The organism is Shewanella decolorationis S12, from assembly GCF_000485795.1.
GTDB lineage: Bacteria > Pseudomonadota > Gammaproteobacteria > Enterobacterales > Shewanellaceae > Shewanella > Shewanella decolorationis.
Window position 1 is genome coordinate 1 of sequence record NZ_AXZL01000063.1, and the last position, 102,985, is coordinate 102,985.

Genomic DNA, 102,985 nt, shown 5'->3' on the forward strand with positions numbered 1-102,985 from the left:
CCCCATGTGAGAGTAGGTCATCGCCAAGCGCCTAATTAAACAATGAAGCCAGCTGAATAAGCTGGCTTTTTTGCTTTTGGCGTTTGCCATTTCAACGTTCTATTCCTTCCTTTTATTCGCCTCTGCGAAGACTATGTTCAACTATATTTATTAACTGTGCATCGATTTGATCCAGCAAGTGCTTTGTTCGGACCAATAAAAAGGCAGCGTATCGCTGCCCTTTATACTTAGAATTGGTTTCTAAGCCCGATTATTTAGCTTCTTTTAGCCACTGTGCTGCACGTTTGGCAAAGTAGGTAAGGATGCCATCGGCGCCAGCGCGTTTGAAGCATAGCAGCGATTCCATGACGATGGCCTTTTCCGCTAACCAACCATTTTGAATGGCCGCCATATGCATGGCATATTCACCACTCACTTGGTAAGCGAAAGTGGGTACGGCTAATTCGGTTTTTACGCGGTGAACGATATCTAGGTAAGGCATACCGGGTTTCACCATTACCATATCTGCGCCTTCTTGGATATCTAGCGCAACTTCATGCAGAGCTTCATCGCTATTGGCCGGATCCATTTGATAGCTATGCTTATTGCCACCTTTTAGGTTGCCTGCTGAGCCGACGGCATCGCGGAATGGGCCGTAGTAGCTTGAGGAGTATTTGGCTGAATAGGCCATGATTTGAGTGTTTACATGGCCTGCGGCTTCCAGCGCTTGGCGAATCGCACCAATACGACCATCCATCATGTCCGATGGGGCAACAATATCTGCGCCCGCTTCGGCGTGGGATAGGGCTTGTTTCACTAAGATCTCTGTGGTGATGTCATTCAGGATGTAGCCTGTTTCATCGATAATGCCGTCTTGGCCGTGGGTGGTGAAAGGATCTAAGGCTACGTCAGTCATGATACCCAGCTGTGGGAAGGCCTTTTTCAGTTCACGTACGGCGCGTTGCACTAAAGCTTCGGCATTGTAGGCTTCTTCTGCCATCAGCGATTTCTTCTCTGCTGGCGTAACAGGGAACAGGGCAATTAACGGAATCCCGAGTTCGACTAGCTCTTCGGCTTCTTTTAACAGTAAGTCGATAGAGTAGCGCTCAACCCCTGGCATAGAGGCAACTTTTTCACTGCGATTGGTGCCTTCAAGCACAAACATGGGATAGATCAAATCATTGACTGTTAGATGGTTTTCAGCCATCAGACGACGGCTAAAGTCATGTTTACGCATGCGGCGCATTCTGCGCTGAGGGAAGGCACTGGTAATGATGTTCACATTAGACTCCTAAGTAGGTTCTGTTTGTGCTGGCGCATACAATTTGACTTGATTGCGTCCGCTATTTTTTGCCTGATAGAGCGCCTTGTCGGCTTGCTCTAATAATTCGGTACTGTGTTGGTCGTTACTGATCACGTCGGCACTGACACCGATACTCACGGTCAAGGGAATGGGCTTTCCTTCCCATTCTAGGCCGATGCTAGTCACTGCATCTCTTATGCTTTCAGCGACTTGAATGGCGCCGTCCGCAGTCGTATTGGGGAGAATAATAGCAAATTCTTCACCACCAAAACGTGATACTAGATCGGTTGGTCGTTTTAAATGTTGCTGCAAGGTTGTCGCTATCACTTTTAAGGCCTGATCCCCAGCTAGGTGGCCGAATTGATCGTTAATCGATTTAAAGCGGTCGATATCAAGCATCAGTAAGGCGATGGGGGTCTCTTGGCGACGGCTGATTCTACTTTCGGCTAGCAGTCGTTTATCGAAGGCGCTGCGGTTTTTCACTCCGGTTAAGCTATCGATAGTGCTCTGTTCGGTAAGTTTTTGGTTAACTTCATGCAATTCGCGCAGGGTGATCTCAAGTTCTAATGTGCGCTCCTGCACCATCTGTTCGAGTCTTTCATTGGTTTCCGCTTCCACTTTTAAGGCTTCCTCACGGGCACTACGGATCTTTTGCGCTTGCTTGAGGGCCTCTTGTTGAATGCGGAGCTTAGATTTACGCTCATCGTTATAGCGGATGGCGAGTACCAGCGACATAAAGATGATTTCGAAGGTGAGCCCAAGCATCACCGGCGTTTGCGGCTTGATATTGAACTCGATAACACTCAAATAGAGGAGGCTGCTGATGCAGGCGCCGGTAAGCATACTCACCCAGCCTATGGTATAGAGCTTTGCCAGCTTTTGACCGTTAAACGCTTGGACAACCGCAAGTACCATCAAAATAATACTGAGTATCGCTACAGAAATAATCTCGATATAAAGTGCTGTACCATAGCGGATAAAAGGCACGAATAAGCCGACCAAAAGTATGTAAACAGCACTATAACGACATATCAATAACATACGACGGTTATAGTATTTCAGTTGCAGGATTTTCTCGGTGAACATTAAGGCAAAGGCCATCACCAGAGGTAACAGCACGGGAACCATCAGTTGCTGTAATGCAGGCCAATTTGGCCAGAGAAAACGGAATGCATAGCCATTGATCGTGGCCACTAATAGCGTCATGCACAGGACATAACCTGAGTAATAGCTATAGCTGAATGAACCTGAGGCCAAGGCGATAAATAGACTGAAAATCCCTATCGCGGCGAGCACGCCGAGCTGAAAGCCATGTTCAACGGCAGTCGATTCGGCAATTTGAGCTAAATCATTAGCGGACCATAGATTGAGGGGGATGGCGGCATTACCTTCAGTCTCTATATGCAGATAAAAGGTATGCTGCTCATTGGCATTTATTTTAAAAGGGTATAGAAAAATATTACTCAGTAGTGGACGTTGCTTGTACGGGAACGTATCTCCCATAAATGTGGTGTTATTGAGTTGATTATCCACAACATGATAAAGAGTGATTTTATCGAGCAAGGGATTATCGAGGGCGAGAATGCGCGCAAGACTCTCATCTCTACTCGTCAGATTTACGCGAAGCCAAAAATCATGTTGGCTAAGGCGTTGAATATCACCACTGGTAAACTTGTGCCATTGAGTCTTGGGTATGGCTTGAATATCGTCTAGCTGACTATTGGGATTGGAGTGCGTCACCATCAACCACGGGGTTAGGTTAAGTGGTGTAGGCGTGTGCTCATCAATGCTCATCGTATTGGCAAAGCTGCCAAATGATATGAGCATTCCGAGTAACAATACCAATAAACTGACGAGCTTAGCCATTCGCTTGACTCAAATTAAAAAAGGCTAGGCTATTTTGATAGCACTGTTTGGCAAATTCAGCCGCATTTTCACCCCGCAAATTAGCAATATATTGCGCAATATAGGGCAAGTACTCGGGTTTATTTTTACTGGACTTAGGTTTGGGCCTCATACTGCGTGGCAGCAGGTAAGGGCTGTCCGTCTCAATCAATAAACGCTCTTTGGGAATAAATGGAACGAGCTCGGCAAGTTCCTGGCCGCGTCTTTCATCACATACCCATCCTGTAATGCCTAAATGTAGATCGAGCTCGATATAGGCTTCCATCTGAGCACGTGTGCCAGTAAAGCAGTGCAATAATGCGCCGCTGAGATGGGGGCGGTATTCTTTAACAATACTCAAAAAATCAACGTGGGCATCTCGCTCATGCATGAGTACCGGTTTTTTGAGTTCAATTGCGAGCTCGAGTTGGTCGATAAACGCTTGGCGCTGGGCCGGGCGAGGGGAGAAGTCCCGATTGTAGTCTAGTCCACATTCGCCCACAGCAACCACTTGTGGCGCTTGGCAAAGCTTGGTTTGTATCTGTTTGGAGTCTGCTTGCCATTCACTAGCATGGTGGGGATGTACGCCTGCGGTGCAATAAAGCTGGTTAGGATACTGTTGGCATAATTGAATGGCGGCAGCGCTTTCAGTTAAATCACTGCCAATAACAATTAACGGCGAAACCCCTTGGTCCGCCGCTGCTTGTACGATTTGCGCTATGTCTGGTTCGAGTGCGCTGCCAAGCAAGTTGACAGCGATATCTATATAAGATGACATTATTTTAGGCGCTTTACCCTCACCTTAGCATTACGACTTTCAGTGCCCATTAAGAAAGAGCCAAGCGCGGCTTTTTCGATAAATACCTTTTCACCGACTTTTAAGTTGAATTTACGACCTTCGGTTTGTTTCCAAACTTGGCCATTGGTAAAGGTAATCTTTAACGCGCCGTAGGCATCTTCTGCTATTGACTCCACATTGAGATAAATTTTGTCGGTTGTATTCTCTTGGACGCGTTTAACTTCCATACCGAAGTTATCTTCGACATTGGTCGCGGCAGTTGCAACAGGAGCTGCCGTCGCCACAGCTGCAGGGGGCGCTGCGGGTGTGACAATGGGGGCAACAGCTATCGGTGCCGTGTTGTTATTGGTCACTGTGGTGGCTTGAATGCTCGCTGCGAGGTTGTCATAACAAACCAAGCGCTCGAGCTTGTCCGTTATCCCTGCACATTGAGTTAATTGCTGCTCAATCGCGGCATTAGCCTGTGCAGATACTAGCAGCACTGCACCAGTCAGTAGAGTAAAACGCATCCCAGTTTCCTTATTATTATTTTCCTCTAATGCCGATTAAGGCATTAGTCGTTCGTTGATTCTTCTTCGTCGGACTCGTCATCAGGTTTACTGTAAAAACGAGCCGCAAATAATCCGCCTTCGAACAATAACAGCATTGGTACGGCAAGCATAGTCTGGGAGATAACATCCGGTGGTGTTAACAGCATACCGACCACGAATGCGCCGACAATAATATAAGGGCGTTTTTGCTTAAGATCTTCTGGAGTAGTTACGCCCGCCCAGCACAGCAGGACAACGGCAATAGGGATCTCAAAGGATAAGCCGAATGCAAAAAATAATTTCAGTACAAAATCAAGGTAACTGCTGATATCGGTTGCTACCTGCACGCCCTCGGGAGCTGTGTTGGCAAAGAAGCCAAACACCACTGGGAATACAATGTAATACGCAAAGGCAATCCCTAAATAAAACAATACAGTGCTGCTAAAAAGCAGCGGCATAACTAAGCGTTTTTCATGCTTATACAAACCAGGTGCAACAAAAGACCAAATTTGATAGAGCACATAGGGAACTGCCACAAAAAATGACAGGACTAACGTCAGTTTGAAAGGGGCGAAGAAAGGCGCGGCGACATCGGTCGCAATCATGCTGCCACCTAAGGGCAAAGACTGCATTAAAGGGATTGCCATGTAGTGGTAAATATCATTTGCCCAATACACGCTACAAATGAACACAATTAACACACTGGCAATGGATTTAAGCAGCTTGGACCTGAGTTCAAGCAAATGGCTGATAAGTGGCTGCTGTTGCGACATGAATTATCCGTTAGCTTTCGGGTTGGAACGGGTATCCTCGCCCTGATGAGATTCGCTAGTAGGGGCGGAGGAAGCCGTAGGACTTGCCTCTGTAGAAACAGTTTGGCTCGCAGGATTGAGTATCTGGTTGTCCTGTGTGGGAATATCTTGCACTTGGTAAGGACGATTCACAGACTGCGCAGCTTGCTTCAACTGCTCGATCGACTCTTGCAGTTCGGGTGAGAGGTTCGATAGACCTTTACTCTCTGCTTTTTTGAGGTCGGCGTGCAACTGCTCGATCTTTAGCTCTTGCTCAAGTTCTTCTTTGACTGAGTTGGCCATGCGCTTCATCGCGCGGATCCAACTGGTTACTGAACGTACTGCAACCGGTAGACGTTCGGGGCCAAGTACCACAAGCCCCAAAACACCGATCAGCAGCAGCTCCATAAAGCCGATACCGTCAAACATAAAGAGTTACGCCTGTTCTTTGTTAGACTCAGGTTTCTTTTCAGTCGCCTGTTGAGTTGGTTGCGCATTTTGCACTGATTTTGCTGCTTCAGCATCTTCTAACGCTTTTTTATCTTCGTCTGAAGACATAGCGTTTTTAAAGCCCTTAACAGCACCACCTAAATCACCACCCAAAGAGCGTAATTTCTTAGTTCCAAACAATAAGACAACGATTAACGCGATGATAAGAAGTTGCCAAATACTAATGCCACCCATGAAGGTATCCTCTTAATTGAAAACGGTTCTATTATGAACCTCTGATTAATTAGTGCTAGCTAAAATTTACGATTCTTTGGCCTAGATCGCCATCCGATAATCCACAATACTGCACCTGATATCAGGCACAAATAAGGACTCAACAGTGTAGCGTCTTGATTGAACAATAACGTGCCGCAGATCAATAAAATTGCAGAAGTGATGAGTAAGTAATTACTCTTATGTGCTTGCTGCTGATATTTCAGATACTTATCTAGCATTTGTTGCTGAGAACTCAGCAATTTCCTGCCTAATTTAAGGTTGTCGTAGATTAGCTCAGGGAATTCTGGAAGCTTATCAGACCAATATGGCAGTTTTGTGGATACCTTTTTAAACATGGCTTTAGGACCCACTTGCTCGGCCATCCATTGCTCTAAAAAGGGTTTCGCCGTTTGCCAGAGATCCAGTTGCGGGTAAAGCTGACGTCCTAAGCCTTCGATATAGAGCAATGTCTTCTCGAGCAGCACGAGCTGAGGCTGCACAACGATATCGAAATGGCGTGCGGTGCGGAACAGTTCTAATAACACATGGCCGAAGGAGATTTCATCCAAGGGCTTGTTAAACATGGGTTCGCAAACGACCTTGATGGCTTGTTCAAAAGCTTGTAGATCGGTTTTTTCCGATACCCAACCCGACTCGATATACAGCTGCGCGATACGGTGGTAATCACGGTTGAAAAACGCGAGGAAGTTTTCCGCTAAATAGCGCTTATCGACTTCGCTGAGTGTGCCCATAATGCCGCAATCTAGGCCGATATAATAAGGATTCTCAGGATGGTCGCGGGAGATAAAAATATTCCCTGGATGCATATCGGCATGGAAAAAGTTATCGCGGAACACTTGGGTGAAAAACAGCTCTACGCCACGCTCGGCCAAGAGTTTAAAGTTAGTTCCCTGTGCCTTCAGCGCAGCGATATCCGAAACCGGAATACCGTAAATGCGCTCCATCACCATTAAACGTGGATAGCAAAACTCTTCGTAAACATACGGAATATAGAGCGCGTCTGAGTCGAGGAAGTTATTGCGCAGCTTAATGGCATTGAGGGCCTCAAGCTTAAGATTGAGCTCACCTAAAATTGTCACGCGGTAATCTTCAATCACCTCTGATGGGCGCAGACGATTCCCTTCACCGAGGAGATAATCGATGACCTTAGCCGTTTGCGACATCAACAATAGATCGGCTTGAATTTTAGCTTCCACATTCGGGCGCAGCACTTTTAAGACCACGGCCTTACCGTTGGATTTGAGCGTGGCGGTATGCACTTGTGAAATCGAGGCTGAGGCTAAAGGTGTTTCGTCAAAGTCGTCGAAGTAGCTCTCGATGGGGGCTTTAAGTTCGGCTTCAATCGCTTGACGCGCCAAGGCACTATCGAAGGGCGGAACTTTATCCTGCAACATGGCCAGCTCAGTCGCCCATTCATCGCTGAGTAAGTCACGGCGGGTTGATAGCATTTGCCCGAGCTTAATATAAACGGGGCCAAGCTCTTGCATCGCTAGCTTTAAACGCTCACCGCCAGATTTACCTTTGTGCTTGTTGCGGATCCAAAACAGGCTATTGCGGGCGAGTTTAAAGTACCAAGGGGTCATCTTTGGCGGTAATACCTCATCTAACCCATATTGCAGTAGGGTTTTAATGACATGATAACCGCGGCGGATACTGGCAAGGGTCATGGCTTAATTTGATCTCTTAATTTGGCAATCCGTTGTTCGAGCGCACGAGTGTCGTCAACTAAGTCATCCATTTGATCGCGAAAATGAATGAGTTCAATCCGGTGTGGCGCAAGGCGATATTCTTCGATAGCGAGTTGCCCCAAATGCGAGCGGGTCTTACGCATCACTTCAAGTGCTAAGGTTTTGGCCTGCAGTCCGGTGCTCAGCAGCTTATGGGTTGGCCCATCACCTAAGTAACGCGACAGTGGCTCGGCAAAATCAAACTCTATGCTACGCAGATAATGGCTGAAGCTTTGTAATAGATTGAGGTCACCTTCGAGGCTGAGCTTATCCTGTTTGATAAGTTCGGTGAGATTTGCACCTTCAGTTACGCGATAGAGCGTTGTAGCATCGGCGTGTAGACTGACATCCACATCGCCTTCATAGCGACTCAGCACTTGGATTTCTTTGGCGAAGACCAAGTAAATTGGCCAACTGAGTTGTGATAATTGAATGCGAAAGACTTTGCCATGTAACTGACGCTGGCGTGCATAGGCGTCGCCAGCTTGGGTCTGAAGTTGCTTCAGACCCGTCTCAATGGCGGCGCAGGCAAGTAACACCACTTCTTGCGGCATCATTAGAATTTATAACCGCGGTGCAGGGCAACAATACCGTCGGTCATGTTGGTGTAATCGACCTGTTCAAAGCCTGCATCGACCATCATTTGCTTGAGGGTCTCTTGGTCTGGGTGCATGCGAATCGACTCGGCTAGATACTCATAGCTGTCGGCGTCTTTCGTAATGATTTCACCCATTTTCGGCAGCACTTTAAAGCTGTATAAGTCATAGACTTTGCGCATCAGCTCGTGTTGCGGCTTAGAAAACTCCAACACTAATAACTTACCGCCTGGCTTAAGCACGCGATTCATTGAACGCAGCGCCGCGTCTTTATCGGTCACGTTACGCAGACCAAAGGCGATAGTGATGATATCGAAGTGGTTATCGGGGAAGGGCAGTGCTTCGGCGTTGGCTTGCACATAGCTCACATTGCCAACGATGCCGCGGTCACGCAGTTTAGTGCGGCCCACTTTCAGCATAGAATCGTTGATATCCGCTAATACCACTTCGCCTTTATCACCCACCAGATGGGAGAACTTAGCGGTTAAATCGCCAGTACCACCTGCAAGATCAAGCACTTTCATGCCAGGGCCAGCACCAGAGACTTCAATGGTGTAACGCTTCCAAAAACGGTGAATACCGAAGGACATAACGTCATTCATGATATCGTATTTAGCGGCAACCGAATGAAACACGCCAGCTACGAGATCGGCCTTTTTATCCGCCTCTACGGTTTTATAACCAAAGTGGGTACTTTTAGATTCACCCTCAGACATCAATGTATTCCTATTGTTTTGCAAAGTATTAGTGGCGAGTGTAAGCCATCGCCTGCATTTGCTGAATCTTTGATCTATCACTCTGTGATCGAGCTAGTAAACTCTCCTTAAGGCGTTAACTTAAAGAGTTTGGCTTTTACCAGTGTTTAGTGTGTCGACCCGATAAAATGGATTGGCATTAGACCACAATATCAGGATTTGGTGAATAGCTTAGCGCCCACAAAGGGCGCAAGCTTAACAGGCTATTGGGCCAAAAAATGACGCCTTGCCTGTACATAGGCATAGATTAACTCGCTGATACTATGGCCGACATCTCTAAACCCGGCTTCAATACCCGCCTCATGGCAACTCGGCGCGGCTTCGGCCAAGTGCAAATAAGCACAGGGACAATGGCTGGCGATGTAACTGATATAGTGTGCGGCATCCAGCAGCGGAATGCCCGCTGCCGTTGAGGCGCTGCTGGGCATTTTTGCAATAGCATCGACATCGAGCTCTAATCCAACGGGCAGGGCGGTGTGATTGAGTTTGCCGGCAATCTCCTGTAGCGCCTCAGCGAGGCTCACTTCGCGACGAACCCAAATCTGTTGCAGGCTATGCCAAGTGCCACCAAAGTCAGATAGCTGTTGTAAATTAGCCTCGCTGTTTTTGAGCTCGTGTAAGCCGAGCACATGGTAATAACCCAGCGCGCCGCGATCGGCGGCATAACTAAAGCCGTTCCCGCTGTGGCGCCCTTCGAGTAGGCGAAAATCACTGTGCGGATCTAAATTCACCGCGGCAACTTGGCGTTGATAATGGGCCGAAGTCGCCATTAACAGACCATAGGCATTGTTGTGGCCACCGCCAATCAGTATGGGTTCAAGTCCTGCTGCTTGTATGGCGCTAACGATGCTAATGACCCGTTCATCGAGTTGTTCAACCGCTTGGCGAAGATGGGTTAGGCTCGCGCCTTCGCCGTCCTGCGCCTGTAATTGCAGATCTGCCGTATGAACTTGCCCTAAAATCAGGCATTCGGCGCCCGAAAGAAAACGATTCGACTGTAAATTCAACCATTGGCGCATGCTGGTGGTAAAGGCATCGGTGGCACCGCCTCGACCTAGGTTAGCTCGTGGGCCGATATCTTCCCCAACGCCTAGAATGGCAAATTGAGCCCCGTGGGCTTTGGCGGTGGCAAGTATCGCCTCGAGCGGATGTTCGTGATTGGCCAAATGTACGCATTGACCAATTTTGGTTTCACCCGCTCTCGGGCTCACTAGACTGGCCATATCGGCTTGAGTAAATGGAATAAATTCAGACATGGATTCGTATTCTTATCGATAGGGACTGGGATATTGTGGCGTACCCAAGGACGAATATTCAATGGGACTTAGCGAAAAACAGCCAATAAAAAAGCCAGCTTAGCTGGCTTTCTTGATAGGTAATTTGTCATTACTCAATGTCGAGTGGTTCTGGCGACAGGATAATACCGGTGTTATCGGCATAGATATGATCGCCTGGGAGGAAGGTCACGCCGCCAAAGTTGACCGGAATTTCCACTTCGCCCACTGAATTGCCATCGGCACCCACTGGAATTGAGGCAAGGGCTTGAATGCCGATGTCTAATTCTTCCAGAGCATCCACATCGCGTACTGAACCGTAAACGATAATGCCTTCCCAGTTGTTGTTGACTGCGATTTCAGCGATAGACGCATCGATCAGGGCGCGGCGTAATGAGCCACCACCGTCAACCAGTAAGACTTTACCTTGGCCATCTTCTTGTAAGACCTCGGTGATTAGGCCGTTGTCTTCAAAGCACTTAATTGTGCTGATAGAACCGCCAAAAGAGCTACAACCACCGTAGTTACTGAACATGGGCTCGACTACATCTACGACATCTAAGTACATGTCACATAGTTCTGAGGTGTTGTATTCCATATTTACACTCCTATTGATCCGCGTTGCGTACAGTTTAGCGAGTTTACGCCAGTATAAAAGGGATTACTGAAAAGAAAAGTGTTATCAATCACGGTATTGTTGCACTTGGAGGTTAACACTTCTGTTGTAAACTTTCGTCACTTAACAGGTGTTTGTCCTCAAAATTTGATATCGGTCATTAAATAACGGTTTTTTATTACAACTCTGTTGCGTGTTTTGGTATTATATCCCAAGTTTAAATTAACTTACTTAACTTAATTTGCTTTAGGGGCAAGGACCCCCCGGTACGCTTATGGACGGTAGAGGGCCTTCGAGAGGTGCCTATGGAAGCTGTAAACACAATTGAAATTATTGGTTATTTTGCCTCAGTGATGGTGGCAATTTCACTTATGATGAAGAACATCATCTGGTTAAGATGGTTAAACTTTGTCGGCTGTACCCTGTTTGTTATCTACGGCGTATTTATTTCAGCCTGGCCAGTTGCAGGTATGAACGCTTTCGTAGCCTGTATCAATATCTATCATCTGACGAAAATTTACCGCGCCAAAGCGTTGGAACAAGCCATCGCTTGAAGGTTTTCTGGCAGTGTTGTCCGTTTATAGCAACTGGGCAGCACTGTATCTCCCCGCACGTTTTCCCTAATCTTTGCTGTCATCACTTCATCCCTCGCGATTCATTTCCTCTGCGCTAGTGTCATAAAACTTTAGGCCGGATGTCACTTTGCCGTCATCGGCAGTTCTTAGTCTCAACTTAACACTGAGTACTTAAGCAATATCTGTTTAAGTCACCATAGGGTTTAGCGTGGGGTTCTATCGTGAAATAGTCGTCTGACAGTGAGTTTAAACATACAGACGCTAACGGCTGTCGAGAGAATGCACTCATTAACATCGCCATGATACTCGCTGGCATGCCAGCAAGGAGCCTGTTTTATGTTGAGTTACATTACAGACTTAGATAAGCGCATGTTTTATCGCATTGTAGGTTTGAGCCAACGTCACGGTGTTTATGACTGGGCGAAGCGGATATCGGCAACTGGAGATGGGCATGTGTATCTGTACCTTGCCGTCGGGTTGATGCTGACACACGCCCAAGGACAGAACCTATTCAATCTGCTGTTAGCGAGTTTTTTGATTGAATTGCCGCTGTACTTATTACTTAAAAATAGCATTCGCCGCACTCGGCCCTGCCACGCCTTGATTGGGTTTGAGAATGGATTCGAACCTTCAGACCGATTCAGTCTACCTTCTGGCCATACGGCGGCCGCCTTTGTCATGGCCACGAGTGTGGCGCAGGTGTATCCCGTGGTTGCGCCTTTTGCCTATGTCTGGGCGCTCTGTATTGGTGCTTCACGTATCGCACTTGGGGTGCATTACCCTTCAGATATTGTTGCCGGCGCCCTGTTAGGCACGGGTGCTGTACTGCTCGTGCATCCCGTGATTTAACCCAAATCAGGCGCTTATTTGTTGGATATCTCCTTGATTCACAAATATTTAATTCACAGTTAAAGGATAAGTAATGCGAATACTCTACGGAGTTCAAGGCACAGGGAATGGCCACCTAAGTCGTGCTCGAGTGATGGCAAAAGCCTTAATTGAGCACAATATTCAAGTCGACTTTTTGTTTTCGGGGCGTAAGCCTGAGCATTTTTTCGATATGGAGTGTTTTGGGGAGTATCGCGTACAGGCGGGAATGACCTTTGCAACCCACTCTGGGCGGGTGAATGTGCCGCAAACGGTAAGACAAAATTGCTCCTTATCGTTGCTTAAGGATATTCAAGCACTAGATTTGAGTTGCTACGACCTAGTACTGAATGATTTTGAACCCGTATCCGCATGGGCGGCGAGGCGTCAAGGCGTCCCCTCCATTGGGATAAGCCATCAAGCGGCCTTAACGCACCCTGTGCCTAAGTTGGGGAGCACTTGGTTTAATGAGTTACTACTCAACTACTTTGCGCCGGTGGATGTGGCACTGGGGTGTCATTGGCATCATTTTGGTTTTCCGATCTTACCTCCTTTTGTCGAAGTCGATGCCAGTCCCATTGAACATACCCATCAAATTTTGGTGTATTTACCCTTCGAAGAGGCGGATGCGATCGCCGCTTTTTTTAAGCCATTTACGGATTATCAATTCTTGGTGTACCACGCTAAGCAGCCGACTGCACCGCTTGCCGACCATATTCTATGGCATAGTTTTAACCGTGACGGATTTAAACAGCACTTAGCGACTTGCGGCGGTGTGATTGGTAATGCCGGATTTGAGCTGGCGAGCGAGGCACTGACCTTAGGGAAAAAGTTGTTGGTCAAGCCGCTGATTGGTCAATTTGAACAGTTGTCGAACGTGGCAGCGCTCCAATTATTGGGCGCGGGTGACAGTATGATGAGTCTGGATACGGGCGTGGTTAAACGTTGGCTCAAGGCGGCATCGCCAAATCCAATTGCCTATCCACAGGTGGGCGATGCCTTAGTGAAATGGATTTGCAGCGGTCAGTGGCAACATACTGCGCCATTGTGCGATGACCTTTGGAGTCAAGTGAAGCTGCCCGACACCTGGCGCTAACTCGAGCTAAGCTTGATGATAAAAGGCGTCGTCGGCTCTAGCTGGAAATTTGGGGTTAGCGTATAATTTGGCCAATTTTGCTGTTAGCCTCAGCAGCGTGTTTATATTGGCCTAGTCTGGCCACAATTTAGTTGTCATAAATGAGCCTTAAGAAGTTTACTCAGTACAAGTTACTGTTTTTAATGTTGTTGTCCCTCGGTATTTTACTTCCTTTTATTCCTGACCAAGCCTATCACATTCCCGGCCCTGATATTGCTACGCAAAATCTGCATGTGATTGAATTTAATGATCAAGGTCAGCCACACAACGATGGACAATGGCAAGGGCTCAAGGCGCGGATTTTACAACCCAATAATGGCACGGCTCCCGAGCTACTGATTTTTGTCCACGGCTGGCACCACAGTGCAAATCCGACGGACGAGAACTTTGTCGCGTTCGAGCAGTTTTATCAGCAGATGGCGGCATCCGACTCCCAGCGTAACCTACTGGGTTTATACATAGGCTGGCGAGGCGACAAGCTGGATCCCTTCTGGCTCGATGGCTCAGAAGATGCTACCAGTTGGATTGAACCGCTGGATTTTCCGACTATTTTACAGCGTAAAGCCGTGGCTAAACGTATAGGGCAAACTGGGCTATCGCAGTTGCTGGATAAACTGGATGTGCTAGTCGCTGAGCATCAATTACTGCGTTATACCGTGATTGGTCACAGCCTTGGCGGCTTAGTGGTGTTGCACGCCAGTAAAGACAGAATCAAGGCGGCCATCGATAATGAGCAGGATAATCCAAATCTTTTCTTACTGCTAAACCCCGCCGCACCAGCGCAGGATTTTAAGCCACTCGATACTCTGATGAGTCTAGATAGGCAAAAACCGAGTATGGTGGTGCTGCAATCTAAGGGCGATTTTGCGGTAAAAGAGGCCTTTAATTACATCAAGGACGGCGAACGGGCACTGGGGAACTCTTGGGCTATTACCCACGATATCGATAAATGTTCTGGCGGTAATTGTTCGACCCCGATGAAGATGCCTTCGGCATTAATGGCCCATGACGAAATTCCCGGTTGTATGATGACCTTGCCGCATTCGGGGTGGAAAATCCGTGCTCGCCTGCAGGCGCGGCGCAGTGTGCAAACCTGTCCCGACGCCAATATGCAGGCAGTATGGGTGCTGGCCGTGTCCGATGAAATTGTCTCTGGGCATAATGGTATTTTAACGCCTGCCCACGCCAAGGCGCTATCCGAGGTGATGGGCATGATTGATTTGTATCGAAATCAACTGCCTAAACATGCGGTTGAAAGCCCTGCGAATGAAGATTTAGCGACGTTGGTGCCTGACTCTGAGGCAACAAATACCAACGATACACAAACCAGTACCCCAGCCGAACCCGTGGTGTTAGTCGAGCCGCTACCTGAAGGCGAACAACCTAAGCTACAAGAGACTCAAGCGCCGAGTGAGGTGAGTCCTCCAGTTGCGCTACCACAAGCCGATAAACAAACACAGTCGCAATCGACGGAGGGTAAACCGAGTGAAGTTGGTGATAAGACCAAACAAGAGATAACTGAGTCCACGGACAAGCAATCAATAATCAATGCCGAACTTCAACCTCAGAAAAATACTGCTAACGAGATTCCGTCGAATGAACCAACTCAGCCTCAACCTAAGGTCAAGACTGAGTAAATCGGGAGATGTGATTGCCTGCTTACGCACCGAGAGCCATTAACGCTGGATGAATTTAGCTACAGGCGAGTTGTGCTTGTTGCTTGCATTGTTTTTCTGACTCAGCGGAAGAAATCTCTCCGAGGCAAAAGTCCAATCTGACAGTGCGTTTCTCGGCGGTTTTTGCTGTGGACGTGGGCGTCCATTTCCACTCTTTAAGTATTTGCCTTGAATATCTGCCAATCGCATTATTGGGGACAGAATTGATGACTTCGATATTTTCAGTGTCACCCTTCTCGGAAATGTCGAAAGACAACACTGTACAACCCGCTATGCGCGAACGCGCGAGTTCTATTGGGTATTGGGGTTGCTGTGTATTGTCGCGTTCCCAAACAAAATCGCTGCTTGGGCTAATATTGGTGACTTGTACATCGCCATAAATATGCTTAGTTAATGCTAAGCATGGGTGAGTAAGCAGTAAAAGGGCGAGTGCGCCCCAAGCTGAAGATTTCATCTACGCTCCTTGTTTATTCACTATCCGTTTGGTTTAGAAGGTAAACCTAGCAGCCTCACTTTATCTGAAAAAAACAGCGTCTGTCATATACTTTTTACTGATTTTTAACCTGCCATTTACGCCAGCTAAAATGAAGTAAAAGGACTAAAAGCAGACTAACGATCGCCCATGTCGGGTATTTATGTTGATGATAAAACGTGAGTATTGGGGCGATTTCATCGCGGATTAATACTGGGCCTAAGCCAAAAAGCGTTACCCAAATGCTGGTGGCGAGGAGGTTGCCCATCACGAATGTTTTAAAAGGCATCTTGGCTAGGCCGCAGCCAATAAACATAAACTGCTTAAGCCCTTCGACAAAGCGGCTGAGTACTAAAGCTGCAATGCCATACTGGCCAATCACACTGTGGATCTTGTCCTCAAGCTGCGGCTTTATCCAACCTTTTCGCAGTAATACCTCACCGAAGCGGCGACCGATAAAGTAGCCCAAACTGTTGCCACTCAGGGCGGCGGCGCAGGCAACGATGAGGACTAATGGCAGCGACATTTGCCCAGTCGCGGCCAATAAACTGGCAACAATCAGTAAGGATTGTCCCGGTGCAGGAATCCCAAATCCCTCAACGGCAATGGCCAAAAACAGCAGCAGATAACCGTATTGCTGCAACCAAGGTGTCATTTCGGTGATTAGGTGTTGTAAAGCTTCTGGCATGATGAAAACAGGGAACAAGAATGAATCATCCCATCTTACTCGGCACTGTTAAGTTTCGGATAGCTTTATGAGCAAAGTTTCATGCCGATTTTATGGTAGCAAAATTGAAGGAACAAAAAAGCCGAACTGAGTTCGGCTTTTTTGTATGACAACTTAATGGTTGCTTAAGCGAAAGCGGCCTGCAGTTGCGGCACAACTTGCTTCTTACGGCTTAATACGCCGTCTAACCACACTTTGCCATCGACAGGGGTTTTGCCGTAGGCACGGTTAACCAGATCGGCATCGTCAGAAACCACTAACAGCTCTGAGCCTTCTTTCATAATGTCGGTCAGCAGTAACAGTACGCTGTGACGGTTACCTTCAACCTTCAGGGCTTTGATATCGGCTTCAAGCTCGGCTTTGATGTCATCAAATACTGACAGATCAATTACTTCTAACTGGCCGATACCGACTAAGTTACCGTTCATGTTGAAGTCTTTAAAGTCGCGCATCACGAGGTCACGGGCTGGCGTGCCTTCAACAGCCGATTTTACCTTGAACATTTCCATGCCCAGGGCTTTAAAGTCTTCAACGCCAGCGATTTCAGCTAAGGCTTCAACACAGCGAATGTCCGCTGTGGTGCAGGTAGGGGATTTGAAGATCACTGTGTCGCTCAGGATGGCGCACATCATAATGCCAGCGATATTTTTAGGGATGGCAACTTGGTGGAAGTCGTACATCATCTTAATAACTGTGTTGCTGCAACCAACAGGGCGGATCCAGCACTCTAAAGGCGTATCAGTGGTTAGATCGCCTAATTTGTGGTGATCCACAATACCTACGATAGTCGCTTGAGCGATATCGTCCGGTGCTTGAGTCAGCTCTGAGTGGTCAACAATGTAGACCTGCTCGCCAGCATAGCTGGTTTTGTATTCTGGCGCTTCAAAGCCAAAACGCTCCAGAATGAAAGCGGTTTCGGGTGATAACTCACCTAAACGTGTGGCAACGGCTTCTTCACCGATTTGGTTTTTTAAATAAGCTAACGCGATAGCACCGCAGATTGAATCAGAATCGGGGATTTTGTGACCGACAACGTACATAGGCATTTCAGGGACTCTCCTTTAAATTTGTGGCAATTTTAACAATATTTCGCCCGATTCGGAAATAGCCAAAGCGCATATCACTGCGCCTTAAGCGGCTATTTCTGTCAAAACTTAGGCATTGTTGACTCAGATTTTAGATCTTCACTTTAATCACAACTTTACGCACCGCTGTCGGTGTATCACTCGTACCGGGCATATGCATATCGCCGGGGAAAAATAATGCAAACATACCCGCCTTTAGTTGAATGTAGGAGGCGTTGGCTTTATTCGACTCGTAATCGAACTCGGCGTAATCGTGCTTTTCGAAATAAGGTTTTGATGGGGTTTGGTCGGCCAATGGTAGATAGCCAAACTCTTCTTCGCCGCTGACCACATACTGCACATCGATGTATTTTTGATGCACTTCAAAGGGTTCGGTCGATTGTGGTTTGGTGTGGTAATCGTTGACTATCACGAAAATATCTTCGCCATCAAGGGGATAATTGCCAACGGGCAATTGGCTAAAGTCAGTGCTGGCAAGATGCGCTAATGCCGTGGCAATGCGTGGGCTGAGTGATTGATAAATATGGCGATTAGCTAAGGTATCGACAATCATGGGGTACTCGATATGGCGTAAGTAAATGAGTGAATTGTAAAGATTATAATCAGTTCACCGCCGTTAGAACATAAGCGATAGACATAAAAAAACAGGCCATAAATGGCCTGTTTTCATTGTTTGCGGCTTAGTAAGTGTACTTGGCCTCGAGGAAGTAGTATCCCCCATTAAATCCAAACGGTGTATTGGTTAATGGATAGACGAAAATACCATTGAAGTTATTGTCATCTGGGCGTTTTTCAGGATACACATCAAACAAGTTTTGCACGCCAGCGGTGAAGCTTAAGGCATCGGTTGCGGCGTAGCGGACGGATAAATCCATCACCCATTGGTCGCTGTAATTCACATCACCCGTTGAGTAACCCACAGTGTAATCGCCGAAGTAGCTGAGGCGAATATTAGTCTTAAAGTCACCTAATTCATGGGTCAGACCTAGGTTACCCGTATTGTGCGGCGTGGCCGAGGTCATGCGGGTTTGTTCGATATTATCGAAGAGTTTAGGGCCGAGTCCGTCCAAAATTTCAGGGAAATGAATATCTTGGATTTCAGTTTTGTTATAGGCGTACGCCAAGTTAGCGCGTAAATCGCCCCAGTTGCCGAGATCAAAATCTTGGCTCACCACTAGATCGACGCCGCGAGTACGGGTATCAACGGCGTTAATAAAGAAGCGCGCCGATTCAGCATTGGTATTGGCCAGCGCCGCCGCAACAGCTGGCGAGTCGTTTGGCGTCACTGAGCTTGAGAGGATAATCCTGTCATCGATTGAAATCTGATAGGCATCCAAGGTCAGGGCTAGACCCGTATCATTGGTGTAGACCAAGCCTAAGCTGAAGGATTGCGACAGCTCTGGGTCGAGCTCGTTAATGCCTAGCGCCTTGGTCACTGGCGATAACGTGTTGAAAGTGCCTGATTCTGTTGGCACTAACTGGCCGGTAGTCGGATCAGGATTAAACAGGGTCGAGATATTGCTGAAGTACAACTGTTGTACGCTCGGCGCTCTAAAGCCTGTGTTCACTGTGCCGCGCAGGGCTAAATGGTCGGTGAAGTCGTAACGGCCCGCGAGCTTCCAGCTGGTGTTGCCGCCAAAGTCTGAATAGTTTTCGTAACGCAGCGCTGCCGCCCAATAAAACTCTGCGGTTAATTGGTTTTCAAGCTCGACATAAACACCGGTATTGTCGCGAGTTTCATCGACTTCTGACTCAGGCGTAAAGCCAGTGAAGCCTTGGCTGCCCGCTGCACGGTTATCATAACCGCCATTGATATAAGAACCCGGTTCGCCCGCCTCAATCTGATAACCGTTTTGGCGCCAAGAGACGCCCGTCGCCACTAAAATCTCAGAGTCATTGGCAAAGTTATAGTAGCGCGAGGCATCGATGTTTAGGTTTGCTTCGCTGGTGGACAGTGTGCCGGCATCGAATTCGGTCGGGCTATCTGGGCCGAGTGATGCATTTAGGGTGTTGACAATGTTGTATTCGAACGAGTTTCCGCCATAGCCCGCTGAGGTATCGATATTCCATTCACCGAGGGTGAACTCATAGCCCAGCACTAATGATGAATCGATGATCTTAGGATTGATCTGCGGTAAAAAGCCGTCGGGATACAGTTCGAGCAAGTTACGGGCATCGAGCGCACGGCGATAAAATGCACCGGATTTGGTTTCACGCTGGCTAATGCCACCAAAGGCATAGAGTTTGCTGTCGTTTGAGAAAGGCTGCGCCGCGTTGATAAATAAGCCTAAGTTATCGTATTCGGCGTCGCCCACTTGGTGACTCTTGCGGTTGAAAGTTGCTTCGCGCGGATCAGCCGAACCGTCTGGCAGCTTAGGATATTGTTGACGTGGATCTAAGCCTGCGCGATTGGTGCTGTCTTTATGGTGGGCTTCGACGCCAATATTCACAAAACCGTCGTTGTTTAAGCTGATCCCGTGGTTCACTCCTACGCGCCATTGTTCACCGTCTCCCAGATAGGTTTGGCCCGCTTGAGCCGAGACACTACCGCCTTGGTCGTTGTCTTTTAAGACTACGTTGATAACGCCAGCAATCGCATCTGAGCCGTATTGTGCCGAGGCGCCGTCACGCAGGATTTCGATGCGTTTAATTGATGTCATCGGAATAGCGTTCAAATCGACGTTAGATGAGCCCTTGCCGACAGTGCCGCTTAAATGCACCAGCGCCGAACCATGGCGGCGTTTACCGTTTACCAGTACTAGCGTGTGATCAGGCGACAGGCCGCGTAAGCTGGCAGGGCGCACCGCGTCTGAGCCATCGGTGACGGATGAGAAGGGGAAACTGTAACTTGGCGCGGCAAATTGCAGTGCCTTAGCGGTTTCGGTCATACCGGTTGATTCGAGTTGCTCCGCGGTAATGATATCGACGGGGGCAACGCTGTCGGTTGCGGTGCGTAGGGCGATCCGCGAGCCGACGACTTCAATTTTCTCAAAGCTGCTGGCCTGTTCTTCTGCGTGTACGACAGGAAAAACCAAAGTTGAAGATACTGCTAATGCGATAACGGCTGGACGCATAAAACCTCTCAATGTGGAGTAACCTTTAGGCTGGAACGAAAACATTGAACCAACGAAAGTAACAATTCGATAGGGCGAAGGTTATCACTGTAACAATTGTTACATCTAGACAGAAAAGAACTAACTCAGAGCTTACTGTTCTAGATAATTCTTGAAAGCCAGTCGAATATGTCGCCATAGGAGAAGTGATGGGCTAAGTGAATAAAATCATCTAGATCCATTAGGTGGGTTGAAGGTTTATCGCGCTTGGCGGCTGTGTTTTAATGGCACGAAACCTCAGGTTTGAGGCACTTTAAGGAGTTAAGTTTTGCCCGCATTACGCTTTCTTGCAGGTCCTACGGCCTTTAACATTATTAGGGAACAAGGTCTGCATCCCGATGCTTTTACACAACTATTGGCTGCATCCGGTGGACCCAAATGGTTAGGGATTGCGGGTCTTGATAAGTATCTCTTCACGGAATTTTTTAAGCAGCGTAAGACACCGCTTTATACCTTAGGGGCGTCGTCGGGAGCGTGGCGTTTAGCCTGTTTGGCGCAGCAGGATCCACTACAAGCCTACGGACGTTTAGAGGATTACTATATTGGCCAGCGGTATGAAACCATACCGACACCGCAGGAAGTAAGCGAGCAGGTAAAAGGTATTGTCCAAGGCATTCTCGGCGAGACGGGTGGGCGTGAGATAGTCAATCATCCCTTCATTCACAGTCACTTAATTGCCTGCCGGGCTAAACATATCAATCGCCTTAGCCATAAATTGCCCTTGGCAGCAGGGCTGGCGATAACGGCCGCGACCAACCTTATTAGCCGCAAAACCTTGGGTTGGCATTTCGAGCGGGTGGTTTTTAGTCAGCAAGTGGCAGCATCACCCTTTAGACAACTTGCGGATTTACCCAGCCAACAGGCGCAGCTCACCGAAAACAATATGAATTCTGTGATGTTAGCGACGGGATCGATTCCCCTGGTGCTTGCTCCTGTGTCTCAAATTGAGGGTGTTGCCTCAGGGCAATACTATGATGGTGGCATCACCGACTATCACTTCGATTTGCCTTTATCCCATGCCACAGGTTTAACCTTGTATCCGCATTTTTATCCCCATATGAGTCCCGGATGGTTTGATAAATCCTTAACCTGGCGCCGTGCACGCACCAATTACGATAACGCTTTGGTATTGGCGCCTTCGGCGGAGTTTGTGGCTTCGTTACCTTTTAGTAAGGTGCCCGACCGTGAAGACTTTAAGCAATTGGATACGGCGCAGCGGATGCAGTATTGGCGCCGCTCTGTTGCCTTAAGCGAACGCCTAGCCGATGAATTTGCCGAGGTATATGAAAAGGGAAATATTGCCGAACACTTAGCACCGCTGTAAGGAAAGAGCGGCAAGCAAGCCTAAATTCTTTTTTGCTGTCAGCGACTTTAGGAAGGAAATTATTTCTCCTGCTACACTCTAAATTAATAAGGAGTGGCTAATTTTTGTTCGCTCCGATGTCAGTGGGCAGGAGGTTGCTATGCAAACACGAGAAATGGCGTTAATTATGCGCGATGCCTTGTTGCTGCCACAGGGAAGGATTGAAGTCCGCGTGGTCGAGCCGGGTCAATTACGTATGGTCGCGGATGTCTTGAAAGGCAAATATCATTTAGCCTTTGCGGCGATGAAACCCAGTGGTACTCCTCCCTGTTATCCCACAGCCACTCAGTGCGACATCATCGATTTCAACCAACTGGAAGATGAGTCCCTCAGCATAGTGTTAGAGGGGCGACAAAGAGTTAGCATTCTCTCGGCGGCAGAAGCAAAAGATAAGCTGTGGATGTCCCGCACTTTGCCCTGTCAAAATTGGCAAGAAGAGCCGATTGAAGGGGAGTTCGAGCTGATCAGTGCCGCGCTGGAGCAATTCTATGAGGTGAACCCTGACTTGCTGGAGCTGTATTCCCAAGTGCATTTAGAGGATGCGGCTTGGGTGAGTCAGCGTTGGTTAGAAGTGCTGCCCATGTATAACCGCGATAAGCTGGTGCTAGTAAATCAACCCGACTGCCATAAAACTATGGATTTTGTCCTGCAACTCATCAAGTCCCATGTGGACTGAAAAACCACACCGAGGCTAAAATAGCGGCTCATTGTAGCCGCTAGTTGTTTCTATGACTCAAACCGCCCGTGCCGCCCAACCTTCCTTTGTGGTTCTTCCTTTAGAAGTGGTTGATAAACCAACGGTATTTTCTTTTTTGATCGACCATTATGCCCATATTGGCGAAGCGGTTTGGCGCCAGCGGATCCTCGACGGTAAAGTACATTGGCAAGATGGCAGCTTAATTGGGTTGGAGACTGCCTATCGCCCGACGGCGAGGGCCTATTACTACCGTGAAGTCTCCGTCGAGGCACAAGTTCCCTTCGAATCGCCGATTTTGTTTCAAGATGACAATCTTATCTTGGCCTACAAACCGCATTTTTTACCCGTCACCCCCAGCGGCGATTATGTCAATGAGTGCCTAGTACACAGATTACGCTTAAGCACTGGGATAGACACTATCGCTCCTGCACACAGGTTAGACCGTGAAACCGCAGGCGTAATCCTGATGACGACTCGCCCCGAGACGCGGCATATTTATCATCAGCTATTTATCGATGATGCGATCCGTAAAGATTATCAAGCGATTGCCAAACTCACCCCAGAGATAATGGCGCAATATGCCAGTGGCGAATTAACCCTGCCATTGCATTGGACGGTGAAAAATCGGATGCAACGCAGTGAACCTAGTTTCACCATGAAAATAGTCGAAGGAGAGGCAAATACCCACTCTGAAATCAGCTTAGTGGCGATTCATGGGGAGTTTGGTTTATTCGAGTTAAGCCCTATTACGGGCAAGACACACCAGCTACGGGTCCATATGCAAAGCCTGGGTATGCCACTGTTAAATGACCGCTTTTATCCGACCTTATACCCTAAAGGACCGGATGATTTTAGCAAGCCGCTACAACTCTTGGCGCAGCGATTACGTTTTGTCGATCCAATCAGTGGTCGCTCGCACGATATTGAATGTGATGGATTAACGTTTTAGTCAGCGGAAAGCATTATTGCCACAGTGTAAAAAGTGGGGTACTGCAAGATGATTGTGTGAGCTTCTCTGCAATGGTAAGAATACAGACTCTGTTATGCTCATGAGTTGTAAGGAGTCTGACGCTGATTGTTTGAGGAACTCAATAGAATGACCAAATCTGCAATCGTTTCAATTTTACTCTGTGCCGCGGTGTTGCTGGGCGCCATGTATTTTGGCAGCTGGACTAAGCATCCCTATGTACAAGAGCTGACGACGGAAATCCGTAAAGCCAGCGCGGTGATCGAGCCGAAGAAACCGAGTGCCGAGGCGATGCAGGATGCTGACAATCAAACTGATGTGTCGTTACAGCTCAAGGGCGTTTGGGATCAGATGCGTGATGATGCAACGCCGCAAAAACGCCTTGAGTCCCAGCTATTTAAACAGAGCTTGCCTAACCAAGAAGCCACCGCTAAACCTGTGGATTCTGGAGCGGGAGCAACCAGTTCTGAAGCGGCAAAACACAACCCTGTTTAAGCTATTCCTGTCTCGGTGGTTCGAACCGAGTCTCGGTCATATCCCCATGTAAAACCGCAATTTTTGTTGGTTCACCATCTTCAGCTAACGCCAAAATTCCTATCCCACTGCGGTTGACTAAACGCTTGCTGCGCTCGCCATTAGGGCGCCGACCACGCAGCGACATTCGCTTACGCTTAGTGAAGAGGTTTAACGGCGAGAAGTGGCCGTAAAGCCAGCCGTTGAGCTTATCGAAAAACGGCAGTAGTTTCTCGGGGAACTGGTTTTTAATCCCGCTACAGGTAATTTGGTAAATATTAGGGCTGCTACGGCGGAAGCGAATGCTGATGTCATAGGCGAAGGAGTAGTGCACATCCCCCGAGAGGATCACAAATTGCTCCGGAGTCTTGCGGTGCATAAAAATACTCAGCAGGGTATTGGCGGCGCCTGGATGCGCCATCCAGTTTTCGGCATCAACTAGCAGTGAAGCGCCTATAAATGTCGCCATACGTTGTACGGCTTCAATCACCTTGACCCCAAACATCGGCGCGGGTGAAACAATAATCACCTTAGATTGGCCGAGTAGCGCCTGTTGTAAGTCCATTAAGGCTTCCCAATCCATTAGGCCTGAGGGTTTGGCGAGATTAGATTCACTGCGCCAGCGGCGGGTGCGGGTATCTAACACAACCAGCTTAGGCGAAGTGTCTAAGGTGTAATGCCATTGCTCGAATTTGAGTAATAGATCGATTAAGTCATCTTGGGTTTCTGGCGCTGGGCGGGCGAAAAAACCATCTAACAACGGTCGAACCTCGGCATCAAACTGGCTCGGTGCGTTGCCTAAACCTTGGAATAAGGTATAGGCAATCAAGGCATTACCAATAATGCGTTTTGAAAAGGCATGGCCGTAGGCAGCCTGTTCCCACTTAGCGGTGAGGTTCCAATCGTCGGTGATGTCATGGTCATCGAACATCATATACACGGGAATATGCGCCATCAGGCGCCTAACCTGTTTGAGCCCCGCCTTAAAGGCCAATAGATTTTGCCATTCGCGTTGCCAACGTAGCTGATTCGCCGCCGAGAGTCCCTCAACTTCCTTGGGTAAGTCGATAAGCTCCCATAATTCGGGTGACCAAGTCAGCAGATACAGGGCAATCATCTCATTGAGACTGACCAAATGGTTTTCGGCAATCGATGAGGTAAAAATCGGATGATTGATATACCAGCGCCAGAGCGCGGTTTTGGCGGGATATTCGGTGCGTGGCAGCAGATTCTTATGGCGTAAATATAAATGCTCGGGCCGATAACTTATGGCTTCGCTTCCCGCAATATTGGCGCCGTGGAAGGCTTCATGGTGCAAACCTAGTTTTTCGATCACTTGACCTATGGCGGATAGCATGGGGCCTGCCACATCATCCACATAGACCTGATCGCCGCTGAGCATCAATAGCGCAGGGCGTTCGTTATTGCCTTTATCGATAAGCTGGGCGAGTTTGGTGTCGGCGGCGACTAAAGCATCCTCACTGTGGTGATGAGGATTGCGGCATGAGCCGTGCCATACCTGTGTCAGTGTTTGGCTAAAGTAAAGATGGGGCGAGTCGGCATCGCCATAACCCAACGCTTTGACGTTATTAAATAGGTCATCAATCCCCTTGGCCGATACGCGATATTGGATAACCGTTTGGGGCGTAAGCAGTTCAGGGCGCGACAGGTGAAGTAAATACTGAAAGGCATGCTGACCGAGTGGCACGCTGTGCACTTCTTCCTCTGTTAACGGGTAACTTTGTTTCTCTAAGGTAAGCTGTAATTCGCTTAACGGCTCACGGCTCACAAACCAGAGGGTAAAGTGTGAGGTGTCGCAGTGGCGCAGCATGGGGCCTGCAAGAATAAGGGGAAGTGCTTGAGTCAAATTCAGCCTTTTGGTCGTTAATTGGGTTAAGTGGTACAAATTCGATGCGGTTAAGCACTGGTAAATAAGAGTAAACAAGTGCGTTGAATATGAAAAGCTTTTAGAATTATGAGCCAAATGAATGGCTAAGGATCGCGGGGCAATATGGCAAATATCATGGTAACGGGCGCAACTGGATTACTCGGCAGGGCGGTCGTCAAACAGTTAACCGCCGTGGGTCATAGGGTGATTGCCACAGGTTTTAGCCGCGCCGAGGCGAATATCCATAAACTCGATTTAACCCAAGCCGTCGAGGTTGAAGCTTTTATTGCTAGCGAGCAGCCCGAGGTGATAGTGCACTGCGCCGCCGAGCGTCGTCCCGATGTATCCGAGCGCTCGCCAGAACATGCCTTAGCACTGAATCTTAGTGCTAGCCAAACCTTAGCCGAGGTCGCCAAGACCCATCACGCTTGGCTGCTGTATATTTCCACCGACTATGTGTTTGATGGCACAACGCCTCCCTATGCCGAAGATGCCGCGCCCAATCCGGTCAATTTTTATGGCGAGTCTAAATTGCAGGGCGAAACCTGTGTGCTCAACATCGACAGCGGTTTTGCGGTGTTACGTTTACCTATCCTCTACGGCGAAGTGACTCAACTGAGCGAATCTGCGGTATTGGTACTAATCAATCAATTGTTGGATAGCAGACCACAGCGGGTCGACCATTGGGCTATTCGCGCGCCAACATCGACGGCGGATATTGCCAATGCCATCGCTAAGCTCATCCAGCGGCAGGCTGACGGCGCCGATGTGTCGGGGATTTACCATTTTAGTGCCACGCAAACCATGACTAAGTATCAGATGCTGCTCAGCTTAGGTGAACTGCTGGGGATAGGTACTGCGCATTTACTTCCTGAGCCAACGCCTATGGATAGCGCCAAAAGGCCGCAAGATTGCACCTTAAGTTGTGGGCGTTTAGCGGCGCTGGGCATTTATTCTGAGTTGGAATTTAGCGCAGGGCTTAATCAGGCGCTCGCTCAATCCAGTGCGGCACTGGCAGCGGTAGGCTGTCGTTTAAGGAATCACCATGGTTAAGATTTTAGGCACAAATTTGCAAGCCGCCGACCAAGTGGCGCTGCTTAGAACCTTAGGCTTATTGCTGCAAATTGGTTTGACGTTATTTGCCGCCGACACCTTTGGCCTGAGTTTGCAAATGGAGCCGCTGGTGCATGTGTTTGTGCTGGAGGTGCTGTATTTGTCGCTCACCTTGGCATTGCGTAAGCCTTTGTTTGCGAAAGAGCGTGGCCTGTTTATCGCCCTGAGTCTCGATACCTTGTTTTGGATCTCTTGGCTGTATTTTTCGGGCGGGGCGACCAATGCGTTTATCTCCTTACTGCTATTACCGATTGCGCTCGCCGCCGTGACTCTGCCGATTTGGGCACCTTGGAGCCTGACGGCGATCTCTACGCTTGCCTACAGCCTGATGATTTTTACCGTACCTGAGTCGCAAATGCATCACCACGGTATGGATATGAGTTCCCACTATCTCGGTATGTGGTTTAACTTTGTGATTTCGGCGCTGGTATTGACTACGAGTGTGGCCTTGATTGCCAAGCGCATGCGCCGTCAGGATGCGCAGCTTGCCTATATGCGCGAAGGACAACTGCGGCAGGAGCAGTTATTGGCGCTCGGTACTGTGTCAGCGCAAATGGCCCATCAATTGGCGACGCCGCTATCGACACTGCGATTATTGCTCGACGAATTAAGGGACGAACAACCCGAACCTTCGCTCACTGTAGTTGAAATGGAGACTGCATTAGGTCGCTGCGAACATACCTTAACCGAGCTGCGGCTGGCGACTGAGTCGATTCGCGACCGTCGTCAGCGGCCACAAAAGATCACTGAGCTGGTGGCTGGATTAAAGCAGAAAACCCAGTTGTTGATGCCGCAAACTGAACTCAATTGGTTGATCACCTGCGCGCCTAAGCAGTTGGAAGAGCAACAGATCTTAACCGATATGAGCTTAACTCCAGCCATTATGGCCTTGATTGAAAATGCCGCCCGCGCCAGTGCCGAAACCTTAGGCGTCGCCCAAGTGGATATCAGTCTCGATAGCGCGCCAAGTGAAGGGCAGATCTATTTGCAGATCCGTGATTATGGCGCGGGTATCGCTCCCTCATTATTGCCACAATTGGGGACCTTATTAATCGAGAGCCCCAAAGGCTTAGGCGTGGCCTTGCTGCTGAGCCACGCCAGCCTCGAGCGTTTGGGCGCAGAGTTGATCCTCGCCAATCATCCTCAAGGGGGCACTGTGGCGCAAATTCGTTTTACCCTCTTGCAGCCTACTGCATCGGCCACGACTGCGGAGGTGCTATGAAACGGCTATTGATTATTGAAGATGATCAGGCGCTTGCAGGCGTGCTTGCGCGGCGGTTGACTCGCCATGGTTTCGAATGCCGCTTAAGTCACGATGCCAGTAATGCGCTGCTGGTGGCGCGGGAGTTTTGCCCTAGCCATATCCTGCTGGATATGAAACTGGCCGAGGCCAATGGTCTGAGTTTAATCGTGCCCCTGCGTAATCTGTTGCCTAAGGTGATCATGGTGTTGCTAACCGGCTACGCCAGCATTGCTACTGCGGTAGAGGCGATTCGCCTCGGCGCGGATAATTATCTTGCCAAACCCGTCGATACTCAAACCTTGTTGGCCGCCTTCGAGGTGAACAGTCAGGCGAGTGCGCTGCCCGAGGATGAAATCGATGACTCGCCGCTCAGCCCTAAACGGCTGGAATGGGAGCATATTCAGCAAGTGCTCAATGCCAATCAGGGCAATGTGTCGGCTACCGCCCGCCAACTGGGTATGCACCGCCGTACCTTGCAGCGTAAGTTATTAAAGAAACCCGTGAGTGAAACCGGGCCGCTCAAATAAGGGCAATGCACTTAAGAAAGGAGTCGTCGCATGCGTGAGTATGATGGTATTGAGGTACGTTATCGCAGGCCCGATGCCGATTTAGCCAAAAGCTTGCAAGTGATTGAAAACCTATTGGGCTTTGCCCCCGAACTGCAGCAGTTAGACTTTGATTTATCCTTTTGGGCTGGCGGTGCTGGGGTGCTTGATAAGCTGGCAATCTCCTGCAATGTTTCGCCCGAGCAGTGGTTAACACTCAAGCAAAAGCTGGACTTATATTCACCCGAAGAGATGGTTGCGAGGGATGATTGTCGCGAAGACTTTATCTGGTTAGTTGCCGATGATGAGGCATGCAGTGATATTTTGGCGGCTGCGGCGCAATTTATTAATGACAACAAGGCGCCGTTTCAAGGGGAGTGTGACACATCACAGGCAATCCACTTTGGTTATATGAGCGATGTGAATACTTGGACGGCTGTATGGGGGCAAGGCTGCCGAATCAATTATGCCTACTTTTGTGAAGGTTAAGAATTGTCAGGGCTAAGCGCTGTCAGTACTGAAAGCTGCCAAGGTTTATCTGCATTAGTGCTAAATGTTTGTATCGCTACCAAGGCAGCTCAATACCATCGTAGGCCAAAAAGGTGCCCGTTTGTGCTGGTGTGGCATTGGCGATAATACTCACCAAACATTGGGCGACGTACTTTGGTGTAAACAGCTTTTCTTTGGGCACGTTCTGCTGAAAAGGTTTGGATAATCGCGTATCCGTAGTGCCGGGATGCAGTGCTAGCACCACGCAGTGTTTCATCGTTCTTTGCCATTCAATCGATAGCGTTTTAAGGAACATATTCAGCGCCGCCTTTGAGGCGCGATAGCTGTACCAACCCCCTAATCTGTTATCGCTAATGCTGCCGACTTTGGCTGATATCACCGCAAATCTTGCCGATGTACTGCGTTTTAACGTGGGTTCAAAGTGTTTTGCCAACATTATACTCGGCAGCGTATTAAGCTTGATATTGTGCAGGAAAAAATCCCCATCGAGTGCCTGCACGCTTTTTTCTGGCCCCTTATCCTCGGTGTGTAGCATGCCAATACAGTTGATTAGCCAATCTAATTGGGGAATGTTTTGACTCAGTTGCTTAATCTCCTCCTCAAGGGTGATATCCAGCCGATGCCAGATAACGCCATCGCCTCGCCCAGTATCTGGCTGATGATGTTTATAGGTCGCATGAATAGTGGCCTCGGGATAGGTTTCGCGCAGCTTATTCACCATGGCGTGACCTATACCACCGCTGCCACCTAATACCAAAATATTCATCGCGTTTCTCCCATGCGAATAAGCCTTTAAAGGCGTTCAAGTTGCGCCAGATGTTGTTCGGCCGTTGCCAGAATGGCTTGCCTTGTCGCTTCATCGGTTTTATCCCAAGTGCGGTACAGCATGGCGATGCGTGGATTGTGGGTGAATTGTGCGCGGTGTTTATCCATAAAGCGCCAATAAAGGCTATTTAATGGGCAGGCAAGGGCGCCGCTACGTTCTTTTATCTTGTAATGACAACTGCCGCAGTAATCACTCATTTTATTGATATAACTGCCGCTCGCGGCATAGGGTTTAGTGCCGACTATGCCGCCATCGGCAAATAGCGCCATGCCGCGAGTGTTGGGCATTTCGACCCATTCAATCGCATCCACATATACGCCTAAGTACCACTTATCCACCTCATCGGGGGCTATTTCGGTCAATAAACAAAAGTTGCCAATCACCATTAAGCGTTGAATATGATGGGCATAGGCGTAATCGAGTGACTGAGATAAGGCGTGGTGCAGGCAATTCATTCGAGTCTTACCATGCCAAAAGTAGTCTGGCAGCTTGCGCGTGGCCTCGAGGGCATTAATGTTGGCGTAGTTGGGTATATTGGCCCAATAGATACCGCGCACATATTCTCGCCAGCCGAGGATTTGCCGAACAAAGCCTTCGACCTGGGCTATCTCAATAAAAGGATTGGCATGATAGTGCTCAATCACCGCATTGATTACTTCTAATGGGCTGATAAGTTTGGCATTTAGGCTAAAGGACAGCCGACTATGGTACAGGCTCCACTGCGAGGGATGTTGCTGGGTCATCGCATCTTGAAACCGGCCAAAGGCGGGTAGGCAGTATTCACAAAAATACTGAAGTAATTCGAGGCTTTGCGCGCGGTTTATCGGCCAGAGTAAACGCGTATCCGCCTTGCCCATAGTATTAATCCCATGGCGTTGAAGGCGAGCGAGAATGTCTTGCACATTGTGGCCAAACATCAAGGGTGTTGGGAGCGATTTGATATCTTGGGATTTAAGCTTTTGCCTGTTGCTCGCATCAAAGTTCCACTGACCGCCTACGGGCTTGCCATCTGTCATTAAGATATTGAATCTTTTGCGCATTCGCCGATAAAAATGCTCCATCAGCCTGTGTTGCCCTTGAGGAAACTCCCTATCAATTTCGTCAAAGGGCAATAAAAAGTGCTCCGTATCGACGCAATTTACAACGGCATTGGCCAACTTCAACTGGCTTAATTGCGCGAGGAGTCGATATTCGTCAGGCCGTTGATATTCAAACTTAATCGCCCCTGTTTCGGCAACATAGTGTTGGAGTAAGGCATTAAGATCGGCAAAGTCTTGGGTTTCGTCGAGGGTGAGGTAACGCACTTTATGCCCCGCATCGCCTAGCTCGCTGGCAAACTGCGCCATAGCGCCAAAGAACGCGCAGATCTTTTGCACATGGTGCGTCACATAGGTGTTTTCTTGATGCAATTCTGCGATTAAATACAGTACCTTAGGATCGGCTTGCTTATACCAGCTATGCTGGGCATTAAGCTGATCGCCCAAAATCAGCCTGACCGTATGGAAGTGCTGTAATTGCTGCTGTGATTGCTGCCGTAATTGCATTAGGTGGACTCTGGTGAATGACAGTCGCGATTACATATTTCGCGATGGGATATTGCTGAACATTACGGATTGCAGCACTGTGAGGATCACAAGGCGGGGTATTTGTCGGGATTTCGACAATAAGGTTTATTTGTAAACTTCGTTTATTGCGTTTAAAAGGCTTTTAAAAGCAACGTCAAAGTCAACGTCGTGGGGCTTCACCCCCTGATTTTTAACAAAGAGTCGACCAAGGAGGACTGCTCGTCCTATCCTCCTTGCCTATTGTTTTCACATCGGCCAAGACGCCCCTATGGAGTTGAAAGCCCCTTGGGCATTTAGCGTCCTTATGCTATCGCGTCAGACGATCGTCCCTGATTCGATTGACGCTATCTCGGCATCTGATAGGCAGGATGCCTGAATGTCGTGAAGTGCATCGATGCAAGAGAACGACCATACCTCGCTCACGCGATTTTCTTCAATGCCAGTCAGTAACTTTGCATATGATGGGGGATTCATTACCTGTCATACACTTTAAAAGCTCATATTTGATATTAATTCATTTTTACTTCTGAACTTTAAGTTTGCCTCAGAGTATCGTTTAAACATTGTTTCTATGCATTCGTTAATGATGATATTGAATTCATCCTCAAGGCCTTCATTTTTTATTATTTCTGTAATTAATATGTGTTCAGATTGTTTTTGGTTTATCTCAAACTTTCTAACTAGTTTGAATATTGAATTAAGTAGTTTGTCATGAAGGTCGTTCATGTAATCCAAGTTTAACGCAGGTCGTTCAGAAAATGCAAAGGCGTGAAGTAACATCTCTGAACCATGTTTTTCAAAAATAATCTTTGAGTCTAAAAGTAATTCTTGATAATTGACTTCTCTATATTCTGTTGAGATTCCAAGGTCATCAAATATTTTCCTGTAGATTGGTAGAAAGAAATTTTTGTAAAAACAGTGTTCGTCAATTACTTTTAAAAACTCAAGCTCGACTCTGTATTTGTAAAAGTTTGATGTTGCTATTGTGTAAAACTTCTCTTTTAGCTCTATAGGGCTAATGCTAATGAATTTAGCTGAGTGATACTCCCTTATACTTTTATGTATGTAATGATAACTAAAACCTTCTTCTAATAGTAAGCAGGTGTTTTTTATGCAATCACTTAAGAATGAAAACTCAGAAATTGGATTTATACTTAAGAAGTGGATTGCCTTTTTAGTGACACTTAATGCTTCTTGCCTTGAAAGAGAACTCTTATCTTCAATCATGCTATAAAAACAAAATGCACAGAAGAGATCTTCTAGCTCACGCTCATTTAAACCTGATTTATATTCTCGTCTAAAGCCAGGCTTTGTTGCGTCGTGTCGATTAGCTAATACATGAAATATATTTTCATAAAACTCATGAAGTTGGGTTGGTATCTTATGATACGTTTTATATGTTATGGCCAATAAGGTTAATAGTAAGGGGGTGGTTATTAACTTAGTAATGGTACTATTATTTTCGTTTAATGCTTTCATTATTCGATGAACAGTTACTTCATCGTCAAAGAATTTTTGCAGCATAGGTTTGAAATCGGGGGGCTTTAGAGGTTGAAGATTATATACTGAAAAATAAGATACTTTTTGGATGTCTGAACCCGGGCGTGATGTAATAATTATTTGCTGATTATAATTCCTAGCACAAATATTTTCTATGGATAACAGAGTGTCTTTTAAACATGATTCTGGTATTTCATCAAAGGCATCCAATAATAACGTGAATTTTCCAGAAGAAAATATAAATTCAAGATCCTTTTCCTCTATATTAATGCCCAGATCTGACATGGACATTGCTATTAAGGCGGAAAGGTTTGTTTTTTCAGTAATTTTTCTAAGTTCAATAAAAATAGGAATAGTCTTTCCCTTTTTTAGATTAACTCCTGCCAAATATCTTAAGAGAATGGATTTTCCTTGTCCAGCGGTACCTTGGATAACAATTTTACCATTTTCAGGGAATATATTTAAAGAGTCTACACATATTAGCTGGTCTAATACTTTAATTGTTGATGGGTGATAGAATTCATTTAAGTTTACGCTTTTGTCTATTTGCCATATGGTTTTAACGTTTTCGACGTTTGCTGCTTTAGCGTATGCATCTTCAAGCTTTATTTGGTTAAGGGTTTTAAAAGACTTTGATTTTGACTTAATAAAGGCGATAGCTTCATTAAATATTGCTTTGAAGGATTCGGTAACAACAACTTGTTCTAACATGGTATTGGCTATTAGTGATGTAATAAGGTTATGTTTTACTTTATCGTATAATCAATTATGACGTAAACAAAAATATATATGTATCATTATTAAACAGTGCTTAAGACAAGATTCGCTTGATACTCACAACCTACATAGAAGTTACAGAAGTTCACCTCCCCCTGCGAAGTTGCCGCGGGGCGTTGGAATAAATTGCGAGAGTCCGGTCATGGATGACCGGCTAGCTTTCGCAGGTACAGGGACGTTGCCTTCGGAAGCGATAGCAATTTATCCATAAGACCAAGGCTAGTAATCAATGCATGTAACTTCGCTAGGGGCGGCAAGGGAGATCCAAAAGGGAATTGCTGTTGATCCCCTCTTGGTCGGGTGTGGGGTGAAGCCCCACGACGTTAAGCTAATGAAATACTGATAGTTTAAGTTAACACGCCGCTTAATTACTTGCGTAAAGTACTCACAATAAACCCGCAATCATTCGATTGCGCTAACCAATCCCGTTTGTATCGCATAGATCTCTAGCTTGATATCAAGATTATCCAAGTCTTTATAAAACTCATCATCGAGTTGATTGAGTCTGGCTTCTGCTACTGGATTATCGGTTGCGGCGAGGCGTTGGTCTCTGTCTGTTGGGACGGGATGGTCGCCAAATACCGCCTGTTTAGCCTGTTGTAATAGGGCTAACGAGTGCAAAGCGCCAATTTGCTCAAGGCCACGCTCGGCAACAGCATAATGCTCACCCGATGAGTTATCGAAGTACTGGATAAAGCCGCCGTTGTAGACTTCGCCCGAAAGACAATTGACTGCGTAATAGTGCTGCGCCGCTTCGCTTAGCGTGTGAAAGCCCTGCTTATCGTTATGCACCTGCACCACTATCTCTCGCCACAGGGCTCTAAAAGGGCAGGTTTTATCTAATTCCCGCTCCTTTTGGTAATAGGCTTTTGCCTGTTCGATATTTTCGCGATTGCCGTTTTTGCAGGGCATACATAAGCCCGCGTTGCGCTCGGCGGTGCTGGGCATGATTAAAGTTTGGCAGGCTGTGCAGGGGACTTTTTCCGACATTATCTTTCCTTAGATATTCAGGTCAGCAAGAGAAGTAACAGATTCACAAACTACCCATTGTAAAATGACCTGTTTTTAGAGTTTAAGCATACGCAGAGATTAGCGGAATTAAGCATTGTTATGGAAGTGACCGTTGGCGGCATGGCCGCTCTTTCACATCCATGTGATCGCGGCATTCGCACTTCCATATGCAGCAGATGCCGCCGTCGAGCCTATAGGGATATATTTACGGCGTGTCACTGGAATAACTGTGCTTAATCTATGGCCGAATACTCTTAAACAGCTGTCGTTAGCTGTAATGTAATTGTTTAAATATCACAATTAACAGCCAGCTATCCTAATTTATTAGTTGTACTTTATGTTCATCGCGATCAGCGGTTCGCGGGAAGCCTTTTCGGCACGTAGGCGAGCTAGATATTTTTCCCATAGTTCCACTTGGTGAGTGGCGAGATTGTAAAGCACTTGCCAGGAGAATAGGCCGGTATCGTGGCCATCGTCGAAGACGATTTTTACCGCGTAGTTACCTACGGGTTCGATGCTAGTAATATTCACATTTTTCTTGTGGGTGACCAACTTAGGGTTGCCGTGACCGTGCACTTCGGCGGAGGGGGAATAGACGCGTAACATCTCACAGCTGAGTTGATACAGCTCGCCGTTATCGAAGCTGATTTCTAAAATGCGCGATTTACGCTTGAGCTTAAGATCGGTGACATTGGGTGTGCTAGTGGTCATAGGTAGTGCCAAGAAAATACGGGGAATGGACAAGCTGTAACATAACAATTTGTGGTTAAGGTTACAAAGTGTAAGCCTTAGCCACAGTCACAATTTTGCACGAATGTTCGGTATCTTGGATACCGAACATTGCAGGCTTGGATAACAGCCCTAGTTACAGGATAAAGCGGCTTAAGTCTTCGTCTTGAACCAGATTATCTAAGTGAGCACTCACATAATCGGCATCAATCACAAATGAACTGCCAGACTTGTCGGACGCATCATAGGAGATATCTTCCATCAGCTTTTCCATCACGGTATGTAGACGACGGGCACCAATGTTTTCGGTGCGCTCGTTCACTTGCCATGCCGCCTTAGCAATGCTCTCGATGCCCGACTCGGCAAACTCAATGGTCACGCCTTCGGTGGCCATTAACGCGATATATTGCTCGGTCAGTGAGGCGTGTGGCTCGGTTAAAATGCGTTTAAAATCATCGGCTGATAGCGCATCTAGCTCAACGCGGATCGGTAAACGGCCCTGTAACTCTGGGATTAAATCCGAGGGTTTGGCCATTTGGAATGCACCCGAGGCGATAAACAGAATATGGTCGGTTTTCACCATGCCGTGTTTAGTGGTGACTGTGCAACCTTCAACTAAAGGCAACAGGTCGCGCTGTACGCCTTCGCGGGACACGTCTGGGCCTGAGGTTTCGCCACGCTTACAGATCTTGTCGATTTCATCGAGGAACACGATACCGTGCTGCTCAACCAATTCAATGGCTTGCTCTTTTAAATCTTCCTGATTAACCAGTTTGGCCGCTTCTTCTTCGATCAACAGCTTAAAGGCTTCTTTAATCTTCATCTTGCGGCGTTTAGCCGGTGCTTGGCCCATGTTTTTAAACAGGCTTTGCAGTTGGTTGGTCATTTCTTCCATGCCGGGTGGCGACATGATTTCGATGCCAATTTGTGGCTGCGCCACATCGATATCGATTTCTTTGTCATCTAATTGGCCTTCGCGCAGCTTCTTACGGAAGATTTGACGGGTATTGGAGCTGGTATCGCTATCTGTGTTATCCCAGTCATTTTTCGGCTTGGGCAGCAGAGCATCGAGAATACGCTCTTCAGCGTGCTCTTCGGCACGTTGGCGGCATTTGCCCATTTGTTGCTCGCGGGTCAGCTTGATGGCGATGTCGGTTAAATCACGGATGATTTGCTCGACTTCTTTACCCACGTAACCCACTTCGGTGAACTTAGTGGCTTCAACCTTGATGAACGGCGCGTTGGCAAGCTTTGCCAAACGGCGGGCGATTTCGGTTTTACCCACGCCAGTTGGGCCAATCATCAGAATATTTTTTGGGGTAACTTCTTGACGGAAATCGGCATCTAATTGCATGCGGCGCCAGCGGTTACGTAGGGCAACAGCGACGGAACGTTTGGCCTTTTTCTGGCCGATAATATGGGCATCCAGCTCGTGGACAATCTCACGGGGGGTCATTTCAGACATAATATTCCTCACGCCCTGTTAGTAATTAAGTTCTTCAATCGTTTTGAATTGATTGGTGAATACGCAGATATCGCCAGCAATAGTCAGCGATTTTTCTGCAATTTCCAGCGCCGATAATTCAGTATTTTGCAGCAGTGCCAGCGCCGCAGCTTGGGCATAGTTACCGCCCGAGCCAATGGCGACTAAATCATGCTCTGGCTGCACTACGTCACCGTTACCTGTGATGATCAGTGACGCTTCAGCATCGGCGACCACCAGCATGGCCTCGAGTTTGCGCAGCATGCGGTCTGTACGCCAATCTTTGGCCAGTTCAACGGCCGATCGTAGTAGATGGCCTTGGTGCATCTCGAGCTTGGACTCGAAACGCTCAAATAGGGTAAAAGCGTCGGCGGTGCCGCCAGCAAAACCTGCCAACACTTTGTTGTGATATAAGCGACGCACTTTCTTGGCGTTACCTTTCATGACGGTATTGCCTAGGGAGACTTGGCCATCGCCGGCGATGACAACTTGGTTATTACGGCGTACTGATACGATAGTGGTCACTTTTGAATCCTCTTCTCTTGCCCGCAATGAAAATCCTGCGGTGGATGATGGAATAGATATGGGGATGGATGGTTAGATTTCAAGTGAAAGCGGAAAAAGCCACAGGGCGTTGGGGATTTTATGCCCTGTGGCTGGTAACGGATATTACTGCGATAAGGTAGAGCGGCCGACAACGGTGCGGCCATCGAGGGGATAGTATTTTAGCTCCCAATTCTCGCTGCCAAGGCGGCGATCATCCGACACATAGTTAAAGTAACAATAAGTGTTAGAGTCGGTTATTGCGCCGCCGCTGTACCAATAGACGATATCGACATTGGGGGTTGTTTGCCAATCGAAGTGAGTGGCGAGGACTGTGTCCGGATTATCGAGTAAGGATTGCCACAGCTCACCGCAAAAAGCGCCTTGTAATTGCGTGCCTTTGTTTCCGCTTTGGGCTGTGTCTTTTCCGAGGGGAAAGCCGGTAGTGGTGGAGTCGACAGTGCCATCACCATAGCAGGCAAGATCTTGGGTGTAGCCCGAGTGTCCGCCCGTCAGCCAACAACTGTGATACAGCTTTACGCCAGAGGTAAAAGCGGCGAAGGCGGCTTTTGCCCGCGCATCGTGGGCGTCTTGGCTGAGATTCATAAAACGAGGGGCCGCGACCACGGCAAGAATCCCTAAGATGATGATAACGACCACCAGTTCGATTAGGGTAAATCCCTTAGATGTGTGTAGACGGCTCATACTGCTCACCTGTTGCTAAGATGACTGTATTTTAGCGTAATTTTTGTAGATGTTCATTAAGCTATTGATAGTAATTGTTTTTAATTAACACACTGGTTACATTGTTAACTGGTTTTTGGCAAAGCTGAGTCGGTCAGCTTTGCCAAGTATCAGGTAAGATTTACTATCGATTAACCAAGTACTCTATATCGACTTTGCACATAGCCATTGTCATATTGCTGAGTGTGTAAGGCTTCTAGCTGAATCGCGTGGGCCAAGCCATCAAAGAGAGGGATGCCACAACCAAGCAAGGTTGGGATGCGCGTGAGTGTTAACTCCTGGATGAGTCCTGCCGCGAGAAATCCCTGAATGGTTTGCCCGCCATCGATATAGAGATGCTTAAAACCGCGCTTCTTTAGTTGCTCACTAATACTCGTAGCATCACCGCTAAGAACTTCAGCCTTAGTGTTTAATTCTACGGGAATTGAAATGCCTTGACGGCTTAAGACAAACACGGGCAGCGATTCATAGGGCCAATCGCAGTCAAAGGACAGGACCTTTTCAAAGCTTTTTTGTCCCATCACAATGGCATCAACCGTTTCGATAAAGGCGTAGTAACCAAAATCCTCTTCGGGATTACGGCTCGGGTGTTGATTTAAAAAGTCGATATCCCCATTGGGCGAGGCAATAAAGCCGTCGAGTGAGACGGCAATAAAAACAGAAGCTTGCATTTATCTTCCTTGAGACTACTTACGAGAGTGTTTGTCTAGTGATTCTCTAAGCGCTTGTTGTTGGGCTAAGCAATCTTCCTTCGCCTTGCCGGACATATCGGCGCAGCTTTGGCCTTTATCTGAGTCTTTTAATAATGCTGAAGCGGTATAGATGGCGGCGTCTGTTTTGTCACATTCTTGCTGATCAGCTGGATATGTTTGGTTGCATCTATCACTGACCAGTGTGTTTGTTAGGCATCCGCTTAGGGAGCCAAGCATAAAAAGACTAAAAGAGAGGTTGATGATGATCTTAGACATAAATTCTTCCTTGATTACGTTTGAGTCTGCTAATTATGTTGTTGATTATGACCTCAAATCATCATGAATGTTCTGAGTCTATGAATTAATTTACTTTGTTGGCGGCTGAGGGGCGAGCCTTATAGACAAAACAGGAGTGATAAAAAAGCCCCGAGAACACTGGCCGAACTCGGGGGAAGGTTCTAAAGCAGTGGATCTTTAATGCCTACGGGACATAAAGGAGAGAACCTGAGCTGAGTGTGGCAGTGAATGGTGTTTGACACAAAGCATAAGATGCAAACTGCGACAGCTTGTCGCAGGTGCCCAGTTGATTGCAGTTGGTTAATCGACAGCAGGTAGCAGATAAGCTAAGTGTCTATGCCTTGAATCGGTTAACTGGCTCTCGATCGTTTCCATCTTTCGAGGTTTATTGGATTACTCTGGTAAGAGTGTATTTAGGTGGGCTAAGTGCTGTACTAATTCAGCCATATTGTTCACTTCGAGCTTTTTCATAATCTTAGCCCGATGCACTTCGATGGTTCTTAGGGATAAGTACATGGCTTCGGAGATCTGCTTGTTGGTCATGCCTTGAACCACATGAGCTAATACTTGTTGTTCGCGCTCGGTCAGTTGGGCAAATTTTTGCTGTAGATGCTGTTGCTCAAAACTTGTTTGGCTTAATTTGTGTGCTTTTTCAATGGCTTGAACTAGGGCCTTGCCCGATACGGGTTTTTGAAAAAAGTCGCAGGCGCCCTTGCGGAAAGCGCTTAATGCCATGGGCAAATCCCCGTGTCCCGTGAGAAAGATCACTCCTAGCGGACTTTGGGTTTCAAGCAGTTTTTGTTGTACTTCTTGGCCAGTGATCTCCGGCATTCGGCTATCTAAAATCACACAGCCAGCCTGTGTTAACGGGCATTGGGCTAAAAAGTCTTGTCCACTGCTAAAGGTTTGTACTTGATAGCCAAATTGTCTGAGCATAAAGCCTAAGGAATCGAGAATCGCCTCATCATCATCGACTAAATACAGTGGCAGCTTTGTTGACATGGTTTCCCTTGCGGTGGTTTGTGGCTCTCTTTAGCTTAAGTCTGCAGGGGTGCAGGCTCAATTTTAAGCCTAGGTCTTGGGAGGTGTATCACTAAATTAGCCAAATCCCATTGGGTAAATATCAGAGTTTGGCGCCATTCACAGCTTAATTTTTGCCTAGCGTATAAAGTATTCCTAAAACAAAGGCATATAAGACAAGGCGATAGCAATGGGAACTTGGTGTAGGGCGCTGGTGGTGACTTGCTTCTTGAGTCTGATGGGGCTCAATTTGTCCTATGCCGATGAAGAACTTCCCCTCAATGAATTTAAAGTCGGGGTGCTGGCGAATCATGGCGTGTTACAGGCGAAACAGCGCTGGCAGCCTATGATGGATTACCTTAGTGAAAACGTTCCTAATAGCCGTTTTGAAGTCGTACCCGTCGACTTTAATGGTATGCGTAGCCAGTTGCTTAGCAACGACTTGCAATTTATTGTCACTAACCCCGGCCAGTATTTGCACTTGAGTAATAATTTCCCACTCTCGTGGCTAGCTACCATGAAAAGCCGCAAACATCAGGGCAGTACTTTTACCATCGGCGCCACCATTATTGTGCGCGCCGACAGCCCTATACGCAGCTTGCAGGATTTACGGGGTAAGAATGTGGTCGCCAGCGATCCACAGGCGCTTGGTGGCTATCAAGCGGCGATGGGATTGCTGCATAAAATGGGTTATTTGCCGGAGCAATTCTTTGGTCGAGTACAATTTCTCGGATTCCCTTTAGAACCCCTGATTTATCAAGTGCGCGACGGTAATGCCGACGCCGCCATTGCGCCTTTTTGTACTCTAGAGGAAATGATTGAAACCGGACTTATTAATCAGGCCGATTTTCGGGTAATTCATCCAACCAATCCGCCTGGTTATGATTGTGAGGTCAGCACTCAGCTCTACCCCAACTGGTCATTCGCGGCGGCGGATACAGTATCGCCGCGTATTACCATGCAAATCACCCGTGCTTTGTTTGACTTGCCCGCCGACCATGTGGCGGCGATTACCGCTGATACCTTAGGTTGGACGGCGCCGGTGAGTCAGCTAAAGGTGATTGAATTATTTAAAGAGTTGCAACTACAAGGTGCGGCGCCGCCCCTGTATCAAACCGTCTATAAATGGATGGAGAAAAACAAAGAGTGGGGCGGGGTATTACTACTGATTTTTATCGTGTCGACCATTTATCACCTGTGGCTCGAGTATAAATTTCGCCAAAAGAGCGAGTTTTTGGTCAGCACCGAGCGGCAGCTAAAGGATAAAGCCTTGCAGCTAGAGCGGTTGCAGAGTGCGGCGATTCTCGGGGAGATTGGTGCTGGCCTAGCCCATGAGCTAAATCAACCCATAGCCGCCATTACTCAATACAGTGAAGGCGCTATGATACAGCTAGAAAGGCTGGGGCAGGATAATCCTGAACTCTATGATATTTTGGGTAAAATCAACGCGCAATCGATACGGGCGGGGGCAGTTGTACACCGAATTCGCGGTTTGCTTAAGCGCCGTCAGGCCAAGGCTGAGCCGCTGAATGTGACGTTAGTCGTCAAAGAAGCCCTCGCACTGCTGCGGCGCGAGTTAGACCGCGCCGAGGTACAAGTCACTGTCGAAGTTGAAGGCCATCCCTATGAATTAATGGGTGACAGTGTTGGCTTAAGCCAAATGTGGGTCAACCTAGTGAAAAACAGTCTCGATGCGCTGGAGGCCTGCAAGGATAATCGAGCACGGCAGCTAAGGATTGAGATCTATTATCACTCTAGTGAAATCAAGGTATTAGTCATAGATAATGGCGAAGGGTTACAAGGGCAGGCTAGCGAGTTGATGGCCTCATTTGCCTCCACCAAGGATGCAGGGCTTGGCTTAGGCTTAGCCATTTGCAAGGATGTCGTTAGCCGCCACCATGGCAGTATTCAAATTGAAAATTGTCAGCAATCGACACTCGCTAGATTGCCTTGGCAGCAGGGGTGCGTGGTAACTGTGGTGCTACCTAAAGGCTAGTTTTCCCTTTTACAACATAACGATACAAATTTAGCCAGAGTCACCGTGGTTTTAGTCAGCCAAGTTGCCTCTAAGGCGCTGGATATTCCAAGCTAAATTGCTGCAGTTTTTGCACTAAAAACTCAATGGTGCGGCGTATTTTATGGCTTGGATAGTCGGTTTGCAGATAGACCAATTGCAGTGGCACCGGAGGTGCGAGTTTATCGGCTAGGATAAGCTTTAGCCTGCCTTCGGTGACATCCTGTGCCACATCGAGCCAACTTTTATAGGCGATACCTCGCCCCGCCAGTGCCCAATCGCGCACAACGGCACCATCATTACAAAAGCGTTTTCCTCTCACTTCAATCTCTACGGCTTCATCATTGTGGCTGAATTTCCACTTCTGCCATGGCTCACCTCCACGATTTAAGATCAACACTTGGTGTTGACTCAGTTCGTTCAGTGTTTGTGGTTCTCCATGTTGAGCAAGATAAGCGGGGGAGGCAACGAGCACTCTTGGCGTCATCGATAGTTGGCGTCGTTTTAGATTGGAATCTTCAAGCTGACCATAGCGTAGGGCTAAATGGATATTTTGATCGATAAGATCCGCCATATGGTCGCCAAAATAGAGTTGGATCGAGAGATCTGGCGCACTATCCATTAGTTCATCTAACCAACCGCGGATCCGCGTGCGGCCAATATCAGAGGGGAGAGCGATACGTATTTCACCTTTGAGTTCGCCCCTATGTTCGGCCAAATTGGCAGAAGCGGTTTCGAGTAAAACTAGGGCAGGCTTGGCGGCATCGAGAAATATTCGCCCTTCTTCCGTGAGTTGCAATCGCCGAGTGGAGCGAGCAAACAGCTGACAACCTAACTTTTTTTCAAGCCGTTGTAGGGCGGCGCTAGCGGCGGCGGGCGTCATACCAACCTCTTTACTGGCGGCGGACAGGCTTTCGAGCGCAGCGATACGAAGAGCGAGTTGTAGATCGTTTATATGGTACATATCAAATTATTTTTGAAAATGATTTAAATATTTGACTGATTATCAATATAGATTAATTAATGCACTATTGCACTCAGATATTCAAACTTCATTTATGGTTCGGAGTGCATATGAGTTTATTTACAGCCTATGAGTCAGCGGCACTGACATTACAAAATCGTATCGTGATGGCGCCGATGACTCGGGCGCGTACCACACAGCCTGGGAATATTCCCAACGACTTAATGGCGCAATATTACGCCCAGCGTGCTTCGGCAGGTCTGATCATTACCGAAGCGACCCAAATTTCGGACGACAGCCAAGGCTACTCTTTTACCCCCGGCGTTTATACCGAGGCACAAATTGACGGCTGGAAAAAAGTCACCGCGGCGGTTCATCAAGCGGGCGGTAAAATCTTTAATCAAATCTGGCATGTGGGCCGAGTGTCCCATCCCATTTTTCAGCAGGGCGGGGCGCCTATTGCACCTTCGGCGATAACCCCTGTTGGCACTAAGGTGTGGATTGTTGATGAGCAGCATCCCGAGGGGCAAATGGTGGACTGCCCCGAGCCGAGGGAAATGACTCAAACAGATATCGACCGCGTAGTGGCCGACTTTGCCAAGGCAGGGGCAAATGCCGTTGCCGCAGGTTTCGATGGTATCGAAATCCACGGTGGTAATGGTTATCTCATCGACCAATTCCTACGAACTAACTCTAATCACAGAACCGATGCCTATGGCGGCACGCCCGAAAAACGTATTCGCTTTTTATTGGAAGTGGTTGAAGCGGTAAGTGCCCAGATTGGCGCCGATAAAGTAGGCGTTCGCCTCGCGCCCTATGTGACTTTTAAGGACATGGCTTGCCCTGAGATAGTCGATACTATCCTGTTAGCCGCTAAGCATTTATCGGCCATGGGCGTAGCGTATTTGCACTTGTCGGAAGCCGATTGGGACGATGCGCCGCAAGTGCCAGAGTCCTTCAGAATCGAGCTACGCAAAGTGTTTAAAGGCAGCATTATTGTGGCGGGTCGCTACGATGTCGAGCGTGGCAATGAGGTTATCGAAAAAGGTTATGCCGATTTAGTGGCCTTTGGTCGCGCCTTTATCGCTAACCCCGATCTGCCCTATCGTTTAGCCAATCAATTACCCCTATCACCCTTCGATAAGGGGCCATTATTTGGTGGCAGTGCGGCTGGATATACGGATTATCCAAGTTATCAAACGGCGCTGCGAGCTGTGATCCGCTCTAGTGATGATGAGGTGGCATAATGCAACATCGTACTTATTGCGCCGTTGCGCCTTGGATAAAAGTCGGTTTATGGAGCTCAGGATTACTCGGCTTAGCCATTATAGGCTTTGCGCTTGCGAGTCTAAGCATGACGGCATTTGCCGCTCAAGGGGGTTCAACCCAAGCCAGTGTTGATGTCAAAACCGCTCTTACTCCTAAGGTAACGGCAATGGAGCTGATCAGCGATGGTTCACCACAGGCTGAATCTATTGCCCACGCCGCTTTGCTATACGCTAGTTTTTGGGATACAGGCGACCCAACATTTGCCCACTGGGCATTAGCGACCAGTTTTATCGATCGCACCTTGCCAGAAGGTCGTGCACAGGGGATTACTGGTCCGCTCGACGCTTCTAAGCACTTCAGGGCGGCGGTGCCCGATCTCTCGGTAACCGTTGAGCACCTGCTGGTGGTCGGTGACCGTGCGGTTGTGCGTCTCCGCTTTAATGGCCATTTTACCGGTGTCTTTGGTGAACAGCGTGGACAAGGGCAAAAAATTGATTTTCGCGCCGTAGATATGTACCGAGTGCGTGATGGTTTTATCACAGACAACTGGCACCTTGAGGATTATCAGACGCTATTTAGCCAGCTTGCCGCTAAAGCTGTGACCACAGGAGCCAAGTCATGAACCCACGTCGACAATTTTTAAAGACCAGTCTACAGGCGGGCGGTGCTTTGGTGGCGGGTGTAGGGCTAAGTCAATCAGCCTTTTCCATGGGGTTACCAGGTTTAGTGGCACTCGATGATCAAACACAAACTTCTGTTGGAGGCAGTATGAATAAGCGTTTTTGGCCTAATGGCGAACAACTAGTGATTTCTATCTCCATGCAGTTTGAGGCTGGCGCGCAGGATAAAAACGCCGAAGGTCCGTTTCCACCAATGGAGCAGGGTTATCCTGATACTATTACCCCCAGTTGGTACGACTACGGGATGAATGAGGGGATACCGCGTTTGCTACGTTTATGGCGTAAGCACAATATTAAGGTGACATCCCACATGGTGGGCCGCGCCGCCGAATTACATCCACAACTTGCCAAACAAGTGGCGGATGAAGGCCATGAGATTTCAGGCCATGGGCAGACGTGGACACCGCAATACAGTATGTCGCCAGCGCAGGAGCGTGATTCTTACATCCAGAGTATCAATACCTTAGAAAAGATTACCGGCCAGCGTCCCATAGGGTTTAATGCGTTTTGGATGCGCCACAGCACCCAAACCTTAAATATCCTGCAGGATTTAGGCTTTATCTATCATATTGATGATCTATCAAGGGATGAACCTTCAATTATCCCTGTGCAGGGTAAACCGTTTGCTGTGGTGCCTTATACCTTACGTAACAATGATATAGGTCGCTTTGGTGGCAATACTGCGATGACGGCTGCCGCCTTCTTGCAGGAGCTTAAAGACGAATTCGATATGCTTTATCAGGAAGGCGCATCCCAGCGGCGGATGATGTCAATCAGTGTGCACGACCGTATCGGGGGGGCGCCAGGTCTTGCCAATGCCTTAGACAAGTTTATTCAATATGCTAAGGAACACGCAAAAGTAGGTTTTATGCGTAAGGATGTAATAGCGAAATGGACGCTGGCACAAAAGGATACGCCCACCAATCCTGCAAGAACATTTTAAGAGATAAAAACACAGCACAGGGAGGTGCTGTGTTTTTTACTTTCTTGGAGATATTGGTGCTTAACGCATGGCGAGCATGGCCCAAGTGCGGCGCCCTTGCTCGAGAAGAATACCAACAGCCAGCCCAGCGGCGGCGTTGACAGCCAAGCAAGTGACTGCGGTTGCGAGGATCACAAAGATACAGAAGGGCTTACCATCAATAAGGCGTTTTGACCACGCCAGTTGCAAACCGCCGATGGATAGCAAACTGCCGAGAATTGCCACAGGAATAAGCCCGAGCAACCACGCAATTTGGCTATCCCAAAACAGGGCAATCACCACACAAGTACCACCGAAGATTAATGGCGCGAGGTGAGTGCGCGCGCCAAAATGGTATTGCACCGCAAGGCCTCCCGCGCCATGGCACATGGCCGCCGCCCCAAAAGGCGCGAGTAACAAATTGGCAAGCCCAGAGCTAATGGCCAAGTTTTTAGGCGTGAGTTTGGCGGCGTCTTCGGGGAATTTTTCCTGCGCCATGGCCGAGGTAGCTATCACTGCATTGGTTAAGGTGAGGGCGAGCTGCGGCAACACCAGTAAAATCGCCGCCGAGCTCCACTCATTAAGACTAGGCCAAGCCAAATGTAGCGAGGCGCTCAAGGCGGGAATAGTCAGGCTGCTAGTTATTTCGGTTTGGCTGTTGGCTTGCCACAACATGCCCGCAGCAATAACGAGTGGCATAGCAAGGTAACGTAAAGGTAAGAATTTACTCACAAATAGCAAGGCAAACGCGCCGAGTCCGAGCAGCCAAAAGTCGCTCATCATCTTAGTGCCCATCCACATTAATTGTAGGCCAATGGCAAGCTGGATACCGACACTCACGGCTTGGGATAATTGCTTGGCAAGCCAAGTAATGGCGCCACTAAAGGCCAAAATTAACAGTATGACACCCATCAGCATGGCGCTGGCTTGCAGCATCCCGGGCGTTAAGCCTTGGGCGATCACGAGGGCGGCGATGACCTTCATGGGTTGGACGGGAATAGGGCGGCGATAAAATAAGGCGCTTAAGATCGCGAATAGGCCAAAGCCTAAAAATATCCCTTGGGGCGAAAATTGGTTTAGGGCAATTAAGCCCAAGACTAAGGGTAAAAAAGTGCCTAGGTCGGCAAAGGCGCCGCTGGTTTCACCGAGTAAACGGTTGAGCGGTTGAGTTGAGTGCTGTGCTGGGGTTTTGCCCGCGGTCATAGAGGTTGCCACAATTGAACATTGCCTGATTAGGCAAAATAAATGCCATAAAAATCAGTTGATTTGACTTATAAACAGAGCCAAAGTCCATTTTAAACCGATAGATTAAGACAAACTGGGACAGTATTGTTTTTTCTCTGTGCCGATTTGTCTTTGTTGGCAGAGTATAGCTGATAAAAAAGAGAGCTTAGCCAGCGGGAACTAAGCTCTCAAAGGTTTGCAGGGGAGCGATACTCGCTATGCCATCAGGCTTGGTTAGGCTATAGCGAGTGGAACAGCTTATGGTTGCTTATGCTTAGGGCCTTGCTTGTTTTTCATTGGGTCGCCTTGATAGCCCAAGGCTTGCCAATCGAGGCGAGTGCCTTTGTTATGGCAATCATTACAGTTAAGCGCTTGCTCTTTAGGTGACACCATGTGGTTGATCCGCCACCACATTTCAGTGGCAGCAAAGTCATATTCACCACTGTATTTAATACCTTTTTCCAACATGGTTGGATTGGCTTCCATACCCAGTTTCGCCGCTAAATTCCAATCAAACTCGCTCCAATATCCGCCCTTGCCATAGGTTTTTGGGGTGATAAAGATGTTGAGTTTTTTGTCGTAAATCTGCTTACCAGTATGCACCTTAAAGGGATAAATCTTGGCTTTAGCGTCGTTAATGTCGCCCATAGGGTAGGTCAGCTTAGTGACGACTTTCGGGTCCATCTTGTCCCCCGCCATATAAGCGTTAGCCGTGCCGTTGTACCAAGCGTACTGGGGCTTGACCATTTTCTCCCACACAAAGTCACCCTTTTTCTTTTGATAGGTGTGTTTACCATATTTATCAACGGTTTCAGGTTTATCATCCCCTGCGGTTGACCAATCCCAGTGCATCTTGGTGGGTTCATTCTTAGCGAAGAAGGGAATATGGCAGGTTTGGCAAGCCACGGTTGCTGTATGGGTATTGAGCTTTTTGTTGCTATGCGGTGCACTCTCGTGGCAGTTCTCACAACCTATATGGTCAATACCGCCAGGGGATACGCCCATGGCATTACCCGATATTTGATGTTTTTCAGTGGTATGGCAGTTTTGGCATTGGAAGTTATTGCCGTCGCTGTCCATGTGTACATCAGTGGCTTTATCGGGATAGGCCATGGAGGAGTCTAGATCCCCATGTTTGACCGCATCACCACCGCCACCATAGAAGTGGCAGCTACCGCAGTTATCCCGCACGGGTTCACCCACGTTTTGCGCGATCTTCGCCAGATCGAGTTTTGCCATGGGTTCACCTGCACCAGCGGGGTCTTTTACATAGGTGCCTGTAGTGTCGTGGCAGACTAAGCAGTCCACTTTGGTTTTATCTTTAAAATCAAAGTTGCTGTCTTTCCAACCATAACCAGCGTGGCAGCTAGTGCAGCGAGGCTCGTTGCTGGAAATCGACACACAGAAGTTATTGATACTGTTTTTCTTACCGCGTAATACGGTTCTATCGGGGAGCTTTTGTTCTAATTCCCATGTCCAGTGGGAGGTTTTCATCATGTCTGTGGCTTGTTCTTCGTGGCAGGTTAAGCACTGAGTCGTGACCTCTGAACCTGTGGCGAAGGGGCCTTTGAGAACGTCTTTATGGGGATTGGCAGCCTGCGCTTGCAACGCCATACCCGCTAAGGCAATAACAATGAGTTTTTTCATTCTGTACTCCTGCCCTCGGCGATACCGAGGGCTGAATGGCGTCTAGGTTAGAAGTTAATGGTCAGCGAGGCGTTAACATCGAAGGCCTTATCGACTACCGGTAGCATCGAGTAGGCTGAGCCCGCTAGAACCTCATCGATTTTTTGTGGTGCGCCCACAGGTGTGCCGCTACCTGTGTATTCGTAGTCGTAGTAGAGTCCAGCCAGTTTGATAAACATTTTTGGATTGATATCAAAGATGTAATAAGCTTCGCCGACGTGGCCACGGGTGGCTAACTTGCTACCGATTGGGTCATCTTGGGCTTGGGTGAAGGGCGTCCAATATTTAGAACCGTAGTTATATTCCAAGCCAAACTTGCCGTAGGGCGCTGGGATCTGGATACCTACATAGATGCCATAACCATCTTTGGTATCGGTATCATCGCTGGTTTTCGGCACCATGATGATTTCGGTCCCTGTGCTGTTGAGCTCTGCTTCAAACACCGCATCGGATAACATGCCGCCGAACATGCCAGCATTGCCATTTGGCTCTGCGCGTGTCCAACCCAGTGATGCAAACCATTTGATATCGTTAGCTTCTTCCCGCGCAAAGCCAATGCCGCCAAGGTACATATCACCAATGACGCCGCTAGGTTGCACTCGGGTGACAAAGTTAAAGTTGTCAAACTTTTGCATATCCTGGTACATGGTGGGGGCGAAAATTCCCGCCAGTTGGGTCGGGAAGGCCATAGTGCCTTTAAAGCCGTCGTTCACGTCTTTGGCACCAAACAGGGTAAATTGCAGGAAGTTAGTACCGTCGTTGATGGCATCGATATTAAAGCCGCCGAGGTGAGTATCCTTGGTGACGATATCACCAAACATTTCGCCATTACCCCATTGGGATTCAAAGCCTTGGCCATAACAGAAGCGAACCACTTGCCCCTCAACTCCAGTGATTTCCCCTAGGTTGTAGCCTAAGGTTGCACCGTCGAAGTTAAAGTTAACTAAATGGCCCGAAGGTGTGCCGCCACGCAGTTCGTTTTCTCGGTAGTGGCTTGGCGGGCCATAGGTGGATGGGCGGCGGCCAATCGAGAGGTAAAACTCGGAGCCGTTGATTTTTTTCCAGTCGAAATAGGCGCGCTCTACCCGCAGCCAGTCACCGCTGGTGTTACCGCTGCTGGTGCCATCCATAGTAAATGAGCGCCAAGAGTCGAACACTTGTACGCCTGTGGAGTCGCCCCAGTTTTTGTACATGCTAAGACGACCGGCAAAGCTGACGTTATCCCATACCTTGGCCTTAAGATTTAACCGCAGGCGAGTGGTGTAAAAGATATCGTTATCAATATCTTGGATATGTTGCTGCGCGAGTACATAGGGCATCACGCCCTGTAACATGCCATTTTGAAAGGCGGCCGCAAGGTCTGGGTTGGCTTGCATCATCTGTCCGAGAGGCGAGTTAGGATCGTTTGGCATCCCAAAGGCGCCGGACATGGCCTTGGCGCCAAAGTCATTAAAGTTAACCTTAATGGCGGGGTTCCAAACGACATCACGGTAATGCAGTGAGTGAGCCTTGGTTCTAAAGTCGCCGGTGATTTCAAGGCGATCTAACGAGGTGTGGCGTTCGGTTTTATCGACACGACTATTGAGTTCATCGAGTTGTTCGGTGATATCGGCAAGCTGTTGTTTCAGCTCTGCCATTTTTTGGGTGTCGGCTGGCGTTTCGTTGGCTGCGGCAAAGGTTTGGCCGGACATAAACAGCGCATTAGCGACCAATATCGAAATGAGTGTACGTGTACGCATAGGGTTTCTCCCTGAGTGTTCCGCTGGCACTGGCTCAAGGCTCTGTGCCAAATTTACCCAACAGGAGGCCCTGAGGTGTGCTCCCCATTTTTCTCTTATTGGGCTTGGATTTTATTTCAATGGGTTAACTTGCAGTTGCAGGCCTGCGGTTATCCCTTTGATTTAGGCTCAGCAGCAATTAACCGCAGGTTTGCGGTTGCTCCGAGTCGGCAGCATGGTCATACAGAAATTGCTGTATATCTTTGAGATCTTGCTCAGTGAGGCCATTGAATACCTCAGGTTTGAGTTTGTGTTTATCTTTGTCGAAAAAGCGATCCCATTGGCTCATGGTTTTGCTCATTGGGGTTAGCTCGCCACCTTCACCACCTTGGCTATGGCAGGCTTTACATTCTTTTTTATAGAGGTGCTTTCCTTTTTTAGGATTACCCCCTTCGGCGGCATAGGCTTGAAGGCCTAAGCTACTAATCAGCGCGACGGCGATTGCGATCTTAGTTGAAGTTTTCATCATCTCATCCTTTCTTAATTGTCATTCACATGACTTTGTTGGTGGAATGTGGCTATTGCTTCCACCTTGTGAATAAATTTATCAAAGGTGATGGGATGTTTATTTGAGGTATATCACCTCCATTAAAAAAATCTAATTGATAAAAATTTCATTGATAAAAATCTAATTGATTGGTGGTGGAATGATTTGGGTGGGAATTTACATTTTCAAAAACAATGATTTGTTTTTATTGCTAAATTAGCCTGTTGTGTCGCAGCTAGGGTTTTAAGTCGGATAGGGCGGAAAAATGAGAGTGATCGAGTTAACACTTTGTAAAATTTGCGATCGCTAAAGTAGTCGTTCGGAATGATTTAGCTCCATTTTTGCTGTGTGGAGGGGGAGGTTTTTGCCGCTAGGCGTTGAGCACACTCGGTCGATTTTTATATTTTCAAACGCAGTGGCACTCGCACACTGCGTTTTACCCATGACTATAGCGAGGTCGCGCCAAGCACGTCGCTTAAGGTTGTTGGCGTGTTGGCGCTAACACTATCTCACGCACACAGACATTTTGCGGTTGTTGCCAAGCAAATAATGCTGCTGCGGCAACGTTTTCGGGGGCAATCACGCCGCCCATTTGTACTTTCCAATCTTGATAGCCCGCTTTGATAGCATCATCCGTGGTGTGGCTTAAGAGTTCTGTCTCGACCGCTCCTGGCGCAATGGTGATTAGGCGTACATCGTCCATTGCGACTTCTTCGCGGATGTTTTCGGTTAAGGCATGCACGGCAAATTTTGTCGCGCAATAAGCCGCATGGTTGGGGAAGGTCTTACGTCCCGCCACTGAGCTGATATTGATAATGGTGCCGGTTTTGCGCGCCTTCATTCCGGCTAACACTGCATGGATACCATTGAGTACACCCATCACATTGATATTGAGCATGCGGCTCCATTCGTTGGGATCTTGAGTATCAATTTGCCCAAGCAGCATGACGCCAGCGTTGTTGATAAGGCAACCGACTGGGCCAAACTGTGCTTCCGCTTGGTTAATGGCGGCCTTGATAGCGTCTGCATCGGTTACATCAACGCTGATGGATAAACTGTTTGGTAAAGCAAGAGCTTGCATTGCCTCGACTCGGCGCGCTAACAGTAAGAGTGGGTGTCCTGCGGCGCTAAATTGTTTGGCGATGGCGGCTCCTATGCCCGATGAGGCGCCAGTGATCACAACGAGGGGCTGAGTAGTATTTGTCATTTGTCATTCCTATCTTTGTAAGCGTTAAATGGGGTTGATTGATGAATTTCTAACTTGGACGTTAGTATAAGTGGCGGTTTTTGGACTGAAAAATACTTATTTCCACTGAATATGATAGGCTTTACCTATGACAGCATGCTGAGAAGATAAGGTGACGGCAAATGGTTGATTTACGCCTATTAAGGTTTTTTATCGCAATTTATGAAGAAAACAATATTACCGCGGCGGCAACACGTTGTTATGTCAGCCAGCCCTCGCTCTCTGCTGGGCTTAAACAGTTAGAGGAAGAGCTTGGCGGCGCCTTATTCGAGCGCAGTAAAAAGGGCGTAAAAGCTTTGGATAGTGCCCACTATCTTTATCCACTGGCAGTTAAGTTGGTGGAGGAGGCCAGTAAATTACCCGCTCTATTTATGGCAAAAGCGAGTCGACAAAAGCTGCGCTTAGCCGTGATGCCCGATCTGAGTCAGCGTCGTCTTGCAGGGTTATTAACTCAAATCAATCAGGCGATTAGCCATTTAGATTTAGAGCTGGTGGATTATCAAAGCCCTGCGGATTGCAGGTTAACCTTAGACAGTTTACGCCATGAGGATGAAGTGTTTTTTCCGTTATGGGAGGAGGACTATGTGCTGTGTGTGCCGAGTGAGCATAGGCTTGCGCAGCTCAGCAGTATTCGCCCCGAAGAGTTAAGCCAGTATGACTTTATTGAGTGCCCACCCTGCGAGGCGCACCAGCAAACCATCGGCTTACTCGCCTGCAGCAATTTGTCGCTCAATTTGGTGGCGAAGGCAGAATCTAAGTCTTTGGTTATGTCGCTGGTACTGGCGGGATTTGGGGTGAGTTTTCTCCCCGATGGATTAATCGAAGACGAGCCTCGGCTTAAACAGATTAAATTCGATGGGCCTCGGATGTTTCGCCGTATTGGTTTGTGTTATCCATCCCATCAAACCGTTGCGCCTACGTTGGCAACATTGTTGCGGCATTTGAGCAAAACCACGGCTTAAGCCGTGGTTTTAAGTGCAGGGGTTGGCCAAGCGGCTAAACCCCAGTATTCAGCTACTTAATCCTTATTCATTACTCTGTAAGTAAGGTGCTAGCTGAGTTTCAATCCTCTCGATTTCATCTTGGGCATACAACAGCTCGGACTCCGTTAAGCGGGATAGGGCCTGTTGTTGATACAAGAGTTGATCGCTATTCATCCCGTATTTACCAAAGTTGCGCAGTAATATACTCGACCAAATATATGTTTGTACTGGTTTATCAATCGACTCATGGCGGTTGATATCAACGAGGGCTTGCATACCATCTTGGCTGCCCAAGTCGGCAGCTTTACGGTACCAAGTCTCTGCGGTTTGCAGCGCTTCGCGGCTAGGATGCTCACCCTTGCGGTAGATTTCTGCTTGGTTAAGATGGTAATAAGCCTGCTGCTCATTGGGGATTGGGTGTTGATGCAGAAAGTTATTACACAGGCTTTGGGCTTCGCGGATCTCTAGGGTGCCCAAGCGCTTACTGAGCTTCTCATATGCGTCTTGATAATCACTGATATGGCTCATGGCCGCCAGTTGGTAATACATTAAGGCTTTAATCGGTTGGCGCGAGACGCCTAAGCCTTCCTCGTAGATTTTACCTAGGCCGAATAGGGCTTCTTCTTGCCACTGGGACGCCAGCGTCTCGAATTCTGTTCTTGCCTGCTGGTAGTCATTATCCGTTTGTGGGTCGAGTAGTTTAAGGTGTGCCAGCGCTAACTTAGCAAAGACATTGTCAGCGGCGCAGGATTTTTCTAACCAATAGCGAGCCTTACCGTAGTCGACGGCAAAATCTTCACCATAGAGGAAACGTTTACCTAGGTAATACTGGCGAAAATCATTTTCTGCAGCATATTCGCTGAGTAAAGCTTCGGCGCGGACGAGGTCCTTAGGGCCGCCTTGGCCTGATGCCAGCATATGGCCTAAGTTATCTTTTGCAAGTTCATCACCAGCGGCGACGGCTTTCTCAAAGTATTCCCGCGCTTTGCTATAGTCTGGCGTGACACGTTCATCGTGCCAATACAAGGTGCCTAGGTGGTAATAGGCATCTTGGTTGCCTTGGGCGGCCGCCTTTTCGAACCAATAAATGGCTTGGCTAGCATCGGGATCGAGAAAGGGTTGTCTGAGATACAAATAGGCTAGCTCATATTGAAACTCGACTTGCCCCGCTTCTGCACTGGCTTTGAGCTGTTCTACCTGTTCGCCTAACTGCTCGGGTGTTTGCGCCTCAGAGGCGACCAAGCTAGTCAGGGTGAGCATGGGTAAATATTGCGGATCGATCTCGGCGGCTTTTCGATACCAATCATTAGACGCTTTGATATCGGCCGGAACCTGTGGGAAACGGCCCGAATACAGTTCGGCCATGGCAATGGCTGCCACGGCGAAACCTTTATCGACGGCCTGCTGAATATAGTCTAGGCCTGAATTGACTTCGCCTTGATTGATTAATGTCAATCCATGATTGAGTAACGCTGAGGGTTCTCCTGCGGCAAGTGCTTCGGCTTGAATCTTCTTTTTTTGGTACTTTGCGAAAAAAACAAAGAGTACGATAAAAGCTATAATGATAAGTATCAACAACATAGTATTCCGTCACTATCGATATTTGGGCTGCACAGTAAACGCGTATCCCGAAAAAATTGCAAGTTAACTGTGTTAGATGGGGCGAATGGTATAAGCCATTCGCCTCGGCGGATGCGCTTACTTTTCTTGCAAATGAATTTCTCGCACTGGGCAAGCCATTTCAATTCCCGCCTGTTTGAGGGCGTTATAAATTGCTAGGTTAATCTTATATTTATGCTGGAAGTAGTTTTGAGTTGGCACCCAGTAACGCACACCAACCTCAATACCGATGGCATTAAAACCATTAATACCAATATTTGGCGTAGTGTCCTGACTGACATTGGAGTTTTGGCTCAGCAGCTCAGTGATTAGGCTTATTGCCGCTTCTGGATTGTTGTTATAACTCAGGTTAAATTGGGTTTCGACCAGCTTATTACTGAAGGAGTTATGCAATATCTCGCCGACAATATGCTTGTTGGGAATGCTAATTTGCTCGCCTTCCTCATTGGTTAAAATCGTCATCCCTAAATTAATCCGTGTGACGACACCGCTTTCACCTTTGATTTCGATGGTATTTCCGACTACAAAAGGCCGAGTCACAATAATAGTTACCCCAGCGGCATAGTTCGACAGCATGCCCTGTAAGGCTAAACCCGCGCCGAGGGAGGCTGCACCAATCGCGGCCACCATAGGGGTGACGCTAATGCCTATCTTGCCTAGGGCGATAATGGCCACCATGACAATGATCAGGATGCGGATCAGATTGCTGACAAAGTTACTGAGGGTGATGTCGATTTGGTGCTTTTCGCACTGCTTGGCCACTAAGCGCGAGACTTTGCTAGCGACCCACAGACCCAATAAAAAGACCAGCGCCGCACCGATTAACTGGAAACTATAATTAACTAAAAATTCGGTAATAAGTTGGTAAACGCCCTGCAGTTGCTGCAATTCTTGATCAAGTCCTGGTGTTATCATTATGATATCCTTGCAATTAATTTTACTTCCCTAGTATAACGCACAATTGTGTTGAAAGGCGTATTTGTCATGCATTGTGAAGCGTATCATGTAATGGGGCGGATTAAATGAGCGGGTTGCGAGACTCGGGTATGCTATTGCCCGTATTAAAAATGGAGTAAGTGTTTATGAGAAAGCTGTTGTTGTGCCTGTCCTTCCTTTTCACTCCCATGATGGCCTTAGCGGCGAGTTATGTTGCTGGTGATGCGATCAATCCTATTACTTTACAGGATCAAAACGAGCAAGTGGTCAGTGTGACCAACGAAACCAAAGTGCTACTCTTTAGCCGCAGTATGAAAGGCGGCGATATTATTAAAGAAACGCTTACACCATTGGCGGGAGATAAGTTTCCGTCGCATTTAGTCTATGTGGCGGATATCAGTGGTATGCCATCATTGATTGCTAAGTTTGTCGCTGTGCCGCAAATGCAGGAATTGCCCTTTGCCATTGGCTTGGACCGGGAAGGTGAGATCAGCCGCCTGTTACCCGATACTAAAGATATGGCAACAATGATTTTGCTCAATAACTTTAGTATTCAAGATATTGCCTACTTTGATTCGAGTGAAGCTCTAGGCCAAGCCTTAGCGAAACTAAACGAGTCGCAGCAATAATATTTATGCTGTTAAAGTTGGGGAGGCTTACTCCTCAACTCTGTTATTCGTTCTTTAGCTGTATGACTTTGGGTTTGCTAAGATTGGGTTGAACTCTTCAATCGGGCGTCAAGTTTTACTTCTTTTTTCCGCTCGGTTAATCCTTAGCTGTATAAGCTTGGATTGACGTCGCAAAAAATTCATTTTTCCTGACTTAAAAACGTCAACATTCCCTGTTGTGCTCTTATGCATAATTATCTGTTTTTATGATCATTTTTGATCTTCGGTATCGCCTTAAAATTTCAAAGAATAAAAAGTTAGTTATTAAGCATAAAAATTCGTTGCGTTAAATAAAAAAATAGCGTTTACTGCGCACGTTTTTACGACACATAGTGACTTTTTACCATCTGACCCAAAGGAGACTCTGGCCCAATGAGCCAATTTCAATCTATTGATGTTGCTGACTATTATGATGCTGAAACCTTCAAACGTATTGAAGAGTTTGCCAAAGATAAAGCGACCCCGTTCGTGGTGATTGATACCAGTATCATTGCGAAACAATACGATGACATGGTTAATAGTTTTCCTTATGCCGATGTTTATTATGCAGTTAAGGCAAACCCTGCGGCTGAGATCCTGACGTTACTCAAAGACAAAGGGTCAAACTTTGATATTGCCTCGATTTATGAGCTAGATATGGTCACTAACGTGGGTGTAACACCTGACCGTGTGAGCTATGGCAACACCATCAAAAAGCGTCAAGATGTGCGTGCGTTTTATGAGCGTGGCGTGCGTATGTATGCATCGGATTCAGAAGCCGACTTACGCATGATCGCCGAAGAAGCGCCAGGTTCACGCATCTATGTGCGTATCCTGACTGAAGGTACAGACACCGCCGATTGGCCACTGTCCCGTAAGTTTGGTTGCCAAAATGAGATGGCTTATGAGCTGTTAGTTCTGGCGAAGGAATTAGGCTTAGAGCCCTTTGGTATTTCATTCCACGTGGGTTCACAGCAACGTGATATCGGTGCTTGGGATTCGGCGATTGGTAAAGTGAAGAGCATCTTCGATCGTCTGCGCGATGAGCACAATATCGTCCTGAAGATGATCAACATGGGTGGCGGCTTTCCTGCTAACTATATCGACAAAACCAATCAACTCGGTGTGTATGCTGAACAAATCACCCACTTCCTGAAGGAAGATTTTGGGGACGATTTGCCACAGATCATTCTCGAGCCAGGTCGCTCGTTGATCTCTAACGCAGGGGTGCTGGTGTCTGAGGTGGTGTTGATCAGTAAGAAATCCTACACCGCATTAGAGCGTTGGGTATTTACCGATGTGGGTAAGTTCTCTGGTTTAATCGAAACCATGGATGAGGCGATCAAATTCCCAATCTTCACTCACAAACAAGGTGAATTGGATAAATGTGTTATCGCTGGCCCAACCTGCGACAGCGCCGACATTATGTATGAGCACTACAGCTATGGTTTACCCAATGACCTAGCGATTGGAGACCGTATGTACTGGTTAACCGCTGGTGCTTACACCACCACTTATTCTGCGGTGTGCTTTAATGGTTTCCCACCCCTGAAGGATTACTATCTGTAATCTTGACCGCAAGGCAACAAAAAGGGCGCTCAGGCGCCCTTCGTTTTTCCGCGATGAAAAGCTTAGCTGTGGGATTTGAGAATTTGATAGATCTCTTCTTTTAAATGCAGTTTTTTGCTTTTGAGTTCTTTCACCGTGGGGTTGAAATCACTACCGACGCGTTTTTCCAGTTGTTTGATTTCCTCATCTAATTGATTGTGCTCGTTGAATTTACGTTGGAAATGAGCATCTTGAGTCTTTAACGTGCTAATCAGATCTCGATATTCTGGAAACATTGGCGTTCTCCTTGTCGTCTTTTATCATGCTTTGGTTTCGTCTTAACCCTAACCCTAGGCACGATGATGAAACGTGATATGGATCAATATTTGTCCTTCTACAGATTAATACTAAAGGGTGATTTCAGCAAACTAGCTATAAATCAATAACCTATATCTTTTATATTGCTGGGTGTGGCGAGTGTGTCTGATCTGGCTCACACTTACATCCACGAAATTGATACAAGCCGACAGAAGCATCACAGATTTGCTATCTTTGTGATCAGGCTGTAATAGATTTGGTAATTACATTACGAATGAACAATTCTTCTTGCCGATAATTCTGTGATCAAGTTAACCTTCACCGCTTCGATACTAGGTTAAAGTCGATTATATAAGAATTTTACTATCAAAAATGAAAGGGGTTTTCACGATGGCTGATGTATTTCATTTAGGTTTGACCAAAGCGATGCTCGATGGCGCAACTTTGGCGATTGTGCCTGGCGACCCAGAGCGCGTAAAACGTATTGCTGAATTAATGGACAATGCCACATTCCTCGCAAGTCACCGCGAGTACACCAGCTACTTAGCGTATGCTGACGGTAAGCCTGTGGTGATTTGCTCTACCGGTATCGGTGGTCCATCAACGTCAATTGCAGTTGAAGAGTTAGCGCAATTAGGCGTGAATACCTTCCTGCGTGTTGGTACCACAGGTGCGATTCAACCCCATGTGAATGTAGGTGATGTGATTGTGACTCAAGCGTCAGTGCGTTTAGATGGCGCGAGCTTACATTTTGCCCCTATGGAGTTCCCTGCGGTTGCTAACTTCGAATGTACCACAGCGATGGTTGCTGCGTGCCGCGATGCGGGCGTAGAACCTCATATCGGTGTTACCGCATCTTCAGATACCTTCTACCCAGGTCAAGAGCGTTATGACACTGTGACTGGCCGTGTGACCCGTCGTTTCGCTGGCTCAATGAAAGAGTGGCAGGATATGGGCGTGCTGAACTATGAAATGGAATCAGCGACCTTATTCACTATGTGTGCGACTCAAGGTTGGCGTGCGGCGTGTGTGGCTGGCGTTATCGTTAACCGCACTCAACAGGAAATCCCGAACGAAGCAACAATGAAGCAAACTGAAGTCAGTGCGGTTTCTATTGTCGTGGCTGCAGCTAAGAAGCTACTGGCTTAATTTAGCTAAACACTCCCCTGCAAAGTGAGTGATTTGAATAATAAAAAAGGTGCCTAGGCACCTTTTTTATTGGCTATATCCGCTAAGGCGGACAGTATCACTTAGATTAGAAGTGGTACTGAGCAATCACGGAATAGGTGTCTTGGTCGACCCCTTTTACACCGTATTTATTGGTCCACAGATCGTACTCGATACCGACAAGCAATTTATTTGCCTTATGGTCACCAAATAGGCTCTTACCTAAATCGTATTTAAGCTGAGGGTTAAAGTGGAAGTTTTCTTCATAACCACTGTTGTCCGTTGCAAATACCCAATCGATAAAGCCATCAAGAACTATGTTGGCTGACCCAACTGGAATATCGATTCTGAAGACTGGTGTAAATTGCCAACCATCACTGATATTACCTGAGCTCATCGCATCGCGGCGATAGGTGTTAAAGTTAAGGTAGGTAAAGTAAGGTACGGCAACATCGACCCCTAAGCCATAGAGCAGGCTATGAACAGGGCCTTCACCTTCTTCATAGGTGAGGGCTAATGAAAGATCGGTAATAGGGCCGAAGGCAATCTTTTCGCCGAGGATTTTGCTTGCGCTAAAGCGAGGTGAAATCTCTCCGTAGGTGGTGCTATCCATGCCCGTGTGGTCGCCTTTGAAATAGATAAAATCTTGGAAGGCAAACCAATCACCGTATTTCCATGCACCAGCGGTTTCGAGTGTGACTGTTGTTTGCTTGTCCGAAGGAGCCAAGTCGTAGTCTTCGCCATAAAGGGCGGTTGCACTGAAATCCCACCACTGTACTAAGTCACCAGCAAATGCTTGAGGTGTAAGCATTAATGCTAGACATAGGCATGTCTTTTTCATTGTTATTTCCTATTGTAGGGGTAGAGGTTAATAAGGTTGTACTCAGTTCCTGCTCTGAAGGCTAAACCCTTAAGCGGCTAACATTTTGCAGCTTGTATCGGCGCTAACAGAGGGCTAGGTAAAAAGTGCGGGCAATATATGCAAAAATTTACAATTATTCAAAGTTTTTTATCGAATGTTGTTGTGAAAATCACATAATCAAATTGTGGATTTTATGATGTTTAATTTATTGATTTTTAGTGTTTATTTTGTGGTTCAACACATCGATGATGATATTTTGAGCTAACTTTTTGAATTGATTGTGCTTAATTTTAGAACAACTTAAGTCAGCTTTTGGTGCCGAGTAAATTCACTCCCTGATTATCCTCGGTGAATTGTCTTGCCGTGCTTTTTAAATCGGCGTATAAATTTATGACATATTATGTCGCATATCTGTCACTCTGCTGCTATAGTGCTGCACAGGATGCTCTCATTTCAGGGGGGAATATGGAGTTTTCGAATCTGATTTTAGTCTGGTCTATTATCGGGATTATCTTGATGCTAGCCGAACTGGTGATACCTGGTGGTATTGTCGTGCTACTCGGCGCTGCCTGCTTAGTGGTGGCTGGCGCCTTAGGGATTGGCCTAGTGGAAGGTGTGGTGCAGAGCCTGACACTGTGGTTTATTTCCGCCATCGTCTTATTACTCGCCTTTCGGCAAGTCACTCAAAAATTGGTTGGTGGAGACTCCCATGTGGATAACACCGATGAAGAACTTGATATCTACAATCAAATCGCCCGTGTGAAACAAACCATAGGTCCAGGACAAACGACGGGAAGAGTCGAGTTCCAAGGGAGCGAATGGCCCGCATTGGGGGATGGTAGTATCATTGCTGCGGGCTCTGTGGTCAGGATTATCTGCCGTGAAAACATTGCCCTAGTGGTTGAGCCTGTTGATCAGGCAACGTCTCAAAACTAAAGGATGAGTCTATGTTTGTGTTTACCTTAGTCATTTTATTTGTCTTGTTTATTCTCTATAAGCTGATGCTGATAGTGCCGATGCGTGAGGTGCATGTCATTGAGCGTTTAGGGAAATTTCGCACTGTGCTACAACCGGGATTCCATTTCTTAATCCCTTTTTTCGATCGCGTCGCATACAAACACGATACCCGTGAGCAAGTGCTCGACGTGCCGCCACAAAGCTGTATCTCAAAGGACAACACTCAGCTTGAAGTGGACGGTTTAGTGTATCTCAAGGTTATGGATGGAAAACTAGCGAGCTACGGTATTGAAAACTATCGTAAAGCTGCCGTGAATCTGGCACAAACCACTATGCGTTCTGAAATCGGTAAGCTGACACTCAGTGAGACCTTTTCCGAGCGTGACCGCTTAAATGAATCCATAGTGCGCGAGATTGATAAGGCGTCAGAGCCTTGGGGTATCAAAGTCTTACGTTATGAGATCCGTAATATCACCCCATCGCGCCATGTGATCCATACCCTTGAAAAACAAATGGAAGCCGAGCGTCGTAAGCGCGCCGAAATCACCCTAGCCAATGCCGAAAAGGCCGCAATGATCAATATGTCAGAGGGTGAACGCCAAGAGGCGATTAACATTTCTGAAGGCCAAAAACAGAAACGTATCAACGAAGCTAAAGGTACGGGGCAAGAAATTGCCATTATCGCTAAGGCCAAGTCCGAAGGCATGGCGATGATTTCCCAAGCATTAGCGGTTAATGGCGGTAACGATGCGATGAATATGCTGTTAAAAGAGCAGTTTATTGCTCAGGTCGGTAAGATCCTCAACGATTCGCAAGTGTCGGTTGTCCCCGCAGAAATGGCAAAACTCGAAGGATTCTTCGAAGGAATGGAACAAGTCACCCAAACAGTGGGTGGCCATAATGCAACTAGCAAAGGAGCACGCTAATGGAAATCCCATTGAATACTGATGTCGCGGTAATGGTTATTTGGGGACTGATTTTCGCCATATTTGTGATTAAGCTGTTCCAATCCATCCGCTTAGTTCCGACTAAATCCGCTTACATTGTTGAGCGTTTGGGTAAGTACCACTCGACGCTAGATGCGGGTTTCCACACTTTAATTCCTTTTGTCGATAAAGTGGCTTATATCCATGACTTAAAAGAGGAAACGATCGACGTACCACCACAGGAGTGTTTCTCAAGTGACGAAGTGAATGTGGAGGTCGACGGAGTGATTTATATCTCTGTTACCGATCCTGTGAAGGCAAGCTATGGCATCACAGACTATCGCTATGCGGCAATTCAACTGGCGCAGACCACCACGCGCTCAGTGATTGGCACCTTAGACCTCGACCGCACTTTCGAAGAGAGGGATGTGATTTCGGCTAAGGTAGTGGAAGTGCTCGACCAAGCGGGCGCCATGTGGGGTATTCGCGTACACCGCTATGAGATTAAGAACATCACGCCGCCCGAGACAGTGAAAAACGCCATGGAAATGCAAGTGAATGCCGAGCGTGAGCGCCGTGCATTACTGGCAAAGAGTGAAGGTGATAAGCAGAGTAAGATCAATCGCTCCGAAGGGATTAAAGCGGAAACCGTAAACCGCTCTGAAGGTGAAATGCAGCGCCGTATCAACGAGGCCGAAGGTAAAGCGGAGGAGATTTTAACCCTGTCGCGAGCTACTGCAGAATCGATTGAGCGTTTAGCAGCGGTGATTGCGGCGCCAGGCGGCCATAATGCACTGCGTATGCAGCTTGGTGAGCAGTACTTCAAGCAGCTCGATGGCTTAAGCCAGAAGTCCAGCCGTGTGGTGCTGCCCGGTAATATGGTCGATTTTGATTACTGGATGAATAGCATTGGCTTAAAAGAGAAAGCTTAATGCGCATTCACCATGTTGCGGCTTAAATATTCATCGGTTTAAGCCCCATAAACCTAAGGCCAAATAGTGATATTTGGCCTTATTTTTTTGTGGTTTAGCATGGGATTTATGATAAGAAAGCAGGTTAAAAATATTAGTTAACTGGCGCGGCGTATAGGGAACTCAATGCAGCCGTCCATTGGCGTATCGCGTCATCTTAAGCCGTGATTAATAGGCCAAGCGTTCAGAGATTTCAGAGTGGGAATGGGTTTCGATAAGACGCGCTATAGTGTCTTGTTCGAGTACCGCTAGGGCCGAAATCTCGTTGTAAATCTTATCCTGCACATCTAGAGGCATGTGTACATGCTCCATAAACATTCGGATACTTAAGGCGTCACCGCTTTTGAACAGTTGGCTAAATTCAGAGGCTTCAATCTCGATTAATGCATTCATAATACTTCACCCTGAGGTTGGTTTTTGAAGAGTAGACAACAGGTTTTGCTGTTAATTAAGAGATACGCCTAAGTTTGATCTAGGTCAATTAAACGCCATATTAATCTTTCTTAATAAACAAATTTACTGTTTAAAAATAGAGGGTTATAAATTTCATAAAATGAAATTGTGAATTATACCAATCACATTAAATATCTAATCAGTTCAGAGCCTCACAGGTATCTCAATCCAAGGCACATTGACGAAGAAATGGTTATTCCCTTTTAAGTCAATGTAACACGGGAGTGAGATACCTGTGAGGCTCCCGCTGAATGAACAGATATTTAATACGATTGGTATTAGCTCAATGTTTGAAACGGGCGAAAGAGGGTTGTTGGGAGCGGACTTCAGTTGGCAAGAAGATAAAAAAATCGCGGCGCGTGATGGGGTACGCGCCGCGATGCTTTGACTGATTTTGCGAGTGGAATTACTTTGGAATGGCTAACAGCTGACAGCCATTGATCCCTGCATTTTGTAAGGTGTGACGCTTACGCTCGGCATCACGTTTGCGCTCATAAGGCCCGAGGATAACTTTATACCAAGTGCCTGATGTGCCCTCAATTTGCCTGACCTGCGCCTCTAAGCCTTGGAACGCAATCACGGCCTTCATCTGGTTCGCCTGAGACTCCTGACGGAATGAGGCGCACTGCAATTGATATTGCTGTGGTGTACGCGTCGAGACGACATCGGGAATATCCACTTCGACGTTTTTATTCTCAAGTTCGTCCAGATAGGTCCATTCTTCCTTAGGCTTAGGTGGCAAGGCGTTCGGATCTTTCTTCGGCGCTTCAACAACGGGTTGTTCCTGTACTGGCGCAGTGACTTCCACGGCTTGACGCTCGGCCTCTTTCACCTTAGGCGTCAGAATCGTTGCCGGTTCTTTTGCCTTAGTCGGCTTCTCGGTTTTCACCTCGACAGGCGCTTCCTGCTTGGCGGTATCTTTAATTCTAAACAGAAAATAGCCAAAACTGCCGACGGCAATAAAGGCGAACAGGATCAACGGGATTGGGAGCTTACGGCGAGGCGCAGCCTTTTTAGCCGCAGGCCTAGCTCGTGTTGCGCGCATGGGGCGCTGTTTCGCGCCCGCTTGCGGTCTTCTGTTGGCATAGTCACGATTGCTCATGGCTTACATCCGTTCTAGGGTTTCGATACCTAGTAGATTAAGGCCTTTTTGCAGCGTGTTGGCCGTCAGTTGTGACAGCAGTAAACGGCTATGCTTTTGCTCGTCGTTATCGGCAGCAAGCACTGGGCAGGCCTCGTAGAAGCTAGAGAAAGCTCCCGCTAATTCATAGAGGTAACCGCAAAGTACATGTGGTTGGCCCTTGTCGACCACGCGGCTGAGGATTTCACCAAACTGCGCCAGTTTGTTACCTAAGTCTTTCTCTTTTTCGTGTTCGAGTACGATCTTGGCTTGGCTTAAGTCAATATCGGTCGCACGCTTGAAGATACCAGCAACGCGGGTGTAGGCGTATAGCAGGTAAGGCGCGGTATTGCCTTCAAAGCTCAGCATTTGCTCGAAGCTGAAGATGTAATCGCTGGTACGGTTTTTCGACAGATCGGCGTATTTGACTGCGCTGATCCCCACTACGCGGGCGATTTCAGCTAAGGTCGCTTCATCCATATCTGGGTTTTTGCTGCGAACCAGCTCAAGCGCGCGAGTATTGGCTTCATCCAGCAGATCCACCAGTTTCACCACGCCACCGGTACGGGTCTTGAACGGACGACCATCTTCGCCATTCATGGTGCCAAAGCCTAAGTGCTCCAGTGACATATCGTTACGGACAAACTTGGCCAGCTTGGCAAGGCTAAACACTTGTTGGAAGTGCAGCGCTTGGCGTAAATCGACAAAGTAAAGTACGCGGTCGGCTTTTAGCACGCTCGAACGGTAACGCATAGCCGCTAAGTCGGTAGTGGCATAGAGGTAACCACCATCGGCCTTTTGAATGATAACAGGCAGCGCTTCGCCTTCTTTATTACGGAATTCTTCTTGGAAGACCACTTTGGCGCCGTTGCTTTGGGTCAGTAAACCTTGGGCATCTAAATCTTTGACTACTTGCTCTAAGTCAGCGTTATAGGCGCTTTCACCGTGCACATCGGCGCGGGTTAAGCTCACCCCTAAGCGCTCGTACACTTCGTGGCAGTGACTTAAGGAAATGTCGTTAAATTCACGCCACAGTTTGTTGCAGTATTCGTCACCTGATTGCAGTTCAACCACAAGCTGACGGGCACGGGTCGCGAACTCTGCCGATTCGTCAAAACGCAGTTTGGCGGCACGGTAGAAGGTTTCGAGATCCGATAATTCTAATTGGGCTTGTTCGCCATTTTGCGCGCGCAATTCTTCCATGTAGGCCAGCAGCATACCAAATTGGGTGCCCCAGTCGCCTACGTGGTTTTGGCGGATCACTTTATGGCCTAAAAACTCGAGGGTACGCACCACGCTGTCACCAATGATGGTCGAGCGCAGGTGGCCGACGTGCATCTCTTTGGCGAGGTTAGGTGAAGAGTAGTCCACGACAATAGTTTGTGGCCTTGGTAGCTTAATCCCTAAATGCTCATCGCTAATGGCTGCCTGTAATTGGTTCGCTAAGGCGCTGTCATCAATGAAGAAGTTGATAAAACCAGGGCCTGCGATTTCAACTTTCGCCACATAGGCTGAGGCGGGTAGGGTGTCGATGATCAGCTGCGCCAATTCGCGGGGATTTTTACCCGCCGCTTTGGTTAGCATCATGGCTAAGTTGGTTGCCAGATCGCCATGGCTCTTATCCTTGGTTCGATCTACTTGAATTCGCGCCTCAAAATCCGCAGGCAAAATACCTTGTTGTTTAAAGGATTCGATAGTTTGTTCAAGTAATGATTGGATATGTGATTTCATGGATTAATTAGCTACTAACTTTAAGAATGAATACAGGGAATAACCGCGTATTTTAGCCGTTTGTGGTGACTAATTGCTATCTTCCCGATGATTTTTTATCAAATTATTGAATCACAACAGATCCTGCGGATCTCTATCTAGGCTCCAGCGACAACGTTTGGCCTCTGGTAGCTGTTCGACGAGGGGATAAATACGCTCAAACTCCTGCTGTAATCTATGTCTGTGCTTGGCTTGAAACATCAATTGGCGGCGAAACTTGCCGGCTTTTCTGTCGAGAGGCGATGGCATTGGGCCTATGATTTCAAACTCTTTATCTTGGGGCAGCAGCGCTGCAAACGCACTAAGAAAGTTATCGGCATCCACGGCGGAGTGGGCTTCTGCGCGCACCAGCACCATGTGCCAAGCGGGAGGCAGCAGCGCCATTTGCCGCTCCTTTAATTGGCTGCGGGCAAACTCGCCATAACCCCGGTGGAGTAAATCCCTCAGTATCGGGTTATCACTTTGATGGGTCTGTAGCAACACAGTGCCGGGTTTGTTGGCGCGACCAGCACGGCCTGCGACCTGAGTATAGAGCTGGCCGAAGCGCTCTGGCGCCCTAAAGTCGGCGCTAAAGAGCGCGCCATCGACATCCAGTAATCCCACTAAGGTCACATCTGGAAAGTGGTGCCCTTTGGCAAGCATTTGAGTGCCGACCAAGATCTTGTATTCGCCCTTATGAATTGCGCTTAAATGGCTTTCGAGCGAGCCTTTAAGGCGGGTGGTATCACGATCGATTCGCACCACGGGATACTTGGGGAACTCCTGCTGCAGTGCTTCGGCGAGTTGTTCTGTACCTATACCTTGACCCATCAACATGCTGCTGCCGCAATTGTGGCACTGCCTTGGAATGGCGTATTGGTTGCCACAGTGGTGGCAGCGGATTTCCCCAAGGGATTGATGTACTGTAAAAAACGCATCGCAGCGATCACACTCGTGTAAGTGCCCACACTCGTGGCACAGCAGTGCTGGTGCAAAGCCACGGCGGTTCAAAAATAGTAATACCTGATTCCCAGCTTCTAAATGGCTGCGGATTTCGTTAATGAGCGGCGCCGACATTCCCGCCTTGAGGGGCAGGTTTTTGATATCGATAATCCCTTGGCGCACTTTTTTCGCATTACCCGCACGCTCCCCAAGTTGCAGGTGATGGTAACGACCGCTGAGGGCATTTTGCAGGGTTTCTAACGAGGGCGTCGCCGAACCTAAAATCACTGGGATCGATTCTAAATGTCCACGCATCACGGCAAGATCGCGGGCGTGGTAGCCAACGCCTTCTTGCTGTTTAAAGCTGCTGTCGTGCTCTTCGTCGAGGATAATCACGCCGGGAAAAGCCATGGGCGTAAACAGGGCAGAGCGGGTGCCAATGATGATGGCAGCTTGGCCGCAGCGAGCCTGTCGCCAAGCTTCGAGGCGCTGGTTATCGGTCAGGCCTGAATGCAGCACGGCCACATTGACTTTAAAGCGGCGCTTAAAACGGTTGATGGTTTGCGGTGTTAAGCCAATCTCAGGTACCAGGATCAGCGCTTGCTTACCCTGCTTAAGGATATGTTCGAGTACGGCTAAATAGACCTCGGTTTTACCCGAACCGGTAATGCCCTCGAGCAGAGTGCAGTGGTATCCTTGCTGTTGGGTTAATACTGTTACGGCAATAGCTTGTTCTTTATTTAGCCTGTGGGGTGTTTCATCGAGTTCGAGTTGGCTGCGCCAATCGAGATTGAGCTCGGCGAGTTTCTCATGTCTGGCAATCCAGCCCTTATCCTCTAAGGTTTTGAGCGCAGCTTTATTCAGTTCTAAACTGATGACGTCTTCCTGCGTCAGGCTGGTTTGCTGTAAGCGTTCGAGTAAGCGTTTTTGCGCCGGGGCGCGTTTTAATGTCTCAGGCGCAATATTGCTGCCCAGCTCTGTGATTTGCCAGTACTGAATTTTTTGCGGCGCGGCATCAAGCCCTTTACGCAGCGCCACGGGGAGCGCCTGTGTCAGCATTTGCCCTTGGCTGCAAAAGTAATATCTTGCGGCCCAGAGGGTTAATTTATAAAGCGATTCTGGCAATAAGGGCGCGTCATCAATAAACTCTATGACAGATTTGAGTTGCGCAGGGGCTAGTTCACAACTGTCGGTGATGGCGGTGACAAGGCCAATCAGTTGCTGGCGTCCAAAGGGGACTTTTACTCTTATACCAATCTGAGGCTGTTGGGGGCTTTGATTAGCGTGTTCATCGGTATCGACTCGATAGGTAAAGTTTTGCCGCATAGGCACAGGTAACGCAACTTCAACAAACAGTGACATATGCAGGTCGAGTCTTAAGGGAAATGAGGTTTAGTGTACTCAGCACGGCTAGCGAGGGCTAGTCCTAATGACAGTTTATCCAAGGATAGTTGAGAGTAAGTAAATGACTAAAATAGCGAAATCATTAGGACTATTCGCCTTAATGTGCAGCGTTTGTGTGCATGCGCAAGTTTCCCATGTGAGCATCAACAGCCGCATGTTTGAATTGGGTGCTTACCCTAAAATGCGCGTCAATGTGATCGCCGATAATCAGGATATGACCCGGCTCGAATTTGCGGTGCAGCAGTCAGGCGGTGAAGAAAAACTTATGGCCGAGCAGCTTAACCGTTTCTTGGTTTTGCTAACGGGTGTGGAGGATGTGACCGACCCTAAGGCGCGGCTGTTAGTGCGTGAATATCGTGTCGACCGTTGGTATGAAGTGAAAAACCTGCCACTGTTTGATAATGCTTCCTCTGCGGAGTCATCAGTATCGCAAGCAAAAGCGGCGGTTGTTAAATCAAGCAAAGCGGCCAAAGCCGAAACTACTCAGTTGGCGGCAAGCGCTGCTAAAAGTGACAAAACCATAGTTAAATCAACTAAGGTTGTGCAAGAGGTGAATTTAGTTACCGCAGAAGCCGATGTTGTGCCCGTTGCTTCAGTTGTTGTAGCTGCTGTGACGGTAAACGATGCTGCTGCGCCCCGCGCTTCTGGATTTACCTTCCCAGAGGATAAGCCTGACGCGAAAGCATCCTCAGCTTCGAGTGCGTCTACAGAACCTTCTTTAGCTAAGTCATCGACCGAACCATCGGCTGCCCAAGTCTCATCTGCAAACGCAGATATGGTAAAAGCTGATAAGAGTATAAATGGGATTGATGTGTCTGAAGCTAAGACAGCCGAAGTGACTAAGATTGCTAGCTCGACAAATGCCAATGCAACAAACTCGGGTGAGTGTATGTTGGATTATCACAACGAAACGTTATGGCGCATTGCCAATCGTTATGCCCCTGAATGGAAAGTGAGTGTCTATGGTGCCATGCTGGCGATCCACGATGCTAACCCTAAGGCATTTTCGAAGAATCGTATTAACGCGTTGAAAAAAGATGCCACGCTTTATTGTCCATCGGCCGAGATACTTTCGCGTTATCCAGATGCGCAGGCGGCAAGGACGAGTTTCGAAGATCGGGAAGCGGGGAGATAACCGTCAGCGGACGAGTAGATTATCGTGAAAATGCTCAGATAATCTACTTGTGTCTGCGTGGGCGATACTGTAGTATTCTGCGCCCTAACATATCGTTATTAACTGCATGTGGTGTCCGACTTCGGGTTGGAAGAGCGACATGGCCTTACATTTGAGGTAATCCCAATGAAACCAGGTATCCACCCAGAATACGCAGAAATCACTGCAAACTGTACTTGTGGCAACGTAATTAAAGTAAACTCTACTGTAGGTAAAGACCTGCACTTAGACGTTTGTGGTGCATGTCACCCATTCTACACAGGTACACAAAAAGTTGTTGATACAGGCGGTCGTATCGACAAATTCAACAAGCGTTTCGGTATGCTTGGCAAGAAATAATTGCATTCGCAATGTTTCTAAAAGAGGCGCCTATGGCGCCTTTTTGCTTTCTGGTCTTCTGGCACAAAATCGCTACTTTCCTGCCTTTCTGGTACGACTTCACTTAAAAAAGCATCAAAGTCATTCTATAGGTGCTTAAAACCGTAAAAATCGACTTATTTATAGCAATTAACTATAAGATAACTGAGTTACTTATCTCTATTGTAATTTAGCCAACATTTTTTGTTTTTTGTGGGCTATTTATCGTTGTTTTAGTGGGTTATGTTCGTTTATTTCCTACAAAATTAAACGGGTAATCATCCTTTATCGGCAGAGATAAGTTTATAAAACTTGGCTTAGGGCGATGATTCTGTCGCAAAGGCGAAAATTCTCAATATCTTATTTAAAATTTGAGCTAATTGGCGTATCTTACCCCGACCTGCCACACTGTTTAAATCGCCCGTAAATGAGGTGATCTTGGGTTGGTCGGCCTTACTTCCATACTTATAAATGTCGCATTTCAGGATGTTAAAATGTCAGATATTCGTCAACAAGCACTCGATTATCATGAATTCCCCGTTCCCGGTAAAACCGCAGTCTGCCTCACTAAACCTGCTGAAACGAGCCATGACCTCGCGCTAGCCTATAGCCCTGGAGTGGCTGAGCCGGTACGTGAAATTGCTGCTAATCCTGACAATGCCTATCGTTATACCAATAAAGGTAACACTGTCGCTGTTATCACTAACGGCACAGCGATTCTGGGGTTAGGTAACTTAGGCCCATTGGCATCAAAACCCGTGATGGAAGGTAAGGCTCTATTGTTTAAACACTTTGCAAATATCGACTCGACCGATATCGAAGTGACCCACAACACCCCTGAAGAGTTTATTAACACAGTTGCGGCTATCGCTGGCACCTTTGGTGGGATTAACCTTGAAGACATCAAAGCGCCTGAATGTTTTGTTATCGAGCGCGAATTGATTGAGCGTTGTAATGTGCCCGTGTTCCACGATGACCAGCATGGCACCGCCATTGTGACTGCCGCTGGCATGATCAACGCCTTAGAGATCCAAGGTAAACTGATCAGCGATGCGACCTTTGTATGTATGGGGGCTGGCGCAGCGGCGATCGCCTGTATGACTATGTTGGTTAAGTGTGGTGCAAACCGTGCCAACATTTATATGTTAGATACTAAGGGCGTTATCCATTCAGGTCGTTCCGATCTGAATGAATATAAAGCATTATTTGCAAACGATACCGACAAGCGCACCTTGCAAGATGTGATTAAAGGTGCCGACGTATTCTTAGGTTTATCTGGCCCGAACGTGATTGGCGCTGAAGAAGTGGCCATGATGGCGGATAAGCCGGTGATTTTTGCCTGTTCAAACCCAGATCCTGAAATCAAACCTGAGCTTGCCCACGCGACGCGCAGCGATTTAATCATGGGTACTGGCCGCAGCGATTATCCAAACCAAGTGAACAACGTACTGTGTTTCCCATTCATTTTCCGTGGTGCCTTGGATGTACGTGCATCTTGCATTAACGACGAGATGAAAGTGGCCGCGGTTCACGCGATTGCTGCATTAGCAAAAGAAGAAGTCCCCGCGAGCGTATTGAAGGCCTATCCAAAGGTGAGTTCATTAAGTTTTGGTCCTGAATATGTGCTGCCAAAACCAATGGATCCACGCTTGTTACCTCGTGTTGCCCGTGCGGTCGCGCAAGCCGCGATTGATTCGGGGGTTGCGGCAATCACCACGCTGCCACACTATGCGGATTAAGCGCTAGCTCAACTAATCTAAAAGAGGCTAATTAGCCTCTTTTTTGTTTTATCCTCGGATGAAATTTCTGCAATTTACGCTATTTTCAGCGTCTTTGAAGCAAAATCCTTGGTTGCCTTTTGGCTTATGCTACTGAATAATCTTGAGTAGCATTTGTTTAACTCGTGTTAATAGTGCTCCAATAATTATAATAATCCTGCAGGATAGCGGCTCGATGAAATTCACTCGAATGTTAACAACTAAATTGACCAGTTTTTGGTTAATGTCTTTGGCTGCTATCGCCTTTGTCTTTTTACTCAGCGCCATGATGAGCTTTGTGCAGTTGACCTATAAATTTCAACAGCAAAAAGTGTCTGAACTTGAATCCCTTTTGATTGAACATTATCAAACTCAACCCGATTGGGAATTAGAGTCTTGGTTGCCGCCGATGCTGCTGGCGTACAATGCCGTCGAATTCCGTTTGACCATGAAGAGCGAAGTGCTTTTTGCCTATCAGGGCAATGTGAATACGCAAAATGCCATGGTGTATAACCATTTACTCGATCCCAAATCGGGACTGAGTATGACCCTCACGCTGCCACAGCCCTTCGAGCATTACAGTGTCAGTTGGTATGAGCTGCTTATTTTAGGCGTGGGACTGTTGGCTGTTATTGCTTTGGTGCGTTTTGGCCATGTATGGTTTTCGCAGCAGTTGGATGGTATCGAAGAACTAGCTGAACGCAGCCGGCTTATTTTGCAAGGCAAGCATGAGCAAGCACTCGCCTCTCCTGGTAATGGTAAGCCAAGGCTGATTAATAGAGCATTAACCAAACTGCTTGAGGAGCTGCAGGATGCCCATAAAGAACGTGGTCGTTTCGATAAGTTTATTCGCTCCAATACTTTTTTAGACGCGCAAACTCGTATCGGTAATCGGCTATTTTTAAATAACCGTCTCGATGCCATGAGCCATGATCAAGGTATGGTGGCCCACGGCGTGATTTATCTGTTGGAGATGGACGACCTCGACTTACTGCAACAGACAAAAGGAGAGAGTGCCGTTAAAGAGTTGCTCCATGCAACAGTTAACAGCATTAACTCCATTTTGCAGACCTTACCCAACAGTATCTTTGCACGCCGCTCCCATAACCAATTTGCGATTGTCGTACCCCATGTGTCTTTAATTGAGGCCGATCAGCTCGCCAGTAAATTACTCAAAGTCTGTTTGAGTCAACCTTTGCCCAATGATGTAGAGAATCAAGATAACTTTTACCATTTAGGCTGCGCTTACTTTACCGCGGGAGATAATGTTAATCAGCTGCTCGATGAAGCCGATATGGCATTACGCGCCGCGCAGTTACAAGGTAACAGTAATTGGTTTATGTACGATAAGGGGGCGATTGATGAGGAGTTTGCCAAAGGCTCGGTGCGTTGGCGCAGCTTCCTCGAAAATGCCTTAGTCCAGCGACGTTTTTATCCCTTTAGCCAACCTGTGATAGATTCCGACGGCGTTGAACATCATAAGGAAATCTTTACCCGGGCTCGGGATAACCAAGGGGCGTTAGTGCGAGCGACGCTCTTTATTCCTATGGCAAACAAATGCGGTTTGATGCCTCAGATTGAGCGGCAAATGATTGAGCGAGTGCTGGGGTTATTGGCTAAGGAACAACATAAAGATCAAGTCTATAGTGTGAATTTGAGCCTCGATACCTTAATGAGTCGTGCCTTTACCCAATGGCTTAAAACCACCTTGCTTGAATATCGACACTTGACGCCACAACTGATTTTTGAGGTGTCTGAGGATATCGTTATCCAGCACCAAGATAAGCTTAAGCCTAAGCTGGATATGATCCGTAAGATGGGGGCGCGTCTGTGCGTCGACCATGTGGGTCAGCAGGTGGTGGGCACTTACTATATTCGTGAATGCCATTTCGACATGATAAAACTGCATAGATCGATTGTGCGTCATATCCATTTACGACCTGAAAATCAATTATTTATCCGCAGTCTTATTGGCGGTTTATATCGTACTGAAGTGCAAGTCTGTGCAGAGGGCGTTGAAGTATTTGAAGAGTGGCAAACCTTGCAAATCCTCGGTGTCGGGATGGCTCAGGGCATGTATTTTAGTGACCCAATTGAGGTGCAATAGCGAGGAAATTTTCCTTCATTGTATGTGATCACTGTGGAAGAATAGCGCCGAATTGTCGGATTTCTCTATAAAATTCACAGATTAGCGGCTAAACTAGCCTGTGCCAAAATTATGACGCTTAATATGCGGTTTTCATTCCAAACTCCGTTGGATTTTATTCCTCGCATTTTGGATATTGCTCTATTGATGGGCTTATGACTCATGCTTTAACTTTATCGGAAGACAGGCATTTTTATGGATAAAGGACTTTTTGCTCGGTTGGCCTTTTGGCGAGCCAAACAGGCTGGCGCGATGCTCGGTGTCTATGTCTGTGCCGATAGGTTGTGGGTCTATGCACCTGCGACAGGAAGTCATGCGGAGCAATGGGTTTCCTTCGAACTGCAACAAGACCAATGGCAACAGACCTTTGCAGAACTTGCCCGCGCATTTCCCCACGCATCCTTACAAATCGTCCTCGGCAGTGGCCGCTACCAGTTGCTCGTAGCCGACAAACCCAATGTCGACAGTGATGAATTATCCCAAGCTTTACTCTGGTCTATCAAAGACATGGTCACTATTCCTGTGCCGCAAATTCACTTGGATTATTTTGAATCGCCCCTACCGAGCAATAAGCTCAGTGTGGTTGTCGTCGATAAAGATAAATTACGTGCTATGGTGCAGGCTATCAGTGAGCATGGTTTAAGCGTGCTCGGCATTAGCATCGAAGAATTAGCGATGACCAATTTGTTTGATGAGGATAATCAGGCGAGATTGGTGGTAAGCCATCACTCAGGGCAAGAGTTATTGCTGACTGTGGTCAAGCAGGGTCAGCTTTATATGCAACGCCGAGTGCGTGGTTTTAGTGGGCTGGATAAAGCGGAAGTGGACGAGCTTAATTACGGGTTGGCAGATAACTTAAGCCTAGAAATTCAGCGGTCTATGGATTATTTTGAGAGCCAATTGCGCCAGCCTCCGGTTGCCTCAATTGAATTATTCGCCGACGGCGCCGTCGATGCCTTGGCTAAGTTAGTATCAGCCAACTTTAACCAAGCCGTTAATGTAGTTAATAAGCGTGCTGTAGGCGCGAGCATGGCGGGATTAGCCTTTAGTGAACTTTCACGAGGTGCCGAGTGATCAAATCGAGAGTCAATCTATATTCTGCGGCATTATTACCTCCAAAGCAGAGCTTAACCTTTTCTAAATTAATGGGTTATGCATTGAGCTTAGTGCTGGTTTGCGCGATTCTCGCGGCCTTTAGCTATTGGCAATTAGCCGAGTCTCAGCGGGCGTTAAGCCAAGCCTCTGCGCAAAAACAGCAATTCGATCAGCAAAAAGCGGAGCTTGAAGCACAAATCGCCGCACGTAAACCCGATCCTGAGTTAGTCGCGCGGGTCGAGCTAGAGTCACAGCAGATCGAGTTAAAACAATTATTAATGAATGAGTTGGCACTGCGCTCCTCGCTCACCAGCCGAGGCTTTGCGCCCGTGCTGAAGGATTTAGCTATGGTGGCTGATGCGAGTGTTTGGCTGAATCATATTGTGATTAACGAGCAGCACTTTATGTTTGAAGGCTTTGCCGAACATCCGCAGAGCATTCCGCAATGGGTGGGCAAGTTAAAAACAACCAACACCTTAAAAGGTCAGGCTTTATCGTCTATGACCATGGATCGCGGTGAGGATAAACCACTGGCTTTCACGTTGACGAGTGAGACCCCAGAGGAGCAAGCGCGATGAAAGCCCAATTTGAACAGTTAGCGCAAAAGTTTGATGCTCTTAGTCAGCGTGAGCGCGGGCTTATCGCTCTCGCCGTGTTAGTGATGGTCGCTATGTCTGCCTATATGCCTATCGAGTCGCTGTGGAAACAACAGCAGTCGACAGCGCAGCAGTTAAATGCCATAGAGCAAGAAAATCAGGTTTCGGTGCAGCAGCTTGAGTTATATCAGCAGCGATTGGCTATGGATCCTAATCAGGACTATCGCCAGCGTTTAACCTTGCTACAGCAACAAAATCAACAGATTGATGCTCAGCTAGGCGAGCAGATGGTGGATATGGTGCCCGCCGATTACATGCCTGAGCTATTAGGCAATCTGCTTGGGCAGGTTCAAGGTATTAAATTACTTAAGTTTACCTCGGTTACGCCCGTGCCACTCCTTGCCGTGGGTGAAGAGAAAAAGCTAAATCTCTACAGCCATGGAATACGCATGAGCTTGGAGGGGGATTATTTTTCTGTGCTGCGCTTTGTTGAAGCGGTAGAGGCTATGCCCGACAAACTTTACTGGAAACGGCTCGACTATAAAGTGGCCGATTACCCTAAAGGGAAAATCGATATTGAGCTTTATACCTTGAGTATTAATAAGGACTTTATCAGTGTTGCTAAATAAGCCTTATATATTGATCGCATTATTGGGGTTGTCGGCCCAAGTATCGGCCGAAGCCTTAAGGGACCCGACCTTGCCAGGCAAAGGTGACTCGGCTGCGGGAACCGTAACGCAGAGCCAAAATCAAGCCCTAGTGCTTAACAGCATTGTCAGCTCGGGCAACACGGCTTATGCCGTGATCAACAATAAGATAGTATCCGTGGGAGACAGCATCCAAGGAGTCAAAGTGGTGCGTATCACCCCCTCGTCAGTCTCCTTGTCTGACGGACGGAAATTAGCATTATTTCAAGCAATAATAGAGAGATAGGGAATAACACTCAGATGACAGCCATTAAATATATCACGCCTCTACTCTCGCTTTGCCTTATGGCCTGCCAAACCACGGATAGACCGCAGCCCGTTGCCTCAAAAGAAGCGCTGGCCACCTCGATGCAAACCGCGAGTCAGCCAACGCCTCCACCACCGGCTGCAATGCCCGATGCGGTGCAGCGTGAACTAAACGCCAATACCATGATGGGTGGGTTAACCCCGCCAATGGAGACAGAGCGTCGTATCGATGTGTCTGCCCATGATGTGGATGCGAGGGTGTTTTTCCCCAGTCTTGTGCAGGGCACCCCCTTTAGCGTGGCTGTGCATCCCGATGTGCAGGGCACGATTTCATTGTCTCTCAAAGGCGTGACCCTGAGCGAAGCCATTCAAGTGGTGGAAGATATTTATGGTTATGAGGTAAGCCGTGAAGGGCGTATCCTGCGCGTATTCCCTGCGGGCATGCGAACTGAGACTTTCCCATTAAATTACTTATACATGGAGCGTGATGGTCTATCGCTGACCTCCGTGAGCTCGGGGCGGATCTCCGACAATAACAACTCGAATAACAATAACTCCAATAACAATAATTCGAACAACGGCAACACTGGCAATAACAGCAATAATAACAACTCGAACAACGGTAATTACGGTAACAATAACAGCAGCGATAGCACTAACGGCACCTTTATTCGCTCGCGCACTAAGACCGATTTTTGGGGCGAGTTGAAAGAAACCTTGAGCGCCATTATTGGTGACACTGGCGGTGGTCGTCAGGTGGTGGTGACGCCACAGGCGGGATTAGTGACAATTCGTGCCTATCCTAATGAGCTGCGCCAAGTTCGTGCCTTTTTAAATTCCGCCGAGAGCCATTTGCAACGCCAAGTTATCCTCGAAGCGAAGATCCTCGAAGTCACTTTGTCAGATGGTTATCAGCAAGGTATTCAGTGGGAAAATGTGCTGGGGCATGTGGGAAATACCAATATCAATTTTGGCACCTCTGCGGGCGCAGGTTTAAGCGATAAAATCACCGCTTCCCTCGGTGGCGTGACGTCCTTAAGCATTAAGGGCTCAGATTTCAATACCATGATTAGCCTGCTCGACACCCAAGGCGATGTGGACGTGTTATCCAGCCCAAGGGTGACAGCGTCGAACAACCAAAAAGCGGTGATTAAAGTCGGTACCGACGAGTATTTTGTCACTGACGTGTCATCGACCACAGTGGCGGGCACCACGCCTGTGACCACCCCTCAGGTAGAGTTAACGCCGTTCTTCTCGGGCATCGCATTGGATGTGACTCCACAAATCGACAAAGACGGTAATGTGTTACTGCATGTTCACCCATCGGTTATCGATGTTAAAGAACAAACCAAGGACATTAAGGTCAGCAGCGAATCCTTAGAACTGCCGCTAGCACAGAGCGAGATCCGCGAATCCGATACCGTTATCCGCGCGGCTTCTGGCGATGTGGTGGTGATCGGTGGTTTGATGAAGAGCGAAAATACCGAAGTGGTCTCTCAGGTGCCGCTGCTCGGTGATATTCCACTCGTCGGCGAATTATTTAAAAACCGCAGCAAGCAGAAGAAGAAAACCGAGTTGATTATCATGTTAAAGCCGACCGTAGTAGGCAATGATACTTGGAAAAACGAGTTAGAGCGTTCTAAGACCTTACTCGACCGTTGGTATCCAGAAAATAAGTAAGCTTTCATGTATTTGAAGCACTTTGGACTCAGCCAAACGCCATTTTCGTTAACACCTAATACCGGATTTTTTTTCGGGTTATCCCCGCACGTAGAGGCGCTGCAAGTATTGCAGACCGCCCTACAAACCGGGGAGGGCTTTATCAAAGTCACTGGCGAAGTGGGCACGGGCAAAACCTTAATCTGCCGTAAGCTGATTAATGAACTGCCGCAGGGCTTCCATTGTGCGTATCTTCCCAATCCTTATCTCACTCCCGCCGAGCTGCGCTGGGCGGTGGCCAATGAGCTTGGGTTAAAGTACACCAGCGAAATCGATCAGCAGCAACTAACCGGACTTATCCAGCAACAATTACTCGCCCTGAGCGCCCATGGTCACGCCATTGTATTAGTGCTGGACGAAGCGCAGGCCTTGCCCGATGAGAGCCTCGAAGCGCTGCGACTGTTTACCAATCTTGAAACCGAGAGCCGTAAGCTGTTGCAAGTGGTGCTCTTTGGTCAGCCCGAGTTGGATGAGCGATTAAAACGTCAAGCCTTTAGGCAACTGCGGCAGCGCATCACCTTTAGCTACAGTCTGCGGCCGTTAACTTGGGATGAAACCGATGCGTACATTCGTTACCGCTTAGCGGTGGCTGGCTATGCGGGGCAAGCATTATTCAGCCCTAAACTCACCCGTAAAATTGCCGAGGCATCACGTGGTATTCCAAGATTAATCAACATTTTAGCCCATAAGGCCCTAATGCTTAGTTTTGGCGAAGGCGCAACGCAAGTGCATATGTCCCACATCAAGGGCGCGATACAGGATACCGAAGATGCCAGTCGCAGCTCGCAAAGGTGGCCGGCCTATATGGCGTTCGTACTGATAGCATGTGCAGCGGCGATTGGGGCGTGGCTGGCATCTGGCGTTAACCTACAACAGTTGTGGGGAGGCTCCGCATGAGTGTGATCAACAAGATGCTGCAGGATCTCGATAAGCGTCAGCAGGGGCATTCCCTTAGCAATGTCGCTGCGCATCAGGCGCAGTATTTAGGGCGCCCCAATTCATCGCGTAAATGGTTAGTTATCAGTTTAGTGTCGCTGCTGGTGGGCGGATTATCGGTATATGCCTTTCAGGCGACCTATGGCGTAAAGAGCGTCGCAGTTAACAGTGCAAATCCTGTTAGTTCGCAAACTCAGCCGGATAATGCCAGCCCACAGACTGATACGAGTCCTCTGGAAACAGAAACGACTACACCAAATCAGCCAACGGCAGAGATGGCGCAAGTGAGTACGGCGCCGAAAGAGGCTCCTGCAAAGGAGATGTCTGCAGCAGCAGAGTCTGCCACAAATGTTGCTCAACCTCCCAGTGTAAACGCGGCGTCCGTGGCGCTAAGGAGTGAGCAAACGGTATTGACCCAAGAGTCGTTGCAGCCCAAACGTGAGCTACAACCGGTTACTGCTAAAGCAAATCAAGCAGAAGTTAACGCAAGTCAGAGCGCAGTAAAAACAACTCAAACTGAGGCCAAGGCGAGTGATCCGGCCGTGCCTGCTGCGGCTCAAGCTTCAAGCCAAGCTTCGGTTAAGTCTTCGAGCCCTGCTTCGGCTCAAGCTCAGTCAGCGGGGCAAATGGCGATTCGAGAAGTGAAGTTATCCCCAAGCCAACTCGCGCAAAAGCAGTTAGTGTTGGCTACGGATGCCGAAAAGCAGGGGCAGTTGGTCAAGGCGATGGATTACTATGCTAAAGCGCTCAAGCTTGACCCGAGCTTACACGAGTCTCGCAAACAACTGGCGGCGCTGCATTATGGTCAAGGCGAGCTGGCGAAAGCGGCCGAAGTGTTAGCGCAGGGACGATTGCTTTACCCGCAAGAGTTTGAATTTGCTTTACTATTGGCAAGAGTGCAACATGCTATGGGCGAGACAGATCTGGCTCTTGCTAGCCTTGCTCAAATTCCCGATAGTCATCCTTTAGCTCGACAAAAGTGGTTAGCGCAAACGGACTTGGCTCAAAAACAAGGGCAATATTCGTTAGTTGAACAGGCTTACCGCAAGTTATTGCAGCAGGAGCCGCAGCAGGGGAAATGGTGGATGGGATTAGCATATGCCCTCGATTCACAGCAACAATTTGGCCCCGCCAGTCAGGCCTATCGCACCGCCTTAAGTTATTCAGGCCTGTCGAGCCAAGCCACGGCTTTTATTGAACAACGTTTACAACAACTAGGAGATAGCCAATGAAACCCAGATTAAAGATGCGTTTGGGCGATCTGTTAGTTCAAGAATCGATTATTACCGAAGAGCAGCTACAACAAGCATTGGGTGAGCAGCGTAAGACAGGGCATAAGCTCGGCCGAACCCTTATTGAGCTGCGCTCCATTACCGAAACCCAACTGCTGCAATTTTTGTCGCAGCAGTTAAATCTGCCACTGCTTGATATCAGCAAACGCCCAATCCCCGCTGAAGTGGTAAGCCTTATCCCCGAGGTGCAAGCACGGCGTTTTCGTGCCCTTGCGGTGGAAGATCGGGGCGATACGGTATTAGTGGCTATGAGCGACCCTGCAGATTTGCAGGCGCTCGACCATTTAGAAAACTTAATTGCGCCTAAAAAGCTCAGTGTTGCGGTCGCGCCCGAGCAGCAGTTACTGCAAGCCTTCGATAACCTGTATCGCCGCACTGACCAAATCGCACAAATCGCTGGTAAGCTCGAAGAGGAATATGCCGCAGATCAAATGTTTGATCTGGCGAGCCTGACCTCAAGCGATAGCGATAATGAAACTACCGTCGTTAAGCTGCTGCAGTCGATTTTTGAAGACGCGGTGCAAATGCGCGCCTCGGATATTCATATTGAGCCCGGCGAAAAAGCCCTGCGGATCCGTCAACGTATCGATGGCCAATTACACGAGACCATTCTAAACGAAGTCAATATCGCTGCGGCTTTAGTATTGCGACTTAAGCTTATGGCTGGGCTAGATATTTCTGAAAAACGTCTGCCGCAGGACGGGCGTTTTCATATGGAAATTAAGGGCCACAAGATTGACGTGCGTATGTCGACCATGCCGATTTACCACGGCGAATCTGTGGTGATGCGTCTACTCGATCAATCCGCAGGCTTGTTGACCTTAAATGAGACGGGGATGCCGCCACATATTTTGGCGCGTATCCGTAAGCAGATTAAACGCCCCCACGGCATGTTGCTTGTAACTGGGCCTACGGGTAGCGGTAAAACCACCACCTTGTATGGCATCTTAAGTGAGCTGAATACTGCGGATCGCAAAATCATCACGGTAGAAGATCCGGTCGAATATCAATTGCCAAGGATCAACCAAGTTCAAGTTAACCATAAGATTGGGCTCGATTTTTCGAACGTGCTGCGCACTACTTTGCGTCAAGACCCGGACATTATCATGGTCGGTGAGATGCGTGACCAAGAAACGGTGGAGATTGGTCTTAGGGGCGCACTCACGGGTCACTTTGTGTTATCCACATTGCACACTAACGATGCGGTAACCAGCGCGCTGCGTTTACTCGATATGGGCGCCGCCAGTTACTTAGTGGCGAGTGCGCTAAGGGTGATTATCGCCCAGCGTTTAGTGCGCCGCGTGTGCCATAACTGTGGTGTGGAATACCAGCCTACGGCGCAGGAAAAAGCCTGGCTGAATAGTGTGAGTCGTCAGGATTTTTCATCGGCCAAGTTCCGCATTGGCACTGGCTGCCAAAGCTGTAACGGCAGTGGTTATCGCGGCCGTATCGGTATTTTTGAGATCCTAGAGTTGGATGAAAAGATGATCGATGCGATGCGTACCGGTAATCCACAGGATTTTGCCCGTGCAGCCCTGCAAAGCCCGAATTTTACTCCGCTTGCCGAGTCAGCACTGCAATATTTGAGCGAGGGCATGACGACCATTGAAGAGGTGGCTAAGCTAGTTGAGGATGTGAGTGAATCGCAGGTGCCACTCTCACGGGATATTATTAGTCAGCAAGGCGTCGAGGCCTAATTATGCCGGTTTATCAATACCGTGGACGCAGTGGACAAGGTCAGGCCGTAACGGGTCAGCTTGATGCTGCCTCCGAAAGTGCTGCTGCTGATATGCTGTTAGCGCGCGGCATTATTCCCTTGGAAGTCAAAGCGGCAAAGGTGACGAAGTCATTTTCACTGATACAGCTCTTTGGTAGTAAAGTCGGCTTAGATGAACTGCAAATTTTTACCCGGCAAATGTATTCCCTTACGCGTTCGGGGATCCCGATTTTGCGGGCCATTGCTGGTTTATCTGAAACCGCGCATTCCCAACGGATGAAGGATGCGCTGAATGATATTTCAGAGCAGTTAACGGCAGGTCGCCCGTTGTCATCTGCCATGAATCAACATCCAGATGTATTTGATTCTTTGTTTGTTTCTATGGTGCATGTGGGCGAAAACACCGGTAAGTTAGAGGATGCTTTTATTCAGCTCTCGGGTTATATCGAGCGTGAGCAGGAAACCCGCCGCCGGATTAAGGCTGCGATGCGTTATCCCATATTTGTATTGATTGCCATCGCGCTAGCCATGGTGATTTTAAACATCATGGTGATCCCCAAATTTGCCGAGATGTTTGCTCGCTTTGGTGCCGACCTGCCTTGGGCGACTAAGGTGTTGATCGGCACATCAAACTTGTTTGTCAACTATTGGCCCCTGATGCTGGTAATACTGCTCGGGACCATTATTGGCATCCGCTACTGGCACCATACGGAAAAAGGTGAGAAACAGTGGGACCAGTGGAAGTTACACATTCCCGCCGTGGGTTCGATTATTGAACGCTCGACTCTCTCCCGTTATTGCCGCAGTTTTTCGATGATGTTGAGCGCGGGAGTGCCGATGACGCAGGCACTCAGTCTAGTGGCCGATGCGGTGGATAATGCCTATATGCACGACAAAATTGTCGGGATGCGCCGTGGCATAGAGTCAGGCGAATCTATGCTGAGGGTGTCTAACCAGAGCAAATTGTTTACGCCACTGGTGTTGCAAATGGTCGCCGTTGGTGAAGAAACCGGCCAAATTGACCAACTATTAAACGATGCCGCCGATTTTTACGAAGGTGAGGTCGACTACGATCTTAAAAATCTTACGGCTAAGTTAGAGCCGATTTTGATCGGGATCGTAGCTGTGATTGTATTGATTTTAGCGCTGGGTATTTACCTGCCCATGTGGGACATGCTCAACGTGGTTAAAGGCGGGAAGTAATGCCGAGTCGAGAACTTAACTCAATTAGGATCAAATAGATGCAGAGCCAGCAGAAGGCCGAAAGCGATCTATTACGTGTGTATGGTCGGCTCGTTAGCTTGACCTTGATCTTGGTTATTCTCGCGGTGATTGGCGTTAAATATTTTGCCACTATGCCACAACTTGCAGCCCGCAGTGTGGAGCTCGAACATACGCGCTTCTTAAATGTGTTGGCTATGGTGCGCTCCCAATGGTTATCCCTTGGCAAACCACAACAAATGCGACTAGATTGGGAAGTGTTTAATGAGCAAAACACTCATAATGAGCAGCAAACGCTGGTGATCATGAGCGCTCAGGGATGGCCGCAACCGACCGAACTTAGTGACCAAGGTTGCCAAGCCTTATGGTGGCAACTAATGGGGCAGGAGGTGGCAGATAACTCCTTAATTGGTAGCTATTTTCACAAGGATAATAGCTGCCGTTTTCGGTCACAAAATGGCGATAGTATCGGCTATCAACTAAATTCTGGCAGGGTCATTTTTTTGACGTCTTCCTAAAATATTGTTAAGTAACGGGCTTTTTTAAACTGATTTAGCTGTTAGAATGGACTTTCATCAAGATAGGGAGAGACTAATGAAGACTAAGCAAAATGGTTTTTCATTGATTGAACTGGTCATAGTGATCGTAATTTTGGGGTTGCTTGCGGCAACAGCTATCCCACGTTTTTTAAATGTCACCGATGATGCTGAAGATGCCAGTGTGGACGGTGTGGCCGGTGGTTTATCCACAGCCGTAAGTTTTGTGCGTTCACAATGGGAAGTCGATGGTCGCCAAAATAGCAGTGTGATCTTAGATGGTACTTCTGTTTCACTCGACCCACGTTTTGGTTATCCAACGGGTACCTCTGGTACCGATGCAACGGCGATGACGGATGCGAGCTGTCAGCAGGTATTCAATACGGTATTACAAAGTGCGCCACGTAATGTGCTCTATTCGCAAGATGCGCGAAATCAACGTTATACAGTACGTGTAATTGATGGTGCGGGTGGCAGTACTAATTCAATTGCGGGTACCGCCGTGAGTGGTTTGGATTTATGTGTTTATCATCAAGTGGCCTCACTGGTGTTAAACCAAAATACAGGTGTGCCAACTCCAGCACCAGATTTATCAACCACTGGCGCTAAAGGCGTGGTTTATAATCCGGGTACAGGAAAAGTATTAAGTTTCACTCAAACACCATTTACGCCTTAATTATTCAGGCGTGAATTTTACGTATTTAGAATTGTTATTACATAGGTAGTTAATGATGAAAAGACAACAAGGTTTTACCTTAATTGAGTTAGTCGTAGTTATTATTATTTTAGGTATTCTTGCTGTCACAGCAGCACCTAAGTTTATTAATCTTCAATCAGATGCGCGTAAATCAACAGTTGAGGGTGTGAAAGCGGCCTTACAAGGTGCGAATACTTTGATTTATTCAAAGGCTGCTCTTGCAGGTAAAGAAAAAGCCGCTGCTCAGACTGTAACAATTGCAACTGGCGTTGATGTTACGACTGATTATGGATACCTCAACAGTGCTACTAGTTCTGCTGTTGTGAAAACTAACCTAGAAAATGCTTTGGATATGAAGTTTGATGCCTTAGCAACTGATACAGTTGGTACAGTGAATGACTTTGGTGTTGTGTATAAAAGTGCGACATCTTTCATTATTGTTCCTAAGGGAAAGAAAGATACGGATGCTTGCCGTTTAGAATATACACCTGCAACGAATACTAACTTGCCTGTTTATAAGGTTGTAGCTACAGCGTGTTAATGGAGTTTTAGAGAATGAAAAAGCAAAGTGGTTTTACATTAATCGAATTAGTGGTTGTAATTATTATTTTAGGCATTTTGGCTGTTACTGCAGCACCTAAGTTTATTAATTTGCAAGGTGATGCGCGAGTGTCTGCGCTGAATGGTTTGAAGGCCTCGATCCAAGGAGCGAATACTTTAGTCTATTCAAAAGCAGCGCTTGCAGGGTTAGAGAAAGGAACAAACCAATCTGTTGTTTTAAGCGGAGATGCTACAGCTACGCCTAGTACTGCTGTATTAGTCACTACCGACTATGGTTATATGAGAGCTTCTCTAAATAACTTTAAAAATTCATTGGATATTACTATCAGCGAAGGTACAACACCGACTGGTGCTACAACTGATTGGGTCGTAGATACTACAACTACATCAGGTAAAGCTAAGTTCTGGCAGGCTGGTGCGCCAGCAACGTGTTTTATTGAATATACACCTGCTACAGCAACAGCAGCTCCAACATTTACTGCAACACCAGCAGCTTCGGCTTGTTAATTTTAGTTATACGTAAAGGCCTGCCTAGCAGGCCTTTTTTTTAGGCTAACAATCTATTCGTTATTGGTTGTAATAAAATGAATTTACTCATTATTTCTTTTGTTTAGGTAAAATATTTGCCTTACGAATCAAGTTGGCAGAAACTGAACCTAGAACCTAGAACCTAGAACCTAGAACCTAGAACCTAGAACCTAGAACCTAGAACCTAGAACCTAGAACCTAGAACCTAGAACCTAGAACCTATTTGGTTCAGCGATGCTAACATACCTAAGGGAATCAACAGAGCAAGCATAGATGTGGAATTAACAGCAAGATGGGGTTGCTGACATACTCAAGGGAATCAACAGATCAAGATGGGGGAATTAACTCCCAAGAGTATGCCAACTATCGTTCTTTCGCCTGAAATCCCGATGCCAATAAGATTAACTTTAATGGCTTAAATCAAACTTAATCTATTGCTCAAAAAGGCTTTATTTAATTAAGACACATCTTAACTTTGTCTCAGTTCGCTTGTGGACTATTAAGCTGCTGGCGTTTTTCCATTAAATCTTTAATCAGTGGTGTGAGGATCAGCTCCATGGCGAGTGACATTTTGCCGCCCGGCACCACTAAGGTGTTGACCCGTGACATAAAGGAGCCTTGGATCATGCTTAAATAATAGGGGAAGTCGACATTGTTGATGCCGCGAAAACGGATCACCACAAAGCTTTCATCTAGGCTTGGAATATCCTTGGCGCTGAAGGGGTTAGAGGTATCTACCGTCGGCACCCGTTGGAAGTTGATATGGGTACGGGAAAACTGCGGTGTCATATGCTTAATGTAATCGTCCATGCTGCGCACAATCGAGCCCATGACTTTTTCGCGGCTATGACCTCGCTCCGAGGTGTCACGAATGATCTTTTGGATCCACTCTAAGTTAACGATAGGCACCATGCCGATCAGCAAATCCACATGCTGGGCCACGTTGGCATCGCCCGTGACTACGCCACCATGTAAGCCTTCGTAATACAACATATCGGTGTTTTCAGGCAGCGGACGCCATTGAGTGAAGGTGCCCGGCATTTGGTTAAAGGGCACTGCCTCATCGAAGGTATGCAAATAGCTGCGGGTTTCACCTTGGCCCGTGGCGCCGTAATCGCGAAAGCATTGCTCTAGGCGGGCAAAGTTATTGGCCTCGGGGCCAAAGTAACTCAGATTGCGATTCTCGGCCTGGGATTTGCGGATCATCACTTCCATCTCTGCACGGGTAAAGTGATGAAAACTATCGCCTTCTACAAAGGCAGCGTTGATCCCGAGTTGGCGAAAGATATGACTAAAGGCGGTAGTAGTTGTGGTGGTTCCTGCGCCGGATGAGCCTGTAACTGCAATAATCGGATGTTTTGCTGACATTTTTTCTACCTAGCTAGGAACCTAAAGAGCCGCTCATTGGGAGCGATAAACCGTATAAGCTATTTATACGGCACAGGGATACTGGTGGTCAATCTTGCCGTTTTGCCACTTGGTCGGCGTGGCGAATGGCAAAGGATTCATCGTCCTCGCTGTATTCCAAGACGAGTTTGCCTTGTTTAAGTGCTTGTTGGCATTGCACTATTGCCGCTGATAGTTCTTGCTCATCTAGGCTAGTAAAACTACCATCCTCCACTTGGCCTAACAGATATTCGCGGATCAAATTAGTTAAGGTCTCTTTGGGAAGCTGGAGTAAAGCATCGTAGGGAATAAGCATTCGGGTTCCTTAAGGTGCCGATGAAGCATCATTGGCGAGTAAAAAGTCTAAAATGCGCCGCTCTAGATAATAGCGCGGCTTCCAAGGTGTGCCGCCCTCAATAAAACCGACGTGGCCGCCATGGGCGTGTAACTCATATTCCACATGCTCGGAAAGCTGACTGGGATGTGGGATAACAGCATCCGTCATAAAGGGATCGTCCTTGGCGTGCAAGATCAGCGTTGGCTTAGTGATGCACTTGATAAAGGGGAGGCCGCTGGCGCGGGCGTAGTAATCTTCAACGCCCAAAAATCCATGGAGTGGTGCGGTGACTTTATCGTCAAAGTCATAAAAAGTATTGAGATTAGCAACTTGCATAGGGCTCAATGCCATCACGCCTGCAAGATCGGGGTCAGCAAGCTTTTGATTGACCTTATGTTGTAACTGTTTGATTAAATGGCTTTGATAAACCTTGGAAAAACCATTTTCTAAGCGTTTGGCACAGGCCGATAATTGCAGCGGCGCCGACACGACTACGGCTCGACTCAACAGGCTATGCTCTTGATATTCGCCTTGATATTTAGTCAGTACATTGCCGCCTAAGCTGTAACCCACGGCTAATAAAGGTGACTGCGGATAGGTTTGTTGCAGCAGGCTTAGGCTAAACTGCAGGTCGTCGGTATCGCCACTGTGATAACTGCGGGCGAGGCGATTGGCTTCCCCTGAACAGCTTCTATGGTGGTGCACCACAGCGGCTAACTCTTGTTCTTTACAGGCTTGCAGAATGCGTCTGGCGTAATGGGACTGGGCACTGCCTTCTAATCCATGAATGATGACCACAATGGGTTTACCGATTTCTGGCCTTGTTAGCCAATCTAAATCGATAAAATCGCCATCGGGAAGCTCGAGTCGCTGCCGTTCGAGAACAGGTTGGGCCACTTTAGTGAAAACGGGCAGAATAGTTTGTACATGGGGACTTTTGGCCCACCAAGGCGGATTAAAAACGTTTGGCATGGGATCTTATCTTGATATCAACTATTGCTGAAAATTAAAACGTGTGTTTAATTTAGATTCGCGGTCATTGTAGCACAATAATTTAACACTAAGCGTCTTGGGGAGACATCGATGAATAGACGAACCTTTTTACTGGGCGCGTTTGCCGGTACGGCAGCGATTGCCTTGGGGGTGAATCTTTACTCTCCCGAATTCAGCCTGCCCGATGAAGGCGAAGATAAAGACTATCGTTTGTTATTCGGTGTGCTGCTACCAGTGATGCTTGATGGCGCCTTACCCGATGTGGCATCCCATAAACAGGCGGCACAAAATCGCACCTTAGATGCCATTAAGCACTCGATTGATGTACTGCCCGACGAGCAGCAGGCAGAGCTGTTCGAGCTGCTGGATATGCTGGAAAATCGTCTCGGCTTACTGCTGCTAACCTCGAGTATGACGCCACTGTTGATGCGTTCACCGGGCGAATTAACCCAAATGCTGGAGACTTGGCGCCACAGTTACTTTTCGTTATTACAAACGGCTTATTTAGGCCTGCGAGAATTAGTGATGGCCAGCTATTACGCCTGTCCCGAGCATTGGAGCCGACTCCACTATGCCAAGCCTGAATTGTTTAAATAGGCTGAATTTCTAATAATAACAATAGTATGAAGATGGAGTATTCCAAGTGGCAATCATAGATCCCATAGTGACAGGCTTAAATTCCGGTTGGTTACATACCGATGCCAGTCAATTGCAAGAGAACCAGCAATTTGAAGCCGATGTGGTGATTGTGGGTACGGGCGCTGGCGGCGGTGTGGCGGCGGAGATCCTCACTCAAGCAGGGCTCAGTGTGATCATGATTGAAGCGGGGCCGCTTAAATCCTCCAGCGATTTTAATATGGAGGAGCGAGTCGCTTACCCTAATTTGTATCAACAGGCTGCGGCGATGAAAACCGCCGATAAGGCGATTGGTATTTTCCAAGGTCGCGCCGTGGGGGGCTCGACCACCATCAATTGGACCACTTCCATCCGAACGCCAAAGGAAGCCTTAGCCTTTTGGGCGCAGCATAAATCCGTTGCGGGGCTTGACTCCGAAGCCCTCGCGCCTTGGTTCGAGCAGATGGAGCAGCGGCTCAATATTCACGAATGGAATTATGAGCCTAACCGCAATAACGGCGCGCTTAAGCAAGGCTGTATCAATCTAGGTTGGGAATATACCGTCATCAAGCGCAATGTGGCGGGCTGTTGGAATACTGGCTATTGCGGTATGGGCTGCCCAGTTAATGCCAAGCAGTCGATGTTAGTCACGACAATTCCGAGCGCATTAGAGAAGGGCGCACAGCTGATTAGTCGTGCTAAAGTCGTTAAGATTGAACACCATAATGGCCAGGTCTTTGCCCTCAAGGCGCAGGCGCTCGATGTTAATTTACGGCCGACCTCGGTTGAGCTGCTGTTTAAAGCTAAGCACTATATTTTAAGCGCTGGCGCTATTCACACGCCGACTCTAATGATGCGCTCCGAGGTGCCCGATCCCTATCAGCTGTTGGGTAAACGTACCTTTTTACATCCCACAGTGCTCTCGGGCGGCGTATTTGCCGATACGATAAATGCCCACAGCGGTGCGCCGCAATCTATCTATTCCGATGAATTTGTTTGGAAAAACGGCGCCGATGGCGAGTTAGGCTACAAGCTTGAGGTGCCGCCGGTGCATCCGATTTTGATTGCCTCTAAGACCATAGGTTATGGCATAAGCCATGCTGAGCTGATGGCACAGTTTAATCAGCTACAGGTCACCATTGCCTTGGTTCGTGACGGTTATCATCCCGATAGCCAAGGTGGGCAAGTGCATTTAACCCCTACGGGCTTTACATTAGATTATCCCCTCACCGAGGCTTTTTGGCGGTCGGCGCGGCGAGCCTATGCCAGCATGGCCGAATTGCAATTTTCGGCAGGGGCATTAAAAGTGCTACCCATCAGCGATGGTATGCCGTATCTGTCGTCATGGAAGGAGGCAAAAGAGAGCATAGCCCAAATGGATTTAGCGCCGCTAAAGACGGTGGTGGCCTCGGCTCACGTGATGGGCGGTTGTCCCTTTGGTGAGGATGAAAAGCTCTCTATGGTCAATAGCTATGGTCAGTCGCATTATCTGGATAATCTGTCGGTGATGGACGGCTCTATCTTCCCGACCAGTCTTGGGGCCAATCCGCAGCTGTCGATTTATGGCATTACCGCGCGCAATGCCACCGCGCTGGCGCAAAAGCTGACCGATGGTAAAGGCTGATATTTCCTCGGCATGGGGTGGCATATTGCAGCATAAGTCTGTCGCAACGACTTATGCGGTATAAACCCAATGAGTCGTCTACTCGCGTTACATGGCGCTAATGGGTAAATGGCCTGTTTTTACTAAGATAATGGTTTCCTCTTCAACAAAAGGAAAATGGCCGCTCATATGAGGGCTGCGTATCCAAGTGTGGCGTGGATATTCGCCAAACTCATCTTGAAACTTGCCGGATAAAACTAAGATTTCCTCACCACCAAAATGCCGATGTGGCTGAAATCTCTCACCTTTAGGCCATTTTACTAGCGCGGTATGTTGATGCTCGAACTCGTGTAGAGGCATGACTTGTAAGCCGCCAATACCCGGTAACCATGGGGTTTGTTGAGTATTTATCCTTAAATGTTCGAGATCCCGCGGATCGAATTGGTTAAGTTTTACGAAAATCACGCAACCTGTTTGGCTAAAAGGGGCATGTTGGCTCCCTGGTGGATGGCGAAGATAAGTACCCGCGGGATAATCACCGTTTTCATCGGAAAATACGCCCTCAAGCACAAAGATTTCTTCGCCCAATGGATGCTTATGAGTCGCAAACTGCGAGCCTGCTTCATATTTCACTATGCTGGTGGTGTGCCCTGACTCCTTAGCCTCCCGTTCCAGTGGTTTACGCCACACCCCTTGAGCCGGGCTTGGCAACCAAGGTTGTGGCTGCGTATGGATAACGATACGCTGGTTAAAGTTCATATTAAGCATAGTGTTAGACCTGATTTAATCTTATGAAATGATTTATGTGTTGCTCGCAGTGCATTAACTCGCGAATTTAGTTACGTCCTGCCATCACACCACCATCAATATCCCAAATTGCGCCAGTTACCCAACTCGCATCATCGGATAACAAAAAGCATACGCTATTTGCCACATCGGCAGGGGTGCCGACTCGTCCAATTGGATGAAAAGCATCAAAGCTTGCAAGCACTTGGTCTCGCTCTTCCTTTGGAATAAAGGCGTTATAGATTGGCGTATTCACCACCGCGGGTGAAACCGCATTAACGCGAATATGCTTGTCCGCCAGTTCCATCGCTAAGTGTTGGGTTAATGCGTGTAACCCGGCTTTTGCCATTGAATATGCCGACGAAGGCGTGGCTTTAACCGCTTGTTTTGCCCACATAGAACCTATGTTCACTATACTACCACCGCCCGTATCGATCATCTTGAGGGTGACAGCCTGCGTGATGGTAAATAGCGCTTTATTTAACCCCATATACAGTTCGTAATCCGCTTCAGTGTGGTCAATAAAGGATTTAGGATTGAAATAACCCGCCGCATTGACGAGATAGCCGACCTTATGCTCAAGTTGGTTAATGTGTGTAATGAGTCGATTAAGATCCGCAGCTTGGTAAAGGTTGGCTTGAAAACCTTCAATCTGTAATTCAGGCGTTGCACATGCCTGTTTAAGTGCCGAGACGGCGGCGGTGAGTTTTTCTTGCTGATTACCCACTATAAGCACTGATACGCCTTGCTTGGCCAGTTGTTTTGCGGTTTCAAAACCGATGCCGCTGCTACCACCGATAATAATGGCGATATTTGAGGTATTAAATTGCATTTGCTACTCCTAAGTATTATCAAGGTGGTAATCTTAGGGATTCAATAACTATATGAACAGTAAGTACAAATTGGTTAGGCAGGTACTTTTTGGTACATCTTTATGAATAACAATGAAAAAATAATTTCACGCAAATCGCCCCCAGAGCGCTCAGCCCGAATGGTCGAGACGATTTATGGCTGTAAATGGTCATTAACGGTTTATCAGTTGTTGGCAAATGGGATCCAAAGGCCTGGAGAAATGGTGCGTTCGGTTGAGGGACTCTCCACTAAGGTATTGAATCAATGTTTAAAAAAGAACATTGAATTTGGCATCTTAGATAAAATTATTTATAACGAATTACCGCCGCGGGTCGAATATCAAGTGACGGAGTTTGGCCAAAAATTCCTGCATATTTTGGATGAACTCGAAAAATTGCAGCAAGAAATCGATGGATAATGCGTGGGATTTCAGCTTGGCTGTGTCGATACGCTAAATTAAGGTCATTAACGATATTCTGATCCCGCGCTATTTGATGGGCGGTGATGGGGGCGAAATGTTTACTCAGATAGGACGAGAAGGCGGCTGTTTATGCGGAGCAATTCGTTATCGGATTGAGGGTAAGCCCTTCGACGCCGATTATTGCCATTGCCGCATGTGCCAAAAAAGCATTGGGGCCGTGTTTGGTGCTTGGATGGATTTTAAGGTTCAACAAGTGACTTGGCTTAAGGGCAAAGTGACTGAGTTTGCCTCATCAGAATATGTAAGACGTGGTTTTTGTGCCCAGTGCGGCTGTTCACTGACTTTTAGGCACACTGAGTATCCCGATTATCTCACCCTAACGATTGCCAGCTTAGATGATCCTAATTCAGTGCAGCCTAATTACCATATTTATACTGAGCAGCAGCCGAGCTGGCTTAAGATTGAGGATAACTGCCAGCGTTACCCTCAAGCCCGCACTAAGTAAGTTGTGCATGAGGCCAGTTAAGGTGCGATCAAATCCAGTGCGTTAACATCCGCTGCGGATAAACCAAATAGCGCGAGATAACTTACCAGGTTGGTTTGTTCGCCAGTTGGCGATAATCCATTGATGGCATTTAGAATTGTGCGCTGCGCCTTGCGTTCCATCATCAGCTCAACATCGAGCATTTGCTGGTATTCTTCTTCATTCAGGCTGGCCTTGGCGAGACGGCGCAAACGGCGATAGGGGGTAAGAAACTTTTCGTCCCACTCCCAAACAGCATTCACCAGCTGTTGCCATTGTTCGGTCGTATACTGTCGCGGACCCGCCACATCAAGCGTGAGATCTAAATATTGCGCCAGCAATAGTAAATTCACGTTCACTTGATTGTTATCCTGTAGCTCAAGGCAAAGTTGCTTATTTTGCCCGTAGCTCATGTCACACCAATGCCAAATTTGGCTGTCTAGCGGGGTTGCATCCGACATACGGCTTCCTTGTATGTTAGGCGATAGAGGGCAATTACTGCCCCATTAGCTCAAGTTCCATTGCATCTATTTCTTCTTGTAACTCAAGCCATTGCATTTCACTTTCTTCTAGCGCCTGTGTCAAGCTGGTACGCTCACTGAGTACCGAAGTGAGCTTAGCTTTGTTGTCTTGATCATATAATTCGCTATCGGCCAGCAAATGCTCCAGCTCGGCGAGACGCTCACTGAGCTTTTGTTGATCGGTTTCAAGCTTCGCCTGTTTGCGTTTAAGGGGTGACACCTTTTGGCGTAGCTCGGCTTCTAATCGCTTTTGCTGTTTCTTATCGACCGCAGGTTTTGTGTCATCGCTGTTAGCCGCTTGGTTGGCACTGGCGGCTTTCGCTGCGTCGAGTAACCATTGGTGGTAATCTTCAAGATCGCCATCGAAGGCCTGCACTTGGCCTTGATCAACCAGATAGTAATCGCTACAGGTTAAGCGCAGCAAGTGACGGTCGTGCGATACAATAACCATTGCGCCTTCAAAGGTTTGCAATGCCATAGTGAGCGCATGGCGCATCTCTAGATCTAAGTGGTTGGTCGGTTCGTCGAGCAGTAATAGGTTAGGACGCTGCCACACTAATAAGGCCAATACTAAACGCGCTTTCTCGCCACCCGAGAAGGGACGAACCGGCGAAAGCGCCATATCGCCATGGAAGCCAAAACCGCCGAGGAAGTTACGTAATTCCTGCTCACGGGCATTTGGCGCGAGGCGCACCAGATGTTGCAGCGGCGTATCGTCTAGGCGTAAAAATTCGATTTGGTGCTGGGCAAAGTAACCGATATTCAGGCCGGGATTTGGCTCATACAATCCAGTCATCGGTGACAGTTGTCCCGATAACAGTTTGATTAATGTCGATTTACCCGCGCCGTTGCGCCCTAAGAGGCCGATACGGGCGCCGGGCACTAAGTTTAAATGCACTTTGCTAAGGATTTGCTTATCGCCATAACCCACCGCCACTTGCTCCATTTTAATCAATGGATTGGGCAGAGCTTCAGGCGGGCGAAACTCCATATAAAACGGGCTATCGGCCTGGGATGGCAACAGCTCAGTCATCCGCTCCAGCGCTTTTAAGCGACTCTGCGCTTGCTTGGCTTTACTGGCCTTGTAGCGGAAGCGGTCAACGAAGGACTGCATATGCGCCCGTTCTTTTTGCTGGCGCTCATAGGCGACCTGTTGCTGCGCCATACGTTCGGCACGGATGCGCTCAAAGGCACTGTAGTTACCTTTGTAATAATTGAGTTTTTGATTCTCGACATGGACGATTTCATCGACAATCTCGTCGATAAAATCCCTATCGTGGCTGATTAAAATCAGCGTGCCTTGATAGGACTTAATCCACCCTTCGAGCCAGTACATGGTATCTAAGTCTAAGTGGTTGGTCGGTTCGTCGAGCAGCAGTAAGTCGGAGCGGCACAGCAGCGCTTGGGCAAGGTTGAGGCGCATCCGCCAACCGCCCGAAAAGCTTTTCACTGGGTTATTTTGCTCGGCTTCGCTAAAGCCTAAACCTGCCAGCAAGGCACCTGCGCGGGCGCGAATGGCGTAGCCGCCAATGGCATCGATTTTTCCGTGCAGGGTGGCAATGGCATGGCCATCATTGTGTTCCTGTGCGATATGTAAATCGGCCTCAAGTTGGCGATATTCTTTATCACCATCAAGTACATACTCAAGAGCAGAGACTTCCAGCGCGGGCGTTTCTTGGGCTACGGTGGCGATTTGCCAACCCGAAGGCATACTAAACTCGCCTTTGTCTAAGCTCAGGTGACCCATAATTAATGCCAGCAGTGAGGACTTACCCGTGCCATTGGCGCCGACTAGGCCGACCTTATGGCCGGGATAGATGGTCAAAGAGGCTTCGTCGAGCAGGGTTTTGCTGCCACGGATTAATTGCGCTTGGTTGATGCTGATCATTAACTACAACTTGGTCATATCATGAATGAGTAAGGGCTGTGATGATAACGTACAAGCCGATGGCAAACCACAACTTAGGCCGAGTTGCTGAGGATTTCTTACACTTTTTACTTCTTCTTTTTGGTGAATGTTGTGGCGGCTTTTATGGCGCTCTTTGGATGAGTGCCAATGCGAGTGTACGGCCAATTTGGCAAATCGTTTTTGAGATAACCCAGTAAGGCGCCAACGTCTGTTTATTTTTTATGGCATCACAACTTGGTTTAAAGGCTGGCAATAGCTGGGCACTGTGGCAAAATAGCCGCCAATTTCAGGCTCACGCTTTCGGTTTTGCAAGCGAAGCGTAGTCATCTTCTGATTCAACTGAGCTGGTCAGTGCATAAAGGTATTAGCATGACAACCAAAATCAAAAAGCGCTTTGTAGCTGGCGCAAAATGCCCTAAATGTGGCGCCAAGGACAGCATTTTGCTGTTTAAAGAAAACGGCATCGAAACCGTAGAATGCACCGACTGTGATTACCGCGAACAGCAAACCGATGTCAAAGTCACCGAAAAAGCCACTGGTGCCGTGATTGGGGTGTTTAAGCCTGACTAGTAGTGCTTAGCATGGCTGTTTTATTCGTTAAATTTAGTCACTAAAAGATTTAAATCTGTGCCGTGTCGATTGGCAATATTACTCCAGTGACACGCCATAAACTCATCCCTGAGGGCTCGACGGTGGCATCCATGCCACCAACGGTCACTTCCGTAAAAATTGCCAATGCTAACTAGCCTTCTCGCAGCTCGTTCTACTAAAAGCTATTTGCCCATTCCGTGTTTCGGCTCGTTAGCTCAATCGACCATTCCTACTCCTGTTGCCATACAAATTCTTATCTATTTACTATGTTTGGCCTTACCAGAAATCGGCTAACAATGTATGGGTATACAGTCGTATTTAAATTTAGGTATTTTTTGATGATTTGAAGGTAAGAAAAGTGCGCACTAATCCCATCCGCAATAAGTAAAACTCTATAAAATCAATTAACTATCATGTATAGTGTTTCGTAATAGGTTTGAAAAACACGCATGCGCGTTTTTCCAGATGGTGTATTTAGCAGAATGCTGATAAGTTCATTACATACATATAGTTAACCGTGCGCGATTTCACTGTTCCAACGAGGTAAACGCGCATGCGCACGAATAAAATGTTAGCTTTCTACAAACAAATGTAGGTTCATCAAATGTAAAGGATTATGAATGGAACAAGTAAAAATAGGATTGATGCTTCCTGGAGCTACATCCTTTAATGATCATAATGTAAACCCTACATGGAAATGTCATGTCAAAACACATGATTCAGTAGTGGTTGCATATGTAAAAAAAGTTACAGTTCAAGAGCTTTATGCCGAATGTGTATGCGCTGTAATAGGTCGTTCACTTGGGTTATCTATTCCAAAGCCTATTATTGTTAAGGTTACGCATACCGTTTTTGAAGAAATTCCTGAAGGCGAATATGCTTTAGCATTTGGATCTGAAGATGCAGGTTATCCAAGTTTTCGAAGGTATTCCAAAAGTGAAGAGGCATTAGAAAAGCTCAAAAGCTACTCAAGAGCATTAGATATTGGTGTATTTGATGAGTGGATCGCCAACTGGGACAGAAATGTAGGAAACATACTTTATGATGGCGGTGATAAATTTTCTTTCATAGACCATGAAAATGCTTTGGACCTATCTTTAGATGAAAGAGACTCAGCTAAAGATAACCAAATCATTAGAGTTATATATTCATTAAAAAGTGAATTTGAGAAACATAAAATTATTAGAGATATTGACGTAGGGATAACTCGCCAGTACAAAGATTTTCCTTTTTCTCTGATTTCAGAAAAAACCTATGCCAGTTCTTACTTATCCCAAGAGCAGATTATAAAGGTTATAGAGTTTCTTGAGAACAGAACTGAGCACATTAAAATATTAATGAATCGAAGGCTGGGGATTCAACAACAGGAGATGGCGTTATGAATACATTAGAAGAGCTATTTCCATCTGAACCTACATTTTTTGGCACATGGCAAACTCTTTATTTAGAACCTATAGTTGGTTCTGGAGAAAGAATATCTGTTGCCGTTGTGGCTATTGGAAATAACAATCAATATAGAATAATACAAGCAATCAGAACTGAATTACTTGAGTGCTTATATGGTGCGCAATCTCAAAATATGCAAAGTATTATTGATTGGCTAATTGAGTCAGCATTAAATGAGCTTAAGACTCATAGAAGCTTATCTGAATGGGCTGCTCCTTTTGGTGGAGTAATATTAGGAAGCATGCATCCTGCTGCTGATGACAGCATCGAAGGCATATTGAAACAAGCTATACGCTTTACTGCTAGTTTAAGCACTCTTGCTCTTGATGCTGAGAGAGAGGAAGATGAATTCCAGTCAAAACGTTATAGTGAACAATGGGCAACAAGTATTTTTGATGAAATAAAAACAATAAACCCTCACCTATCTAACTGTTTTAAGAAGCGTTTGAAGATTAGCGAAAGCAATTTATTAACTTCGTTTGGATTCATGAACGAGAAATATGTTTCAAACTTTGGCTTGCTTGTTCCTACAAGACTATCAACTTCCTTAAACAATGTGAAAGCTAAGCTATTTGATTTGGAAGCGCTAAAGAAATCACAGGTCTTAATTAAACCCCAAATATATGAAATTATTATTGGCACACCATCTTTGTCTGATCCAACGTTAACTGACACATCAGTAAAAAGATTAAGAGAAACTATTGATATGGTTACTGAAGTTGCCGCATCAGAAGACATTAAACTATTTAGAGCTGAAAATGCGAGAGAAGCTGCTATTCATATTAATGAAATCGCAGCTTAGAAAGCTAACAAGAAAATTCAGGTGACGCCTACGGCGCAACTGATTTAGGCATTAAGCCATAGAGATTTAATCCTAAACAGACGAGTTAGAGCAAAGGGACCATCACGCTTTTGTTCCAAGGCGCGTTGCGTAAGGCTTTTAAATCTACAGGTTACGTTAATGTCAAAAGGTGAGCCATGGTGATTAACGAGACGACCGTCCGCCCCATGGACGGGGCGGTCGAGCATCCACGGACGGACTCGCTGCGTGTCGGTGAGTGAACATCATGGCAAGCCTGTATGAGTGGGTATCAGCAACCTACCGTTCCATTTTTTCGAATGTTTAGACCGTGATTTCGCGTTATTCTTTTGCAAATTTCCTTGTTATTCTGCTTCCATTAGCATTGCCACTGTTTCACGCGGTCACTTTTAACCCAAGTGATAGTGAGTGCACGGGCTAATGCCTTACGAGTTAGGAGCATAAAATGAAAGTCTTAGGTCAGTTTTCTGCTAAACCTGCGATGGATGGCGACGGGGTGAATATTCGCCGTGTGGCGGACTTTGTCACTACCCACTTTGATCCATTTTTGATGATGGATGAGATTAAATCCGATGATAAACAGGATTTTATCGGTGGCTTCCCGCCGCATCCACACCGTGGGATGGAGACCTTTACTTACATCCGTAAGGGTGGGTTTGAGCATCGCGATCAGATGGGTAACGTCAAAGCGATTCGTGCAGGCGATGTGCAGTGGATGAGCACGGGTTATGGCGTGGTGCATTCTGAAATGCCGCTGGCCGATGCGCTTAATGGTCTGCATGGCTTCCAAATTTGGGTCAATATGCCGGCCAAGGACAAGCTGCGCCCCGCGACTTATCAAGATACGGCTTCAACCCCTAGCGTTGAAACCTCGAACGACACAGGCGCCACCCTTAAAGCCTTGGCGGGGGATTGGGCATTTGCGGGTAAGAGTGCGATCAGTGCCACCATTCAAGGATTAGCGGGCGAAGCGGCGATTGCCGACTTGATGATAAATGCCAATGGTGAGGCGCAGCTCGATTTATCCAAGCATGAGTTTGCTGCCCTCTATCTTTACCAAGGTGGCTTGAGTAAGGGCGAAGGCTCACAGTGGTCATTCAATGAAGGCCAGTTTTTAGTGCTCGATAGCCAAACGCCATTGCAGCTTAAGGCCGATGAACGCGGAGCGGGCATGCTACTGTTTGTGGGTAAACCGATTCGCGAAAAAATCGTTCAAATGGGGCCGTTTGTGATGAACACCCAAGCGGAAATTCAGCAGGCGATTCGCGATTATCAAGAGGGCCGCTTTGGCAGCATTGCCTAAGTCTCCCTTGCTTTAAATCTTGACTCCTTGCTTGAAAAACACTGCTAGTACAAAGCTTGTTTTTCCGTAGTCACAGCCACCAAGCCCTGCCAATGCAGGGCTTTTTGTTAGCGCACTTCTTATTAATGACTCTCTTTAAAGCAGGCAATAAAGCCTGCTTTGGTGGTTAAGCGAAAGACTTCAGGAAAAGGGCGCGTTTTATTGCTACAATAGCCGAGCTTTGGGATGGCGCGGATAAGACTGAACACGGCAAGTTGCCGACTTAGCCTTATTACGTGAGTGGCGTAGCTTATTTAAAGAGCTAGTTTAAAAGCATAAGTTAAAGGCTTAGTTAACTTAACCGCCAGAAATAAAGACCTAAACAAATGGCTAAACGCCCCGAAGCGATAAGCGTATTTAATCAGTAACACTATGCAATTTCAGTGACTTGCCTGAGTTTATGCCAGCGCGGGTTACCCACCACAGGATATTCGCCTTGAGCAATTCAGACACTCAGCCTTCAATGGCTTTCTCGACTCTTAAGCTAAAACCCGAACTGCTTGAGAACCTTACCACTATGGGCTATCACGAAATGACGCCGATTCAGGCGCAGAGTCTGCCAGCCATTTTAGCGGGTGAGGATGTGATTGGTCAGGGCAAGACGGGTTCGGGTAAAACGGCAGCTTTCGGTTTAGGTCTGCTGAACAAATTAGATGTGAAGCGTTTTCGCATTCAAACCTTAGTGCTGTGTCCAACCCGCGAACTGGCCGACCAAGTGGCGCAGGAGATCCGCACCCTTGCCCGTGGCATCCACAACGTAAAAGTGCTTACCCTTTGCGGCGGCGTGCCCATGGGGCCGCAAATTGGTTCGCTCGAGCATGGCGCCCACATTATCGTCGGTACCCCAGGGCGGATTGTCGATCACTTAGAGCGTAACCGTTTAGATTTAAGCAACCTGAATATGCTCGTGTTGGACGAAGCCGATCGTATGCTTGAAATGGGCTTCCAACCACAACTCGATGCGATTATCGAGCAGTCGCCACGCGAGCGCCAAACCCTGCTGTTTAGCGCAACTTTCCCCGAGCAAATTCAGTCGATTGCCAAGCAAATTATGTATGACCCTGTGATGGTGAAAGTGGCCGTAACCCACGAAAAGAGCACCATCGAGCAGCATTTCTATCATTTGGATGACGACAAGGCGCGCATGCAGGCGCTGCAATTATTGCTGCTGGATCGTAAGCCCGAGAGTGCGGTGGTGTTTTGTAATACCAAGCGCGAAACCCAAAAAGTGGCCGATGAACTCAGCGATGCTGGCTTTAGCGTTATCGCCCTACATGGGGATTTAGAGCAGCGTGACCGAGATGAAACCCTGCTGCAATTTGCCAACAAGAGTGCCTGTGTGCTGGTGGCAACCGACGTGGCCGCCCGTGGTTTAGATATCGACGCGCTGGATGCGGTATTTAACTACCACGTGGCCTACGATACCGAAGTGCATATTCACCGTATTGGCCGTACTGGCCGTGCGGGCAGTAAGGGCGCGGCTTTTACCTTCTTTGACGATCAAGATGGCTACAAGATTGCCCTGTTAGAAGAGTATTTAGAGCGAGATATTCAGAGCGAAGCCTTGCCATCATTAAGTTTGCTGGGCACAGCGCCCAATGCGCCAACCATGATCACCCTGCAAATCGATGGTGGTAAAAAAGAGAAGCTTCGCCCCGGTGATATCCTCGGGGCCCTCACTGGAGAGAATGGTATCGAAGGCTCGCAGGTCGGTAAAATCCTTGTGACTGACTACCGCGCCTATGTGGCGGTGAATCGCAAAGTCGCTAAAAAGGCGCTGAGCAAAATCACCAGCGGCCGCATTAAAGGTAAGTCCTACCGCGCGTGGTTAATGAAATAACCCGCTGTTAAGTGATTAAAAAGCGAAGCCAAATGGCTTCGCTTTTTTGTTTATAGCTGACCAGTCCTAAATAGCGTTGACACTTTTCAAACTCATTTTGGAGAGTGTAATGACTTCAACAATTAAACGAACTCAACGCGATTATTC

Annotated in this window: 99 protein-coding genes; 49 read left to right on the forward strand and 50 right to left on the reverse strand. The window is 47.6% G+C overall.

All coding sequences use genetic code 11. From position 1 onward, the window contains the following. Window positions 1–250 precede the first annotated feature (250 nt). From hemB to rraA, 12 genes are all read right to left on the reverse strand, one after another. Window positions 251–1,261, reverse strand: coding sequence for a porphobilinogen synthase (gene hemB, locus SHD_RS09225; RefSeq protein ID WP_039978014.1), 1,011 nt, complete (start codon window positions 1,259–1,261; stop codon window positions 251–253). Between the two features lie 9 nt (window positions 1,262–1,270). Next, window positions 1,271–3,148, reverse strand: coding sequence for a sensor domain-containing diguanylate cyclase (locus SHD_RS09230; RefSeq protein WP_023266859.1), 1,878 nt, complete (start codon window positions 3,146–3,148; stop codon window positions 1,271–1,273). Further along, window positions 3,141–3,944, reverse strand: a complete 804-nt coding sequence (locus tag SHD_RS09235) for a TatD family hydrolase (RefSeq protein ID WP_023266860.1) — start codon at window positions 3,942–3,944, stop codon at window positions 3,141–3,143. The genes SHD_RS09230 and SHD_RS09235 overlap by 8 nt, the downstream gene beginning before the upstream one ends. Continuing rightward, window positions 3,944–4,474: a hypothetical protein gene (locus SHD_RS09240; protein WP_023266861.1), complete on the reverse strand. Its 531-nt coding sequence runs from the start codon at window positions 4,472–4,474 to the stop codon at window positions 3,944–3,946. Before SHD_RS09240 ends, SHD_RS09235 begins: the two co-directional genes overlap by 1 nt. Window positions 4,475–4,518: 44 nt before the next feature. Beyond that, window positions 4,519–5,268 carry a twin-arginine translocase subunit TatC gene (tatC, locus tag SHD_RS09245; protein ID WP_023266862.1) on the reverse strand — a complete coding sequence of 250 codons (750 nt, stop codon included), beginning with the start codon at window positions 5,266–5,268 and terminating at the stop codon, window positions 4,519–4,521. A 3-nt stretch (window positions 5,269–5,271) separates the two neighbouring features. Then, the gene (gene tatB / locus SHD_RS09250) at window positions 5,272–5,715 is read right to left on the reverse strand and encodes a Sec-independent protein translocase protein TatB (RefSeq protein WP_023266863.1); all 444 of its coding nucleotides are present in this window, start codon (window positions 5,713–5,715) and stop codon (window positions 5,272–5,274) included. Window positions 5,716–5,721: 6 nt separating this feature from the next. Beyond that, entirely contained in the window at window positions 5,722–5,970 is a 249-nt protein-coding gene (tatA, locus tag SHD_RS09255; protein ID WP_023266864.1) for a Sec-independent protein translocase subunit TatA, read from the reverse strand. A 59-nt stretch (window positions 5,971–6,029) separates the two neighbouring features. Next, complete coding sequence (gene ubiB, locus SHD_RS09260; RefSeq protein ID WP_023266865.1) at window positions 6,030–7,679, reverse strand: ubiquinone biosynthesis regulatory protein kinase UbiB; 1,650 nt, start codon at window positions 7,677–7,679, stop codon at window positions 6,030–6,032. Beyond that, window positions 7,676–8,296: a ubiquinone biosynthesis accessory factor UbiJ gene (locus SHD_RS09265; RefSeq protein ID WP_023266866.1), complete on the reverse strand. Its 621-nt coding sequence runs from the start codon at window positions 8,294–8,296 to the stop codon at window positions 7,676–7,678. Before SHD_RS09265 ends, ubiB begins: the two co-directional genes overlap by 4 nt. Continuing rightward, window positions 8,296–9,051: a bifunctional demethylmenaquinone methyltransferase/2-methoxy-6-polyprenyl-1,4-benzoquinol methylase UbiE gene (gene ubiE / locus SHD_RS09270; RefSeq protein ID WP_023266867.1), complete on the reverse strand. Its 756-nt coding sequence runs from the start codon at window positions 9,049–9,051 to the stop codon at window positions 8,296–8,298. The genes SHD_RS09265 and ubiE overlap by 1 nt, the downstream gene beginning before the upstream one ends. Before the next feature lie 242 nt (window positions 9,052–9,293). Next, window positions 9,294–10,346: a formimidoylglutamase gene (locus tag SHD_RS09275; protein ID WP_023266868.1), complete on the reverse strand. Its 1,053-nt coding sequence runs from the start codon at window positions 10,344–10,346 to the stop codon at window positions 9,294–9,296. A 130-nt stretch (window positions 10,347–10,476) separates the two neighbouring features. Beyond that, the gene (rraA, locus tag SHD_RS09280) at window positions 10,477–10,962 is read right to left on the reverse strand and encodes a ribonuclease E activity regulator RraA (RefSeq protein ID WP_011624278.1); all 486 of its coding nucleotides are present in this window, start codon (window positions 10,960–10,962) and stop codon (window positions 10,477–10,479) included. 323 nt (window positions 10,963–11,285) lie between these two features. On the opposite strand from rraA, the gene SHD_RS09285 reads away from it, so the two are divergent. From SHD_RS09285 to SHD_RS09300, 4 genes are all read left to right on the forward strand, one after another. Next, window positions 11,286–11,534, forward strand: coding sequence for a YgjV family protein (locus tag SHD_RS09285; protein WP_023266869.1), 249 nt, complete (start codon window positions 11,286–11,288; stop codon window positions 11,532–11,534). A gap of 357 nt (window positions 11,535–11,891) precedes the next feature. After that, entirely contained in the window at window positions 11,892–12,404 is a 513-nt protein-coding gene (locus tag SHD_RS09290) for a phosphatase PAP2 family protein (protein WP_023266870.1), read from the forward strand. Between the two features lie 73 nt (window positions 12,405–12,477). Continuing rightward, a complete protein-coding gene (locus tag SHD_RS09295) occupies window positions 12,478–13,518 on the forward strand; it encodes an MJ1255/VC2487 family glycosyltransferase (protein ID WP_039978017.1) in 1,041 nt (346 codons plus the stop codon). A 140-nt stretch (window positions 13,519–13,658) separates the two neighbouring features. Beyond that, window positions 13,659–15,194, forward strand: a complete 1,536-nt coding sequence (locus tag SHD_RS09300) for an alpha/beta hydrolase (protein ID WP_023266872.1) — start codon at window positions 13,659–13,661, stop codon at window positions 15,192–15,194. Between the two features lie 55 nt (window positions 15,195–15,249). On the opposite strand, the gene SHD_RS09305 is transcribed toward SHD_RS09300, so the two are convergent. The 5 genes from SHD_RS09305 to SHD_RS09325 form a co-directional block, all read right to left on the reverse strand. Continuing rightward, window positions 15,250–15,687 (reverse strand): energy transducer TonB, encoded by a 438-nt coding sequence (locus tag SHD_RS09305; RefSeq protein WP_023266873.1) that lies wholly within the window; start codon window positions 15,685–15,687, stop codon window positions 15,250–15,252. 94 nt (window positions 15,688–15,781) lie between these two features. Continuing rightward, window positions 15,782–16,393: a DedA family protein gene (locus SHD_RS09310; RefSeq protein ID WP_023266874.1), complete on the reverse strand. Its 612-nt coding sequence runs from the start codon at window positions 16,391–16,393 to the stop codon at window positions 15,782–15,784. A gap of 164 nt (window positions 16,394–16,557) precedes the next feature. Next, window positions 16,558–17,478 (reverse strand): manganese-dependent inorganic pyrophosphatase, encoded by a 921-nt coding sequence (locus SHD_RS09315; protein ID WP_039978019.1) that lies wholly within the window; start codon window positions 17,476–17,478, stop codon window positions 16,558–16,560. Between the two features lie 130 nt (window positions 17,479–17,608). Then, on the reverse strand, window positions 17,609–18,070 hold the full coding sequence (locus SHD_RS09320) for a YhcH/YjgK/YiaL family protein (protein ID WP_011624946.1): 462 nt from the start codon (window positions 18,068–18,070) through the stop codon (window positions 17,609–17,611). Window positions 18,071–18,197: 127 nt separating this feature from the next. Further along, complete coding sequence (locus SHD_RS09325; RefSeq protein ID WP_039978021.1) at window positions 18,198–20,591, reverse strand: TonB-dependent receptor plug domain-containing protein; 2,394 nt, start codon at window positions 20,589–20,591, stop codon at window positions 18,198–18,200. A 307-nt stretch (window positions 20,592–20,898) separates the two neighbouring features. Between SHD_RS09325 and SHD_RS09330 the strand changes: the two genes are divergently transcribed. The 4 genes from SHD_RS09330 (at window position 20,899) to SHD_RS09345 (ending at window position 24,152) form a co-directional block, all read left to right on the forward strand. Next, a complete protein-coding gene (locus SHD_RS09330; protein WP_023266877.1) occupies window positions 20,899–21,954 on the forward strand; it encodes a hypothetical protein in 1,056 nt (351 codons plus the stop codon). Window positions 21,955–22,093: 139 nt separating this feature from the next. Further along, a complete protein-coding gene (locus SHD_RS09335; protein WP_023266878.1) occupies window positions 22,094–22,669 on the forward strand; it encodes an LON peptidase substrate-binding domain-containing protein in 576 nt (191 codons plus the stop codon). A gap of 52 nt (window positions 22,670–22,721) precedes the next feature. Further along, complete coding sequence (locus SHD_RS09340; protein WP_023266879.1) at window positions 22,722–23,639, forward strand: pseudouridine synthase; 918 nt, start codon at window positions 22,722–22,724, stop codon at window positions 23,637–23,639. A gap of 147 nt (window positions 23,640–23,786) precedes the next feature. Next, entirely contained in the window at window positions 23,787–24,152 is a 366-nt protein-coding gene (locus SHD_RS09345; RefSeq protein ID WP_023266880.1) for a hypothetical protein, read from the forward strand. Window position 24,153: 1 nt separating this feature from the next. Here SHD_RS09345 and SHD_RS09350 read toward each other — a convergent pair whose 3' ends face one another. Beyond that, the gene (locus tag SHD_RS09350; protein WP_023266881.1) at window positions 24,154–26,001 is read right to left on the reverse strand and encodes an alkaline phosphatase D family protein; all 1,848 of its coding nucleotides are present in this window, start codon (window positions 25,999–26,001) and stop codon (window positions 24,154–24,156) included. A gap of 180 nt (window positions 26,002–26,181) precedes the next feature. Between SHD_RS09350 and SHD_RS09355 the strand changes: the two genes are divergently transcribed. The 4 genes from SHD_RS09355 to SHD_RS09370 are packed head-to-tail and all read left to right on the forward strand — an operon-like array spanning window position 26,182 to window position 29,448. Next, window positions 26,182–27,111, forward strand: coding sequence for a dTDP-4-dehydrorhamnose reductase family protein (locus SHD_RS09355; RefSeq protein ID WP_023266882.1), 930 nt, complete (start codon window positions 26,182–26,184; stop codon window positions 27,109–27,111). Next, window positions 27,104–28,393, forward strand: coding sequence for an ATP-binding protein (locus SHD_RS09360; protein ID WP_023266883.1), 1,290 nt, complete (start codon window positions 27,104–27,106; stop codon window positions 28,391–28,393). The genes SHD_RS09355 and SHD_RS09360 overlap by 8 nt, the downstream gene beginning before the upstream one ends. Next, complete coding sequence (locus SHD_RS09365; RefSeq protein WP_011624258.1) at window positions 28,390–28,941, forward strand: response regulator transcription factor; 552 nt, start codon at window positions 28,390–28,392, stop codon at window positions 28,939–28,941. Before SHD_RS09360 ends, SHD_RS09365 begins: the two co-directional genes overlap by 4 nt. A gap of 30 nt (window positions 28,942–28,971) precedes the next feature. Then, entirely contained in the window at window positions 28,972–29,448 is a 477-nt protein-coding gene (locus tag SHD_RS09370) for a hypothetical protein (protein WP_023266884.1), read from the forward strand. 76 nt (window positions 29,449–29,524) lie between these two features. Here SHD_RS09370 and SHD_RS09375 read toward each other — a convergent pair whose 3' ends face one another. The 11 genes from SHD_RS09375 to SHD_RS09425 all read right to left on the reverse strand — a co-directional run bounded on the left by SHD_RS09375 (window position 29,525) and on the right by SHD_RS09425 (window position 40,638). Next, entirely contained in the window at window positions 29,525–30,235 is a 711-nt protein-coding gene (locus SHD_RS09375) for an SDR family oxidoreductase (RefSeq protein WP_023266885.1), read from the reverse strand. 26 nt (window positions 30,236–30,261) lie between these two features. Further along, window positions 30,262–31,839, reverse strand: coding sequence for a cryptochrome/photolyase family protein (locus tag SHD_RS09380; RefSeq protein WP_023266886.1), 1,578 nt, complete (start codon window positions 31,837–31,839; stop codon window positions 30,262–30,264). 510 nt (window positions 31,840–32,349) lie between these two features. Then, entirely contained in the window at window positions 32,350–34,071 is a 1,722-nt protein-coding gene (locus tag SHD_RS09385) for an NACHT domain-containing protein (protein ID WP_023266887.1), read from the reverse strand. Between the two features lie 468 nt (window positions 34,072–34,539). Further along, window positions 34,540–35,127 (reverse strand): DMP19 family protein, encoded by a 588-nt coding sequence (locus SHD_RS09390; RefSeq protein WP_023266888.1) that lies wholly within the window; start codon window positions 35,125–35,127, stop codon window positions 34,540–34,542. A gap of 345 nt (window positions 35,128–35,472) precedes the next feature. Then, window positions 35,473–35,859 carry a gamma-butyrobetaine hydroxylase family protein gene (locus SHD_RS09395; RefSeq protein ID WP_023266889.1) on the reverse strand — a complete coding sequence of 129 codons (387 nt, stop codon included), beginning with the start codon at window positions 35,857–35,859 and terminating at the stop codon, window positions 35,473–35,475. Window positions 35,860–36,013: 154 nt separating this feature from the next. Further along, complete coding sequence (gene hslU / locus SHD_RS09400) at window positions 36,014–37,342, reverse strand: HslU--HslV peptidase ATPase subunit (RefSeq protein WP_023266890.1); 1,329 nt, start codon at window positions 37,340–37,342, stop codon at window positions 36,014–36,016. Window positions 37,343–37,360: 18 nt separating this feature from the next. Next, window positions 37,361–37,885 carry an ATP-dependent protease subunit HslV gene (gene hslV, locus SHD_RS09405; protein WP_011073856.1) on the reverse strand — a complete coding sequence of 175 codons (525 nt, stop codon included), beginning with the start codon at window positions 37,883–37,885 and terminating at the stop codon, window positions 37,361–37,363. A gap of 144 nt (window positions 37,886–38,029) precedes the next feature. Further along, window positions 38,030–38,608, reverse strand: a complete 579-nt coding sequence (locus SHD_RS09410; RefSeq protein WP_023266892.1) for a type II secretion system protein — start codon at window positions 38,606–38,608, stop codon at window positions 38,030–38,032. A 170-nt stretch (window positions 38,609–38,778) separates the two neighbouring features. Further along, on the reverse strand, window positions 38,779–39,318 hold the full coding sequence (locus tag SHD_RS09415) for a dihydrofolate reductase family protein (protein ID WP_023266893.1): 540 nt from the start codon (window positions 39,316–39,318) through the stop codon (window positions 38,779–38,781). Window positions 39,319–39,333: 15 nt separating this feature from the next. Beyond that, window positions 39,334–39,615: a hypothetical protein gene (locus SHD_RS09420; protein WP_023266894.1), complete on the reverse strand. Its 282-nt coding sequence runs from the start codon at window positions 39,613–39,615 to the stop codon at window positions 39,334–39,336. Window positions 39,616–40,029: 414 nt separating this feature from the next. Continuing rightward, window positions 40,030–40,638, reverse strand: a complete 609-nt coding sequence (locus tag SHD_RS09425; protein ID WP_023266895.1) for a response regulator transcription factor — start codon at window positions 40,636–40,638, stop codon at window positions 40,030–40,032. A gap of 208 nt (window positions 40,639–40,846) precedes the next feature. On the opposite strand from SHD_RS09425, the gene SHD_RS09430 reads away from it, so the two are divergent. Beyond that, window positions 40,847–42,652, forward strand: a complete 1,806-nt coding sequence (locus tag SHD_RS09430) for a sensor histidine kinase (RefSeq protein ID WP_023266896.1) — start codon at window positions 40,847–40,849, stop codon at window positions 42,650–42,652. A gap of 70 nt (window positions 42,653–42,722) precedes the next feature. Here SHD_RS09430 and SHD_RS09435 read toward each other — a convergent pair whose 3' ends face one another. Further along, window positions 42,723–43,634 (reverse strand): LysR family transcriptional regulator, encoded by a 912-nt coding sequence (locus SHD_RS09435; RefSeq protein WP_023266897.1) that lies wholly within the window; start codon window positions 43,632–43,634, stop codon window positions 42,723–42,725. A 110-nt stretch (window positions 43,635–43,744) separates the two neighbouring features. Between SHD_RS09435 and SHD_RS09440 the strand changes: the two genes are divergently transcribed. From SHD_RS09440 to SHD_RS09450, 3 genes are read left to right on the forward strand one after another with little or no spacing between them, the layout of a single operon-like run. Further along, window positions 43,745–44,881: an alkene reductase gene (locus SHD_RS09440; protein WP_023266898.1), complete on the forward strand. Its 1,137-nt coding sequence runs from the start codon at window positions 43,745–43,747 to the stop codon at window positions 44,879–44,881. Next, window positions 44,881–45,525: an ester cyclase gene (locus SHD_RS09445; protein ID WP_023266899.1), complete on the forward strand. Its 645-nt coding sequence runs from the start codon at window positions 44,881–44,883 to the stop codon at window positions 45,523–45,525. The genes SHD_RS09440 and SHD_RS09445 overlap by 1 nt, the downstream gene beginning before the upstream one ends. Then, window positions 45,522–46,526: a polysaccharide deacetylase family protein gene (locus SHD_RS09450; RefSeq protein WP_023266900.1), complete on the forward strand. Its 1,005-nt coding sequence runs from the start codon at window positions 45,522–45,524 to the stop codon at window positions 46,524–46,526. The genes SHD_RS09445 and SHD_RS09450 overlap by 4 nt, the downstream gene beginning before the upstream one ends. 60 nt (window positions 46,527–46,586) lie before the next feature. Here SHD_RS09450 and SHD_RS09455 read toward each other — a convergent pair whose 3' ends face one another. The 5 genes from SHD_RS09455 to SHD_RS09475 all read right to left on the reverse strand — a co-directional run bounded on the left by SHD_RS09455 (window position 46,587) and on the right by SHD_RS09475 (window position 52,926). Next, on the reverse strand, window positions 46,587–47,747 hold the full coding sequence (locus SHD_RS09455; protein WP_023266901.1) for a putative sulfate/molybdate transporter: 1,161 nt from the start codon (window positions 47,745–47,747) through the stop codon (window positions 46,587–46,589). A gap of 279 nt (window positions 47,748–48,026) precedes the next feature. Next, a complete protein-coding gene (locus SHD_RS09460; protein ID WP_023266902.1) occupies window positions 48,027–49,415 on the reverse strand; it encodes a tetrathionate reductase family octaheme c-type cytochrome in 1,389 nt (462 codons plus the stop codon). A gap of 47 nt (window positions 49,416–49,462) precedes the next feature. After that, window positions 49,463–51,193, reverse strand: coding sequence for a DUF3373 domain-containing protein (locus SHD_RS09465; RefSeq protein WP_023266903.1), 1,731 nt, complete (start codon window positions 51,191–51,193; stop codon window positions 49,463–49,465). A 178-nt stretch (window positions 51,194–51,371) separates the two neighbouring features. Continuing rightward, entirely contained in the window at window positions 51,372–51,701 is a 330-nt protein-coding gene (locus SHD_RS09470) for a c-type cytochrome (protein WP_011718452.1), read from the reverse strand. A 493-nt stretch (window positions 51,702–52,194) separates the two neighbouring features. Further along, window positions 52,195–52,926 carry an SDR family oxidoreductase gene (locus SHD_RS09475; RefSeq protein WP_023266904.1) on the reverse strand — a complete coding sequence of 244 codons (732 nt, stop codon included), beginning with the start codon at window positions 52,924–52,926 and terminating at the stop codon, window positions 52,195–52,197. 161 nt (window positions 52,927–53,087) lie between these two features. Here SHD_RS09475 and SHD_RS09480 point away from each other — a divergent pair, with 161 nt between their 5' ends. Then, window positions 53,088–53,927 carry a LysR family transcriptional regulator gene (locus tag SHD_RS09480; RefSeq protein WP_023266905.1) on the forward strand — a complete coding sequence of 280 codons (840 nt, stop codon included), beginning with the start codon at window positions 53,088–53,090 and terminating at the stop codon, window positions 53,925–53,927. A gap of 63 nt (window positions 53,928–53,990) precedes the next feature. On the opposite strand, the gene SHD_RS09485 is transcribed toward SHD_RS09480, so the two are convergent. Together SHD_RS09485 and SHD_RS09490 are read right to left on the reverse strand one after the other, a co-directional pair. After that, window positions 53,991–55,529 (reverse strand): tetratricopeptide repeat protein, encoded by a 1,539-nt coding sequence (locus tag SHD_RS09485; RefSeq protein WP_023266906.1) that lies wholly within the window; start codon window positions 55,527–55,529, stop codon window positions 53,991–53,993. 117 nt (window positions 55,530–55,646) lie between these two features. Then, entirely contained in the window at window positions 55,647–56,483 is an 837-nt protein-coding gene (locus SHD_RS09490; RefSeq protein ID WP_023266907.1) for a mechanosensitive ion channel family protein, read from the reverse strand. Window positions 56,484–56,650: 167 nt separating this feature from the next. On the opposite strand from SHD_RS09490, the gene SHD_RS09495 reads away from it, so the two are divergent. Continuing rightward, window positions 56,651–57,133 (forward strand): hypothetical protein, encoded by a 483-nt coding sequence (locus SHD_RS09495; RefSeq protein WP_039978032.1) that lies wholly within the window; start codon window positions 56,651–56,653, stop codon window positions 57,131–57,133. A 411-nt stretch (window positions 57,134–57,544) separates the two neighbouring features. Beyond that, window positions 57,545–58,720, forward strand: a complete 1,176-nt coding sequence (locus SHD_RS09500) for a type III PLP-dependent enzyme (RefSeq protein WP_023266909.1) — start codon at window positions 57,545–57,547, stop codon at window positions 58,718–58,720. A 62-nt stretch (window positions 58,721–58,782) separates the two neighbouring features. On the opposite strand, the gene SHD_RS09505 is transcribed toward SHD_RS09500, so the two are convergent. Further along, complete coding sequence (locus SHD_RS09505; protein ID WP_023266910.1) at window positions 58,783–58,995, reverse strand: YdcH family protein; 213 nt, start codon at window positions 58,993–58,995, stop codon at window positions 58,783–58,785. A gap of 412 nt (window positions 58,996–59,407) precedes the next feature. Between SHD_RS09505 and udp the strand changes: the two genes are divergently transcribed. Beyond that, entirely contained in the window at window positions 59,408–60,166 is a 759-nt protein-coding gene (udp, locus tag SHD_RS09510) for a uridine phosphorylase (RefSeq protein ID WP_011624236.1), read from the forward strand. Between the two features lie 106 nt (window positions 60,167–60,272). Here udp and SHD_RS09515 read toward each other — a convergent pair whose 3' ends face one another. Then, window positions 60,273–61,025, reverse strand: a complete 753-nt coding sequence (locus SHD_RS09515; protein WP_039978035.1) for an outer membrane protein OmpK — start codon at window positions 61,023–61,025, stop codon at window positions 60,273–60,275. A 486-nt stretch (window positions 61,026–61,511) separates the two neighbouring features. Here SHD_RS09515 and SHD_RS09520 point away from each other — a divergent pair, with 486 nt between their 5' ends. Genes SHD_RS09520 through SHD_RS09530 form a run of 3 tightly spaced genes read left to right on the forward strand, consistent with a single transcriptional unit; the run spans window position 61,512 to window position 63,861 of the window. Then, the gene (locus SHD_RS09520; RefSeq protein WP_023266913.1) at window positions 61,512–61,982 is read left to right on the forward strand and encodes an NfeD family protein; all 471 of its coding nucleotides are present in this window, start codon (window positions 61,512–61,514) and stop codon (window positions 61,980–61,982) included. An 11-nt stretch (window positions 61,983–61,993) separates the two neighbouring features. Then, a complete protein-coding gene (locus SHD_RS09525; protein WP_011624233.1) occupies window positions 61,994–62,929 on the forward strand; it encodes an SPFH domain-containing protein in 936 nt (311 codons plus the stop codon). Continuing rightward, window positions 62,929–63,861 carry an SPFH domain-containing protein gene (locus SHD_RS09530; protein ID WP_023266914.1) on the forward strand — a complete coding sequence of 311 codons (933 nt, stop codon included), beginning with the start codon at window positions 62,929–62,931 and terminating at the stop codon, window positions 63,859–63,861. Before SHD_RS09525 ends, SHD_RS09530 begins: the two co-directional genes overlap by 1 nt. Before the next feature lie 207 nt (window positions 63,862–64,068). Here SHD_RS09530 and SHD_RS09535 read toward each other — a convergent pair whose 3' ends face one another. The 4 genes from SHD_RS09535 to priA form a co-directional block, all read right to left on the reverse strand. Beyond that, window positions 64,069–64,293: a hypothetical protein gene (locus SHD_RS09535; protein ID WP_023266915.1), complete on the reverse strand. Its 225-nt coding sequence runs from the start codon at window positions 64,291–64,293 to the stop codon at window positions 64,069–64,071. Between the two features lie 466 nt (window positions 64,294–64,759). Beyond that, window positions 64,760–65,455, reverse strand: coding sequence for an SPOR domain-containing protein (locus tag SHD_RS09540; protein ID WP_023266917.1), 696 nt, complete (start codon window positions 65,453–65,455; stop codon window positions 64,760–64,762). Between the two features lie 3 nt (window positions 65,456–65,458). Then, window positions 65,459–67,204 (reverse strand): arginine--tRNA ligase, encoded by a 1,746-nt coding sequence (gene argS / locus SHD_RS09545; RefSeq protein WP_023266918.1) that lies wholly within the window; start codon window positions 67,202–67,204, stop codon window positions 65,459–65,461. A 111-nt stretch (window positions 67,205–67,315) separates the two neighbouring features. Beyond that, window positions 67,316–69,526 carry a primosomal protein N' gene (priA, locus tag SHD_RS09550; protein WP_023266919.1) on the reverse strand — a complete coding sequence of 737 codons (2,211 nt, stop codon included), beginning with the start codon at window positions 69,524–69,526 and terminating at the stop codon, window positions 67,316–67,318. A gap of 103 nt (window positions 69,527–69,629) precedes the next feature. On the opposite strand from priA, the gene SHD_RS09555 reads away from it, so the two are divergent. The 17 genes from SHD_RS09555 to SHD_RS09635 all read left to right on the forward strand — a co-directional run bounded on the left by SHD_RS09555 (window position 69,630) and on the right by SHD_RS09635 (window position 86,832). Further along, window positions 69,630–70,703, forward strand: coding sequence for a FimV/HubP family polar landmark protein (locus SHD_RS09555; protein ID WP_023266920.1), 1,074 nt, complete (start codon window positions 69,630–69,632; stop codon window positions 70,701–70,703). Window positions 70,704–70,868: 165 nt separating this feature from the next. After that, window positions 70,869–71,081 carry a 50S ribosomal protein L31 gene (rpmE, locus tag SHD_RS09560; RefSeq protein ID WP_011073821.1) on the forward strand — a complete coding sequence of 71 codons (213 nt, stop codon included), beginning with the start codon at window positions 70,869–70,871 and terminating at the stop codon, window positions 71,079–71,081. 512 nt (window positions 71,082–71,593) lie between these two features. Beyond that, window positions 71,594–72,838 (forward strand): malic enzyme-like NAD(P)-binding protein, encoded by a 1,245-nt coding sequence (locus tag SHD_RS09565; protein ID WP_023266921.1) that lies wholly within the window; start codon window positions 71,594–71,596, stop codon window positions 72,836–72,838. A 214-nt stretch (window positions 72,839–73,052) separates the two neighbouring features. Beyond that, entirely contained in the window at window positions 73,053–74,963 is a 1,911-nt protein-coding gene (csrD, locus tag SHD_RS09570) for an RNase E specificity factor CsrD (RefSeq protein WP_039978036.1), read from the forward strand. Window positions 74,964–75,197: 234 nt separating this feature from the next. Beyond that, on the forward strand, window positions 75,198–76,076 hold the full coding sequence (locus SHD_RS09575) for a hypothetical protein (RefSeq protein ID WP_023266923.1): 879 nt from the start codon (window positions 75,198–75,200) through the stop codon (window positions 76,074–76,076). After that, entirely contained in the window at window positions 76,073–76,675 is a 603-nt protein-coding gene (locus tag SHD_RS09580; protein ID WP_023266924.1) for a PilN domain-containing protein, read from the forward strand. Before SHD_RS09575 ends, SHD_RS09580 begins: the two co-directional genes overlap by 4 nt. Then, window positions 76,672–77,322 (forward strand): MSHA biogenesis protein, encoded by a 651-nt coding sequence (locus tag SHD_RS09585; protein ID WP_023266925.1) that lies wholly within the window; start codon window positions 76,672–76,674, stop codon window positions 77,320–77,322. The genes SHD_RS09580 and SHD_RS09585 overlap by 4 nt, the downstream gene beginning before the upstream one ends. After that, a complete protein-coding gene (locus tag SHD_RS09590; RefSeq protein WP_039978038.1) occupies window positions 77,309–77,626 on the forward strand; it encodes an MSHA biogenesis protein MshK in 318 nt (105 codons plus the stop codon). Before SHD_RS09585 ends, SHD_RS09590 begins: the two co-directional genes overlap by 14 nt. Before the next feature lie 14 nt (window positions 77,627–77,640). Continuing rightward, window positions 77,641–79,326: a pilus (MSHA type) biogenesis protein MshL gene (mshL, locus tag SHD_RS09595; protein ID WP_039978039.1), complete on the forward strand. Its 1,686-nt coding sequence runs from the start codon at window positions 77,641–77,643 to the stop codon at window positions 79,324–79,326. Between the two features lie 6 nt (window positions 79,327–79,332). Next, on the forward strand, window positions 79,333–80,262 hold the full coding sequence (locus SHD_RS09600; protein ID WP_023266927.1) for an ExeA family protein: 930 nt from the start codon (window positions 79,333–79,335) through the stop codon (window positions 80,260–80,262). Beyond that, window positions 80,259–81,533, forward strand: coding sequence for a tetratricopeptide repeat protein (locus SHD_RS09605; RefSeq protein ID WP_023266928.1), 1,275 nt, complete (start codon window positions 80,259–80,261; stop codon window positions 81,531–81,533). The genes SHD_RS09600 and SHD_RS09605 overlap by 4 nt, the downstream gene beginning before the upstream one ends. Further along, window positions 81,530–83,290: a GspE/PulE family protein gene (locus tag SHD_RS09610; RefSeq protein WP_023266929.1), complete on the forward strand. Its 1,761-nt coding sequence runs from the start codon at window positions 81,530–81,532 to the stop codon at window positions 83,288–83,290. The genes SHD_RS09605 and SHD_RS09610 overlap by 4 nt, the downstream gene beginning before the upstream one ends. A 2-nt stretch (window positions 83,291–83,292) precedes the next feature. Then, window positions 83,293–84,513: a type II secretion system F family protein gene (locus tag SHD_RS09615; protein WP_023266930.1), complete on the forward strand. Its 1,221-nt coding sequence runs from the start codon at window positions 83,293–83,295 to the stop codon at window positions 84,511–84,513. A gap of 38 nt (window positions 84,514–84,551) precedes the next feature. Continuing rightward, window positions 84,552–85,049 carry a hypothetical protein gene (locus SHD_RS09620; protein ID WP_023266931.1) on the forward strand — a complete coding sequence of 166 codons (498 nt, stop codon included), beginning with the start codon at window positions 84,552–84,554 and terminating at the stop codon, window positions 85,047–85,049. Between the two features lie 76 nt (window positions 85,050–85,125). Continuing rightward, window positions 85,126–85,743 carry a pilus assembly FimT family protein gene (locus tag SHD_RS09625; protein WP_023266932.1) on the forward strand — a complete coding sequence of 206 codons (618 nt, stop codon included), beginning with the start codon at window positions 85,126–85,128 and terminating at the stop codon, window positions 85,741–85,743. A 55-nt stretch (window positions 85,744–85,798) separates the two neighbouring features. After that, entirely contained in the window at window positions 85,799–86,305 is a 507-nt protein-coding gene (locus SHD_RS09630; protein WP_039978040.1) for a type II secretion system protein, read from the forward strand. 14 nt (window positions 86,306–86,319) lie between these two features. After that, window positions 86,320–86,832 (forward strand): type II secretion system protein, encoded by a 513-nt coding sequence (locus SHD_RS09635; RefSeq protein ID WP_023266934.1) that lies wholly within the window; start codon window positions 86,320–86,322, stop codon window positions 86,830–86,832. A 501-nt stretch (window positions 86,833–87,333) separates the two neighbouring features. Here SHD_RS09635 and SHD_RS09640 read toward each other — a convergent pair. The 3 genes from SHD_RS09640 to SHD_RS09650 all read right to left on the reverse strand — a co-directional run bounded on the left by SHD_RS09640 (window position 87,334) and on the right by SHD_RS09650 (window position 89,548). After that, a complete protein-coding gene (locus SHD_RS09640; protein WP_011621530.1) occupies window positions 87,334–88,221 on the reverse strand; it encodes a phosphoribulokinase in 888 nt (295 codons plus the stop codon). 88 nt (window positions 88,222–88,309) lie between these two features. Then, the gene (locus SHD_RS09645; protein ID WP_023266935.1) at window positions 88,310–88,555 is read right to left on the reverse strand and encodes a YheU family protein; all 246 of its coding nucleotides are present in this window, start codon (window positions 88,553–88,555) and stop codon (window positions 88,310–88,312) included. A 9-nt stretch (window positions 88,556–88,564) separates the two neighbouring features. After that, window positions 88,565–89,548, reverse strand: coding sequence for a hydrolase (locus SHD_RS09650; protein ID WP_023266936.1), 984 nt, complete (start codon window positions 89,546–89,548; stop codon window positions 88,565–88,567). Window positions 89,549–89,659: 111 nt separating this feature from the next. Here SHD_RS09650 and SHD_RS09655 point away from each other — a divergent pair, with 111 nt between their 5' ends. Beyond that, window positions 89,660–90,166 (forward strand): hypothetical protein, encoded by a 507-nt coding sequence (locus tag SHD_RS09655; RefSeq protein WP_023266937.1) that lies wholly within the window; start codon window positions 89,660–89,662, stop codon window positions 90,164–90,166. Between the two features lie 46 nt (window positions 90,167–90,212). Beyond that, complete coding sequence (locus tag SHD_RS09660; protein WP_039978042.1) at window positions 90,213–91,808, forward strand: GMC family oxidoreductase; 1,596 nt, start codon at window positions 90,213–90,215, stop codon at window positions 91,806–91,808. A gap of 87 nt (window positions 91,809–91,895) precedes the next feature. Here SHD_RS09660 and SHD_RS09665 read toward each other — a convergent pair whose 3' ends face one another. Continuing rightward, window positions 91,896–92,555, reverse strand: a complete 660-nt coding sequence (locus SHD_RS09665) for a cupin domain-containing protein (protein WP_023266939.1) — start codon at window positions 92,553–92,555, stop codon at window positions 91,896–91,898. A gap of 67 nt (window positions 92,556–92,622) precedes the next feature. Further along, window positions 92,623–93,405 carry an SDR family NAD(P)-dependent oxidoreductase gene (locus SHD_RS09670; RefSeq protein WP_023266940.1) on the reverse strand — a complete coding sequence of 261 codons (783 nt, stop codon included), beginning with the start codon at window positions 93,403–93,405 and terminating at the stop codon, window positions 92,623–92,625. 102 nt (window positions 93,406–93,507) lie between these two features. Between SHD_RS09670 and SHD_RS09675 the strand changes: the two genes are divergently transcribed. Continuing rightward, complete coding sequence (locus SHD_RS09675) at window positions 93,508–93,843, forward strand: winged helix-turn-helix transcriptional regulator (RefSeq protein ID WP_023266941.1); 336 nt, start codon at window positions 93,508–93,510, stop codon at window positions 93,841–93,843. Window positions 93,844–93,940: 97 nt separating this feature from the next. Next, window positions 93,941–94,351, forward strand: a complete 411-nt coding sequence (locus tag SHD_RS09680) for a GFA family protein (protein ID WP_039978046.1) — start codon at window positions 93,941–93,943, stop codon at window positions 94,349–94,351. A 17-nt stretch (window positions 94,352–94,368) separates the two neighbouring features. Here SHD_RS09680 and SHD_RS09685 read toward each other — a convergent pair whose 3' ends face one another. Together SHD_RS09685 and SHD_RS09690 are read right to left on the reverse strand one after the other, a co-directional pair. Continuing rightward, entirely contained in the window at window positions 94,369–94,830 is a 462-nt protein-coding gene (locus SHD_RS09685; protein WP_039978043.1) for a TIGR02444 family protein, read from the reverse strand. A gap of 34 nt (window positions 94,831–94,864) precedes the next feature. Beyond that, the gene (locus tag SHD_RS09690) at window positions 94,865–96,778 is read right to left on the reverse strand and encodes an ABC transporter ATP-binding protein (protein ID WP_023266944.1); all 1,914 of its coding nucleotides are present in this window, start codon (window positions 96,776–96,778) and stop codon (window positions 94,865–94,867) included. A gap of 390 nt (window positions 96,779–97,168) precedes the next feature. On the opposite strand from SHD_RS09690, the gene SHD_RS09695 reads away from it, so the two are divergent. The 5 genes from SHD_RS09695 to dbpA all read left to right on the forward strand — a co-directional run bounded on the left by SHD_RS09695 (window position 97,169) and on the right by dbpA (window position 102,838). Continuing rightward, on the forward strand, window positions 97,169–97,369 hold the full coding sequence (locus SHD_RS09695; RefSeq protein ID WP_011621538.1) for a YheV family putative zinc ribbon protein: 201 nt from the start codon (window positions 97,169–97,171) through the stop codon (window positions 97,367–97,369). Window positions 97,370–98,010: 641 nt separating this feature from the next. Further along, on the forward strand, window positions 98,011–98,772 hold the full coding sequence (locus SHD_RS09700) for a HipA family kinase (protein WP_023266945.1): 762 nt from the start codon (window positions 98,011–98,013) through the stop codon (window positions 98,770–98,772). Continuing rightward, window positions 98,769–99,638 (forward strand): hypothetical protein, encoded by an 870-nt coding sequence (locus SHD_RS09705; protein ID WP_023266946.1) that lies wholly within the window; start codon window positions 98,769–98,771, stop codon window positions 99,636–99,638. Before SHD_RS09700 ends, SHD_RS09705 begins: the two co-directional genes overlap by 4 nt. A 463-nt stretch (window positions 99,639–100,101) precedes the next feature. Next, the gene (locus tag SHD_RS09710) at window positions 100,102–100,959 is read left to right on the forward strand and encodes a pirin family protein (RefSeq protein WP_023266947.1); all 858 of its coding nucleotides are present in this window, start codon (window positions 100,102–100,104) and stop codon (window positions 100,957–100,959) included. Window positions 100,960–101,461: 502 nt separating this feature from the next. Further along, window positions 101,462–102,838 (forward strand): ATP-dependent RNA helicase DbpA, encoded by a 1,377-nt coding sequence (dbpA, locus tag SHD_RS09715; RefSeq protein ID WP_023266948.1) that lies wholly within the window; start codon window positions 101,462–101,464, stop codon window positions 102,836–102,838. Window positions 102,839–102,985 lie beyond the last annotated feature (147 nt).

Coding starts and splice junctions, on each gene's coding strand:
- SHD_RS09670 (WP_023266940.1), bottom strand. CDS start 93,405: ATGCAATTTAATACCTCAAATATCGCCATTATTATCGGTGGTAGCAGC.
- SHD_RS09375 (WP_023266885.1), bottom strand. CDS start 30,235: ATGAATATTTTGGTATTAGGTGGCAGCGGTGGTATAGGTCACGCCATG.
- ubiB (WP_023266865.1), bottom strand. CDS start 7,679: ATGACCCTTGCCAGTATCCGCCGCGGTTATCATGTCATTAAAACCCTA.
- SHD_RS09690 (WP_023266944.1), bottom strand. CDS start 96,778: ATGATCAGCATCAACCAAGCGCAATTAATCCGTGGCAGCAAAACCCTG.
- SHD_RS09680 (WP_039978046.1), top strand. CDS start 93,941: ATGTTTACTCAGATAGGACGAGAAGGCGGCTGTTTATGCGGAGCAATT.
- SHD_RS09525 (WP_011624233.1), top strand. CDS start 61,994: ATGTTTGTGTTTACCTTAGTCATTTTATTTGTCTTGTTTATTCTCTAT.
- SHD_RS09455 (WP_023266901.1), bottom strand. CDS start 47,747: ATGACCGCGGGCAAAACCCCAGCACAGCACTCAACTCAACCGCTCAAC.
- SHD_RS09530 (WP_023266914.1), top strand. CDS start 62,929: ATGGAAATCCCATTGAATACTGATGTCGCGGTAATGGTTATTTGGGGA.
- SHD_RS09340 (WP_023266879.1), top strand. CDS start 22,722: ATGACTCAAACCGCCCGTGCCGCCCAACCTTCCTTTGTGGTTCTTCCT.
- tatA (WP_023266864.1), bottom strand. CDS start 5,970: ATGGGTGGCATTAGTATTTGGCAACTTCTTATCATCGCGTTAATCGTT.
- SHD_RS09700 (WP_023266945.1), top strand. CDS start 98,011: ATGGAACAAGTAAAAATAGGATTGATGCTTCCTGGAGCTACATCCTTT.
- SHD_RS09565 (WP_023266921.1), top strand. CDS start 71,594: ATGTCAGATATTCGTCAACAAGCACTCGATTATCATGAATTCCCCGTT.
- SHD_RS09305 (WP_023266873.1), bottom strand. CDS start 15,687: ATGAAATCTTCAGCTTGGGGCGCACTCGCCCTTTTACTGCTTACTCAC.
- SHD_RS09415 (WP_023266893.1), bottom strand. CDS start 39,318: ATGCAAGCTTCTGTTTTTATTGCCGTCTCACTCGACGGCTTTATTGCC.
- SHD_RS09650 (WP_023266936.1), bottom strand. CDS start 89,548: ATGCCAAACGTTTTTAATCCGCCTTGGTGGGCCAAAAGTCCCCATGTA.
- SHD_RS09380 (WP_023266886.1), bottom strand. CDS start 31,839: ATGCAATTACGGCAGCAATCACAGCAGCAATTACAGCACTTCCATACG.
- SHD_RS09600 (WP_023266927.1), top strand. CDS start 79,333: ATGTATTTGAAGCACTTTGGACTCAGCCAAACGCCATTTTCGTTAACA.
- SHD_RS09710 (WP_023266947.1), top strand. CDS start 100,102: ATGAAAGTCTTAGGTCAGTTTTCTGCTAAACCTGCGATGGATGGCGAC.
- SHD_RS09540 (WP_023266917.1), bottom strand. CDS start 65,455: ATGAGCAATCGTGACTATGCCAACAGAAGACCGCAAGCGGGCGCGAAA.
- SHD_RS09465 (WP_023266903.1), bottom strand. CDS start 51,193: ATGCGTACACGTACACTCATTTCGATATTGGTCGCTAATGCGCTGTTT.
- SHD_RS09315 (WP_039978019.1), bottom strand. CDS start 17,478: ATGCCTATGTACGTTGTCGGTCACAAAATCCCCGATTCTGATTCAATC.
- SHD_RS09460 (WP_023266902.1), bottom strand. CDS start 49,415: ATGAAAAAACTCATTGTTATTGCCTTAGCGGGTATGGCGTTGCAAGCG.
- SHD_RS09285 (WP_023266869.1), top strand. CDS start 11,286: ATGGAAGCTGTAAACACAATTGAAATTATTGGTTATTTTGCCTCAGTG.
- tatC (WP_023266862.1), bottom strand. CDS start 5,268: ATGTCGCAACAGCAGCCACTTATCAGCCATTTGCTTGAACTCAGGTCC.
- SHD_RS09420 (WP_023266894.1), bottom strand. CDS start 39,615: ATGTCTAAGATCATCATCAACCTCTCTTTTAGTCTTTTTATGCTTGGC.
- SHD_RS09605 (WP_023266928.1), top strand. CDS start 80,259: ATGAGTGTGATCAACAAGATGCTGCAGGATCTCGATAAGCGTCAGCAG.
- SHD_RS09515 (WP_039978035.1), bottom strand. CDS start 61,025: ATGAAAAAGACATGCCTATGTCTAGCATTAATGCTTACACCTCAAGCA.
- udp (WP_011624236.1), top strand. CDS start 59,408: ATGGCTGATGTATTTCATTTAGGTTTGACCAAAGCGATGCTCGATGGC.
- SHD_RS09575 (WP_023266923.1), top strand. CDS start 75,198: ATGGATAAAGGACTTTTTGCTCGGTTGGCCTTTTGGCGAGCCAAACAG.
- SHD_RS09435 (WP_023266897.1), bottom strand. CDS start 43,634: ATGTACCATATAAACGATCTACAACTCGCTCTTCGTATCGCTGCGCTC.
- SHD_RS09500 (WP_023266909.1), top strand. CDS start 57,545: ATGAGCCAATTTCAATCTATTGATGTTGCTGACTATTATGATGCTGAA.
- SHD_RS09360 (WP_023266883.1), top strand. CDS start 27,104: ATGGTTAAGATTTTAGGCACAAATTTGCAAGCCGCCGACCAAGTGGCG.
- SHD_RS09265 (WP_023266866.1), bottom strand. CDS start 8,296: ATGATGCCGCAAGAAGTGGTGTTACTTGCCTGCGCCGCCATTGAGACG.
- SHD_RS09535 (WP_023266915.1), bottom strand. CDS start 64,293: ATGAATGCATTAATCGAGATTGAAGCCTCTGAATTTAGCCAACTGTTC.
- SHD_RS09410 (WP_023266892.1), bottom strand. CDS start 38,608: ATGAGCCGTCTACACACATCTAAGGGATTTACCCTAATCGAACTGGTG.
- SHD_RS09475 (WP_023266904.1), bottom strand. CDS start 52,926: ATGACAAATACTACTCAGCCCCTCGTTGTGATCACTGGCGCCTCATCG.
- SHD_RS09685 (WP_039978043.1), bottom strand. CDS start 94,830: ATGTCGGATGCAACCCCGCTAGACAGCCAAATTTGGCATTGGTGTGAC.
- SHD_RS09470 (WP_011718452.1), bottom strand. CDS start 51,701: ATGATGAAAACTTCAACTAAGATCGCAATCGCCGTCGCGCTGATTAGT.
- SHD_RS09585 (WP_023266925.1), top strand. CDS start 76,672: ATGAAAGCCCAATTTGAACAGTTAGCGCAAAAGTTTGATGCTCTTAGT.
- SHD_RS09610 (WP_023266929.1), top strand. CDS start 81,530: ATGAAACCCAGATTAAAGATGCGTTTGGGCGATCTGTTAGTTCAAGAA.
- SHD_RS09385 (WP_023266887.1), bottom strand. CDS start 34,071: ATGTTAGAACAAGTTGTTGTTACCGAATCCTTCAAAGCAATATTTAAT.
- SHD_RS09440 (WP_023266898.1), top strand. CDS start 43,745: ATGAGTTTATTTACAGCCTATGAGTCAGCGGCACTGACATTACAAAAT.
- SHD_RS09290 (WP_023266870.1), top strand. CDS start 11,892: ATGTTGAGTTACATTACAGACTTAGATAAGCGCATGTTTTATCGCATT.
- SHD_RS09235 (WP_023266860.1), bottom strand. CDS start 3,944: ATGTCATCTTATATAGATATCGCTGTCAACTTGCTTGGCAGCGCACTC.
- SHD_RS09295 (WP_039978017.1), top strand. CDS start 12,478: ATGCGAATACTCTACGGAGTTCAAGGCACAGGGAATGGCCACCTAAGT.
- SHD_RS09345 (WP_023266880.1), top strand. CDS start 23,787: ATGACCAAATCTGCAATCGTTTCAATTTTACTCTGTGCCGCGGTGTTG.
- SHD_RS09275 (WP_023266868.1), bottom strand. CDS start 10,346: ATGTCTGAATTTATTCCATTTACTCAAGCCGATATGGCCAGTCTAGTG.
- SHD_RS09430 (WP_023266896.1), top strand. CDS start 40,847: ATGGGAACTTGGTGTAGGGCGCTGGTGGTGACTTGCTTCTTGAGTCTG.
- SHD_RS09655 (WP_023266937.1), top strand. CDS start 89,660: ATGAATAGACGAACCTTTTTACTGGGCGCGTTTGCCGGTACGGCAGCG.
- hslU (WP_023266890.1), bottom strand. CDS start 37,342: ATGTCTGAAATGACCCCCCGTGAGATTGTCCACGAGCTGGATGCCCAT.
- rraA (WP_011624278.1), bottom strand. CDS start 10,962: ATGGAATACAACACCTCAGAACTATGTGACATGTACTTAGATGTCGTA.
- priA (WP_023266919.1), bottom strand. CDS start 69,526: ATGTCACTGTTTGTTGAAGTTGCGTTACCTGTGCCTATGCGGCAAAAC.
- SHD_RS09485 (WP_023266906.1), bottom strand. CDS start 55,529: ATGTTGTTGATACTTATCATTATAGCTTTTATCGTACTCTTTGTTTTT.
- SHD_RS09240 (WP_023266861.1), bottom strand. CDS start 4,474: ATGCGTTTTACTCTACTGACTGGTGCAGTGCTGCTAGTATCTGCACAG.
- SHD_RS09450 (WP_023266900.1), top strand. CDS start 45,522: ATGAACCCACGTCGACAATTTTTAAAGACCAGTCTACAGGCGGGCGGT.
- SHD_RS09490 (WP_023266907.1), bottom strand. CDS start 56,483: ATGATAACACCAGGACTTGATCAAGAATTGCAGCAACTGCAGGGCGTT.
- SHD_RS09480 (WP_023266905.1), top strand. CDS start 53,088: ATGGTTGATTTACGCCTATTAAGGTTTTTTATCGCAATTTATGAAGAA.
- SHD_RS09425 (WP_023266895.1), bottom strand. CDS start 40,638: ATGTCAACAAAGCTGCCACTGTATTTAGTCGATGATGATGAGGCGATT.
- SHD_RS09555 (WP_023266920.1), top strand. CDS start 69,630: ATGACTAAAATAGCGAAATCATTAGGACTATTCGCCTTAATGTGCAGC.
- SHD_RS09355 (WP_023266882.1), top strand. CDS start 26,182: ATGGCAAATATCATGGTAACGGGCGCAACTGGATTACTCGGCAGGGCG.
- SHD_RS09635 (WP_023266934.1), top strand. CDS start 86,320: ATGAAAAAGCAAAGTGGTTTTACATTAATCGAATTAGTGGTTGTAATT.
- SHD_RS09320 (WP_011624946.1), bottom strand. CDS start 18,070: ATGATTGTCGATACCTTAGCTAATCGCCATATTTATCAATCACTCAGC.
- SHD_RS09615 (WP_023266930.1), top strand. CDS start 83,293: ATGCCGGTTTATCAATACCGTGGACGCAGTGGACAAGGTCAGGCCGTA.
- SHD_RS09365 (WP_011624258.1), top strand. CDS start 28,390: ATGAAACGGCTATTGATTATTGAAGATGATCAGGCGCTTGCAGGCGTG.
- SHD_RS09445 (WP_023266899.1), top strand. CDS start 44,881: ATGCAACATCGTACTTATTGCGCCGTTGCGCCTTGGATAAAAGTCGGT.
- SHD_RS09695 (WP_011621538.1), top strand. CDS start 97,169: ATGACAACCAAAATCAAAAAGCGCTTTGTAGCTGGCGCAAAATGCCCT.
- SHD_RS09230 (WP_023266859.1), bottom strand. CDS start 3,148: ATGGCTAAGCTCGTCAGTTTATTGGTATTGTTACTCGGAATGCTCATA.
- SHD_RS09705 (WP_023266946.1), top strand. CDS start 98,769: ATGAATACATTAGAAGAGCTATTTCCATCTGAACCTACATTTTTTGGC.
- argS (WP_023266918.1), bottom strand. CDS start 67,204: ATGAAATCACATATCCAATCATTACTTGAACAAACTATCGAATCCTTT.
- SHD_RS09325 (WP_039978021.1), bottom strand. CDS start 20,591: ATGCGTCCAGCCGTTATCGCATTAGCAGTATCTTCAACTTTGGTTTTT.
- tatB (WP_023266863.1), bottom strand. CDS start 5,715: ATGTTTGACGGTATCGGCTTTATGGAGCTGCTGCTGATCGGTGTTTTG.
- SHD_RS09640 (WP_011621530.1), bottom strand. CDS start 88,221: ATGTCAGCAAAACATCCGATTATTGCAGTTACAGGCTCATCCGGCGCA.
- SHD_RS09630 (WP_039978040.1), top strand. CDS start 85,799: ATGAAAAGACAACAAGGTTTTACCTTAATTGAGTTAGTCGTAGTTATT.
- SHD_RS09645 (WP_023266935.1), bottom strand. CDS start 88,555: ATGCTTATTCCCTACGATGCTTTACTCCAGCTTCCCAAAGAGACCTTA.
- SHD_RS09505 (WP_023266910.1), bottom strand. CDS start 58,995: ATGTTTCCAGAATATCGAGATCTGATTAGCACGTTAAAGACTCAAGAT.
- SHD_RS09675 (WP_023266941.1), top strand. CDS start 93,508: ATGAATAACAATGAAAAAATAATTTCACGCAAATCGCCCCCAGAGCGC.
- SHD_RS09335 (WP_023266878.1), top strand. CDS start 22,094: ATGCAAACACGAGAAATGGCGTTAATTATGCGCGATGCCTTGTTGCTG.
- SHD_RS09350 (WP_023266881.1), bottom strand. CDS start 26,001: ATGCTGCGCCACTGCGACACCTCACACTTTACCCTCTGGTTTGTGAGC.
- rpmE (WP_011073821.1), top strand. CDS start 70,869: ATGAAACCAGGTATCCACCCAGAATACGCAGAAATCACTGCAAACTGT.
- csrD (WP_039978036.1), top strand. CDS start 73,053: ATGAAATTCACTCGAATGTTAACAACTAAATTGACCAGTTTTTGGTTA.
- mshL (WP_039978039.1), top strand. CDS start 77,641: ATGACAGCCATTAAATATATCACGCCTCTACTCTCGCTTTGCCTTATG.
- SHD_RS09620 (WP_023266931.1), top strand. CDS start 84,552: ATGCAGAGCCAGCAGAAGGCCGAAAGCGATCTATTACGTGTGTATGGT.
- SHD_RS09395 (WP_023266889.1), bottom strand. CDS start 35,859: ATGACCACTAGCACACCCAATGTCACCGATCTTAAGCTCAAGCGTAAA.
- SHD_RS09665 (WP_023266939.1), bottom strand. CDS start 92,555: ATGCTTAATATGAACTTTAACCAGCGTATCGTTATCCATACGCAGCCA.
- SHD_RS09310 (WP_023266874.1), bottom strand. CDS start 16,393: ATGCCAGAAGCTTTACAACACCTAATCACCGAAATGACACCTTGGTTG.
- SHD_RS09390 (WP_023266888.1), bottom strand. CDS start 35,127: ATGTCGGAAAAAGTCCCCTGCACAGCCTGCCAAACTTTAATCATGCCC.
- SHD_RS09520 (WP_023266913.1), top strand. CDS start 61,512: ATGGAGTTTTCGAATCTGATTTTAGTCTGGTCTATTATCGGGATTATC.
- SHD_RS09370 (WP_023266884.1), top strand. CDS start 28,972: ATGCGTGAGTATGATGGTATTGAGGTACGTTATCGCAGGCCCGATGCC.
- SHD_RS09300 (WP_023266872.1), top strand. CDS start 13,659: ATGAGCCTTAAGAAGTTTACTCAGTACAAGTTACTGTTTTTAATGTTG.
- SHD_RS09495 (WP_039978032.1), top strand. CDS start 56,651: ATGAGAAAGCTGTTGTTGTGCCTGTCCTTCCTTTTCACTCCCATGATG.
- ubiE (WP_023266867.1), bottom strand. CDS start 9,051: ATGTCTGAGGGTGAATCTAAAAGTACCCACTTTGGTTATAAAACCGTA.
- SHD_RS09625 (WP_023266932.1), top strand. CDS start 85,126: ATGAAGACTAAGCAAAATGGTTTTTCATTGATTGAACTGGTCATAGTG.
- dbpA (WP_023266948.1), top strand. CDS start 101,462: ATGGCTTTCTCGACTCTTAAGCTAAAACCCGAACTGCTTGAGAACCTT.